96 protein-coding genes and 4 pseudogenes (2 of these 100 running past the window's edge) are annotated in these 115,343 nt (G+C 59.5%); 50 read left to right on the top strand and 50 right to left on the bottom strand.

The window, feature by feature from the left end; genetic code table 11:
* From AC1DQM_RS19010 to AC1DQM_RS18975, 8 genes are all read right to left on the bottom strand, one after another.
* Positions 1-1,212 carry the 5' portion of a flagellar hook-associated protein 3 gene (locus AC1DQM_RS19010; RefSeq protein ID WP_018929951.1) on the bottom strand. It extends 357 nt beyond the left edge of the window, so the window shows 1,212 of its 1,569 coding nt (coding positions 1-1,212); its start codon is at positions 1,210-1,212; its stop codon lies beyond the left edge, outside the window.
* Positions 1,213-1,225: 13 nt separating this feature from the next.
* A complete protein-coding gene (gene flgK / locus AC1DQM_RS19005; protein WP_477746671.1) occupies positions 1,226-3,286 on the bottom strand; it encodes a flagellar hook-associated protein FlgK in 2,061 nt (686 codons plus the stop codon).
* 23 nt (positions 3,287-3,309) lie between these two features.
* Positions 3,310-4,608 carry a flagellar assembly peptidoglycan hydrolase FlgJ gene (gene flgJ / locus AC1DQM_RS19000; RefSeq protein WP_477746670.1) on the bottom strand — a complete coding sequence of 433 codons (1,299 nt, stop codon included), beginning with the start codon at positions 4,606-4,608 and terminating at the stop codon, positions 3,310-3,312.
* A gap of 11 nt (positions 4,609-4,619) precedes the next feature.
* A complete protein-coding gene (locus AC1DQM_RS18995; RefSeq protein ID WP_477746683.1) occupies positions 4,620-5,708 on the bottom strand; it encodes a flagellar basal body P-ring protein FlgI in 1,089 nt (362 codons plus the stop codon).
* Positions 5,709-5,735: 27 nt separating this feature from the next.
* Entirely contained in the window at positions 5,736-6,431 is a 696-nt protein-coding gene (gene flgH / locus AC1DQM_RS18990; protein ID WP_111454411.1) for a flagellar basal body L-ring protein FlgH, read from the bottom strand.
* A gap of 52 nt (positions 6,432-6,483) precedes the next feature.
* On the bottom strand, positions 6,484-7,269 hold the full coding sequence (gene flgG, locus AC1DQM_RS18985) for a flagellar basal-body rod protein FlgG (protein WP_007938559.1): 786 nt from the start codon (positions 7,267-7,269) through the stop codon (positions 6,484-6,486).
* A gap of 45 nt (positions 7,270-7,314) precedes the next feature.
* Complete coding sequence (locus tag AC1DQM_RS18980; protein ID WP_026286705.1) at positions 7,315-8,055, bottom strand: flagellar basal body rod protein FlgF; 741 nt, start codon at positions 8,053-8,055, stop codon at positions 7,315-7,317.
* Positions 8,056-8,409: 354 nt separating this feature from the next.
* The gene (locus tag AC1DQM_RS18975; RefSeq protein WP_007938551.1) at positions 8,410-9,969 is read right to left on the bottom strand and encodes a sigma-54-dependent phenylalanine hydroxylase transcriptional regulator PhhR; all 1,560 of its coding nucleotides are present in this window, start codon (positions 9,967-9,969) and stop codon (positions 8,410-8,412) included.
* A 281-nt stretch (positions 9,970-10,250) separates the two neighbouring features.
* On the opposite strand from AC1DQM_RS18975, the gene phhA reads away from it, so the two are divergent.
* From phhA to AC1DQM_RS18945, 6 genes are all read left to right on the top strand, one after another.
* Positions 10,251-11,036: a phenylalanine 4-monooxygenase gene (gene phhA / locus AC1DQM_RS18970; protein WP_064619558.1), complete on the top strand. Its 786-nt coding sequence runs from the start codon at positions 10,251-10,253 to the stop codon at positions 11,034-11,036.
* A 105-nt stretch (positions 11,037-11,141) separates the two neighbouring features.
* Complete coding sequence (locus tag AC1DQM_RS18965) at positions 11,142-11,498, top strand: 4a-hydroxytetrahydrobiopterin dehydratase (RefSeq protein WP_018929944.1); 357 nt, start codon at positions 11,142-11,144, stop codon at positions 11,496-11,498.
* Positions 11,498-12,691 (top strand): amino acid aminotransferase, encoded by a 1,194-nt coding sequence (locus AC1DQM_RS18960; protein WP_018929943.1) that lies wholly within the window; start codon positions 11,498-11,500, stop codon positions 12,689-12,691. The genes AC1DQM_RS18965 and AC1DQM_RS18960 overlap by 1 nt, the downstream gene beginning before the upstream one ends.
* A 276-nt stretch (positions 12,692-12,967) precedes the next feature.
* Positions 12,968-13,099, top strand: coding sequence for a hypothetical protein (locus AC1DQM_RS18955; RefSeq protein WP_007938543.1), 132 nt, complete (start codon positions 12,968-12,970; stop codon positions 13,097-13,099).
* Positions 13,100-13,174: 75 nt separating this feature from the next.
* A complete protein-coding gene (locus AC1DQM_RS18950; protein WP_007938541.1) occupies positions 13,175-13,357 on the top strand; it encodes a hypothetical protein in 183 nt (60 codons plus the stop codon).
* Positions 13,358-13,461: 104 nt separating this feature from the next.
* Positions 13,462-14,661 carry an MFS transporter gene (locus AC1DQM_RS18945; protein WP_018929942.1) on the top strand — a complete coding sequence of 400 codons (1,200 nt, stop codon included), beginning with the start codon at positions 13,462-13,464 and terminating at the stop codon, positions 14,659-14,661.
* On the opposite strand, the gene arfB is transcribed toward AC1DQM_RS18945, so the two are convergent.
* Positions 14,658-15,071: an alternative ribosome rescue aminoacyl-tRNA hydrolase ArfB gene (gene arfB, locus AC1DQM_RS18940; RefSeq protein ID WP_007938537.1), complete on the bottom strand. Its 414-nt coding sequence runs from the start codon at positions 15,069-15,071 to the stop codon at positions 14,658-14,660. The two genes, AC1DQM_RS18945 and arfB, sit on opposite strands and share 4 nt — an antisense overlap.
* A gap of 215 nt (positions 15,072-15,286) precedes the next feature.
* Entirely contained in the window at positions 15,287-16,699 is a 1,413-nt protein-coding gene (locus AC1DQM_RS18935) for an amino acid permease (RefSeq protein WP_138866129.1), read from the bottom strand.
* A 946-nt stretch (positions 16,700-17,645) separates the two neighbouring features.
* On the opposite strand from AC1DQM_RS18935, the gene AC1DQM_RS18930 reads away from it, so the two are divergent.
* Both AC1DQM_RS18930 and AC1DQM_RS18925 read left to right on the top strand, forming a co-directional pair.
* Positions 17,646-17,783, top strand: coding sequence for a hypothetical protein (locus AC1DQM_RS18930; protein ID WP_477746669.1), 138 nt, complete (start codon positions 17,646-17,648; stop codon positions 17,781-17,783).
* A gap of 67 nt (positions 17,784-17,850) precedes the next feature.
* Positions 17,851-18,816, top strand: a complete 966-nt coding sequence (locus AC1DQM_RS18925; protein ID WP_477746668.1) for a M29 family metallopeptidase — start codon at positions 17,851-17,853, stop codon at positions 18,814-18,816.
* A gap of 151 nt (positions 18,817-18,967) precedes the next feature.
* Here AC1DQM_RS18925 and rluB read toward each other — a convergent pair whose 3' ends face one another.
* From rluB to AC1DQM_RS18900, 5 genes are all read right to left on the bottom strand, one after another.
* Positions 18,968-20,233, bottom strand: a complete 1,266-nt coding sequence (rluB, locus tag AC1DQM_RS18920) for a 23S rRNA pseudouridine(2605) synthase RluB (RefSeq protein WP_018929938.1) — start codon at positions 20,231-20,233, stop codon at positions 18,968-18,970.
* Between the two features lie 193 nt (positions 20,234-20,426).
* Positions 20,427-21,413, bottom strand: a complete 987-nt coding sequence (scpB, locus tag AC1DQM_RS18915) for an SMC-Scp complex subunit ScpB (protein ID WP_064619568.1) — start codon at positions 21,411-21,413, stop codon at positions 20,427-20,429.
* Between the two features lie 11 nt (positions 21,414-21,424).
* The gene (locus AC1DQM_RS18910; protein ID WP_253548957.1) at positions 21,425-22,183 is read right to left on the bottom strand and encodes a segregation and condensation protein A; all 759 of its coding nucleotides are present in this window, start codon (positions 22,181-22,183) and stop codon (positions 21,425-21,427) included.
* Positions 22,184-22,249: 66 nt separating this feature from the next.
* The gene (locus tag AC1DQM_RS18905) at positions 22,250-22,879 is read right to left on the bottom strand and encodes an L-threonylcarbamoyladenylate synthase (RefSeq protein ID WP_007938530.1); all 630 of its coding nucleotides are present in this window, start codon (positions 22,877-22,879) and stop codon (positions 22,250-22,252) included.
* A 13-nt stretch (positions 22,880-22,892) separates the two neighbouring features.
* Entirely contained in the window at positions 22,893-23,756 is an 864-nt protein-coding gene (locus AC1DQM_RS18900; RefSeq protein WP_477746667.1) for a PHP domain-containing protein, read from the bottom strand.
* A gap of 87 nt (positions 23,757-23,843) precedes the next feature.
* On the opposite strand from AC1DQM_RS18900, the gene AC1DQM_RS18895 reads away from it, so the two are divergent.
* From AC1DQM_RS18895 to AC1DQM_RS18870, 6 genes are all read left to right on the top strand, one after another.
* On the top strand, positions 23,844-24,440 hold the full coding sequence (locus AC1DQM_RS18895) for a septation protein A (protein ID WP_064619571.1): 597 nt from the start codon (positions 23,844-23,846) through the stop codon (positions 24,438-24,440).
* Between the two features lies 1 nt (position 24,441).
* Positions 24,442-24,741, top strand: coding sequence for a YciI family protein (locus tag AC1DQM_RS18890; protein ID WP_019579534.1), 300 nt, complete (start codon positions 24,442-24,444; stop codon positions 24,739-24,741).
* A 110-nt stretch (positions 24,742-24,851) separates the two neighbouring features.
* Positions 24,852-25,265: a hypothetical protein gene (locus AC1DQM_RS18885; protein WP_064619574.1), complete on the top strand. Its 414-nt coding sequence runs from the start codon at positions 24,852-24,854 to the stop codon at positions 25,263-25,265.
* A gap of 7 nt (positions 25,266-25,272) precedes the next feature.
* Positions 25,273-25,950, top strand: a complete 678-nt coding sequence (locus AC1DQM_RS18880) for a response regulator transcription factor (RefSeq protein WP_008010984.1) — start codon at positions 25,273-25,275, stop codon at positions 25,948-25,950.
* A gap of 320 nt (positions 25,951-26,270) precedes the next feature.
* On the top strand, positions 26,271-26,720 hold the full coding sequence (locus tag AC1DQM_RS18875; protein WP_018929931.1) for an LTXXQ domain-containing protein: 450 nt from the start codon (positions 26,271-26,273) through the stop codon (positions 26,718-26,720).
* A 239-nt stretch (positions 26,721-26,959) separates the two neighbouring features.
* Positions 26,960-28,300, top strand: a complete 1,341-nt coding sequence (locus AC1DQM_RS18870; RefSeq protein ID WP_477746666.1) for a sensor histidine kinase — start codon at positions 26,960-26,962, stop codon at positions 28,298-28,300.
* 82 nt (positions 28,301-28,382) lie between these two features.
* Here the strand turns inward: AC1DQM_RS18870 and AC1DQM_RS18865 are convergent, their stop codons facing one another.
* The gene (locus tag AC1DQM_RS18865) at positions 28,383-28,949 is read right to left on the bottom strand and encodes an NAD(P)H nitroreductase (RefSeq protein WP_019579531.1); all 567 of its coding nucleotides are present in this window, start codon (positions 28,947-28,949) and stop codon (positions 28,383-28,385) included.
* A gap of 122 nt (positions 28,950-29,071) precedes the next feature.
* Between AC1DQM_RS18865 and AC1DQM_RS18860 the strand changes: the two genes are divergently transcribed.
* Positions 29,072-30,526, top strand: a complete 1,455-nt coding sequence (locus tag AC1DQM_RS18860) for a TrkH family potassium uptake protein (protein ID WP_018929928.1) — start codon at positions 29,072-29,074, stop codon at positions 30,524-30,526.
* On the opposite strand, the gene AC1DQM_RS18855 is transcribed toward AC1DQM_RS18860, so the two are convergent.
* Entirely contained in the window at positions 30,483-31,544 is a 1,062-nt protein-coding gene (locus AC1DQM_RS18855; protein WP_477746665.1) for an AraC family transcriptional regulator, read from the bottom strand. The genes AC1DQM_RS18860 and AC1DQM_RS18855 overlap by 44 nt on opposite strands.
* A gap of 156 nt (positions 31,545-31,700) precedes the next feature.
* Here AC1DQM_RS18855 and AC1DQM_RS18850 point away from each other — a divergent pair, with 156 nt between their 5' ends.
* Complete coding sequence (locus AC1DQM_RS18850) at positions 31,701-32,012, top strand: Mpo1-like protein (protein ID WP_018929926.1); 312 nt, start codon at positions 31,701-31,703, stop codon at positions 32,010-32,012.
* Between the two features lie 101 nt (positions 32,013-32,113).
* Positions 32,114-32,704: an HD domain-containing protein gene (locus AC1DQM_RS18845; RefSeq protein ID WP_018929925.1), complete on the top strand. Its 591-nt coding sequence runs from the start codon at positions 32,114-32,116 to the stop codon at positions 32,702-32,704.
* Between the two features lie 146 nt (positions 32,705-32,850).
* On the opposite strand, the gene AC1DQM_RS18840 is transcribed toward AC1DQM_RS18845, so the two are convergent.
* On the bottom strand, positions 32,851-33,666 hold the full coding sequence (locus tag AC1DQM_RS18840; RefSeq protein WP_018929924.1) for a UDP-2,3-diacylglucosamine diphosphatase: 816 nt from the start codon (positions 33,664-33,666) through the stop codon (positions 32,851-32,853).
* Positions 33,667-33,815: 149 nt separating this feature from the next.
* On the opposite strand from AC1DQM_RS18840, the gene AC1DQM_RS18835 reads away from it, so the two are divergent.
* Both AC1DQM_RS18835 and AC1DQM_RS18830 read left to right on the top strand, forming a co-directional pair.
* A complete protein-coding gene (locus AC1DQM_RS18835; RefSeq protein ID WP_018929923.1) occupies positions 33,816-34,574 on the top strand; it encodes a helix-turn-helix transcriptional regulator in 759 nt (252 codons plus the stop codon).
* Positions 34,575-34,695: 121 nt separating this feature from the next.
* On the top strand, positions 34,696-35,589 hold the full coding sequence (locus tag AC1DQM_RS18830) for a DMT family transporter (RefSeq protein WP_018929922.1): 894 nt from the start codon (positions 34,696-34,698) through the stop codon (positions 35,587-35,589).
* Here AC1DQM_RS18830 and AC1DQM_RS18825 read toward each other — a convergent pair.
* The 4 genes from AC1DQM_RS18825 to recQ all read right to left on the bottom strand — a co-directional run bounded on the left by AC1DQM_RS18825 (position 35,583) and on the right by recQ (position 40,547).
* Entirely contained in the window at positions 35,583-35,870 is a 288-nt protein-coding gene (locus AC1DQM_RS18825) for an Rdx family protein (RefSeq protein ID WP_007895010.1), read from the bottom strand. The genes AC1DQM_RS18830 and AC1DQM_RS18825 overlap by 7 nt on opposite strands.
* 66 nt (positions 35,871-35,936) lie before the next feature.
* Positions 35,937-37,739 carry a motility hub landmark protein FimV gene (locus AC1DQM_RS18820; protein WP_477746664.1) on the bottom strand — a complete coding sequence of 601 codons (1,803 nt, stop codon included), beginning with the start codon at positions 37,737-37,739 and terminating at the stop codon, positions 35,937-35,939.
* A gap of 127 nt (positions 37,740-37,866) precedes the next feature.
* Positions 37,867-38,301: a MarR family transcriptional regulator gene (locus tag AC1DQM_RS18815; RefSeq protein ID WP_018929920.1), complete on the bottom strand. Its 435-nt coding sequence runs from the start codon at positions 38,299-38,301 to the stop codon at positions 37,867-37,869.
* Between the two features lie 119 nt (positions 38,302-38,420).
* Positions 38,421-40,547 (bottom strand): DNA helicase RecQ, encoded by a 2,127-nt coding sequence (gene recQ / locus AC1DQM_RS18810; protein WP_028939960.1) that lies wholly within the window; start codon positions 40,545-40,547, stop codon positions 38,421-38,423.
* A gap of 284 nt (positions 40,548-40,831) precedes the next feature.
* On the opposite strand from recQ, the gene AC1DQM_RS18805 reads away from it, so the two are divergent.
* The 6 genes from AC1DQM_RS18805 to AC1DQM_RS18780 all read left to right on the top strand — a co-directional run bounded on the left by AC1DQM_RS18805 (position 40,832) and on the right by AC1DQM_RS18780 (position 48,715).
* Entirely contained in the window at positions 40,832-41,419 is a 588-nt protein-coding gene (locus tag AC1DQM_RS18805; RefSeq protein ID WP_007938492.1) for a UPF0149 family protein, read from the top strand.
* A 10-nt stretch (positions 41,420-41,429) separates the two neighbouring features.
* Entirely contained in the window at positions 41,430-41,825 is a 396-nt protein-coding gene (locus AC1DQM_RS18800) for a YbaN family protein (RefSeq protein ID WP_477746663.1), read from the top strand.
* A gap of 245 nt (positions 41,826-42,070) precedes the next feature.
* Positions 42,071-42,778 (top strand): cysteine protease LapG, encoded by a 708-nt coding sequence (lapG, locus tag AC1DQM_RS18795; protein WP_064619589.1) that lies wholly within the window; start codon positions 42,071-42,073, stop codon positions 42,776-42,778.
* 23 nt (positions 42,779-42,801) lie between these two features.
* Positions 42,802-44,742, top strand: coding sequence for a cyclic di-GMP receptor LapD (gene lapD, locus AC1DQM_RS18790; RefSeq protein ID WP_477746662.1), 1,941 nt, complete (start codon positions 42,802-42,804; stop codon positions 44,740-44,742).
* Positions 44,743-44,881: 139 nt separating this feature from the next.
* Positions 44,882-47,914 carry an Ig-like domain-containing protein gene (locus tag AC1DQM_RS18785; RefSeq protein ID WP_477746661.1) on the top strand — a complete coding sequence of 1,011 codons (3,033 nt, stop codon included), beginning with the start codon at positions 44,882-44,884 and terminating at the stop codon, positions 47,912-47,914.
* A gap of 432 nt (positions 47,915-48,346) precedes the next feature.
* Positions 48,347-48,715, top strand: a complete 369-nt coding sequence (locus AC1DQM_RS18780) for a DUF6124 family protein (protein WP_477746660.1) — start codon at positions 48,347-48,349, stop codon at positions 48,713-48,715.
* Between the two features lie 240 nt (positions 48,716-48,955).
* Here AC1DQM_RS18780 and AC1DQM_RS18775 read toward each other — a convergent pair whose 3' ends face one another.
* Positions 48,956-55,345, bottom strand: a complete 6,390-nt coding sequence (locus AC1DQM_RS18775; protein ID WP_477746659.1) for a retention module-containing protein — start codon at positions 55,343-55,345, stop codon at positions 48,956-48,958.
* A 591-nt stretch (positions 55,346-55,936) separates the two neighbouring features.
* Between AC1DQM_RS18775 and AC1DQM_RS18770 the strand changes: the two genes are divergently transcribed.
* The 3 genes from AC1DQM_RS18770 to AC1DQM_RS18760 all read left to right on the top strand — a co-directional run bounded on the left by AC1DQM_RS18770 (position 55,937) and on the right by AC1DQM_RS18760 (position 61,085).
* Positions 55,937-57,295 carry a TolC family outer membrane protein gene (locus tag AC1DQM_RS18770; protein WP_019648053.1) on the top strand — a complete coding sequence of 453 codons (1,359 nt, stop codon included), beginning with the start codon at positions 55,937-55,939 and terminating at the stop codon, positions 57,293-57,295.
* Between the two features lie 26 nt (positions 57,296-57,321).
* Positions 57,322-59,481: a type I secretion system permease/ATPase gene (locus tag AC1DQM_RS18765; RefSeq protein WP_477746658.1), complete on the top strand. Its 2,160-nt coding sequence runs from the start codon at positions 57,322-57,324 to the stop codon at positions 59,479-59,481.
* Between the two features lie 239 nt (positions 59,482-59,720).
* Positions 59,721-61,085 carry an HlyD family type I secretion periplasmic adaptor subunit gene (locus tag AC1DQM_RS18760; RefSeq protein WP_477743407.1) on the top strand — a complete coding sequence of 455 codons (1,365 nt, stop codon included), beginning with the start codon at positions 59,721-59,723 and terminating at the stop codon, positions 61,083-61,085.
* A 152-nt stretch (positions 61,086-61,237) separates the two neighbouring features.
* On the opposite strand, the gene AC1DQM_RS18755 is transcribed toward AC1DQM_RS18760, so the two are convergent.
* Together AC1DQM_RS18755 and AC1DQM_RS18750 are read right to left on the bottom strand one after the other, a co-directional pair.
* Entirely contained in the window at positions 61,238-61,831 is a 594-nt protein-coding gene (locus tag AC1DQM_RS18755; protein ID WP_064619603.1) for a tRNA-uridine aminocarboxypropyltransferase, read from the bottom strand.
* A 4-nt stretch (positions 61,832-61,835) separates the two neighbouring features.
* Entirely contained in the window at positions 61,836-62,729 is an 894-nt protein-coding gene (locus AC1DQM_RS18750; RefSeq protein ID WP_007938472.1) for a LysR family transcriptional regulator, read from the bottom strand.
* A gap of 391 nt (positions 62,730-63,120) precedes the next feature.
* On the opposite strand from AC1DQM_RS18750, the gene speB reads away from it, so the two are divergent.
* The 5 genes from speB (at position 63,121) to AC1DQM_RS18725 (ending at position 68,195) form a co-directional block, all read left to right on the top strand.
* Positions 63,121-64,071, top strand: a complete 951-nt coding sequence (gene speB / locus AC1DQM_RS18745) for an agmatinase (protein ID WP_007942156.1) — start codon at positions 63,121-63,123, stop codon at positions 64,069-64,071.
* A gap of 9 nt (positions 64,072-64,080) precedes the next feature.
* Positions 64,081-64,503: a YybH family protein gene (locus tag AC1DQM_RS18740; protein WP_018929906.1), complete on the top strand. Its 423-nt coding sequence runs from the start codon at positions 64,081-64,083 to the stop codon at positions 64,501-64,503.
* A gap of 54 nt (positions 64,504-64,557) precedes the next feature.
* Positions 64,558-66,069 carry a purine-cytosine permease family protein gene (locus tag AC1DQM_RS18735; protein ID WP_477746657.1) on the top strand — a complete coding sequence of 504 codons (1,512 nt, stop codon included), beginning with the start codon at positions 64,558-64,560 and terminating at the stop codon, positions 66,067-66,069.
* Between the two features lie 247 nt (positions 66,070-66,316).
* Positions 66,317-67,696 (top strand): sodium:solute symporter family protein, encoded by a 1,380-nt coding sequence (locus tag AC1DQM_RS18730; protein ID WP_477746656.1) that lies wholly within the window; start codon positions 66,317-66,319, stop codon positions 67,694-67,696.
* A 247-nt stretch (positions 67,697-67,943) separates the two neighbouring features.
* Entirely contained in the window at positions 67,944-68,195 is a 252-nt protein-coding gene (locus AC1DQM_RS18725; protein ID WP_026345692.1) for a phosphopantetheine-containing protein, read from the top strand.
* A gap of 186 nt (positions 68,196-68,381) precedes the next feature.
* Here the strand turns inward: AC1DQM_RS18725 and AC1DQM_RS18720 are convergent, their stop codons facing one another.
* Positions 68,382-68,510 carry a PA1414 family protein gene (locus AC1DQM_RS18720; protein ID WP_007914492.1) on the bottom strand — a complete coding sequence of 43 codons (129 nt, stop codon included), beginning with the start codon at positions 68,508-68,510 and terminating at the stop codon, positions 68,382-68,384.
* Positions 68,511-68,650: 140 nt separating this feature from the next.
* On the bottom strand, positions 68,651-69,544 hold the full coding sequence (ptrR, locus tag AC1DQM_RS18715) for a putrescine utilization regulator PtrR (RefSeq protein WP_138866141.1): 894 nt from the start codon (positions 69,542-69,544) through the stop codon (positions 68,651-68,653).
* A 104-nt stretch (positions 69,545-69,648) separates the two neighbouring features.
* Here ptrR and AC1DQM_RS18710 point away from each other — a divergent pair, with 104 nt between their 5' ends.
* Positions 69,649-70,839, top strand: a complete 1,191-nt coding sequence (locus AC1DQM_RS18710) for an MFS transporter (protein WP_477746655.1) — start codon at positions 69,649-69,651, stop codon at positions 70,837-70,839.
* Here AC1DQM_RS18710 and AC1DQM_RS18705 read toward each other — a convergent pair.
* From AC1DQM_RS18705 to AC1DQM_RS18695, 3 genes are all read right to left on the bottom strand, one after another.
* On the bottom strand, positions 70,775-71,707 hold the full coding sequence (locus tag AC1DQM_RS18705; protein ID WP_028939950.1) for a DMT family transporter: 933 nt from the start codon (positions 71,705-71,707) through the stop codon (positions 70,775-70,777). The genes AC1DQM_RS18710 and AC1DQM_RS18705 overlap by 65 nt on opposite strands.
* Positions 71,708-71,872: 165 nt before the next feature.
* Positions 71,873-73,318 carry an NCS1 family nucleobase:cation symporter-1 gene (locus AC1DQM_RS18700; RefSeq protein ID WP_138866143.1) on the bottom strand — a complete coding sequence of 482 codons (1,446 nt, stop codon included), beginning with the start codon at positions 73,316-73,318 and terminating at the stop codon, positions 71,873-71,875.
* Between the two features lie 334 nt (positions 73,319-73,652).
* Positions 73,653-74,489, bottom strand: a complete 837-nt coding sequence (locus tag AC1DQM_RS18695; protein ID WP_007942143.1) for a CvfB family protein — start codon at positions 74,487-74,489, stop codon at positions 73,653-73,655.
* A gap of 351 nt (positions 74,490-74,840) precedes the next feature.
* Between AC1DQM_RS18695 and AC1DQM_RS18690 the strand changes: the two genes are divergently transcribed.
* The 3 genes from AC1DQM_RS18690 to AC1DQM_RS18680 all read left to right on the top strand — a co-directional run bounded on the left by AC1DQM_RS18690 (position 74,841) and on the right by AC1DQM_RS18680 (position 76,901).
* Complete coding sequence (locus AC1DQM_RS18690; protein ID WP_017337097.1) at positions 74,841-75,029, top strand: hypothetical protein; 189 nt, start codon at positions 74,841-74,843, stop codon at positions 75,027-75,029.
* 209 nt (positions 75,030-75,238) lie between these two features.
* Positions 75,239-75,955: a TorF family putative porin gene (locus AC1DQM_RS18685; protein WP_477746654.1), complete on the top strand. Its 717-nt coding sequence runs from the start codon at positions 75,239-75,241 to the stop codon at positions 75,953-75,955.
* Positions 75,956-76,031: 76 nt separating this feature from the next.
* Positions 76,032-76,901, top strand: coding sequence for a DUF6279 family lipoprotein (locus AC1DQM_RS18680; protein ID WP_477746653.1), 870 nt, complete (start codon positions 76,032-76,034; stop codon positions 76,899-76,901).
* 18 nt (positions 76,902-76,919) lie between these two features.
* Here the strand turns inward: AC1DQM_RS18680 and AC1DQM_RS18675 are convergent, their stop codons facing one another.
* On the bottom strand, positions 76,920-77,312 hold the full coding sequence (locus tag AC1DQM_RS18675) for a hypothetical protein (protein ID WP_018929896.1): 393 nt from the start codon (positions 77,310-77,312) through the stop codon (positions 76,920-76,922).
* A 201-nt stretch (positions 77,313-77,513) separates the two neighbouring features.
* Here AC1DQM_RS18675 and AC1DQM_RS18670 point away from each other — a divergent pair, with 201 nt between their 5' ends.
* A complete protein-coding gene (locus tag AC1DQM_RS18670; RefSeq protein ID WP_477746652.1) occupies positions 77,514-78,248 on the top strand; it encodes a DUF899 domain-containing protein in 735 nt (244 codons plus the stop codon).
* A gap of 480 nt (positions 78,249-78,728) precedes the next feature.
* The gene (locus AC1DQM_RS18665) at positions 78,729-79,001 is read left to right on the top strand and encodes a hypothetical protein (protein ID WP_028939944.1); all 273 of its coding nucleotides are present in this window, start codon (positions 78,729-78,731) and stop codon (positions 78,999-79,001) included.
* Between the two features lie 64 nt (positions 79,002-79,065).
* Here AC1DQM_RS18665 and AC1DQM_RS18660 read toward each other — a convergent pair whose 3' ends face one another.
* The 5 genes and pseudogenes from AC1DQM_RS18660 to AC1DQM_RS18640 form a co-directional block, all read right to left on the bottom strand.
* Positions 79,066-79,626 carry a hypothetical protein gene (locus tag AC1DQM_RS18660; RefSeq protein ID WP_477746651.1) on the bottom strand — a complete coding sequence of 187 codons (561 nt, stop codon included), beginning with the start codon at positions 79,624-79,626 and terminating at the stop codon, positions 79,066-79,068.
* Between the two features lie 247 nt (positions 79,627-79,873).
* Positions 79,874-80,236, bottom strand: coding sequence for an immunity 8 family protein (locus AC1DQM_RS18655; RefSeq protein WP_477746650.1), 363 nt, complete (start codon positions 80,234-80,236; stop codon positions 79,874-79,876).
* Positions 80,237-80,515: 279 nt separating this feature from the next.
* A pseudogene (locus tag AC1DQM_RS18650) lies at positions 80,516-81,181 on the bottom strand (transposase); the annotation flags it as partial.
* Between the two features lie 395 nt (positions 81,182-81,576).
* On the bottom strand, positions 81,577-82,026 hold the full coding sequence (locus AC1DQM_RS18645) for a DUF2247 family protein (protein WP_477746649.1): 450 nt from the start codon (positions 82,024-82,026) through the stop codon (positions 81,577-81,579).
* Positions 82,027-82,035: 9 nt separating this feature from the next.
* A complete protein-coding gene (locus AC1DQM_RS18640; protein WP_477746648.1) occupies positions 82,036-82,263 on the bottom strand; it encodes a hypothetical protein in 228 nt (75 codons plus the stop codon).
* A gap of 139 nt (positions 82,264-82,402) precedes the next feature.
* Between AC1DQM_RS18640 and AC1DQM_RS18635 the strand changes: the two are divergent.
* Positions 82,403-82,681 (top strand): annotated as a pseudogene (locus tag AC1DQM_RS18635) (IS4 family transposase); the annotation flags it as partial.
* A 42-nt stretch (positions 82,682-82,723) separates the two neighbouring features.
* On the opposite strand, the gene AC1DQM_RS18630 reads toward AC1DQM_RS18635, so the two are convergent.
* Positions 82,724-83,308, bottom strand: a complete 585-nt coding sequence (locus AC1DQM_RS18630; protein ID WP_477746647.1) for a hypothetical protein — start codon at positions 83,306-83,308, stop codon at positions 82,724-82,726.
* Positions 83,309-83,717: 409 nt separating this feature from the next.
* Here AC1DQM_RS18630 and AC1DQM_RS18625 point away from each other — a divergent pair.
* A pseudogene (locus AC1DQM_RS18625) lies at positions 83,718-83,999 on the top strand (IS4 family transposase); the annotation flags it as partial.
* 45 nt (positions 84,000-84,044) lie between these two features.
* Here AC1DQM_RS18625 and AC1DQM_RS18620 read toward each other — a convergent pair.
* From AC1DQM_RS18620 to AC1DQM_RS18610, 3 genes and pseudogenes are all read right to left on the bottom strand, one after another.
* The gene (locus AC1DQM_RS18620; protein WP_028939943.1) at positions 84,045-84,284 is read right to left on the bottom strand and encodes a hypothetical protein; all 240 of its coding nucleotides are present in this window, start codon (positions 84,282-84,284) and stop codon (positions 84,045-84,047) included.
* A gap of 16 nt (positions 84,285-84,300) precedes the next feature.
* Entirely contained in the window at positions 84,301-95,691 is an 11,391-nt protein-coding gene (locus AC1DQM_RS18615) for a two-partner secretion domain-containing protein (RefSeq protein ID WP_477746682.1), read from the bottom strand.
* A gap of 49 nt (positions 95,692-95,740) precedes the next feature.
* Positions 95,741-97,339 (bottom strand): annotated as a pseudogene (locus AC1DQM_RS18610) (ShlB/FhaC/HecB family hemolysin secretion/activation protein); the annotation flags it as partial.
* A 246-nt stretch (positions 97,340-97,585) separates the two neighbouring features.
* Here AC1DQM_RS18610 and AC1DQM_RS18605 point away from each other — a divergent pair.
* Positions 97,586-97,861 (top strand): hypothetical protein, encoded by a 276-nt coding sequence (locus tag AC1DQM_RS18605; protein ID WP_477746646.1) that lies wholly within the window; start codon positions 97,586-97,588, stop codon positions 97,859-97,861.
* Positions 97,862-97,929: 68 nt separating this feature from the next.
* On the opposite strand, the gene AC1DQM_RS18600 is transcribed toward AC1DQM_RS18605, so the two are convergent.
* Positions 97,930-99,276 (bottom strand): DEAD/DEAH box helicase, encoded by a 1,347-nt coding sequence (locus AC1DQM_RS18600; protein ID WP_007934066.1) that lies wholly within the window; start codon positions 99,274-99,276, stop codon positions 97,930-97,932.
* Between the two features lie 193 nt (positions 99,277-99,469).
* Here AC1DQM_RS18600 and AC1DQM_RS18595 point away from each other — a divergent pair, with 193 nt between their 5' ends.
* A complete protein-coding gene (locus tag AC1DQM_RS18595) occupies positions 99,470-100,768 on the top strand; it encodes a mechanosensitive ion channel family protein (RefSeq protein WP_018926727.1) in 1,299 nt (432 codons plus the stop codon).
* 129 nt (positions 100,769-100,897) lie between these two features.
* On the opposite strand, the gene AC1DQM_RS18590 is transcribed toward AC1DQM_RS18595, so the two are convergent.
* On the bottom strand, positions 100,898-101,542 hold the full coding sequence (locus AC1DQM_RS18590) for a hydrolase (RefSeq protein ID WP_007934054.1): 645 nt from the start codon (positions 101,540-101,542) through the stop codon (positions 100,898-100,900).
* Between the two features lie 157 nt (positions 101,543-101,699).
* Between AC1DQM_RS18590 and AC1DQM_RS18585 the strand changes: the two genes are divergently transcribed.
* Entirely contained in the window at positions 101,700-102,587 is an 888-nt protein-coding gene (locus tag AC1DQM_RS18585) for a LysR family transcriptional regulator (protein ID WP_064619646.1), read from the top strand.
* Positions 102,588-102,593: 6 nt separating this feature from the next.
* Here AC1DQM_RS18585 and AC1DQM_RS18580 read toward each other — a convergent pair whose 3' ends face one another.
* The 3 genes from AC1DQM_RS18580 to AC1DQM_RS18570 all read right to left on the bottom strand — a co-directional run bounded on the left by AC1DQM_RS18580 (position 102,594) and on the right by AC1DQM_RS18570 (position 104,800).
* The gene (locus tag AC1DQM_RS18580; protein ID WP_019580786.1) at positions 102,594-103,460 is read right to left on the bottom strand and encodes a carboxylate/amino acid/amine transporter; all 867 of its coding nucleotides are present in this window, start codon (positions 103,458-103,460) and stop codon (positions 102,594-102,596) included.
* A gap of 260 nt (positions 103,461-103,720) precedes the next feature.
* Positions 103,721-104,320, bottom strand: coding sequence for an FMN-dependent NADH-azoreductase (locus tag AC1DQM_RS18575; RefSeq protein ID WP_018926730.1), 600 nt, complete (start codon positions 104,318-104,320; stop codon positions 103,721-103,723).
* A 150-nt stretch (positions 104,321-104,470) separates the two neighbouring features.
* Positions 104,471-104,800, bottom strand: coding sequence for a hypothetical protein (locus AC1DQM_RS18570; RefSeq protein WP_007934049.1), 330 nt, complete (start codon positions 104,798-104,800; stop codon positions 104,471-104,473).
* 49 nt (positions 104,801-104,849) lie between these two features.
* Here AC1DQM_RS18570 and AC1DQM_RS18565 point away from each other — a divergent pair, with 49 nt between their 5' ends.
* The 5 genes from AC1DQM_RS18565 (at position 104,850) to aqpZ (ending at position 109,975) form a co-directional block, all read left to right on the top strand.
* Positions 104,850-105,773 carry a PA3225 family LysR-type transcriptional regulator gene (locus AC1DQM_RS18565; RefSeq protein WP_018926731.1) on the top strand — a complete coding sequence of 308 codons (924 nt, stop codon included), beginning with the start codon at positions 104,850-104,852 and terminating at the stop codon, positions 105,771-105,773.
* 14 nt (positions 105,774-105,787) lie between these two features.
* Positions 105,788-106,591, top strand: a complete 804-nt coding sequence (locus AC1DQM_RS18560) for an alpha/beta fold hydrolase (protein WP_064619649.1) — start codon at positions 105,788-105,790, stop codon at positions 106,589-106,591.
* Between the two features lie 3 nt (positions 106,592-106,594).
* Entirely contained in the window at positions 106,595-107,158 is a 564-nt protein-coding gene (locus tag AC1DQM_RS18555; RefSeq protein WP_007934039.1) for a peptidylprolyl isomerase A, read from the top strand.
* Positions 107,159-107,246: 88 nt separating this feature from the next.
* Positions 107,247-109,079: an ABC transporter ATP-binding protein gene (locus AC1DQM_RS18550; protein ID WP_018926733.1), complete on the top strand. Its 1,833-nt coding sequence runs from the start codon at positions 107,247-107,249 to the stop codon at positions 109,077-109,079.
* A 197-nt stretch (positions 109,080-109,276) separates the two neighbouring features.
* Entirely contained in the window at positions 109,277-109,975 is a 699-nt protein-coding gene (aqpZ, locus tag AC1DQM_RS18545) for an aquaporin Z (RefSeq protein ID WP_018926734.1), read from the top strand.
* Between the two features lie 34 nt (positions 109,976-110,009).
* Here aqpZ and AC1DQM_RS18540 read toward each other — a convergent pair whose 3' ends face one another.
* Positions 110,010-111,134 carry a GNAT family N-acetyltransferase gene (locus AC1DQM_RS18540; protein ID WP_019648024.1) on the bottom strand — a complete coding sequence of 375 codons (1,125 nt, stop codon included), beginning with the start codon at positions 111,132-111,134 and terminating at the stop codon, positions 110,010-110,012.
* A 278-nt stretch (positions 111,135-111,412) separates the two neighbouring features.
* On the opposite strand from AC1DQM_RS18540, the gene AC1DQM_RS18535 reads away from it, so the two are divergent.
* Positions 111,413-112,735, top strand: coding sequence for a putative porin (locus AC1DQM_RS18535; RefSeq protein ID WP_477743401.1), 1,323 nt, complete (start codon positions 111,413-111,415; stop codon positions 112,733-112,735).
* Between the two features lie 131 nt (positions 112,736-112,866).
* Here the strand turns inward: AC1DQM_RS18535 and AC1DQM_RS18530 are convergent, their stop codons facing one another.
* From AC1DQM_RS18530 to hrpA, 4 genes are all read right to left on the bottom strand, one after another.
* Complete coding sequence (locus AC1DQM_RS18530; protein WP_007934080.1) at positions 112,867-113,103, bottom strand: anti-sigma factor family protein; 237 nt, start codon at positions 113,101-113,103, stop codon at positions 112,867-112,869.
* Positions 113,097-113,708, bottom strand: coding sequence for an RNA polymerase sigma factor (locus tag AC1DQM_RS18525; RefSeq protein ID WP_018926737.1), 612 nt, complete (start codon positions 113,706-113,708; stop codon positions 113,097-113,099). Before AC1DQM_RS18525 ends, AC1DQM_RS18530 begins: the two co-directional genes overlap by 7 nt.
* Before the next feature lie 155 nt (positions 113,709-113,863).
* Complete coding sequence (locus tag AC1DQM_RS18520) at positions 113,864-114,985, bottom strand: beta-ketoacyl-ACP synthase III (protein WP_018926738.1); 1,122 nt, start codon at positions 114,983-114,985, stop codon at positions 113,864-113,866.
* A gap of 228 nt (positions 114,986-115,213) precedes the next feature.
* Positions 115,214-115,343: the 3' portion of an ATP-dependent RNA helicase HrpA gene (gene hrpA, locus AC1DQM_RS18515; protein ID WP_018926739.1), read on the bottom strand. Its footprint extends 3,782 nt past the window's final position; only the last 130 of its 3,912 coding nucleotides appear in the window; the start codon falls outside the window, past its right edge; the stop codon is at positions 115,214-115,216.

The raw sequence follows: 115,343 nt of genomic DNA, 5'->3' as shown, positions 1-115,343 counted from the left end.
CTGTGTCTGGTGTGTGTTGACTGCAACGGAGAACTGGTCACCCGCAGCCGGTGTACCGGCCAACGTAAAGGTAACGCCGGACGCGGTTGCCGTGGCACCGGCCATGGTGCCGCTGGACACCGGTTTGCTGCTGGCGGTCAGTGGCGCGGCGTACAAATCGTAGTTCGTGGCGCTGGTGAACTTGAGGATCGCACTACCGTTCGGGAAACTGGCGTGGTAGTTGGCGCTGTTGGTGACCGCGGTACCGGTGACCAGTGCCGCCGAAGGATTCCCCGGGCTGCGAGACGTAGTGAAGCTGTCCGGCTTGGCCGCCAGGGTGAAACTGTGCCCGGTGATCACTGTACCCGGGACGTCACCCGCTTGCAGGTTGATGTTCAACTTCAGATCAACGCCACGGAAATTGACAGTCTGTGTGGCCGCACCGTTGGTGGAGCTGAACACGCCGTTCTGACTGGCCTCGGCGGTGACGTCGTTACCTAGCGAATCGGTAATTTTCAACTGCGTGCCGCTGACGAAATCCACGGTGTAAGGCTCGCCGCTGCGGAACTTGGCGTTGTAGGTGACATCGGAGCCGACCTGACCGTTGGACAACACCACACGACCGTCATCGACCGCAGGCGCGGTGAGCGTGGTCTGAGTACGGCTGGTGTTGATCGCCTGCTGGAACACATCCCAACCGGTGCTGTTGGTGGCCATCGACTGGGTATCGCCAATCGGCAGATCCAGCGTGACCTGATCACCGTTGTAGGCGTAGCTGCCATCGGTGTTGCGGGTGAACGGCACCACATCGCCCTTGGACCCGGAGAAGATGTACTTGCCGTTTTCATCCTTGGTGTTCATCAGGCTGAGCAGTTGCTCTTCAATCTGCCCCAGTTCGGAAGCGTTCGCCTGACGGTCGGCATCGGTATAGCCAGCGTTGCCTGCGCCGAGCGCCAGCTCTTTGGCGCGCTGCAGCACGTTGCCAATACTGGTCATCACCGACTCGGTCTGGCCTAGGGTGCCTTTGATGGTGGTCATGTTGGCCGAGTACTGGTCAAGCATCGAAGCCTGCTGACCCAATTGCAGCAAACGCGAAGCACCGACCGGATCATCCGCCGCGGTATTCACGCGAACCAGGCTGCTGGCCTCTTCGCTGCTCTTGACCACGTTGGAAAAGTTCTTCTGATAGTTGGCAGCAGAGGACTCGTAAAACTGGGCGGTAGAAATGCGCATGGGCTACGACTCCTTAAAGACTGTTGATCAGTGTGCTGAAGATTTCCTGCGCAGCCTTGATGATCTGCGAAGACGCGGTGTAGTACTGCTGATACTTGACCAGGTTGCCGGTTTCCTCATCGAGGTCGACACCGGACAACGAGTCGCGAGCGCCCTTGGCGTTGGCCAGGATGGCGGTGGTCGCGGCACTGTCGAGCTTGCCTTGCGCGGCCTTGGCACCGACGCCCGAGACCAGTTTGCCGTAGGCATCGTTCAGGGAAATACCGTTGCTGGCCGAACCGGTGTCCACGGCCTGCTTGGTCTGCAAGGCGGCCAGCGTGGTGCCGTTACGGTTATCCAGCGAACCCGGCTGGCTGAGCGATACGTTGATCGCGGTGCCGTTACCTGGCGAACCGGCCACGGTCATGTCAAACGACACAGTGCGCTGCACGATGGGCGGTCCCGGATCATTGATCGCGGCGCCGGTGGCGTCGACCAGCGGAATGGTCAGGCTCAACGTATTGTTCTGGCCCGGCACGATGGTGCCGCTGCTGAGCGCGTTGCCTTGGGCATCGAGCATTTGGTAAGTCTGAGTCGTACCACCGGCCGCACCAAATACGATCTTGACCGGCGTCGACGTCTTCAGGCCGTTCTGGATCGTGGTGGTGGTCGCCGTGTCGTAGATATCGAACTTGGTGGTCAGGGCCGGTTGACCGCTGGCCGGAATCGTCAGTGTGCCGCTGCCGCCCGCAGCAATCGCCGCGCCCAACGGTGCCGCGATGGCCAGACGCTTGGAGTCGGTCATCTCGGTCTTGATGTTGGTCGCCGCGTTGCGGGTCGGGGTGATCTTGAACGTGTCGCCGGCGGCTGCGGTACCACCGGAAAGTGTCATGGAGAAACCATCGATCACCGGCGGTGGCGTGGTCAGCGTGCTGAACGCGCCCATGGCGGTGCCTTCTGGCAGACGCTGCACGGTGTAGTTGGTGGCGCTGGTGAAGGTGACCTTGTAATCATTGATGGTCAGCTTGCCGCTGTCCTCGATGCTCACATCGAAGTTGCCTGAACCGGCGCTGTTGCCGACCGTGGCAACGCTGCGCTGAGCCATTTGCGCTGCGGTGTTGATGCTATTGAACAGGTTCGAACCAAAATCACCGTTCTTGTCGATGCCCTGGGCCTGGACGGTGTTCATCTGATCGGCGACGACCAGCGCCACACGCCCCAGTTCATTCATGGCCGGGTCCAGCACGGTGCTGCGATAACGCAGCAAACCGCCCATTTCGCCACCGGTCATCACCGAGGTGATGTCGATAGTGCTCGAACCGCGATTGAGCTGAATGGCCGAACGCGACGGGTCGTCTTTGCTCGGCACCACTTCCAGCTTGCTGGCGGTATTCCCCATGACCAGCGGCTGTCCGCTGCCCAGGTAAATGTCGAGGTTACCGTCACGCTCGAGCACTTGCGCCCCGGTGAAGGTGGACAACTGGCGCACGGTCTCGTTGCGCGCATCGAGCAAGTCGTTAGGCTGGCCGCCGGCGTTGGAAACTTCGGAGATCTTCTGGTTCAACTGGGCCACGGTGGCTGCCAGTTTGTTGACCTGATCGGCCATGTCCGCCAGGTTGCCGTTGATGTCCGCGTTCTGCGCGGTCAACTGGCTGGAGATCGAGTTGAAACGGTTACTCAGGGCTTGCGCATCGCTGAGCAGCAGTTGGCGGGAAGCATCGTCGCCCGGTTTCGCGTTGACGTTCTGTACCGAGGCGAAGAACTTGGTCAGGGCGCCGTTGAGGCCGGTACCGCTGTCCGACAGCAACTTATCGAGCGGGCTGATCTGCCCGGCATAGGCAGCCGAGTCGCTGTTGAGCGAGGTGGTGGTTTGCAGTTGCGCATCGAGGTAGCTGTTGTACACCCGACGCACATCGGCCAGGGTCGTACCCGTGCCGATGTAGACATTGCCGAACTGATTCGAGGCCTTGCTGCCCTGCACGGTTTGCTGACGCGAGTAGCCTGCGGTGTCGGCGTTGGCAATGTTGTTACCGGTCACCATCAACGCGCTTTGGCCAGCGGATAAACCCGACATCCCGATGTTGAGCAAACTCATGATTCAAACCTTATGCCTTGTGCCTATAAAGGCGTAGTGGAAGCGCCCGCTGCAGCGTAGTTTTGGTAACTCGTCATCTGCTTGGCTATCTGCGAAATCTTGCTTGCGTAATCCGGGTCGGTTGCATACCCGGCTTTTTGCAACTCGCGTACAAACTGTTCTGGGTTATCGGCCGACTTCAGCACATCTTGATAGCGATTGTTGCTTTGCAGCAGCGTCACAAGGTCATGGAAACTGTCCTTGTAAGAGGCGTAGGAACGGAACTCGGCCGTCTCCTTGACCATCTGGCCATTTCTGAATTCGCTGGTGATCGCCCGCGCCGAATCGCCCTTCCAGTTACCACTGGCCTTGATCCCGAACAGGTTGTGACTACTGCTGCCATCCTGGGCGCGCATGACCGATTTGCCCCAACCGGTTTCCAGGGCGGCCTGAGCCACCAGGTAACGCGGATCGACACCGATACGGTCGGCGGCTTCTTTGGCCATCGGCAGCATGGTGTTGACGAATTCGTCGGCGGAACTGAACGCTTTCTTCGCCGGCGCCAAGGGGATTTGAGCCATGGCACGACCATAAATCTGCAGGCGCCCGCTGGAGGTCGTATCCGTTTGCGAAGCCAGCCAATCGCCGTTGTACAGCGGGCCGGAACCGGTCGCGGTGCTCGGCGGCACCTGGATTTTGTTCTGCGTTGCGGTGGCGGTTGTCGCCGTGGTCGATGCCGATGGCACCAGCCCGGCGAGCAAACGGTCGGCCAGTTTCGGTGGCAGCGCCAGACGCCGCTGATTGATCAGCGCCATGTCGTTGCGGTGTGCGCCCTCGCCCGCACCTGCCGGCGCTTTCACCGCGCGTGAAGCCCACAACGGGCGCTCGCCATTGAGGCGCGACAGCGGCCCATTGGTGGCGACCGTACCGGCGGCAATCGGTGTTTCCACGGCGGCCTTCGCGGCGGCTTGCTTGGCGGCAGATGCTGCCGCAGCCTCACCCGGCGCCAACGGTTTGTTCTTCGACATCTGGCGCATCAACACGTCAGCCAGGCCGATACCGCCGCCTTCGCGAGACAGGGAAACGGCCAACTGCTGGTCGTACATTTCCTGGTATTGCTTGGCTGCCGGCGTGTTGAGCGGATTATCCTTGCCCAGCGCTTCGGTGGCCGAGCGCATGGACTTGAGCATTTCGCCGAGGAACAGCGACTCGAATTCCTGCGCCACTTTGCGCATGTTCGCATCGCTGTTCTTGTCGCCGACCTTGAGCTGATTCAAACGATTCAGGTCCGAGTAGGAACCCGAATCGCTGCTGCTGACCAGACCGCTTTTGCGCATATCCATGATCGCCGTCCTCAGATCACGATCAGGTCGGCTTGCAACGCGCCAGCCTGTTTCAACGCTTCGAGGATCGCCATCAAGTCACCCGGTGCTGCGCCGACCTGGTTCACCGCACGAACAATCTCGTCGAGGGTGGTGCCCGGGCCGAACTTGAACATCGGCTTGGCTTCTTGCTGAGCGTTGACCCGCGAGCGCGGCACGACCGCCGTCTGCCCGTTGGACAGAGGACCGGGCTGGCTGACGATCGGGTCTTCGGTGATGGTCACGGTCAGGCTGCCGTGGGTCACGGCGGCCGGGGAAACCTTGACGTTCTGGCCGATCACGATGGTACCGGTGCGCGAGTTGATGATGACTTTCGCCACCGCCTGGCCCGGATCGACTTCGAGGTTTTCGAGGATCGACAAATAGTCGACCCGCTGGCTCGGATCGAGTGGCGCGGTCACGCGGATCGAGCCACCGTCAATGGCCTGAGCGACGCCAGGGCCAAGCATGTCGTTGATCTTGTCGACGATGCGCTTGGCCGTGGTGAAGTCCGAACGGTTGAGGTTCAGGGTCAGACTGTTGCCCTGATTGAAACCGCTCGGCACTGCACGCTCGACCGACGCACCGCCGGGGATGCGACCGGCCGACGGAACGTTGACGGTGATCTTGGAACCGTCACGACCTTCGGCATCGAAACCGCCGACCACCAGGTTGCCCTGAGCGACGGCGTAGACGTTGCCATCGATACCTTTGAGCGGCGTCAACAGCAAGGTGCCGCCGCGCAGGCTCTTGGAGTTACCGATGGACGCTACGGTGATGTCTATCTGCTGACCCGGCTTGGCGAACGCTGGCAAATCGGCGCTGATCGACACCGCCGCGACGTTCTTCAACTGCACGTTGCCCGAACCCGGCGGCACCTTGATGCCGAACTGCGAGAGCATGTTGTTGAAGGTCTGCAGGGTGAACGGGGTTTGCGTCGTCTGGTCGCCGGTACCGTTAAGCCCGACCACCAGGCCGTAGCCGATCAATTGGTTGGAACGCACGCCGGAAATACTGGCGATGTCCTTCAGCCGCTCGGCTTGAGCATCGAAGGCCGCCATCAGCAACAGAGCGCCCACCATAAGGTGTTTAAGATTCAACGTAGCCACCTAGAAAGGGAACAGCGGGCTGAGGAAGAAACGGTCGAACCAGCCTGGCTGACTCGCATCGGCAAACGAACCGGTGCCCGAATAGGTGATGCGCGCATCGGCGATACGGGTCGACGAAACGGTGTTGTCAGTCGCGATGTCATCGGCGCGAACAAGCCCTGCAATCCGCACCAGTTCATCACCGGTATTGAGGGTCATCCACTTCTCGCCGCGTACGGCGATGATACCGTTGGGCAACACGTCGGCGACGGTCACGGTGATCGAGCCGGTGAGGCTGTTGCCCTGCCCGGCCTTGCTGTCACCCTTGGTCGCGCGGTCGCCGCTGTAGCTGGCATCCAGACTCAGGTCGCCGCTGTCGAGCGGGTTATTTACGCTGGGCTTAGTGCCGAACAATGAGGAAAGACCAATGCTGGTCTTACTGGTCTTGCCGACCTGGGAATTGGCGTTCTTGCTCGCCTGGGTGCGCTCGTTCAGGGTGATGGTGATGATGTCACCGACCCGGAATGCCTTGCGGTCGCTGTACAGGTTCTGTTCGAAACCGGCCTGGTAGATCGAGCCGTTATTGGCGGCAGCCGGCAACGGCGTGCGCGGCAACACCGGGGCGTAGTAAGGGTCATTGGGCTTTGGCGTCGGACCGACGCACCCCGCCAGCGCGGCGACCCCACTCAGTGCCAGAACAGATACAAAGCGATTCATGACCCTACCTCACGGTGTTGCAGGCGACCTCATGGCCGCCTCATAGACTTGATTACAGATTCTGCGTTACGAACGAGAGCATCTGGTCGGCGGTGGAGATCACTTTGGAGTTCATCTCGTAGGCGCGCTGAGTGGTGATCATGTTGACCATTTCTTCAACGGTGCTGACGTTGGACGTTTCCAGGGTGTTCTGCAGCGTGGTGCCGAAACCGGCCAGGCCCGGGGTGCCGACTTGCGGCGCGCCACTGGCAGCGGTTTCCAGGAACAGGTTGTTACCCACCGCTTGCAGACCGGCCGGGTTGATGAAGTCGGCGGTTTGCAGGTTGCCGATCACCTGGGCGGCCGGGCTGCCGGCAACAGTGATGGACACGGTGCCGTCACGGCCAACGGTGAACGTCTGGGCATTGTTCGGAATGACAATGGCCGGCTCCAGGGCGAAGCCGCTGGCGTTGACGATCTGGCCGTTGGAATCCAGGTGGAAGGTACCGTCACGGGTGTAGGACGTGGTGCCATCGGGCTGCAGGATCTGGAAGAAACCGCGGCCGTCGATGGCCATGTCCAATGGCTGCTCGGTGGTTTGCAGGCTGCCGGCGGTGAAGTTTTTCTGGGTGCCGACGATGCGCACACCGGTACCCACTTGCAGACCCGACGGCAGTTCGCTGTCCTGGGTCGACTGGGCGCCTGGCTGGCGCTTGATCTGATACAGCAAGTCCTGGAATTCGGCGCGGTCACGTTTGAAACCCGTGGTCGATACGTTCGCCAGGTTGTTGGAAATGGTGGTGAGGTTGGTGTCCTGGGCGGACAGACCTGTTTTGGCAACCCATAGAGCCGGAAGCATTCGTTTCTCCTCGTGCGCCTGTTTTACGGCGCGACGTTCTGATAATTAGCTGATCTGCAAGACCCGAGCCATGGCCTGGTCATCGTCTTTGGCGGTGTTCATCATCTTGATGTGCAGCTCGAACTGCTTGGCCAGCGCCAGTACCGAAGTCATTTCTTCCACGGCATTGACGTTGCTCGACTCGAGGAATCCGGACACCAGCTTGACGCCGGCATCGGCTTGCGCCGGCTTGCCGTCCTTGGTGTGGATCGAACCGTCCAGGCCTTTGGTCATGTTCTTGAAGTCCGGGTTGACCAGTTTGATGCGGTCGACTTCAGCCATCACACGCGGGCCTTCGCCCATCGCACGGATGCTGACGGTGCCGTCTTCGCCGACTTCGATCTGCTGCTCGGGCGGCACGGCAATCGGCCCGCCATTGCCCATCACCGGCATGCCGTTGCCGGCGCGCAGCACGCCCAGCGCATCAACGTTCAGGCTGCCGGTGCGCACGTAGCTCTCACCGCCATCGGGGTTCTGCACGGCGATCCAGCCGTTGCCTTGCACCGCGACATCGAGGTCACGGCCTGTTTCCACCAGGGCGCCCGGGGAGAAGTCGGTGGCCGGACGTTCGCTCATGGCAAACGCACGCGCCGGAAAGCTGTCACCAAACACCGGCATCGAACGGGCCTGCTCCAGGTCCTTCTGAAAACCATTGGTAGAGATGTTCGCCAGGTTGTTGGCATGAGCCTTCTGCGCCAGTGCATTCTGGCTGGCGCCGGTCATTGCCACATAAAGGTACTTGTCCACACTCTTTCCTCTGCATGCCGGACGTTTGCCGCCCACCGCTGTACTGCTGAGCCATAAGCAAATTGCAGACCAACTTTTTTCTGGCGGCGCCGGGCCCGGCAAACAAAGGACTTGAGGGATTTAGAGGGGATTGAGGGAATGTATCGAAGACGAAAAACCGGCGGTGTCATGCCGCCAAGAGGCAAGGATCAGCCTGGACGCTGATCGTTCCCCTGTGGCGAGGGCGCTTGCTCCCGCTCGGGCGCGAAGCGGCCGCAAAACCTACCTGCGCGATCTGCCTGCAATAATTCGGTTGTCATTTTTTGGGCTGCTGCGCAGCCCAGCGGGAGCAAGCTCCCTCGCCACAAAAGCCGCTTAGCCCGGCTCCTTGCCGACCTCATACTCGCGCAACTTATTGGCAATGGTGGTATGGGAAACCCCCAGTCGCTTGCCCAGTTGCCGACTGCTCGGATACTCGGAATACAAGCGCTCCAACACCGCTTTCTCGAAGCGCCCGACAATCTCGTCCAGCCCACCCTCGAGGGAGAAATCGCCAAGCGGCTGACGCACGCCGTAGTCCGGCAGACGAATGTGCTCGGCTTTGACGGTGCCGCCCTCGCACAGGGAAACCGCCTGAAACAGCACGTTCTCCAATTGCCGCACGTTACCCGGCCAGTGATAGTGACTGAGTCGTTCCATCGCCGCCGGCGCCAGCTTCGGCAGTGGGCAACCGATCTGTCGGCTGGCCTGATCGAGGAAGTGCTCCACCAGCGGCGCCAGTCCGTCGAGGCATTCGCGCAGTGGCGGGATGTGCAACGAGAGCACGTTCAAGCGGTGGTACAAATCCTGGCGAAATTCACCGCGAGCACACAGCTCGGACAAGTCCACCTGAGTCGCGCAGATCACCCGCACATCCAGATAGACCTCTTCATCGCTGCCGACACGACGGAAGCAACCGTCCTGCAGAAAGCGCAGTAATTTCACCTGCAAGCGCGGGCTCATTTCGCCGACGCCATCGAGAAACAACGTACCGCCCGCCGTCAGCTCCAGGAGCCCGAGCTTGCCTTCGGCCCGCGCCCCTTCGAAGGCGCCGGGGCCGTAGCCGAACAATTCGGTCTCGGCCATGGACTCTGGCAGGCCGGCGCAGTTGAGCGCCATCAGCGGTGATTGCCCACGCGGGCTCGCCAGGTGACAGGCCCGCGCCAACAACTCTTTGCCGGTGCCGGTTTCGCCTTCGATCAATAGCGGCGCATCCAGCGGTGCCATGCGCCGCGCTTCGCGAACCACCGCCGCCATCACTTTCGAGCTTTGGAAAATGCTGTCGAAGCCGCGCAACTCTTGTTTGCGCACGTTATAGATGCGCTCGCCCACCCGGTCCGCCCGGTGCAACGTCAACACCGCACCGGCCATGGCCTCGCTTTCGTCATGCTCCGATTGCAGCGGCGCGATGTCGGCGAGAAACACGTCACCCTTGACCTTCACCCGCAAGCCGTTGATCCGCGACTTGTTGGCGCGCACCAGTTCCGGCAGGTCGAAGTCTTCGGCGTACCGCGACAGCGGAATCCCCGGCACCTCATCCACCCGCACCCCGAGCAATTGCGCCGCCGCACGGTTGGCCGCGACGATGGAACCGCCCATGTCGATCGACAGCACCGGAAACTCCAGGGCGCCGAGCAAGGCATTGAGCTCCATGTGCCGACGCTCGCTGGGCATCAGCCCTACACGCTTGACGCCGAATACCCCACCAATCGCCTCGAACTTCGGCCGCAACGCCTGGAACTGAATGTTGATCAGGTTCGGACAGTGCAGATAGATCGCATTGCCATGCTCACCACCCACCTCGCCGCGAGCGACGTTGATCCCGTACTCGACCAACAGGTTGAGAATGTCGCGCAAGATACCGATGCGGTTCTGGCAGTGGACTTTGATACGCATATGAAGGCCCGTAACAGCGGTGATCGAGGCCCGGCGCAAGGAATTTTCTGCGCGAGCACCAAGTTATTCGTCAAGATTATGTGACACCTGTAGGCCATTTCAAACCCGTAAATATCAATACTTGCGCCACAGCAGACAATACGTAACGAAAACTTTACGAAGAGCGCGGATTTTTCCTACGCAAGACGCGGATCACCTGCTGCAACACCGAACACCTTGGGGTATTTCTAGGTCCATAGCTGTACACACAACAAGAACGATTCCCCTAGCAGGAGAGCAGCATGAAGCAGACGCAATACGTGGCTCGCGAGCCCGATGCGCAAGGTTTTATCGACTACCCCGCTGAAGAACACGCGGTGTGGAATACGCTGATCACTCGCCAACTGAAAGTGATCGAGGGGCGTGCATGCCAGGAATACCTGGACGGTATCGAAAAACTCGGTCTGCCCCACGACCGCATTCCGCAACTCGGCGAAATCAACAAAGTCCTCGGTGAAACCACCGGCTGGCAAGTTGCCCGAGTGCCCGCGCTGATCCCCTTCCAGACCTTTTTCGAATTGCTGGCGAACAAGCAGTTTCCGGTGGCGACCTTTATTCGTACCCGCGAAGAACTGGATTACCTGCAAGAGCCGGACATTTTCCACGAGATCTTCGGCCACTGCCCGTTGCTGACCAACCCCTGGTTCGCCGAATTCACCCACACCTACGGCAAACTCGGCCTACAGGCCTCCAAGGAAGAGCGCGTGTACCTGGCGCGTCTGTACTGGATGACCATTGAGTTCGGCCTGGTCGACACACCGCAAGGCCTGCGCATCTATGGCGGCGGCATCCTGTCCTCTCCGAAAGAAACTGTTTACGCCCTGTCGGACGCACCTGAGCATCAGGCCTTCGACCCACTGGAATGCATGCGTACGCCGTATCGCATCGACATTCTGCAGCCGCTGTACTTTGTCCTGCCGAACCTCAAGCGCCTGTTCGATCTGGCCCACGAAGACATCATGGGCATGGTCAAACAAGGCATGCAGCTTGGGTTGCACGCACCGAAATTTCCGCCAAAAGCTGCGTGACCCGCGACTTTTGGCATCAAGTGAGTCTGTTACGGATCGCCGCTTTGCTTTAGCGTGGTCCCACTGACGACCGTTTTTCAAAACACTCGATTTCAGGAACACATCATGTCCACATTGAACCAAGCCCATTGCGAAGCCTGCCGCGCCGACGCCCCTCAGGTCAGCGACGAAGAACTGCCGATCCTGATCAAGCAGATCCCTGACTGGAACATCGAAGTGCGCGACGGTGTGATGCAGTTGGAAAAAGTTTTCCTGTTCAAGAACTTCAAGCACGCGCTGGCGTTCACCAACGCCGTTGGCGAAATCTCCGAGGCCGAAGGTCACCACCCGGGCCTGCTGACCGAGTGGGGCAAAGTCACCGTGACCTGGTGGAGCCACTCCATCAAGGGCCTGCACCGCAACGACTTCATCATGGCCGCGCGCACTGACGAAGTGGCCAAAGACGCCGAGGGCCGCAAATAATGCATTTCGACGCCATCGGCCGAGTACCCGGCGACCCGATTCTCGGCCTGATGGAGGCCTATGCGCAGGACCCTAACCCGCGCAAGTTCGACCTTGGCGTGGGTGTCTACAAAGACGCCCAGGGCCTGACGCCGATCCTTGAAGCGGTGAAGCTTGCCGAGCAGCGCCTGGTGGATCGCCAGGCCACCAAGACTTACATCGGCGGCCACGGCGATGCGGCGTTCGGCAAAGTCATCAACGAGCTTGTGCTGGGTGCTGATTCGGCGCTGATCGCCGAGCAACGGGCCGGCGTCACGCAAACGCCGGGCGGCACCGGTGCGCTGCGCTTGAGCGCCGACTTCATCGCCCAATGCCTGCCAGGCCGTGGCGTGTGGCTGAGCAGCCCGACCTGGCCGATCCACGAAACGATTTTCGCAACGGCCGGGGTCAAGGTCAGTCACTACCCGTACGTGGGCAGCGATAACCGTCTCGATGTCGAAGCGATGCTCGAAGTGCTCAATCAAGCACCGAAGGGCGATGTGGTGCTGCTGCACGCCTGCTGCCACAACCCGACCGGTTTCGACCTGTCCCATGACGATTGGCGCCGGGTGCTGGACGTGGTGCGCAGTCGCGACTTGCTGCCTCTGATCGACTTCGCCTATCAGGGCTTCGGCGATGGCCTGGAACAAGATGCCTGGTCGACCCGGTTGTTCGCCGCCGAATTGCCGGAAGTGCTAATCACCAGTTCCTGCTCGAAAAACTTCGGCCTGTACCGCGACCGCACCGGTGCGCTGATTGTCTGCGCGCAAACCGCCGGCAAGCTGGTGGACATCCGCAGCCAACTGGCCAACATCGCCCGCAACCTGTGGTCGACACCGCCGGATCACGGCGCCGCCGTCGTCGCGACCATCCTTGGCGATCCAGAGCTGAAAAGCCGCTGGGCCGACGAAGTGGAAGCCATGCGTTTGCGCATCGCCCAGCTGCGCAGTGGCCTGGTCGAAGCGCTTGAACCCCACGGCTTGCGCGAGCGGTTTGCGCACATTGGCGTGCAACGCGGGATGTTTTCCTACACCGGTTTGTCGCCGGAGCAGGTCAAGCAACTGCGCGAGCATCACAGCGTGTACATGGTCAGCTCGGGCCGGGCGAACGTGGCGGGGATCGATGCGACACGCCTGGACCTGCTGGCCGAGGCCATCGCTGACGTCTGCAAGTAACCCCTCCCACCGATCGTTCCCACGCTCCGCGTGGGAATGCCTCATTGGACGCTCTGCGTCCGCTGTTGGAACGCGGAGCGTCCCGGGCTGCGTTCCCACGCAGAGCGTGGGAACGATCAATTGCGCCTATCCCATTGACCTGTCTAGACAATCCCATCCGTCGTAACAATTGGATATAAAGTCTATTTGTCATTTTTCCTGCTGTATCCTGCCCAGGCTTTTTTAAAAGCGCGGATCTACCAGATCTATCAACAGACTTAGCGAGGAGCGCGAAACATGCACGAGATCCCTAATCTCCCCTTCCCAAGCCTGCACGAAACTGAGCAGACAACCACGCAACAAGCCGGTGCCCAACAGCCCGAGCCGAAAGAAGCACCTGAACGCCGCCAGGCCGACAGAGAAGACTGATACACCTGCAATGCCAGACCGTGTGGAAAGCGCTAACATGCGCTTTCCACACTGCCTGAACCGCGAGCCCGCACCATGAGCGATGATTTCACTGAAGCCCAGGCCAGCGTCCTGATCGGCACCGCCGAGAAGATGATCGAGATCTGGAATCGCCTTTCCCCCGAGAAACAAGCCGCCCTGCTGGCCCGCTTCGGCAGCGAAGAAAATGCCCTGGCCGCCCTGGTCACGACGCAACTGGTCGCCCCCGCAAAATCCTGATTCATCCCGTTCGGCAATTAGTTTTACTTTTTCACGCCCTGCGACCGTCCACGCCGCTATCATAAGCAGCCTATCTATCCTGCTGCCCCGTGGACCTTTTACCCATGTCTGAAACCCAGCGCCCCCTGGCGGTCACGCTGCAAGTCGTTTCCATCGTCCTGTTCACTTTCATCGGTTACCTCAATATCGGTATTCCCCTGGCCGTATTGCCGGGCTACGTCCACAGCGACCTCGGCTTCGGCGCGGTGATCGCCGGGCTGGTGATCAGCGTGCAATACCTGGCCACCCTGCTCAGCCGGCCTTATGCCGGGCGCATCATCGATAACAAGGGCAGCAAACTGGCGGTGATGTATGGCCTCGCCGGCTGTGGTTTGAGCGGCGTGTTCATGCTGATTTCAGCCTGGACGCAAAGCCTGCCGATGCTGAGTTTGATCAGCCTGTTGATTGGCCGCCTGATACTCGGCAGCGCGGAAAGCCTGGTCGGCTCCGGGTCGATCGGCTGGGGCATCGGCCGGGTCGGCGCGGCGAACACCGCCAAGGTCATCTCCTGGAACGGCATCGCCAGTTACGGCGCGTTGGCGGTCGGCGCACCACTGGGGGTGCTGCTGGTGAGTCAATTGGGTTTGTGGAGCATGGGCGTGAGCATCATGCTGCTGGCGGTGCTGGGCGTGGCGCTGGCCTGGCCGAAAACCGCGGCGCCGATTGTCGCCGGCGAACGTTTGCCGTTCATGCATGTGCTGGGACGGGTGTTCCCTCATGGCTGCGGCCTGGCACTGGGTTCCATCGGCTTTGGCACCATCGCGACCTTCATCACCCTGTATTACGCCACTCAGCATTGGTCCAACGCGGTGCTGTCCCTGAGTTTGTTCGGTGCCAGTTTCATTGGCGCGCGACTACTGTTCGGCAACCTGATCAACCGCCTCGGCGGCTTTCGCGTGGCGATTGCCTGCCTCTCGGTGGAAACCCTCGGGCTGTTGCTGCTGTGGCTGGCACCGGATGCTCATTGGGCACTGGCCGGTGCGGCGCTGAGCGGTTTCGGCTTTTCGCTGGTGTTCCCTGCCTTGGGCGTGGAAGCGGTCAATCTGGTGCCGGCCTCCAGCCGTGGCGCAGCAGTTGGGGCCTATTCGCTGTTTATCGATTTGTCACTGGGGATTACCGGACCGCTGGCGGGTGCGATTGCTGCAGGATTCGGGTTTGCCTCGATCTTCCTGTTCGCCGCCCTCGCCGCCTTGAGCGGATTGATGTTGAGCGTTTACTTGTACCGACAGGCGCCCAAGTATCGGGAAGAGCGTGAAGCACGCTAAAAATCGACCTTGCCCCGCCCGGCCTTGATGCTGCCGCGCTTGGTCTTTGATTCGAGCCGACGCTTTTTCGAGCCCAGCGTCGGCTTGGTCGGACGGCGTTTCTTTTCCACTTTGGTAGCGCTGAGGATCAATTCGGTCAGACGCTCCAGCGCATCGGCGCGGTTCTGCTCCTGCGTGCGGTATTGCTGGGCCTTGATGATCAACACCCCTTCGCTGGTGATGCGACTGTCGCGCAACGCCAGCAGCCGTTCCTTGTAAAACTCGGGCAGGGACGAGGCCGGAATGTCGAAGCGCAGGTGCACCGCACTGGAGACCTTGTTGACGTTCTGCCCACCGGCGCCCTGGGCGCGAATGGCCGTCAACTCGATCTCGGCATCCGGCAGATGCACGTTGTTGGAAATCACCAGCATGGAAAAGCGTCCGTATTCAGAGCGTGCAGGATACCGCGAATAGACAGAAGGAATACGGCCCCTGTGGGAGCGTGGCTTGCCCGCGATGAACGATAACGCGGTATGCCTGATGAATCGCGGCGCCTGAATCGCGGGCAAGCCACGCTCCCACAGGTATTGCATCGCCCACAAAAAACCCGGCACATTGGCCGGGTTTTTTGTTTCTGCGCGTTGCGTTATTTCACCGCGACCTGCAACGCCTGCTGGGCGCTGCGCTTGTTTTTGATGCCGTAGCAGATCCACATGAACGCGACCCACACCGGAATCGCATACACCGAGACCTGGATGCCCGGGATCAGCAGCATCACGCCGAGGATGAACACCACGAACGCCAGGCAGATGTAGTTGCCGTACGGGTACCACAGGGCCTTGAACAGCGGCGTCTGCCGGGTCTTGTTCATGTGCTGGCGGAACTTGAAGTGCGAGAAGCTGATCATCGCCCAGTTGATCACCAGGGTCGCAACCACCAACGACATCAACAGTTCCAGCGCGTTTTGCGGGATCAGGTAGTTCAGCAACACCGCGATCAACGTCACAGCGGCCGACGCCAGGATCGAACGTACCGGCACGCCACGCTTGTCGATCTTCGACAAGGCTTTCGGCGCATCGCCCTGCTCGGCCATGCCCAGCAGCATGCGGCTGTTGCAGTAAGTACCGCTGTTGTACACCGACAGCGCCGCGGTCAGGACCACGAAGTTGAGGATATGCGCGGCGGTGTTGCTGCCGAGCATCGAGAACACCTGCACGAACGGGCTGCCGCTATAGGCATCGCCAGACGCATTCAGTGTCGTCAGCAGGCTGTCCCAAGGGGTCAGCGACAACAGGACCACCAGCGCACCGATGTAGAAAATCAGGATCCGGTAGATCACCTGGTTGATGGCTTTCGGGATCACGGTTTTCGGCTTGTCGGCTTCAGCGGCGGTGAAACCGAGCATTTCCAGGCCACCGAAGGAGAACATGATGATCGCCATGGCCATCACCAGACCGCTGACACCGTTCGGGAAGAAGCCGCCGTGGGACCACAGGTTGGTTACCGAGGCTTGCGGGCCGCCGTTACCGCTGACCAGCAAATAGCTGCCCAGGGCAATCATACCGACGATCGCCACGACCTTGATGATCGCGAACCAGAACTCGGCCTCACCGAAGACTTTGACGTTGGCCAGGTTGATCGCGTTTATCAGCACGAAGAACGCGGCGGCGGAGGCCCAGGTCGGGATATCCGGCGCCCAGTAGTGGATGTATTTGCCGACCGCGGTCAGCTCCGACATGCCCACCAGGATGTACAGAATCCAGCAGTTCCAGCCCGACAGGAAACCGGCAAAACCGCCCCAGTACTTGTGCGCGAAGTGGCTGAAAGAGCCGGCCACCGGCTCTTCGACGATCATTTCGCCCAGCTGGCGCATGATCATGAAGGCGATGAAGCCGCAAATGGCGTAGCCGAGAATCATCGACGGGCCGGCGGATTTGAGCACGCCGGCCGAGCCGAGGAACAACCCGGTACCGATCGCGCCACCGAGGGCGATCAGTTGAATATGGCGATTTTTCAGGCCGCGTTTAAGCTCGCCTGAATGCGAGTTTTGTCCACTCATGAAAAGGGTCTCACGCAAGGTTTGATGATGTTCGGTAGACGTTGCTGCAAGGTTGCGATTTCAAGCAGCGCCGATCAAACCCCAGCGCAGGCACCAGGAGTTCAGCGTTTTTACGACAGTCATGCGTCACCTGTTTGTTTTTATCTGTGACGAAATCGAACCCGACACGCTCGTGACGCGGCGGAGTGAACAAGGCGGATAGCCTTGAGGTTTGCGCTGTTGCGCAGAGGGTCACAGTTAAAACGCGGCGCATTGTACACCGCTAACCCCCTGCTGCCAGACACCGCTGGATCAGCGCGTCGGTTGCCGGGATTGCCTGTGTCCGCCTCGAAGGTCTCGGGCGGCTGCAAAAATTGAGTCAGACCTTTGCAGGTCTTCGACGGGGGCAGCGGAAAAATCGCCCCACGGAGAGAGATGGAGATGAGTCACGGCGTTCATTGCGCCTCCTTCTTGTTATGCACCTGCACGACAGGCATGGGGCGCATCTCACCTTTCAATCGAGGCTGAGACAAGCGCGCCAGAGCCCTTGAACAGCATCATCGTGGCGGCAGACGGCAGGTTTTCCTTACAGCCCTTTCCACAGCGGCATTCCATGGGGTTTGAGCACGCTTTTCGTAAGGATTTATTTACAGCGCGTAACGCATGCTTTCCAAATCAGATCCAGAGAGCCGTCGACTGTAAATTGACGATAGGAAGCTTCCTAAGGAGTTTCCGACTTAGTTTTCTGTTTTTTATTAGGAAATTTACTTTTTTTAAAATGGAATAATTAGTTCAAATGAAAATTGTTTAATTATTTTTTTGCAATTCAAAAACCTGTGAACTAGGTTTTCAGCGACTTGCCGAGCCGCATCGACCGGCAAGTTGACGCGCTCTTCAATGAATGAAAAACGCGCCACTGTTCTTACCGAAGCTGTTCTTACCGTAAAAGTCATCTAGGAGATTCACCATGCAAGCACTGGACAAAGACTTGGACACTGAACTGCAACTCGACGATTGGTTTACAGCACCGACCCATGAAGCCGCCGTTGAAATGATGCAAGCCGACGCGGTTGTTCCGTTCGGCACGGCGATGTGGCCTCTGTAAGACATCCCGGCGGGCATGATCCGGCCGGTCGTGCCCGCCACTTACCAGGTTTGTCAGGGAGGACTCCATGGATAAGCAGCGTGCAATCTCGCATTTCCTTTACTACCTCGAACATCACCCAGCCGTTGCCGGCATCAACCCGGCGAAGGTCTTGCTCGGCCATACCGCTGATTACGAGGCGCTGACCGGCGCCATCGCCGAACAGGCCGGCAACAGCCCAAGGTTCAGCTTCAGCGCGATGCGTCTGGACCTCGAACCCACCGAATTGCTGGCCAAGGCGATTGTCGACAGCGATCTGTACATCTTCTTCTACGACTCTTCCACCCTGCCCAACCCGCGTCCCGACGGCCCGGACTTTGTCCGCGCGCTGCAAGGCGTGATGGCGGAAAACTGGAAGAAGTCGCTGCTGTTCAAGGATTACGGCGATTACTTCTACGACACGTTCAGTGTCACCCCGCAGCGGATTGCCGGGTTGAACAGCCACTTGATCCAGCGCATGTCCCAGGCCACCACTTTAAGTTTCAAAGATGAGCATGGCTCGTGGTTCGAAACCCCGTTGAGCAGTATCAAGAAGTGGACCGACATCAACGGTGTCGGCAACTTCGACCTGGCGCCCGGCGAGATTGCCACCCATAGCGAGGCGATTAATGGCCGGGTCAAGTTCATGGGGACTTTCCTCAGCACGATTCCGTTTGCCCGCAAGTACGGCGTACTCGCGTCACCACTGGAGTTGTGGATCGAGAACTCGACCATCAGCAAAATCGCCACCGATGTGCCGGGACTGGAACATGACTTCAACAAGTACCTGGACGCCAATCCGTCCAATCGACGCATCGAGGAGTTGGGGATCGGTACCAACGAAGGCGTGAAAGAGTTGTATGCGCGCAATGCCGGTTTCGAAGAGCGCCATTGCGGTTTGCACTTGGGGTTGGGCGGAGGCGCCAAGGGCAGCCATCATCTGGACCTGATCTTCTCTGGCGGCGTGTTGGCGCTGGATGATGAGCCGGTGTTTGATCGGCGGTTTGTGTTTTAACCCAAGGCTTTCGGCGATACAGATGACGCGCTGATCGTTCCCACGCTCTGCGTGGGAACGATCAAACAACCGCACCTGCTGAAAACCGGTTCTGCCAGACACAAAAAAAACGCCATCCCGAGGGATGGCGTTTTTATGCTGCGCCTACCGATTACTCAGGCTTGCGACGACCGAAGCCCGGACGCTGGCCGGAGCCGGCTGGCGCACCGCGGCGCTTGCCCGATGGCGCGTCCTTGTCGACCAGAACGATGCCTGGGCGTTTCTTCGGCGCCGGTTTGGCCGGGCGCTTGGTGTCGGCCGGGCGGTCTGCCACCGGCGTACCACGGCCGGCAGGCGCACCGCGATCGCTACGACCACCGGACGGAGCGCCACGGCCTTCGCCGCGCTCAGTACGACCGTTGGCCGGACGCGGCGTGCGTGGACCGCGCTCGCCATCCTGGCGTGGCGCTGGCTTGCGGGCCGGGCGCTCGCCTTCGATCTGCGGCTCGCGAGATGGACGCGGGCCGGCAGCTGGAGCGCCAGCGGCTGGACGCAAGGTCCGTACGCGTTCGGTCTTGCCCACCGGGCGGGACGATTTGCGCTGCATACGCTCGAGCTTGTCTTTGCTCTTGGCGTTCATTTGCGGCATCGCCACCGGCGTCAGGCCGACTTCAGCACTCAGAATGTCGACTTCCTGCTGGCTCATTTCGCGCCAGCGACCCATCGGCAGGTCGGAGTTGAGGAACACCGGACCGAAACGCACGCGCTTCAGACGGCTGACCACCAGGCCCTGGGATTCCCACAGACGACGAACTTCGCGGTTACGACCTTCCATCACCACGCAGTGGTACCAGTGGTTGAAACCTTCGCCACCTGGTGCCTGCTTGATGTCGGTGAATTTGGCCGGGCCGTCTTCGAGCACCACGCCTGCCTTCAGACGCTCGATCATCTCGTCGTCGACTTCACCACGTACACGGACGGCGTATTCACGGTCCATTTCGTAGGACGGGTGCATCAGGCGGTTGGCCAGCTCACCGTCGGTGGTGAACATCAGCAGACCTGTGGTGTTGATGTCCAGGCGACCGATGTTGATCCAGCGACCTTCTTTCGGGCGCGGCATCTTGTCGAACACGGTCGGACGGCCTTCCGGGTCGTCACGGGTGCAGATTTCACCGTCGGGTTTGTTGTACATGATCACGCGGCGTACCGACTCGGCAGCTTCTTCGCGCTTGATCACCTTGCCATCGATGGTGATGGCGTCATGCAGGTCGACGCGCAGGCCGAGGGTGGCGTCTTTGCCATTGACCTTGATACGGCCGTGGCTGATCCAGGCTTCTACGTCACGGCGCGAGCCGACGCCGATACGGGCGAGGACTTTCTGCAGTTTTTCGCCTGCTGGGCCGATTTCCTGGTCGTCTTTCTGGTCGTTGATACTCATCTGGGCACCTCCCGGTGTGATCAAGTTCAGGCCTTGGCCTGAAGATGTGAAATCTGGTCGTTTGACGAAGGGATCGTCAAAGGGTCGCGAATCATACGCTCATGGAAGCGTTCGCGCATCAGAGACTAGCTGATCGACCGTCGGTTATTGGTTTTTCCGCCGGCCGGCGGTGGCTGCGATCTTTTGGCGGACCTCAATCCTCGAACTGGCGGCGTTCGGCCTCGATCGCTTCGGCCAGGGCACGGGCTTCGGCTTCTTCGTCGCTCAGTTCAGGTTCGGGCTTGGGTTGTTCAAGCGCGGCAACCGCGGCCAGCAGTTTCTCGCGAGCCTCGGCAACGCCAAGAATGTCATCCTCTGGCTCTGGTTCCTGCTCTTCTTCGTCAGCAACTTCGACCTCAACCTGAAGCTCTACCTCGACTTCCGGCTCCGGCTGCTCCGATACCTCTTCAGTCTCGGTCAACTCGCCATCGCGCAACAAATCGTCGAAATCGGTCTTGAGCCCCTCCTCCATCGTGTCCAGCTCCAGCAACAGCGTGTGGAAGCTGGTTTCTTCCTTGGGCTCTTCCGGCTCGGCGCTGGCATCTGCCAACTCTTGCAACCCGGCCGGCACCGGTGCGTCATCGAACTCGAGCATCGGCTCGGGTTCCAGCTCGCGCAGCTCGGCCAGTGGCGGCAGGTCGTCAAGGTTCTTCAGGTTGAAGTGATCGAGAAACGCCTTGGTGGTGGCGAACATTGCCGGTTTGCCGGGCACGTCACGGTAACCGACGATGCGGATCCACTCTCGCTCCAGCAGGGTTTTGACGATGTGGCTGTTGACCGCCACGCCGCGCACGTCTTCGATCTCGCCCCGCGTGATCGGTTGGCGATAGGCAATCAGGGCCATGGTTTCGAGCATGGCGCGCGAGTAACGCTGCGGCCGTTCTTCCCACAAACGCCCGACCCACGGCGCGAACTTTTCGCGGATCTGCAGGCGATACCCGGAGGCGACTTCCTTCAGTTCGAAGGCTCGGCCGTCGCAGGATTTGCCCAGAATTGTCAGCGCTTTCTTGAAAACCGCTGGTTCGGGCCGCTCGCCTTCTTCGAAGAGTTCGAACAGGCGCTCAAGCGATTGCGGTTTTCCCGAGGCCAACAGAAAGGCTTCAAGCAGTGGCGCCAGCTCGCGGGGTTCAGTCAGGTTCATGATTCAACTCGTTATTCGGCTCGGGCTCGCACATGTATCGCCGCGAACGGCTCATTCTGCACCAGCTCGACCAAGGATTCCTTGACCAGTTCGAGGATCGCCATAAAGGTCACCACTACCCCCAAGCGCCCTTCTTCAGCGGTGAACAGCTCGACAAAGGGCACGAAACCGCCGCCCTTGAGCCGCTCCAGTACATCGCTCATGCGTTCGCGGGTAGACAGTGCCTCGCGGCTGACCTGGTGGCTTTCGAACATGTCGCCCCGGCGCAAGACCTCGGCCATGGACATCAGCAACTCTTCCAGACTCACGTCCGGCAGCAGCTTGCGCGCCCGGGCTTCCGGCGCGTCGAGCTTGGGCACCACGACATCGCGGCCGACGCGGCTCAGGCCATCGATACCTTCGGCGGCGGCCTTGAAGCGTTCGTATTCCTGCAAGCGGCGGATCAGTTCGGCGCGAGGGTCGTCTTCCTCGTCTTCAATGGTTTCGGCTCGCGGCAGCAGCATCCGCGACTTGATCTCGGCAAGCATCGCGGCCATCACCAGGTACTCGGCGGCCAGTTCCAGGCGCACCGACTGCATCAATTCGACATAGCCCATGTACTGGCGGGTGATTTCCGCCACCGGGATGTCGAGAATATTGATGTTCTGTTTGCGGATCAGGTACAGGAGCAGGTCGAGCGGGCCTTCGAAGGCTTCCAGAAAGACCTCGAGCGCATCCGGCGGGATGTACAGGTCCAGCGGCATTTCCATGACCGCCTGGCCATAGACCATGGCGAAAGGCAGTTCTTGCTGGGCGCCGGCCTGGCTGTCGACGGGTTCTGGTTCTACTGCAGACATCTACGCCTCGGCCATGAATGGCGTAGGGTCGCCGCAACCGACACGGATGACTTCCGGCTCGCCGTCGGCGAGGTTGATCACGGTGGACGCCTTGATCCCGCCGAAACCGCCGTCGATGATCAGGTCCACCTGATGCTCCAGCAACTGGCGCATTTCGTAGGGATCGGTCAGCGGGTCAGTGTCGCCGGGCATGATCAGGGTCACACTCATCAGCGGTTCGCCGAGTTCTTCCAGCAGCGCCAACGCAATCGGATGGCTCGGCACGCGCAGGCCGATGGTGCGTTTTTTCGGGTGCAACAATAGCCGCGGAACTTCGCGGGTGGCGTTGAGAATGAAGGTGTAAGGCCCCGGCAAGTGGGCCTTGAGCAGACGGAAAGTACCGGTGTCGATCTTGGCGAACAGCCCCAGCTGCGACAGGTCGCTGCAGATCAGCGCGAAGTTGTGCTTCTCATCCAGTTGACGCAACCGACGCACACGCTCCACGGCGGTCTTGTCACCGATCTGGCAACCAATGGCGTAGGAAGAGTCTGTGGGATAAATCACCACCCCGCCGTTGCGGATGATCTCGACAGCCTGTTTGATCAGGCGCGCTTGCGGGTTTTCCGGATGAATCTGGAAAAATTGACTCACATTCTCTACCTGTTCAGACGGCGGCAATAATTGGGTCATGTTTGAATCGACACCACAGTGGTGGCAGATCCTCCGGGAGTGGGCGGTATTCACCGATCTCGGACCAGCCTCCAGGGCCATGAAAATCACTGCCGGCGCTGACCAGCAGACCAAACTCACGGGCAAGAATCGCCAGGCTGCCCACTTGCTCGGCGGGCTGATGGCCATTGACCACTTCAATCGCGTGGCCCCCGGCTTGAATATAGTCAGAAATCAGGCGGCGACGCTTGCTACGAGTGAAATCGTAGTGCCAGGGGTGCGCCAGGCTGACCCAGGCACCCGCGGCGCGCAGGGTCTCGACGGTGTCTTCGAGGGTCGGCCAGTGCAGCTTGACGTCTCCCAGCTTGCCGGCGCCCAGCCATTTGCGGAACGCTTCGGCGCGATCCTTGACGAAACCTTCGCGCACCATCCAGTCGGCGAAGTGCGGACGGGCCGGCGCGTTGCCGCTGTCGCCCAGTTCCTGCTGAATGGCGCGGGCGCCGTCAAGCGCCCCCAGCATGCCTTTCAACGCCAACTTGCGGCTTATTTCTTCGGACCGTAGCCAGCGGCCATCGTGCAATTTGGCGATGGCCTCGACCAATGGCGCGGCATTGACGTCGAAACCGTAGCCCAGCACATGAATGGTCGCCCCGCCCCAGGTGCAGGACAATTCGACGCCGTTGACCAGTTGCATCCCCAGCGCCGTCGCGGCGCTACGGGCCTCGTCGAGGCCTTCAAGGGTGTCGTGATCAGTCAAGGCCAGGACTCGCACGCCTTTCTCGAACGCACGCGCAACCAGTGCCGCAGGCGCCAGGGCGCCATCGGAGGCCGTGCTATGGCAGTGCAAATCAACATTCACAGGACTATGTAACCTCAAATCAGCTGACGCTATCGCGCGTCAATATGTTTGTTATTATGCCGCCACATCCTGCTTCTGGCTGCCACTGTGAAACAATTCATCGACTTCATCCCGCTTCTGCTGTTTTTCATCGTCTTCAAAATCGACCCGCGGGTCGTCGACATTGGCGGTCATCAACTGTCTGTCGGTGGTATTTACAGCGCCACCGCGATGCTGATCATCAGCTCCCTGGTGGTCTACGGCACGCTGTACATCAAGCAGCGCAAGCTGGAGAAGAGCCAGTGGCTGACCCTCATTGCCTGCCTGGTCTTCGGCAGCCTGACCCTGGCGTTCCACAGCGAAACCTTCCTGAAATGGAAAGCCCCGGTGGTCAACTGGCTGTTCGCCCTCGCGTTCATCGGCAGCCATTTCGTCGGTGACCAACTGCTGATCAAACGCATCATGGGCCACGCGCTGACCCTGCCGGAGCCAATCTGGACCCGTCTGAACATCGCCTGGATCGGTTTTTTCCTGTTTTGCGGTGCCGCCAACCTGTTCGTCGCGTTCACCTTCCAGAGCTACTGGGTAGACTTCAAGGTCTTCGGCAGCCTGGGCATGACTTTGCTGTTCCTGGTCGGCCAGGGCATCTACCTGTCCCGCCACCTGCACGACGCCGACACCACAACGCCAAAAACCGAGGACTGACATGCTTTACGCAATCATTGCCACAGACGTCGCCAACTCCCTGGAAGCCCGACTGGCCGCACGGCCTGCGCACCTTGAGCGTCTGCAAGTGCTCAAGGGCGAAGGTCGTATCGTATTGGCCGGTCCACACCCGGCGGTCGACAGCAATGATCCGGGCGCAGCCGGTTTCACTGGCAGCCTGATCGTCGCCGAATTCGAGTCCCTGAGCGCCGCCAAGGCCTGGGCCGACGCCGATCCGTACGTTGCCGCAGGCGTCTACGCCAATGTTCTGGTCAAGCCGTTCAAGCAAGTCCTGCCGTAAAGTTCTCGCGTGCGGTGAATCTTATCGATTCATCGCACGTTCAATCGCTCATTATTCTCGTTTACCGGCCGACAACCTGCCCAATACTCGTATTGGAATCAGGAGTTGCGATGCGCAAAGGTCCGTTGTGTCTGATGTTGGTGACGTTGTCGATCATGGCGCCAGCCCATGGTGAAGAAAGCGCCAATGGCGGTAATTCGACGCCGCTGTCCTTGAGCGCCGGTAGCCAGATCACCGAGTTGCAGCAGCGCTTGAAAGAGAGCGAGCAGCAACGAGAAACACTGAGCAAACAATTGCAAACCACCGATGGCGAGCGCGAAAGCGCCCAGCTGAGCCGGTTGCGCCAGGAGAATCAGCGCCTGAAGCTGCAACTCAAGGAAACCCTGGCCAGCAGCCCGCTACCGCGCCTGCTGACCGATCAGCAGCAGTGGTTCGTTATTGGGGCGGCAGTAGCGCTATTGGCCCTGCTCTGCGGTATCTTCGCCAGTGGTGCCACCAGAAAACGTAGGCAATGGCTAAATTGAGTGAGTCATGAGCGAGCTGTTACTAATTGATGATGACCAGGAGCTGTGTGAGCTCCTGAGCAGTTGGCTGAGCCAGGAAGGCTTTCAGGTTCGCGCCTGCCACGATGGCCAGAGCGCCCGTCGCGCGTTGGCCGAAACGTCTCCGGCGGCCGTGGTGCTGGACGTGATGCTGCCGGACGGCAGCGGCCTGGAACTGCTAAAGCAACTGCGTAGCGACCATCCGGATTTGCCGGTGCTGATGCTGTCGGCCCGTGGCGAACCGCTGGACCGCATCCTCGGCCTGGAACTGGGCGCCGACGACTACCTGGCCAAGCCGTGCGACCCACGGGAACTGACCGCCCGCCTGCGCGCGGTGTTGCGCCGCAGTCATCCGACGGCGGTCTCCAGCCAGCTCGAGCTGGGCGACCTGTGCTTCAGCCCGGTGCGCGGGGTGGTCAGCATCGATGAACAGGAATTCACCCTCACCGTTTCCGAAAGCCGCCTGCTCGAAGCCCTGCTCAAGCAGCCCGGCGAACCGCTGGATAAACAGGAACTGGCGCAAATCGCCCTCGGTCGCAAACTGACCCTGTACGACCGCAGCCTGGACATGCACGTCAGCAACCTGCGCAAAAAAATCGGCCCACACCCCGACGGCCGCCCACGCATCGTGGCCTTGCGCAGTCGCGGTTACTACTACAGCCTCTGAACCTGACACGCCCCTTCGTAGCAGCTGTCGAGGCTGCGTTCGGCTGCGCAGCAGTCGTAAAATCTGTTTGCACGCTCTTTCAGATACACCGCATCAGGCGGATCACGACTGCTTCGCAGCCGAACGCAGCCTCGCTGGGGCTCGACAGCTGCTACGAAGGCCAGGTTTCGTCAGAGAAATATCGGCGAAGTGTTGGAATTGTCAGCAAAGCAGAAAACCGTCTTTACCCAAGCTTTACGCTCCGCTGACCGCCGTTGACCTTGATCTGCGTAATCTGCACACATCCGGAACGTACCGGGAACGAGACAAGGAGATACACCATGCGCAAGACTCTTATCGCTCTGATGTTTGCTGCCGCCCTGCCGACCGTTGCCATGGCCATGCCTGAAGGTACGGGCCCGATGGGTGATCACATGGACGGCTCACGCCACAGCGGTCAGATGCACGGCATGCACGGTAAAGGCCCTTACAGCCAACTGGACCTGAGCCGCGAACAGCGCGAGCAGATCCGCAAAATCATGGGCGAGCAGATGCACGAGCGTCAGCAACTGGTCGACAAGTACCTGGAAAAACTCTCGCCAGCCGACCAGAAAGCCCTGAAAGACGAGATGGAGGCCAAGCACAAGAAAGCCGAAGCCGACGTTCGCGCCCTGCTGAAACCGGATCAACAGAAGCAATTCGACGAGATCCAGAAGAAACAAGCTGAGCGTCGCGCCGAATGGGCCGAGTTCAAGGCCTGGAAAGCGCAGCAAGCGCAAAAGGCGCAATAATGCGTTAACCCCGGACCCAACGGCTAATCACCGTTGGGTCTGATGCCTCTCAGTTCGTTGTGGGAGCGAGCCTTTGTGGCGAGGGAGCTTGCTCCCGTTGGGGCGCGAAGCGGCCCCGGTATTTCAAAGTTAAACCGTATGTAACGGGTTTACGACTGCTTCGCAGCCGAACGGGGCGATGCGGCGTTCCGACAAGCCCCCTCGCCACACATTGATTTGAGCTTGTTCGAGGATTTTCTGTGCGCTCATTGTTCTGGCGTATCCTGGCCAGCTTCTGGCTGGCCATCGCTCTGGTTGCAGGGCTTTCCATTTTGCTGGGACACATGCTCAACCAGGACGCGTGGATTCTCAGTCGCCACCCGGGCCTCAACACCCTGGCCGAACAGTGGACGCAAACCTACGAAAGCCAAGGCGAAGAAGCCGCCCAGGACATCCTGGAGCAGCGCAAGCGCCAATATCACATCGACGTTCAGGTGCTCAACGAGGCAGGAGACCCGGTGGTACGCGGCACCTTCCCTCGGCGTGCAGCCGCCTTCGAAGCACGGCAGCAAAACGATGATCGGCGCCTGCCGTGGCGACGCCTGACCGATGAATACACCAGCGCCAAGACGGGCGACACCTACCTGCTGATCTATCGCATTCCCCACCCGGAACTGGACGCCTGGCACCGTGAGAGCCTGCTCTGGCCGTTGAGTGCGCTGGGTATCGCCCTGGTGGTACTGACCCTGTTCAGCCTGTTGGTGACCTTTTCCATCACCCGACCGCTGAGCCGTTTACGTGGCGCAGTGCATGAGTTGGGGCAGACGACGTATCAGCAAAACAGCCTGGCGCAACTGGCTAACCGCCGCGATGAATTCGGTGTGCTGGCCAACGACTTCAATCGCATGGGCGCGCGTCTGCAAAGCCTGATCGGCAGTCAGCGGCAATTGCTGCGCGATGTGTCCCACGAGTTGCGTTCGCCCTTGGCCCGACTGCGCATTGCGCTGGCACTGGCCGAGCGGGCCAATCCCCAGGAGCGGGAAAAACTCTGGCCGCGCCTGACCCGTGAATGTGATCGACTGGAAGCACTGATCAGCGAAATCCTGGTGTTGGCGCGGGTCGATGCCGACAACGCCAGTGCCGAAGAGGTGGATCTCAATGCGCTGCTCAATACCCTGCAAAAGGATGCTCAGCTAAGTTCGCCGGAGCAGAACGTGCGCCTTGAGGCCGAGCCGCAACTGAACCTCAGAGGTTGGCCGACCATGATCGAGCGGGCCGTGGACAACCTGCTGCGCAATGCCCAACGCTTTAACCCGGTCGGGCAACCGATCGAAATGCAGGCGGCGCGTCAGGGCGACAGGATTGTGGTCAGCGTGCGCGATCATGGCCCTGGCGTAGAGGCCGAACATTTGAATCAGCTGGGTGAACCGTTCTATCGGGCACCGGGGCAGACAACGTCCGGGCATGGCTTGGGGCTGGCCATCGCACGTCGTGCGGCGGAACGGCATGGCGGCAGTCTGGTGCTGGCCAATCATCCTGAGGGTGGGTTTATTGCCAGTCTGGAATTGCCGTTGGTGCCGGGGGCGGTGGTGCAGCCGTAAATCGGGGGTGATGCAAAAAGATCGCAGCCTCGTTTCACTCGACAGCTCCTACAAGTGCAACGAAGCTGCGATCTTTTGATATTCAGGCCTTACCGGGCCAGGCGCTGACAAACTCGGCCAGATCAACCTTCTCCGCCACACGCGGTTCTTTCTGCGGCGTACCGAGATAAAGGAACGCAATCACCTCTTCCCCTTCGGCCAAACCCAACCCCTTGGCTACATGCGGCGAATAGGCCAGCTCACCAGTGCGCCATACGGCGCCAATGCCTTGCGCGTAAGCGGCCAGCAAAATCCCGTGAGCCGCGCAGCCTGCCGCCAACAATTGTTCGGATTTCGGGTATTTGACGTGATCCTGCAAACGCGCAATCACCACAACCACCAGCGGTGCACGCAGCGGGCCGTTACGGGCCTTGTCCAGCGCGGCTTCTGACACCTCGCTGTCTTGCAGCTTCGCCGCTTCGGCCAGCAACTCGCCCATTTGCTCGCGCGCCGCGCCTTCGACTGTCAGGAAGCGCCAAGGCTGCAAGTGGCCGTGGTCTGGCGCGCGCATCGCGGCGGCAAACAGCACTTCGCGTTGCTCGGCAGTGGGCGCCGGATCGAGCAGTCGTGGAACGGAAACACGGTTGAGCAAAGCGTCGAGAGCCTGCATCGGCCACCTCCTGGAAAAAATGTCTGGCTATTCTAGCTGCATCTGCCACAGGGCTGTCGGTTTACATGCCCTGCCCCGCAGGTAGAATGGCGCCCTTCCCTACTTCAGCCCGAGCGGACTTCATGGCGTTGCCGACCTTACGGATCATTGGTTTCATCATCGGCATCTTCCTGATCACGCTGGCCATTTCCATGGCCGTGCCCATGGCTACCCTGGTGATCTTCGAGCGCACCAGCGACCTGCCGTCATTCCTCTGGGCCAGCATGATTACCTTTGTCGCCGGCCTGGCCCTGGTGATTCCAGGGCGTCCCGAACACATCCATCTGCGCCCGCGAGACATGTACCTGCTGACCGTCAGCAGCTGGCTGGTGGTGTGCATCTTCGCCGCCCTGCCGTTCCTGCTGACCCAGAACATCAGCTACACCGACTCATTCTTCGAAAGCATGTCCGGCATCACCGCCACCGGCTCGACGGTGCTCACGGGCCTGGACACCATGTCCCCCGGCATCCTGATATGGCGCTCCTTGCTGCACTGGATCGGCGGGATCGGCTTTATCGGCATGGCGGTCGCGATTCTGCCATTGCTGCGCATCGGTGGCATGCGGCTGTTTCAGACCGAGTCGTCAGACCGTTCCGAAAAGGTCATGCCCCGTTCGCACATGGTGGCGCGCTTGATCGTTGCGACCTACGTCGGCATCACCATTTTCGGCAGCCTGGCGTTCTGGTGGGCCGGGATGAGCCCCTTCGATGCGATCAACCACGCGATGTCGGCGATTTCCACCGGCGGGTTTTCCACCTCCGACCAGTCTTTGGCCAAATGGCCGGAGCCTGCGGTGCATTGGGTCGCGATCGTCATCATGATTCTCGGCGCCTTGCCGTTCACCTTGTATGTCGCCACGTTACGCGGTAACCGTCGGGCGCTGATCAAGGATGAACAGGTGCAAGGCTTGCTCGGCATGTTGCTGGTGACCTGGCTGGTGCTCGGCACCTGGTACTGGTGGACCACCCAGTTGCACTGGCTGGACGCCTTGCGGCATGTGGCGCTGAACGTCACTTCGGTGGTGACGACGACAGGTTTTGCACTGGGGGACTACAGCCTCTGGGGCAACTTCTCGCTGATGCTGTTCTTTTACCTGGGGTTTGTTGGCGGCTGCTCGGGTTCGACCGCTGGCGGGATCAAGATTTTCCGCTTTCAGGTGGCCTACATTCTGCTCAAGGCCAACCTTAACCAGTTGATTCACCCGCGCGCGGTGATCAAGCAGAAGTACAACGGCCACCGTCTCGACGAAGAAATCGTACGTTCGATCCTGACCTTTTCGTTCTTTTTCGCCATCACCATTTGCGTGATCGCTCTACTGCTGTCGCTGCTCGGCGTGGACTGGATGACCGCCCTTACCGGTGCGGCCAGCACGGTGTCCGGCGTCGGCCCGGGGTTGGGCGAAACCATTGGCCCGGCGGGTAACTTCGCCAGCCTGCCGGATGCCGCGAAGTGGATTCTCTCGTTCGGCATGCTGTTGGGTCGGCTGGAGATCATTACGGTGTTTGTTCTGTGTATCCCTGCGTTCTGGCGTCACTGACCGGCTTGAGCGCTTCCGTCAGCCGCGCCCGGTATTCGCCGGGGGTGGTGTCGAACCAGCGTCGGAAAGCGCGGAAGAAGTTGCTCGGATCGGCAAACCCCAGCAGGTAGGCAATTTCCAGCAGCGTCATGCTCGGTCGCGCCAGGTATTGCTCGGCCAGTTCACGCCGCGTGTCATCCAGCAACGTCTGAAAACTCGTGCCCTCTTCCTGCAAGCGTCGCTGCAAGGTGCGTTGCGACAGGTGCAGCGCCTGCGCTACCGCATCGCGCTTGGGTTCGCCTTGGGGCAGCAAGCGGCACAACACCTGCCGCGCATTGTGGGTCACGCGGCTCTCGGCAAACCGCGCCAGGTATTCACCGGCAAAGCGATCGTGCAGCAACGCCATGGCCTCGTTGGCGGTGGGCAACGGTGCCTCCAGGTCAGCGCGCTCGAAAATCAAGGCGTCATAGGGCGCATTGAACATCATCGGCGCGTGGAAGGCTTGCTTATACGGTTCGAGGTCGGCGGGCTGATCGCCCTGCAGCAGCACTTTGCGCGGACACAGCGTGCGCCCGGTCAGCCACCCGCAAAACGCCAGGGCACAGGCCATCGATGCTTCAGCGCTTTGTCGGGTCGGCGGCAAGTGGTCGCCATGCACCGTCAGAATCAGCGCATAACCCTCGTCCAGTATGCGAAAACTCAGATCGGCACTTTCGGCGATGATTCGCTGATAACGCACCAGACGTTGAAAGCCTTCGGCCAGGGTTCGACTGGACATCAAGGCATAACCGGCAACGTGCAGGGACGCCGGTCGCACCACCTTGCCCATGTTCAGGCCGATCGCCGGGTTGCCGGACAACTCGACCGCGCGCTGCCAGAGCCGCGTCATGGAATCTTGCGGGAAGCGCGCATCCGGATCATCCAGTGCCGCATAGTCGAGCCCTAGCTGCTTGAACAAAACCCGGCAATCCAGGCCGTCCATTTCCAGTGCTTTGACAATCCCCATCGCCCAGCTTGCAGAAGTCGTTCGTTCGCTCATGGCGTTTACTACGTGATGGCCGCATGCCACGACCCAATGCCCAAGGATACTAAAGTGGCGCCTATTGTCACTGGCTGATGCCTATGATCACTCTAGACTTAAATAGGCTACCCGCAGCGCAACTTGTTGCCTGCACACACCACAGAGATCGCAGTCGTGGAAAACATCAAACGTTTCAACAGCTTCGCTGCGTTTTACCCGTATTACCTCAGCGAACACCGCAATAGCACTTGTCGACGACTGCACTTTGTCGGCACCACGCTGGTTATTGTCATTCTGGCGCTGACCATCGCCAAAGGCGCATGGTGGCTGTTGCTGGCCCTGCCGCTGGCCGGTTACAGCTTCGCCTGGGTCGGGCATTTCTTCTTCGAGAAGAATCGTCCTGCAACCTTTCAGCATCCTCTTTACAGCCTGCTCGGCGATTTCGTCATGTACCGCGACATGATTGCAGGTCGCGTGCCGTTCTAGGCTCCTTTGGCCACAAAAGCGTCCTGTGCAGCCAGTGCAGCGCTCTGGATCCAAGCCCTACACTCCAAACATCCCTTTCGATAAGAACAAGAGGATAGCCGATGAATGCCCGCGCCCGTTTTACCCACATGCAGGACGGCACGCAGGAAGACTGGGCGATCATCGCCACAGACTTCAGCGCCTATGCCCGGCAATTGCCTACAAGGATCGTGGCGCATTTGAAGTTACTGGAAGGTGATTTCGGCGGATTCCCGGTGGATCGCCTGACCCACTCGCTGCAAACCGCCAGCCGCGCCTGGCGCGATGGCCGCGACGAAGAGTACGTGGTCTGCGCTTTGCTCCATGACATCGGCGACACACTGGGGTCCTACAACCACCCGGACATCGCCGCGGCGATTCTCAAGCCGTTCGTCAGTGCCGAGAACCTGTGGATGGTGGAGAAACACGGGATTTTCCAGGGCTATTACTTCTTCCATCACCTGGGCATGGACCGGCATTTGCGCGAGCAATTCAGCGCTCATCCGCAGTATCAGGCGACCATCGAATTTTGCGCCCGGTACGACGCGGCGGCGTTTGACCCGGCATACGACACGCTGCCGCTGAGCTTTTTCGAACCGATGATGGAGCGGTTGTTTGCGCAGCCGAAGCATTCGATCTACAAGGCGGCGATGGAGGAACAAGAGCCAGCCTGACCCCACACTGTGGCGAGGGGGCTTGCCCCCGTTGGGTCGCGAAGCGGCCCCAAAACCATTATCCCTAGATCGTGTGTGTAGGTTTTACGACTGCTGCGCAGCCGAACGGGGGCAAGCCCCCTCGCCACAAAGGCTAAACCTCCGGTTTAAGCTGGTTCTGCGACTTTAATTGCCTTCAATTCCGCCTCCCGCGCTTGGGCATCGGCCAACCGATACAACTCGATCGAGCCGTCCCAATGCTCGATCAGCGCCGTGCACGATTCCACCCAATCCCCGCAATTGAGGTAGTCCACCTCACCAACCTTGCGAATTTCGGCATGGTGAATGTGCCCACACACCACGCCATGCAACTCGCGTTTGACGCATTCGTGGGCAATGGCTTCCTCAAAATCGCTGATGAAACTGACGGCGGTCTTGACCTTGTGCTTGAGGTACGCCGACAACGACCAATAGCCGTAGCCATAACGGGCCCGCCAATGGTTGAGCCAGCGGTTGAGGGTCAGGGTAAATTCGTAGGCCGAGTCGCCGAGGAACGCCAGCCAGCGGTGATAGCGAGTAATCACGTCGAACTGATCGCCATGAATCACCAGCAGATGACGACCATCGGCGGTCACGTGCACGGCTTCGTCCACCAGCTGGATATTGCCCAGCATCAGTTTCGAATAACGGCGCAGGAATTCGTCATGGTTGCCGGTGACGTAGATCACTTCCGTGCCGCGCTTGCTCATGGTCAACAGGCGACGAATCACGTTGGTGTGCGCCTGGGGCCAATACATGCCGCTACGCAGCTTCCAGCCGTCGATGATGTCTCCGACCAGGTAAATCCTGTCGGCATGGTAGCCCTTGAGAAACTGCGACAGGTGTTCGGCCTGGCAGTCCCGTGTGCCCAAATGCACGTCGGAAATCCATAAGGTCCGCACACGTTGCTTACGGCTGGGTTTGGCGAGCTCGGCGCTGGTCATGGGCAACCCTCTGGACAAGTTTTGGCAAGCTTGCGCCGGTCGGGTTAATTGCCCATGACAATCGCAAGTCAGTCCTGTGACAACGCGCGAACGCAGGGCCTCGGTGTAGACTGGCGGCTTCACTCATCAATATCGCCACGAGACCTGCGATGAGACCGATCCTCACCCTGCGCCAATACACCCACGACCTGATCGTCCACAGCCACGACCACGCGCAACTGGTATTCGGGCTGTCGGGGGCACTGGATTTCGAGGTCGAGGGGCTTGGCAGTCAGGTGGTTCAGCAGAGTTTCGTGGTGGTGCCGTCCGGGGCGCATCATGCCTGCGACAGTGCCCATGGCAGCCGTTGCCTGGTGCTGGATGTGCCGAGCGATCAGTGGGTGTCTCAGTCGCTGGGGGACCACGCCGAGGCCAGCCGCCGCTTGCTCGACAATGCCGGGCGCCTGTCGCTGGACGCCGGGCAAAGCCAATTGGTGAGCTGGCTGGCGGGCAGCCCGATCAGCGATCCGCTGATCGCCCAACAAGGCGCGGTGTTGCTGCTGGCCAGCCTCAACAACGCCAAGCCCGACACGGTCGGCGGTCGGCGTCTACCGTATGCGGCGCTCAATGCTCACATCGATCAATACGCGGCCTATCCACTGCAAGTCGCCGACCTGGCGCGCATTGCCGGCCTGTCCAGCGCTCGCTTGCACGCGCGGTTCGTGGCGGAATGCGGGCAAACGCCGATGGACTACATCCGCAGTCGCCGGCTGCACATCGCCGTGCGCTTGTTGCGCGATTCGGCGCTGCCCATTGGCGAGATCGCGTGTCGGGTCGGCTACAGCTCCCAGAGCGCATTCGCCGCAGCAGTGCTGCGTGAGTTCGGCGCCTCACCCGGTAAATTGCGCCGCGAGGCTGGCGACAAATGACGCGAGTCTGGCGACAGACACCCGCAAGCACATCGTTCATTGTGTAGGAGTTGCCGAAGGCTGCTCCTACACAGGTCGACGGTGTCGTCGGCCAGATTCGATACGTTATTCAAGGACTGCAATGACTCCCCGTACCGCCCTTGGCGCTCTGCATATCGGTGCACTGATGTTCGGCCTGACCGGCGTGTTCGGCAAACTTGCCGCCGCCTCACCGGCGATCATCGTGTTCGGTCGTGCCGCGTTTGCCGTCCTCGCCCTGGCGTTTTTCGCCCGGTTCGCCAGTAATACCCGTTGGCAGGCACTCGACGCCGTGGACTGGCGCCGCCTGTTGCTCAGCGGCTTGCTGCTGACAGGGCACTGGGTGAGTTTCTTCATTGCGGTGAAGGTGGCCGGGGTGGCGATCGCGACCCTGGGCTTTGCCAGTTTCCCGGCGTTTACCGTGATCCTCGAAGGGCTGATTTTCCGCGAGCGCATCCGCGCCAATGAAATCTTGCTGGTGGTGCTGGTCAGCATCGGTTTGGTACTGGTCACACCGGACTTCGATCTGGCCAGCGGCGCCACCACCGGCCTGTTGTGGGCAGTGGCCTCCGGCCTGCTGTTCTCCCTGCTGTCCCTGACCAACCGCGCCAGCTCCGGGCGAATCCCGCCGGTGCAGGCGGCGCTGTGTCAGAACGTAGTGGTTGCGATCTGCCTGCTGCCGGTGGCGATGCCGCAGTTGAGCGAAGTACGCGCCATCGACTGGCTGTGGATTGGCCTGCTCGGGGTGTTCTGCACCGGCGTCGCTCACAGCCTGTTCGTCGCCAGCCTGGCGGTGATCAAGGCCCGGACCGCGTCAGTGGTGTTTGCCCTGGAGCCGGTTTACGGCATCACCCTGGCCTGGTTGTTGTTCGATGAAAACCCGACGCTGCGCATGCTGATCGGCGGCGCGTTGATCATCGTGGCCATCGTGGTCTCCAGCCGGTTGTCCGGCGGTTCAAGCCACAAGACCGTTGCCGCGCAAGCGCCGTCTCACTGAGTGCGGTCGTTGTGGCCCAGGTCGCGGTCCGGATCGATCTGATCGCGGACCCGCTGCTTGAGCACCTTGGCCTCGGGGAAACCGCCGTCGGCCTTGCGTTCCCAGAGCTGCACATCGTCGCAGAAAATGTGGAACACCCCGCCGGTGCCGGGCACCAGGGATACTTTGCCCAGGTCGTCGCCGAAGGTGCTGAGCAGTTCCTGGGCCAGCCAGGCGGCGCGCAACAGCCATTGGCATTGCGTGCAGTAGGTGATGACGATTTCCGGTTTACGTGCGGTCATGATTGGCAAAACTCCTCTGCCTGAGGGGTTGCCATAATAACCGCAAAGGCTGCGATCTTTTGATCTTCAGCGAATACCCGCCAACAGCGTTCGGGCCGTCTCCTTCAGTGGCTCGTCGCCTTCCTTGAGCAACTCGTTCAGCAGCTCGATGGCGCTGTCCAGGTCGCCGTCGTCAATGCAGGTCTGGGCCTGTTCGAGTTTGCCGGCGCTGCTCGGCTCGACCGGTTCAAGATCCATCAACTCAGCATTCAGCGGTTCTAGCTCCAGCGGCTGGCCGGGATCGCTGAATTCGTTGAGAAAGGTCTCGTCCAGAGATTGCGAGTCAGGTTCGGCGACCCATTCAAGCTCGGGCTCATCCAGCGTCGGCTCGTCGGGTATTTCGAAGACATCGGGCAACACATGCAGATTCGAAGTGAACCCGGGCTCGTCTGCCGGTGATGGCTCATTCGATGGTTTGGCGCTGGGCGGTGAGTTGTCGAAGGGGCTGATCAGGTCCCAGTTCGCATCCATCGACAGGTCGTCGAGGTTCAGCTGAAACTCATCGCTCGGTGCCGCTGGGATTGCAGGCGTGGACGGAGCCACTGCCACCGCGGTGGCCACCGGCACGGCATCGATCAGTTTCGGATGGCGGCTGCGGATGTCCTGAAGTTGCTGTGTGTCAAACCCGGCGTCACGCAGGCTACTTTCCTGCGCGTCATACGCTTGCACGTCACCCTGCTTACCAAGAACCTCCAGCAGCTGCACGGCCAGGTCGGTGCGCTGGGGTTCCTTGACCAACGCCTCTCGCAACAGTCCGGCTGCCTCGGACAATCGGCCATAGGCGAGGTAGATACTAACCCCCTCCAGCACGTCGCCTGCGACAGTCTCATCCGCCGAGCCGGCCACCGATCGCGCCTGGGTGGCTGGCCTGGCCGGTTCTGCCGTGCGGCTGAGCACCGGTTCATGACGCGACGGCTGCACGGGTAGCAGCTCGGGTAAGGCCTGAACCTGCTGTCGTTGACGGCGAATGAACACTGCGAGCGACACCAGGGCCACCAACGACAGCAACCCAATGATCAGCGGCCAATGGGATGCTTCGGACGTCTCGACAACCACCGGAACCGGCGCCGGCACCTCGGGTGCGGCAGGCGCCGCCGACGCCTGTTTGATTTCCGTCAGTTGGGTTTGCAGCTCAGTCACCTGTTTTTTCTGAACGGCGATCTGCTCGTCCTGCGCCTGCAGCTTCGCATTGAGTTCATCGATGGTCTTTTGCAGCTGCTGGTTTTGCAGCACGCTGGTGGCCAGTTGTTCGGCAACAGGATCACTCGCCGGCGTAGCGGCTGATTTATCGACATCAGGCTTGGGTGCCGAACTATTCACCACAGGTGACGGTGCAACAGCCGGTTCAACAGACGGGAACGCGGAATCCTGAGGGCTCGGCGCGGGGTCGTCGTTGACGGGAACAATCCCAGGTGAACCCGGCGGATCGATCAGCACGGTGTACTCGCGCAGCAAACGCCCATTGGGCTGATTGAGCTGCACCAGAAAATTCAGAAAGGGTTCCTTGACCGGCTTACTGGACGTCACCCGGATCAGGTTGCGGTTGCCCCGCAGGATCGGCGTGAACTTCAGGTTATTGAGGAAGAACACCCGCTCGACACCGGCGCGGCTGAATTCTTCCGCCGTCGCCAGGCTGACCGACAGCTCGCCCTCCTCCAGCCCCCCAACGTCCACCAGGGCGATATCGGCGCTGAACGGCTGGTTGAGCGCCGAATGCTGGGTGATGTCGCCCAACCCGAGCGCAGGAGCCAATGCCGAGTATGTGACAGCACCACCAACCAGCAACAACCTGGCGCAACACCGCAATACGACTTGCCAACTCTCGAGCATGAGCATCCCTTAATAACCAGAACCAACCTGTACGTGTTCGCACATCCGGTACGAACACTATATTGCCTAGTAGTTCTTTATAGTCTGCCCAACGGGGTATCTCAAAAGTCCGACGCGTGGTTGTGCCTCAAGATTTTTCCAGGTTGCCCAGGATGTGCGCGTGGACACGCATGCAGACCTTCAAATCCGCCTCATCAACGCCTTCGAACAATTCGTGGCGCAGTTGCGTGGCAATGGTTTCAATTTGTTCGATCAAGGGGCGGGCCGGGGCACAGAGGACGATTTTTTTCGCCCGACGGTCTTCCAGCACCGATTGGCGTTGCACCAGGCCCTGACTTTCCAGGCTATCGAGCAGTCGAGCCAGGGTAGGCCCTTCGACGCCGACGCTTTGCGCCAGTTCACGCTGGGTGGGAGCATCATCGAAACGCGCCAGGTGCAGCAGCACCAGCCAGCGCGCCTGGGACAGGCCCAAGCCAGCCAGTCGGCGGTCCAGTTCGGCACGCCAGCCCCGAGACATCTGGGCCAGTTGCATGCCAAAGCGGTGTTGATCGGTTAACGGCATAAAACACTCATGGTTAGACTGAAATAGAGAAAAACTAATTATTAGTCAGCTAAGCATGACCTTTGGCTATAGGCAAGGTTTGCTCTGTACTGAATCGTTACATCTGCGCGACAGATCATTCAAATTTCGAACTCCGACTGCAGCGCGGCACGAACGCAATACAAAACGCCTTCCGGCACCCGTCCTGCGAACAACGCGGCGATCTCCGCCACCGGCGGCAACTCGCCTTCGCCGTCGAGGAAGGCGTCCTGAACTTCGCCCATCAACTCTTCAGGCAGGTCCAGCGCCTGTTCCAGTGACAGCTGCTGCTTGCCGATGGCCTCGGCGAGCATCGTGTAGACGTTCTTTTCCGAGCATTGCAGCTGACCGGCGATCTGCAGCGGTGTCATGCCGGCCCGGGCCAGCGTGATCAACTCGTGGCGCACATCGGCCACCACTTTCGGCGCCTCGACCTGACCGCCGAGCACTTCGAGGAAAGCCTCGCCGTAACGTTCCAGTTTGCGCGCGCCGACACCGCTGACCGTGGCCATTTCCGCCAGCGAGGTCGGCTGGCTGCGGAGCATTTCCAGCAACGTCGAATCGGGGAAGATGACATACGGCGGCACGCCATGTTCTTCGGCCAGTTTGCGGCGCAAGGCACGCAGGGCTTCCCACTGTTCGCGCTCCTCGAAGCGGACCAGTTGGCTCGCCTGGCTCTTACTGCTTTTGGCGGTGGTTTGCGGCTTGAGGTCGCGGCGCAGTTCCAGGGTCACTTCGCCCTTGAGCAGCGGCCGGCAGGTATCGCTCAGGCGCAGCCCGCCGTAGCCTTCGAGGTCGATGTCCGCCAGACCGCGAGCAACAAGTTGTCGGAACAAGGAGCGCCATTCACTTTCGCCCAGCGCTTTGCCTACGCCGTATACCGACAAATGCTGATGACCGAAACTGCGGACCTTTTCGTTGTCCTTGCCCAGCAACACGTCCACCAGATGGCCGACGCCATAACGCTGACCGGTGCGGTAGATCGCCGACAGCGCCTGGCGGGCCGGCTCGGTGGCGTCCCAGGTCTGCACGCCGTCGACACAGTTGTCGCAGTGGCCGCAGGGCTCGGGCATGTCTTCGTCGAAGTACGCCAGCAGGGTCTGGCGGCGGCAGCGGGTTTCTTCACAGAGCGAGAGCATGGCGTCGAGCTTGTGCTGCTCCAGACGCTTGTGGCGTTCGTCGCCTTCGGAGTTTTGCAGCATCTGCTTGAGCATCACCACGTCTTGCAGGCCGTACGCCATCCAGGCATCCGCCGGCAGACCGTCACGACCGCCGCGACCGGTTTCCTGGTAATACGCCTCAAGGGACTTCGGCAAGTCGAGGTGAGCCACAAAACGCACGTTGGGCTTGTCGATGCCCATGCCGAACGCCACGGTGGCGACCATGATCAGGCCTTCCTCGTTGAGGAAGCGCTTCTGGTGATGCGCCCGGGTTTCGTTGGCCAGACCGGCGTGGTACGGCAGCGCCGGGAAGCCTTGTTCACTGAGGAACACCGCCACTTCGTCGACCTTTTTGCGCGACAGGCAATAAACGATGCCGGCATCGCTGCGCCGCTCGGCGAGGAACGCCAGCAACTGCTTGCGCGGCTGCTCCTTGGGCACGATGCGATAGAAAATATTCGGGCGGTCGAAACTCGACAGGAAACGCTCGGCATCCTGCAAATGCAGACGATCGACGATTTCTTCCCGGGTGCGCTTGTCGGCGGTGGCGGTCAGGGCGATGCGCGGGACGTTGGGGAACAATTCCGCCAACTGACCCAGTTGCAGGTATTCGCGGCGGAAGTCGTGGCCCCATTGGGACACGCAATGCGCTTCGTCGATGGCGAACAAGGCGATTTCGAGGCTTTGCAGGAAGGCCAGCATCCGTGGCTGCACCAGGCGCTCGGGCGCCAGGTAGAGCATTTTCACCTCGCCGCGCTTGATCCGTGCAGCAAGATCACGCTGCTGCTCGGCGCTCAGGGTGGAGTTCAACGACGCCGCGGCGACGCCCAGCTCTTCGAGGGTGGCGACCTGATCGTCCATCAGCGCGATCAGCGGCGACACCACCACCGCCAGGCCTTCGCGCAGCAGCGCCGGCACCTGGAAGCACAAGGACTTGCCGCCCCCGGTAGGCATCAGCACCAGGGCGTCGCCGCCACTGGCCACGCGCTCAATGATTGCACCCTGACGGCCACGGAAACTGTCGTAGCCGAAGATGTCCTTGAGGACGCGTTGAGCCTGTTCGAGCATAAAAACTCCAAAAATCACCGAAACATCCCTGCAAGGCTGGTTCAGAACCACGAAAGCTGCACAAACAAATCGTAAGTACGCATTGCATGACGCTGCATATTTCAGCCGTGACGCCAGCAGGGCATCACAAAACGCGCGAGTATACCCGAGCCCTCCCCTGCAAAGGGCGCCGCTGATAAGACGCACGCAAGCCAACCGCGGGAGCAAATATGCCGCGCGGCTGGCCTGAGCGCTCAAGAAGGCCTAGAATTCCCGCATCGTATATTCCCCAAGGTAGCCCTTTAATGTCCTTCGCTGAGCAACTAACCCGCCTGCAAGTCTTCCTCGACGCCGACGAGCTGCATGACGAGGCGCTGGACTACGTGGCCGCCCACGGCTACCTCACTGCGCTGTCGATCTGCTCCGAAAGCGTTCCCGATCGCGAATGGATCGACGCGCTGTTCGCCGAAGAGCCGCATTACGCCGACGACACCGAGCGTGAAGCGATCGAATCCACCCTGGTGCTGCTCAAGGCTCACATCGCCCGCCAACTGGCGTCCGACGAAGAGTTCGAGCTGCCTTGCGACCTCGACCTGGGTGATGACCCGGACGATTCCGACCTGCGCGGCTGGTGCATCGGTTTCATGGAAGGCGTGTTCCTGCGCGAAGCCGCCTGGTTCGAAACTGCCGAAGACGAAGTCAGTGAAATGCTGCTGCCGATCATGGTCGGTTCGGGTCTGTTCGACGAACAGCCTGAGTTCTCCGACATCGCGGCCGACGCCAACCTGATGGACGACATGATCGTGCAAATCCCGGAAGCCCTGACCGCGCTGTACTTGCTGTGCAACGCGCCAGACGAAAAACCGGCGATCCTCAAGCCACGTCACCACTAAGGTTTTGCCTATGGACAACCCCATAGGCAACCGCCCCCTGATGTTGCGCTACGTGCTGCTGGCCATCGGCTGGCTGAGCGTAGTGCTGGGGGTGATCGGGATTTTCCTGCCGGTGCTGCCCACCACACCGTTCCTGCTGTTGGCGGCAGCCTGCTTCGCCCGCAGTTCGCCGCGTTTCTATCACTGGCTGGTTGAACATCCACGGCTTGGACCCTGGATTCGCGACTATCTGGACGGCAACGGCATTCCGCTCAAGGGCAAGGTCTACACCATCGGGTTGATGTGGACGAGCATCCTGTTCTCCTGCTACCTGGTGCCCCTGCCGTGGGCGCGCGGGTTCATGCTGACCAGTGCGGTGCTGGTGACGGTTTATATCCTCAAGCAGAAAACCCTGCATAAACCCTGATTCCCCTCTGTGGCTCGAGGGCTTTTGTGGCGAGGGGGCTTGCCCCCGTTCGGCTGCGCAGCAGTCGTCAATGCGGCGTGTCGGAGAAGGTTGGGTTGCAGGTTTTGGGGCTGCTTCGCAACCCAACGGGGGCAAGCCCCCTCGCCACACAAAACAACCCGCCGACATCCTTTCGTCCGACGACCTACCCGACCGCCCCGTAAACACCGCCTAGACTTCAGACATCTGCACCCGAGCAGCCAGACATGCCCCGCAGTCCGCGTAGTCCAGGATGGTCAACGCTCCGACTTCGGTTCGGCGGATGGCTGCTGCTGGCGAGTTTTCTACTGGCCGGGTTGGGCAGTGCCTGGGCCGACTGGGATTTTGCGCAGGTTCTGCAAACGGCCGAAAAACGCTACGGCCCCCTTGGCGAGGCACAGGGACGGATCGAGGCCTGGAGCCAAATGCTGCAAAGCGAACGCAACCAGCCTGAGCGCGAACAACTGAACGCGGTCAATCACTTCTTCAATCAGCGACTGAGTTTTCAGGATGACACGCGCATCTGGCATCAGACCGATTACTGGGCCACGCCCGTGGAGTCCTTGATCAAAGCCGCAGGCGACTGCGAAGACTTCGCCCTGGCGAAATACTTCAGCCTGCGTCACCTCGGGATTCCCAGCGAAAAACTACGCATCACCTACGTCAAGGCCCTGACCCAGAACCAGGCGCACATGGTGTTGACCTTCTACAGCAGCCCCACGGCCGATCCGCTGGTGCTGGACAACCTGATCGACGAGATCCGCCCCGCCTCCCAACGCAAAGACTTGCTGCCGGTGTACGCCTTCAACGCCGAAGGCCTGTACTTGCCGGGAGCCAATGGTGGTAAACGCAGCAGCGACTCGAAAAAACTGTCGCGCTGGCAAGACGTATTGAAAAAGATGCAAATCGAAGGGTTCGCCGTGGGCGAAGGCTAGCCGCCACTGCAAGGAGTGTTTTCATGTCACTGCGCAAACAGTTGTTCCTCGCCATTTGCCTGTTCTTGCTGGTGGCCTTCAGCGGCAGTTTTTTTGTCAGCCTGGAAAGCTCCCGTGAACAGATGCTCAGTCAGTTGCGCTCCCACGCCCAGGACGCCGCCACGGCGCTGGGCCTGTCGTTGACCGCGCAGATCGACGACCCGGCGATGATCGAATTGATGGTCAGCTCGATTTTCGACAGTGGCTATTTCAGCAGCATCCGGGTCATCAGCATCGAGAATGAACAAGTGCTGGTGGAGCGCAGCGTACCAGCGCAAATCGAGGGTGTACCCGGCTGGTTCGTCAGTCTGGTGAACCTGCGCCCACAAGGTGGCGATGCACTGGTCACGCGTGGCTGGGACCAGGCAGCCCGGGTCGAAGTGCTGAGCAACCCGCAGTTCGCCCTGGCCAAACTCTGGGACAGCTCCCTCGGCAGCCTGATCTGGCTGCTGATTTGCGGATTACTCAGCGCCGTGTTCGGAGGCTGGCTATTACGCCGGCAATTGCGCCCGCTCGACAACATGGTCAAACAGGCTGAAGCCATCAGTAAACGCGAGTTCCGCAGCTTGCCAAAATTGCCGCGTACGCCGGAGCTCAAACGCGTGGTGCTGGCCATGAACCAGATGGTCGAAAAACTCAAAGCGCTGTTCGCCGAAGAGGCCGCGCGCAGCGAAAAACTGCGCTCCGAATCCTATCAGGACAACCTTACGGGCCTGGCCAACCGGCGCTTGCTGGATGAACAACTGGCCGACCAATTACTGGATTCCGAGCAAAGCCGCGACGGTCATTTGCTGATGCTGCGGATCAACGACCTGATCGGCCTCAATCAACGCCTGGGTGGCCAGCGCACCGATGCCCTGATCAGCGCCGTCGGCGAGTTGCTCAAGCGCCTGACGCAACCTGCAGAACGTCGTACCTGGCTCGCGGCGCGCAATCGCGGTGGCGAATTCAGCTTGCTGACGCCGGGTCTGGACAGTAGGGGAGCCGCGCGCCTGGCCTCCGAAATCAGCGCCACCCTGGAAAACCTGCGCCTGACCGGCGCCAGCGACTGCATGCCCGTGGCGCATCTGGGCATCGTCGCCTACCACCCGGGCGAACCGGCAAATGATGTGCTGCTGCGCCTCGACCAAGCGCTGACCCAGGCCCGGCAACATCCCGAGCGGCCATGGATATACCAGGCCCAGGTCGATACTGCGCCGAATCACTCTCAGCATGATTGGCGCAACTGGATCGACGATGCGCTGACCGAGGGCAAGATGCAGTTGTATTTCCAACCAGTGGTGCAATGCGCCGACACCAGTCAGGTGCTGCACCACAAAGTCCTCGCGCGCTTGCTCGACCCGCAGGGCGAGGCCGTTGCCGCCGGGCATTTCCTGCCGTGGATCGAACGCCTCGGCTGGTCGGCGCGGTTCGATCTGGCGATGCTCGAAACCACCCTCGAATACCTCGCCGCCAACCGCTGGCCGCTCGCGTTGAGCCTGTCCGGCAGCACCCTGCGCGACCAGACCCAGCTGAAACTGATCTGCGACATACTCGAATCATTGCCGGAACTGGCGCCTCTGCTGACCCTGGAAATCGACGAACGCCAACTGCCGCCCCCCGAAGAACTGCAACGCCTGAGCCACAGCCTGCTCAACACCGGTTACCGCATCGGTCTGCAGCATTTCGGCGGCAGCTTCAGCCAGATCGGCAACCTGACGCAGCTGGGGTTGGCGTACTTGAAAATCGATGGGGCGTACATTCGGGGTATCGATGAGCAGAGTGACAAGCGGTTGTTTATCGATGCGATATACCGGGCGACCAACAGCATTGATCTGCCGTTGATTGCGGAAATGGTCGAGACCAAAGGGGAGCTGGAGGTGATTCGGGAGTTGGGGTTGTTTGGGGTGATGGGGCGGTTGATTGGGCCGCCGGAGCCGATGTGAGCGGTACGACCGCTCGTCTAAAACCGGTGTGCACCTGTCAGATCTGACAGTAGGCAAATACTCACGCCGACTATCTAATCCTTCCGTATCGGTGCCGCCCAATCGGGAAGCCGGGCGCCTCTAAGGAAGGTACGCATTCATGAACAGCCCCCTGACAAACGCTGATCTCGCCTCCAATGGACAAGTCATTGTATTCCCGCCCGATCGCGGCATCGGCGTGCTGGCCGTAGACCCGCCCTACCCGCCGGGCTACAAACCGCAGAGCGACGGTGCGTTGGGGATCAACATCAACATCAACATGGTGCACGGCGACCGAGACGGTTTGCTGGTTTACATCCTGGCCTATCTGAACATGGCCATCGGCGACTACATCAAGGTTTACATCGAAACAAAAAACGCGTCCGTCGCTGAATTTTCCGTCACCGAAGCCCACTTCGATGCCGAAGGCAACGCGAAAAACATTCCTTTCTATATTTCCGCCACAGACATGGAAGCCAGGTTTGCGCCGCTGCTATCGGAGAACAAGCAATTCTGGTTCGAAGTTGAGCGTGTGAGCGGAAACGACACCGAACAATCGCCACCTGTGCCGCTGTTTTATAAATACCCGGCGCCGGGTGAACCGGACACAGACGGCGGAAAACCCTTCAACCAGGGCCTCAAGCTGCCCGTCGCTTCGGAATCCGTCATTGATAAAACCGTGGTCAATGAAGGTATGTTCGTGACCGTTCTGGCGTATTACAACCAGAAAATCGGTGATGTGGTCGTCCTTGCCTTTGGAACGCTGCTCCTCGAGTCCACCGTCACTGCGTTGGGTGACGTGGTCTTTGAATTGACACCTGAAATGCTCGCCAGTTTGCCGCCTGGCAATACGGTGATCGTGCGCTGGGAAGTGTTCGATGTCGTGAAGAATTCGAGCGGCTGGTCGGATTCGCTGATCCTGGTTTTCAAGCCAGGGATAGTGCTGCTGACCGCACCGATTTTTGAACAGGCCGATCCCGACGATGTGGTTCATCACGATTGGCTCGTGGGCGGTACCCTGCGGATACTGGTCACCGGTGTGTTTGCAAAAGATGAACTGCTCGAACTGACATTTGAAGGGATCACGAATGGTGGCGACCTGGCCACCCACACCTTCAGCAGGACGCTGACTGCCGCGACCAGAACCGTGGTCTTCGAGGTTCCCAATGAGTGGGTTCGCAACCTGATCCGAGGCTCGGCGCAGGCGTTCTATCAAGTGGTCAGAACAGGCAACCCTCAACCATCGAAACACGCGGGTATCACCATCACCGGTACGTCCCTGCCATTGGGCCTGCCGATGGTCGAGCCGCTGGAGAGCAACGATACCCTGCCAGCGGATACGACCTTGGCGAAGGTGGAGTTCGCCACGTATTGGCCCATGAAAGCGGGCGCGAAGGCCGAATTATGTTGGCAAACCATTGACTCGGACGGTATTGCGATCCTGTTTATTTTCCAACTGATCGTCACCGACCCGACGCTGCCGCTCATCTTCCAGGTGCCAACCAAATACATAGCCCCTTACGCCGGTGCCCCATTGACGCTGCAATGCAAAATCACCAACCCGGGTAAAGTCGAGGTGGTTTCCGATCTGCTGGGTTTAAAGATTGGGGATGAGAAAGACATCGTCCTCGAGCCGCCGTTTCTGGTAGGAGTCCCCCAGCCGATTCACCCCTTGGACGGGGAGCGGACGATAAGGGCCGAATTCCTCACGGCGATAAAGGAAGACCGGGCGAGACTGATACACATCAAGGCGCCAAACGACTCGCCACTGTTCTCGCTTATTCCTTTGAACCAAAACAAACGCGCCAACTGGGTGCTCGACCCTCGGTTTCTTGTTGCCAACCAGGGAAAGACGATACAACTGCGCTGGAACTTGAGGCGCAACGGGAAAAAAGCCGCTTCATCCCCGGCTGTGGAAATTGTGATCGCCCCGATCGCCCCCGAAGACAGTCGGCTTCCGACGCCCCGGATCAGCGGAGTATCCGGGATTGTGGAAGTAAAAAAACTGACGGCTGCCAATGAACTGGTAGTGGATGAGTGGCCGGGGCAACGTTCAGGACAACCTCAATACCTGATGTTTGAAGGAACCAACACCCAAGGTGAAGTGGTTCGGCATGAAGCCCTTAAAGGCGAACTGACGGGTACCGAGAGGGGCCTGAGACTGGCATTGCCGCTCGACTGGCTTCGCAATCTGAAAGATGAAACCACCTTACACATCTTCTTCCAGGTGAATGTGAACCGAGAGCCTGACAGGGAAACGGCCGTAGCATTTCCCGGGCAAGCGTATATCGTCGATTCGCTGATTGAACTACAGCCGCATATCGATGCGCTGAAAGACCCGCAGGGTCGTGATATTCCACAAGGCGACACTACGATTGCCACCACTATCACCGTACACGGGCATGCAAGCATCCAGGAGCAAGTCGAGATTCTGGTGAATGGCGTGGTGGAGGCGACGGTAACGACAGACGCTAACGGCGATTTTTCGGAGCCCGTGAAGGTTGCCAAGTATGACGCGCTGAACACAATCCGGTTACGAGCGAAGTACGGCGATAACCTGATATCACACGAACGATCTTTCACCCTGCGCCGACCGCTGCAAGTTAACCAAACCACTATGAACCTGCACGGACTCAGGATTGAGATGGGGTGGCAGAAAGTGGGGCCTGATTTCCCGGGCAATACCGAAAATCGTCCCGCATCCTATGGAGTTCCCCCGATCCGCTACACCTCCAGCAATCCGGCTCAGGTCTCGGTCGATGCAAATGGAAAGGTCACCGGTCTTCGTAACGGCGGCGCGTACATCACCGCACAGGATCGATTCAGCACCCTTACCTACTATGTGGACGTGAAGAACGTTTTTGTCGCGGCATCCGCTGGAGTGGCCATGACGTTGACCAATTCTGTCAACTGGATGATCTCTGTTCCGGGCTCCATGCCACTGTCTGATCTGTGGTCACTTATAGTGCTGGTCTATGGACCTTCACACACCTGGATTCTGGGCAATTCAGTTAACTGGATGCTCGACTCCAGAGGGTGCCCCCCGGGCTATTCGCTCATCTACCAACATGGCAATGGCAACGGTCCCGGAATAGTTCCCGGGAATGCGCCCCCGCATGTGGTCTGGAACCCGTGGTGCGCCAGACCTTATTGAGAGAGAAACGAGGAAAAGGGGACATTTGTTCATCTGCCCTGCCTCTACTCCAACACCTGAGTGAGAAATAAACAGCGATGTTTAAAAGACATCTCCAGACACTCACTCAGGCTACACATCCTTGCGCCGTTGCCTACGACTGCGCCAGAATCCGCCGGCTTGCGCGCTTTGGGGGCGGGTTCTATCGTTTCGCGGTCGCTGACGAATCAGCGATCGGGTTTCGCAGCCCGGGTCAATCAAGGCGCACTGCGCCACCGTTCCCTTTCAGTTGGCGCTTCTTTTCGTCAACTGGATTGCGTTATGGCGGCTGTGCGCGGGAGATCTTCGGGTCTGCCGGGTTCCTTGATTCCCGGTCTGCGAACCTGCGTACAGCTGCCACCTCCCTCGTTTCGCAGCGAGCAGTGACAGCTCCATTAATCAAGGAGCTTCAACATGTTCAAAATCACACCCAACCCACCCGAAACCGACGACGTTTCCCCCTACGAAACCCCGGACTCCAAAAAACTCAACGAAGCCGCCGAGCGCGCCCTCGATTACTACCTCAAACCGTCCGCCCCCAAGCCCCCACGCAAGCCGAGCACGATTTACACCGTTGCCCCGGACATCGACATCGAAGAACTACTGGCCAATGCCTGCGAGTCCTTTGCCTCGGCCAAGGTGATCGCCAGTGACTGCGCCGGGTTTCTGGAGGGGCCGCAGCGCAATACGATACTGGGCGTCGCGCAACTCATCATGTTCGGGGAGCTGGCGGTGAATCGGGCGCTGGATAGTCTGGAGCTGAAGGCTGACCCGGCCCTGTAACCTGATCCCTGTGGCGAGGGGGCTTGCCCCCGTTGGGCTGCGAAGCGGCCCCCAAAACCTGCAATCACTGTCTGTCTGGCAAACTGCATGTACAGGTTTTACGACTGCTGCGCAGCCGAACGGGGGCAAGCCCCCTCGCCACATGAGGTGTATCCGGGCATAGGGCCGGTAGATAAATCCTCAACCAACAAAAAACCCGCCATCCCCTTTCACCGGGATGGCGGGTTTTGTCGTTTCAGATCACACCGTATCTACCTTCAACGAATGGTCATTGAGCATGCCGTTGATGATGGTCGCAGTGTCCGCCCCGCCGGCAATCACACCATTCGCTCCGGGGGTGACGCCGTAGTGGCTGGCCAGGTTCACACCGGCCAGGTCGATGGTCTGGCTCGGCGTGGCGCCGGCCATGGCGCTGATGTCGATGCTGGTGACCAGGGTCGCGCCGCTGCCGGTGACTTTGAAGTGCAGGTAGTCATCCAGCGATGCCGCGGTGCCGTTCTCGCCTTGCAGCAGTTGCGACAGGTCGAGTTTGTCGGTGCCCGGGGTGAAGTCGGTGATGACGTCGTGGCCGCTGTTGCCTTTGAGCCACTGGAAGGTGTCGGCACCGCTGCCGCCGGTGAGGGTGTTGTCGCCCAGGCCGCCGATCAGGAAGTCGTCGCCGCCCCCGCCGTTGAGCACATCGTTACCCAGACCGCCGTTGATGATGTTGCCGTTGTTGTCGCCCGTGAGGCTGTCGTTGAAGTTCGAGCCCGTGAGGTTTTCGATGCCGGTCAGGGTGTCGGTGCCTGCGCCAACGGTGTTTTGCGCGGTGAGCAGGCTGAGGTCGACAGTGACGCCGGCGGTGGCATGGGCGTAGCTCGCGGTGTCGTTACCGGTGCCGCCGTCGAGCCAATCGTTGCCCGGCCCGCTGAACAGCAGATCGTTGCCGGCACCGCCGTGCATCTCGTTATTGCCTGAGCCTGCGGTGAGCACGTCGTTGCCGTCACCCGCATTGATAATGTTGTTGCCGGTGCCCGCGATCAACACGTCATCGCCCGAGGTGCCGGTCAGTGTATGGCCGGCCTGATAGGTGATGTCGACTGCCGCGCTGTCGCTGCCGCCGTGGTTGTCGCTGGCGGTGTAGGTGCCGTGGAAGTCTGGCGTGGAGTCCTGGGCTCCGGCGTAGTTGACGGTCATGGTCAGTTGATAGTTTTCCGCCCCCTTCCCGCTGTTGCCAGGTCCCCCGTCGTCGATGTTGGTGATGTGGATCTGGTACGTGCCGTCCGCCGTGGCGGTGATGGTCTGGCCATCGGCGAGAGCCATGTAAGCGCCGCCATTGACCGAGTACTCCATGGTGATGTGGCCGGCCGCCAGGTTGTGGTCCAGGTTGAGGGTCTCGCCCTGTTTGAGGTTGACGGTGATGCGGTCCTCATCGTTGGTATTGTTGGTGCTGACCGCCCCCAAGGCCCCGCTGACCACCAGCATGGCGGTCATGGCGGCAGCGTTGGCGACGAATGCACTGCGGGCGATAGTCACGGCCTGGACGTTATTGCCGGTGAAACTGAAGCTCGAGTTGGTGCCGGTAAAGTCCGCCCCCTTGGCCGTCCAACCCGTGTTGAAGGTAGTCGGCGATGCCGTGAGCGCATCACCGTTGGGGTCGGTGTCGTTGGCCAATAGCAGCTCGCCCGGCACCACGATACTGCCCGACAGCACGTTGGTGATGATGTGATCATCGACTGCCACCGGTGGCGAATTCGGAATCACGTTGACTGTCAGGGTCGAACTGGTGAGGTCGCCGTCGTTGTCGCTGGCGGTGAAGCCGATGTTTTCGGTGATCTGCACGGCCGTGGTTTTCTGCGAGGTGTAGGTGTACTCGCCGGTGTCGAGGTTCACCAGCAGCGTGCCGCTGTTGTTGGTGGCGATGCTCAGGGTGTTGTCGACGGTGTTGAAGGTGCCGTGGTTGGCGCCGCCGCTGAAGTTCAGCGAACCCTGATTGCTGTTGGCTTTCGGGTCGTAGGTATAGGTGGTGCCGTCGACCGTGAGGGTTTTGATGAAACCGCCATCGGCGCCAAATGTACCGCCCTCGCCCAGCAACGAACCGGTGACCGGCGCACCTTGCACGGTGCCCGAAAGTACCGAGTTGAGTTGGTTGAGGTCGGTCACCACCACAGCGTTGGTGTCGGTGTGCGTGCTGCCGTCATAGGCCACCGGATCGAGGCTGGCGTTATTGACGCCGCTGCCCAGGCCGATGGCGTAGTTCTTGATGCCATTGGCGTCGAGGAAGGCTTTGAGCGCGATCTCGTCCGCAGTGCCGATGTCGCCTTCGTTGGGTTTGCCATCGGAGAAGAAGTAGCCGACGTTCTGCGCCCCGATGAGTTTGCCCGAGGTGTCGAATGCGGTTTCCATGGTTGCCACGGCCGCGTCGTAGTTGGTGCCGCCACCTGCCGTCAGCGTAGCGATGATCGACTTGGCCGTCGCCACATCGACCCAGATCGACGTCTGGTCGGTGGCGCTGCTGCTGAAGGTGACGATCTGTACCTTCACGTCACCCAGATTGTCGTACTTGTCGAGCAGCGCGCTGATCGCCTGCTTGGCCAGGTCCAGCCGCGACAGGCCCGATACGCCGGAGGGGTCGTCCATGCTCCCGGATACATCGATCACCAGCATCAGGTTGGAGTCGATCTGCACTGCCGGCACCGAACGGTCCGAGGCGACGGCGTGAGGCACGTCATCGACGATGCTGACCACAAGGGTGCCGGTGGTACTGTTGCCCAGCGCATCGGTGGCTTTGTAGGTGAAGCTTTCGTTCAGGGTGTTCGCGCCGTCGTTGGCGTTGGGCGAAGTTTTCGGCGCCGAGGTCAAGGTGTACGTGTAGGAACCGTCGGGATTGAGCAGGATCTGCCCGTAGGTGCCGGTGGCGCTGCCGACCAGGGTGTAGGTGATCGCGCCGGTGGCGCCAGAGACCGAGCCTGCCAACGTACCTGAGCCGGTTTCACCGGTGTTGCCGGGCTCGCTGCCGGTGACGCTGCCCGCCGCCAGGTCCTGGCCGTCCTTGGTCAGATCCAACGCTTTTTCGTAGACGGTCACATCGGTATCGGTGGCGGCTACGAGGCAGTTGTTGGAGACGTCAACAGTGATCGTGGCGGTGCTTTCATCGCCGTCGGCATCGCGCACGGTGTAGGTGAAGGTGTCCGTGGCGCCCGCTTCGCCGACCGAATTCGGGTTGCTGTGGTACACCGCATTGCCGCTGGCATCCAGGGTCAGGTAGCCGTAAGCGCCGTTGATTTGCGTGTTCAAGCCGCCGATGGCCGAAGTCGAGGTGTCGCTGCCGGCACGCACGCCGACCACTGCCCCACCCAAGGCCGGGCCATCAGCGCCGAGCACATCGTTGTCCAGCACATTGCCGCTGACCGTGCCGCCCTCCACCACCGAAACCGAATCGCAATGGGCCGTCGGCACGTCATCGACGATGTTGATCACGATGGTACTGGTGACGCTGTTGCCCAGAGAATCGGTGGCCTGATAGGTGAAACTTTCGCTCAGGGTATTCGCGCCGTCGTTGGCATGCGGCGTGGTCGTGGGCGCAGAAATCAGGGTGTAAGTGTAGGAACCGTCCGGGTTGACCAGGATTTGCCCATAGGTGCCGGTGGCGCTGCCGACCAGGGCGTAAGTAATTGCACCCGTGGCGCCAGTGATTGAACCGACTAATGTGCCGGAGGCGGTTTCACCGGTGTTGTCAGGCTCGCTGCCGATGACGGTGCCCGCCGCCAGGTCCTGGCCGTCCTTGGTCAGATCCAACGCCTTTTCGTAAACGGTCACGTCGTTATCGGGGGCCACCACGAGGGAACAGTTGGAGATGTCGATGGTGATGGTCGTGGTGCTTTCATCGCCGTCGCCATCGCGCACGGTGTAGGTGAACACGTCCGTGGCGCCCGGTTCACCGACCGAGTTCGGATTGCTGTGGTACACGGCGTTGCCGTTGGCATCCAGGGTGAGATAGCCGTAAGTGCCGGTAATGTGCGTGTTCAAGCCACCGATAGCCGAAGTCGAGGTATCGCCGCCGGCGCGCACGCCAACCACCGCGCCACCCAAGGCCGGGCCGTCAGCACCGAGCACATCATTGCCCAACACATTGCCACTAACCGTGCCGCCTTCCGCCACTGAGACGACATCGGCATGAGCGGTTGGCACGTCATCGACGATGTTGATCACGATGGTGCTGGTGACGCTGTTGCCCAGGGAGTCGGTGGCCTGATAGGTGAAACTTTCGCTGAGGGTGTTCGCGCCATCGTTGGCGTGAGGTGTAGTCGTCGGAGGCGAGGTCAGGGTGTAGGTGTAGCTGCCGTCCGGATTGAGCAGGATTTGCCCGTAGGTTCCGTTGGCGCTGCCGACCAGGCTGTACGTGATGGTGTCGCTGGTGCCGGTGACTGAACCCACCAGCGTGCCGGAGGCGGTTTCGCCGGTGCTGCCAGGCTCGCTGCCGATGACCGTGCCCGCTGCCAGGTCCTGCCCGTCCTTGGTCAGGTCCAGCGCTTTTTCATTAACCGTCACGTCGGTGTCAGTGGCAGCTACGAGGGTGCAGTTGGCCACATCGATGGTAATGGTGGTGGTGCTTTCATCGCCGTCGGCATCGCGCACGGTGTAAGTGAACACATCGGTCGCGCCAGGGCCGTTCACGGCATTTGGATTGCTGTGATAGACCGCATCGCCGTTGGCATCCAGGGTCAGGTAGCCATAGGTGCCGTTGATTTGACTGTTCAAGCCACCGATGGCTGAAGTCGAGGTGTCGCTGCCGGCGCGTACGCCGACCACCGCGCCACCGAGTGCCGGCCCGTCGGCGCCGCCGATATCGTTGCCCAGCACGTTGCCCGAGACCGTCGCGCCTTCGGCCACTGAGGCGTGATCAGGGTTGGCGGTGGGCAAGTCATCGACGATGTTGACGTTGATCTGGCCCAAAGCCGTGCTGCCGTCGACGTCAGTGGCGACGACATTGAGGTTCTCGGTGATGCTGTTGGCGCCGTTGGCGTTCGGGTGGGTTTCGTTATCCACCAGGGTATAGCTGTAGCTGACCACGCCAGTCGCACTGTCGTAACCGGTGACGGTCAGCGTGCTGCCAAGCGGAGTGACGATCGACTGCGGGAAGCCTGCGGCCACGCCACCGGTGACCACCGCGATGCCGCCCACCGTCAGGGTTTGCAAACCGTCGAGCGCGGTGACGGTGAAGGTGCCGCTCTGGGTCAGCGCCGGTGTGTTGGGGCTGCTGCCGTCGCTGAGGTTTTTTTCGTAGACGGTCAGTTCGCCGCCGTTGACGTTCAGGCCATCGAGCGTCACCAGGTCGTCGTTGTTATGGATGTTCAGCACCAGCGTCGCGGTGCTGGTATCGCCATCGGAATCGGTAAGGGTGTAGACGAAGTTTTCGGTGCCGTTGCCACCGCCGTGCAGGGCTTTGAAATCGGCGTCGCTGGTGTTAAGGGTGTAGGTGTACGTGCCGTTGGCATTGAGTACCAAGGTACCGAACGTCCCGGTGAAAGTACCGCCGATGATCGGCCCGCTGTCGGGGCCGGTGGCAATGCGGTCGGCGCCCTGGACGTCGTTGGGCAGCACGCTGCCGGTCAGGGTCAGCAGGGTTTCCGATGCGGTATGGGCGTTGCTGTCGTCGATGGCCTTGGGCACATCGTCGGTGATATTGACGTCCAACGAACCGGTGGCGGTATCGCCGTTACTGTCGTTCGCAACCACAGTGAATTGTTCACTGAGATTGTTGGTGCCGTCACCGGCTGAATGGGTTTCGTTGCCGACCAGGGTGTAGCTGTAACTGACCACGCCGGTGGCCGGGTTGTAGCCGGTGATCGTCAGGGTGTTGCCCAGTTGAGTGGTGATCGACTGAGGAAAACCGATGGGCACCCCGCCACTGATCACGCTGATCCCGCCGATGCTCAGGCTGCTCAGCCCGTCGGGCGCAGACACGGTGAACGTGCTGTGCTGAGTCAGCGCCCCCGGGTTGCTGGCCGACCCGTCCGCCAGGTTGGCTTCATTGAGGGTCAGTTCACCGCCCGCCACCGACAGGCCGGTGAGGATGACCGGGTGATTCGGCACGTTCGCGGCAAACGGCGTAACGATGCCTTTATCGCCGTTGTCCGTCGCAGCGTCCCGGCGCTCCAGGGGGAATTCGGGAATACCGTTGAAGCCGGCGGTGGGGAAACCAATCGTGGGATCGACCCGCCCGCCCACTTCCTCCAACAGCACAAAACTGTGGCCACCACCCAGCGCACCACCGGGCGCGCCCGTTGCGCCCGGTCCGGCGGCGGTGGCCTCAGCGGTCTGGGTCGGGTCGGCACCGGCGGCAATGGCTTTTTGCAGTTGCTCGACATCGGTCAGTTGCGCCTGGCTCGGCGTTACCGCATCAGTGGTCTCCACATGCGGCACCTGGTGCGCCAGTAACTGGGCATTCATTTGCAGGCTGCTGTCACGCCCCAGCGTCAGCTCCTGGCCATTTTGCATATGCACCGCCACCGCCCCTTCGGCCCCGGTGACCAGCTGCTCGCCGGCAAACAGCCGATCGCCCTCGATCAGTGCCCGTCGAGTGCCATCACCCGCCACTACATACACCTGACCGATGACCTTACTGACGATACCGATGAGCGTTGCCATGTGCATTCCTCCGCTGCCAACTGCTGTCGGCATCCTGTTTGCGCGAAGAAACGTGCTCATGGTTCAAGCAGGTTGCCCGAGACCCGCGTGCCGGAAAGCGTTTACCTGAAGTAAACCGCTGCCTCCCGACACTCTCGCCAGGCGTGTCGTTCGCGAGGGGGGTGTCTTGGGATCGGGATAAAACCCTCTGCAATCAATGGCATCGGGACCCACTTCCAAAACGACCGGCCTGCAAACGCATGCGTAACGGTTCTGAATCACTCGAGTGACAAAAAAATGTCGCCTCTAAACCGTCTCGCTCTCCTCCCCTCCAGCACTTCTTCGCCCTGTGTCGAAAAGTGAATGGAACTTTCCAAAACCCTGTTGATGCTCCAGAAAGCCAATAAAACAAAGGCTTTCGCATTGAACAATGTGCTGGTTTTTTCAGGCCGCATAAGTTTTTTTTGGCATAGCCCTTATGAAAAATTTTTCTTAGCTACGCTTCAGGATGTTCTTAGCTCTGTTGTTACAGGCATGAAACGGTTTCATCTAAAAATATCGTCAAAAAAATGGCGACCGCTAAGCACCATCAGGAATCAGGGAGATGCACCCATGCGCGTTTTAACCCCCCTTTGCAGTGCGATTCTGCTGGCCATGGCCTGCGCTTCTCAGGCTCAGGCGATGTCATTGACCGAGGCGATCCAGAGCACCATTGCGACCCACCCGGAACTGGCGTCTCGGGTCGATGCCCGGCTCTCGGCCGACGAGCAGATTAAAGTCGCTAAAGGGGGCTTTTATCCATCGGTGGATTTGAACGCCGCCTATGGGCGCGGCTACAGCGATAACACCACCACCCGGTCGCGTGGCAATCACAACACCGAAATCCTCACCTACACCCAGTCGGAACTGCGCCTGCGGCAAATGCTGTTTGATGGTTTCAACACCGCCAACGAGGTCGCGCGCACCAAAGGCGTGTCCAACTCGCGGGCCTATTACGCTCAAGGCACCGCCCAGGACCTGGCCCTGCGCACCATCGAGGTGTACCTCGAAGTGCTCAAGCGCCGCGAACTGGTGACCCTGGCCAAGAACAATCTACAAGCGCACATGCGGGTCAACGATCAGATCGGCCTGCGTACCCAGCGTGGGATCGGCAGCAACGCCGACGCCGACCAGTCCACCGCTCGCCGGGCACTGGCGCAAAACAACCTCGACACCGCCGAAGTCGATCTGGCCGATGCCGAAGCGAATTTCTACAGCGTCGTGGGGCGCATGCCCGATGAACTCGAAGCGCCGCCGTCGACCCGCGGCGAACTGCCCGCCACCCTGCCCGAAGCCCAGCAGAGCATGGTGGAAAACAACCCGTACCTGAAATCCGCCCAGGCTGATGTGCAATCGGCCGAGAGCCAGTACGAAGTCGCCAAGTCGCCGTTCTACCCACGCTTCGACGCCGAAGCAGCGGTGGGCGCCAATAACAATGTGCAGGGCGATCAAGGCCACGACAACGAATGGCGAGTGGGCGTGGTGATGAACTACAACCTGTTCCGTGGCGGCAGCGACAAGGCCCGGTTGGCCTCCGATGCGCATCAGATCAACCAGGCGATGGACATCCGCAACAACGCATTGCGCCAGCTCAACGAGAACATCCACCTGGCCTGGAACGCCATGCAGAACGCCAAGAAACAAACCCCGACCGCCCGTGAATACGCCGAAACCACCACCCGTGTACGGGCGGCGTATCAGGATCAGTTCGGTCTCGGCCAACGGACTCTGCTCGACTTGCTCGACAGTGAAAACGAGCTCTACAACGCCAACCGCCGCTACACCGAAGTGCGCTACACCGAGGAGTTCTCGATGTACCGCGTGCTGGCGAACATGGGCCAGTTGTTGAGCAAGCAACGGGTGGTGCTGCCCGCCGATGCGATCGCCGCCACCGAAGTGAAAAACGAAGCGCGCTTGCCTGAACTCAAATGAAGTAACGCCGTGTAGGAGCGATCAATGTGACCAGCATGGAAACCGGCAACACGGGTGTCGATCCGCGTCTTAGTTTCGATGATCCGCTTCTGGACGGCCTGTTGATTCTCTGCAAACTCCACGGCGCGACGGTCAGTCGCGCCAGCCTGAGTGCCGGGCTGCCAATGGCACACCAACGCTTGAGCCTGGACCTGCTGCCCCGCGCAGCGGCCCGGGCCAGTTTGCAGGCGCGGGTGCTGCGCCGTGAACTGGCGGATATTTCTGCGCTCAACCTGCCGGTGATGCTGATCCTCAACCATGGCCGCTGCGCGGTCTTGCGCCGTTGGGGCGACGATGGTCAGGCGCTGATTCTGCCCAGCGAAGCCGACGGCGGAGAACAGTGGGTCAGTACGGACGAGCTGGCCGCCAACTACAGCGGCCAGGCCTTGTTCGCCCGGCCACGGCATGAACTCGAAGACTTGCGCGCGCCGCTGGTGCCGCGGGTCGAGGCGTGGTTTCGCGACACGCTGAAGCTGTCGAAATGGCTGTACAGCGATGCGATTCTGGCAAGTTTCCTGATCAACCTGCTGGGCCTGATGGTGCCGCTGTTCGTAATGCAGACCTACGACCGGGTGGTGCCGAACCAGGCCACTTCAACCTTGTGGGTGTTGTCGATCGGCTTGCTGATCGGCACCGGTTTCGAACTGGTGCTGCGGGTGGTTCGTGCACACTTGCTGGACACTGCCGGGAAGAAAACCGACGTGATTCTTTCAGCGACCCTGTTCGAACGCATCACCGGCATGGCGATGAAAGCGCGACCCGCAACCATCGGTGGTTTCGCCCAGAGCATTCATGACTTCCAGGGCCTGCGGGAGTTTCTCACCGCCGTCACGCTGACCAGCCTGATCGACATGCCCTTCGCTGTGCTGATGCTGGTAGTCATCGGCCTGCTCGGCGGCTGGCTGGTGGTGATTCCACTGCTGGCCTTCCCCATCACGATCCTCTTCGCCATGGTGATTCAGGCGCGCCTGCGCGACACCGTGCAGAAGAGTCTGAGCCTCGGTGCCGAACGCCAGGCTCTGCTGATCGAAACCCTCGGTGGCCTGGAAACCCTCAAGGCCTGCAGCGCTGAAAGCGAGCGCCAGCACAAATGGGAAAGCACCCACGGCGCCCTCACCCGCCTCGACAGCCATGCGCGCAACCTCTCCGCGCTGGCCACCAACGGCACGCTGTTCATTCAGCAGTTTTCCGGCATGGCGACCATCGTCGCCGGGGTCTATAGCATCATCGCCGGCAACCTCAGCGTCGGTGCGCTGGTGGCAAGCTACATGCTCGGCAGCCGCGTGCTCGCGCCGCTGGGGCAGATCGCCGGGTTGATTACCCGTTACCAGCAAGCGCAACTGACCATGAAAAGCACCGATTCGCTGATGTCGTTGCCGCAAGAGCGCGATGCCAGGCAGCGGCCGCTGGAGCGCACGCAACTGCAAGGCGCCCTGGACGTCAGCGGCGTGACGTTCCACTACAACGGCCAGAACGCGCCGGCCCTGGCCAACGTCAGCTTCAGCATGAAACCGGGCGAGCGGATCGGCATCATCGGCCGTAGCGGCTCGGGCAAAAGCACCTTGGCGCGGCTGGTGATGGGTTTCTACGCGCCGGAAGAAGGCCAGTTGCTGCTCGATGGCCTGGACCTGCGGCAACTGGACGTCGCCGACCTGCGTCAACAGATCGGCTATGTCGCCCACGACCTGCCCTTGTTGGCCGGCAGCCTGCGCGACAACCTGACCCTCGGCGCCCGTTATGTCAGCGATGCCCGGATGCTTGAAGTCGCTGAGCTGACCGGCGTGACTGAACTGGCGCGTCAGCATCCACAAGGGTTTGATCGGCCAGTGGGCGAGCGTGGTCAATTGCTGTCGGGTGGGCAACGGCAAGCGGTGTTGCTGGCGCGGGCCTTGTTGCTCGATCCGCCAATCATGCTGCTCGACGAACCGACCAGCGCCATGGACAACAGCAGCGAAGACCTTCTACGGCAGAAACTCCACGGCTGGGTCCAGGGCAAAACCGTGCTGCTGGTCACCCATCGCAGTTCGATGCTCAGCCTGGTGGATCGGCTGGTGGTGCTGGACAACGGGCGGATCGTCGCCGACGGCCCGAAAGAAGCGGTGATCGATGCATTGCGCAAGGGCCGTGTCGGCTCTGCGACGGTTTAGGAGCGCCCACTCGATGCCAATACATACTTGTGGCGAGGGGGCTCCTGTGGCGAGGGGGCTTGCCCCCGTTGGATCGCGAAGCGACCCCAAAGCCATTCACCCCGTTGTATCAGACAGATCGAGCTGGCAGGTTTACGACTGCTTCGCAGCCGAACGGGGGCAAGCCCCCTCGCCACAGGAGCTCCCTCGCCACAAGTTTGTGATCGGCCTTATTTCTCTTAACTGACGGGTATCGCCTCATGTCTGCTCAAACACCGGATTCAGCGGCCCGAAGCTACTTCGGCAGTTTCAGCAAAAGTGCCGAGAGCGAGTTCATGCCGGAAACCGCCGGCGCCTCGTTGCAGGATTCACCGCGCTGGTCGCGGATCACCGTGTGGCTGGCGGCGGCGCTGCTGATCAGCGCGCTGGTCTGGGCCAAATTCGCCGTGTTGCAGGAAGTCACCATGGGCGAAGGCAAGGCGATTCCGTCGAGCAAGATACAGGTGATCCAGAACCTGGAAGGCGGCATCGTCACCGAGATTTTCGTTCGCGAAGGGCAAATGGTGAACAAGGGCGACACCTTGCTGCGCCTGGATGACACGCGATTCCTGTCGAATAAGGGCGAAAGCGAAGCGGACCGCTATGCCTTGATCGCGCAGGTCGAACGATTGTCCGCCGAAGCGGAAGGCCGGCCATTCACACTGTCGCAGGAAGTGATCGCCAAGGCGCCGCAAGTGGCCGAGGACGAACGCTCGCTGTATGAACAACGCCAGCGCCGACTGGCCAGCGAACAGCGCACGCTGACTGAACAACTTCGGCAAAAAACCCAGGAACTGGCGGAATTCCGTTCCAAACAGGGGCAGTTCAGCTCCAGCCTGGCGCTGCTGCAACAAGAGATGAACATGTCGGCGCCGCTGGTGGGCACCGGGGCGGTGTCACCGGTGGAAATCCTGCGGCTCAAACGTAGCGCGGTGGAAATCCGCGGCTCGTTGAACGCCACGACCCTGGCGATTCCCCGGGCGGAATCGGCGATCAATGAGATCAAAAGCAAGATCGACGAGTCCGAACAATCCTTCCGCTCGGACGCGGCGAAAGAGCTGAACGAGAAACGCACCGACCTGTCGAAAATCACCGCCACGAGCATTGCCATCGACGACCGGGTAACGCGCACCACCGTGGTGTCGCCGGTTCACGGCATCATCAAAGTGCTGAAGGTCAATACCATCGGCGGCGTGGTCCAGCCGGGCAGCGACATGGTGGAAATCGTGCCCGTGGAGGACAACCTGCTGATCGAAGCCAAGGTCCGCCCTCAAGACGTGGCGTTCCTGCACCCGGGCCAGAAAGCCATGGTCAAGTTCAGCGCTTATGACTACACGATTTATGGCGGGTTGAGTGCCAGGCTTGAGTTGATCGGGGCGGACACCATTACCGATGACAAGGGCAACAGCTTTTATCTGATTCAGGTCAGGACCGACAAGAATCACTTGGGCGGGGATGTGAAACCGCTGCTGATCATTCCGGGGATGGTGGCGACGGTGGACATTATTACCGGGGAGAAAAGCGTGCTGGATTACCTGCTTAAACCGGTGTTGAAGGCACGGACCGAGGCGATGCGCGAACGCTAAGTCTCACGCTGTCCCTGTGGCGAGGGAGCTTGCTCCCGCTGGAGTGCGAAGCGCTCCCAAAACCTGTCAGCATGATTTCCCTGACACACAGGCTGAATGGTTTTGGGGCTGCTGCGCAGCCCAGCGGGAGCAAGCTCCCTCGCCACAAGTCATCACCGGCCGTGATTCTTCTGATAGGTCTCCTCCCCCATCGCCGCGATCTGCCCCTCGATCAGCGCCTCGAACGGCTTTAATAACGGCTCGAAACTGCTCGGTGCTTCGAGGGTCTGCAACGCCTGCACAATCGCCTCCACCGTCGACAATGCCCCCGGCCCCGGTGCCTTGCGCAAGCGATAACGGGACACCCCGCCCTCGGCCAATGTCACTCTCGGCAACGCCGCCAGCAATGGATTGAGGTGCAGCATCTTGCGCGCCTTGCGCCAGGTACCGTCCGGAACCACCAGCAGCAGCGGCTTATCACTCGCGGTGTACGCCTGCATCGGCTGCGCATCTTCACCGGGAAACAACAGCCGCGCCTGATAGCCCGGTTGATTCAACAACGCCGGCAAATCCTCGAACACCTCGCCCACGATCAACTCGGCATTCTTGAGTCCCAACGCAGCCAATCGTGCGGTATTCAATGCATGGTTCACTTCACTCGGATGCTGCAACAGCAACACCCGCGTGCGGCTATCCAGGCTTGGGATCAGTGGGCACAGACAATGGGTTTGCGGGCGCAGGCAGCGCGGGCACTGGATTCTGGACATTTTCTTAAGCCTGATTGAGCTGTGCTTTGAGCAAATCACGGAAGGTCTGGATCAGCGGCTCGCGGCTACGGCCACGGCGCACGATCATCGAGAATGGCGCCTGATAACCGAACGTCGCCGGCAGCAGCACGCGCAAATCCCCCTTGTCGGCCCAGGCCTGGGCGTAGTGCTCCGGCAGGTAACCGATGTAGGCGCCGGACAGCACCAGAATCAATTGGGCCTCCATACTTTCCACGGTCGCCGCGCTGTGCTTGAAACCATGACGCGCCAGTTCGGCCTGGCTCCAATAGCCGCGACCGACCATGCGTTGCTGGGTGATGACCTGTTCGGGGATGCGCCGCTCGTTGAACAGCGGATGACGGCTGCTGCAATACAGCCAGTGCTGTTCGCGGTAGAGCGGCATGTAGACCAGACCGCTCATGCGCGTGGAAAAGGCACCGATGGCCAGGTCGAGGCGGTTGTCCTGCACGCCGAGTTGCAGTTCGTATGGGCTCATGACCGAGAGATGCAAGTGCACCGCCGGGTGTTCCTGGCTGTAGGCGCCGATGGCTTCGGCGAACGGCAAGGCCTTGTCGCTGACGGTGGAATCGATCACCCCCAGGTTCAACGTGCCGCGCAATTCGCCTTTGAGGGCGGCGGCGTATTGTTCGAAACCTTCGAGTTCGGCCAACAGACGCAGGGTTTCCTGATGGAACAGCTCGCCCTTGCTGGTCAGGCTGAAACCGCCGCGACCACGATGGCACAGCACCAGGCCGAGGGCCGCTTCGAGCTGGCTCATATAGGTGCTGATGGCCGACGTCGAGAGATTGAGCTCGTGCTGGGCGTTGGCGAACCCCTGATGGCGGACCACGCTGACGAAGATGCGCAATAGTTTCAGGTCGGGTAAAGCGTTGGCCATGGGGGGGCTCCATTGCAAGGTAGTGCATGTTGCTTTTGTGGCGAGGGGGCTTTTGTGGCGAGGGGGCTTGCCCCCGTTGGGTTGCGCAGCAGCCCCAAAACCATTCACCCCGGTGCAATCAGACAGACCGAGTTGGCAGGTTTACGACTGCTGCGCAGCCCAACGGGGGCAAGCCCCCTCGCCACAGTGATCTCCCTCGCCACAAGGATTCGGTGCATGGTGGGGAGTCTATCTTCCCGCCCGCCATTAGTTTAGAAAAATCTGAACTAAGTATTTGCCCGTAGCGATTCTTCCCGGCCACTGCATTTCGCAGAATCGGCCCACAGCGGTGCCCGTCTCTCCCCGAGCGGCTTACCTGCATAAATAAAACAACGACGATGAGGCCTTACCCGTGGACAAGATTCTTCACCAACCACTGGGCGGCAATGAAATGCCGCGCTTCGGCGGCATCGCCACCATGCTGCGACTCCCCCATTTGCCATCCGCTGCCGGCCTGGACGCTGCCTTTATCGGCATCCCGCTGGACATCGGCACGTCCCTGCGCCCCGGCACCCGCTTCGGGCCGCGTGAAATCCGCGCTGAATCGGTGATGATCCGTCCGTACAACATGGCCACCGGCGCTGCGCCGTTCGACTCGCTGTCGGTTGCCGACATCGGTGACGTGGCGATCAACACCTTCAACCTGCTGGACGCCGTGCGGATCATCGAAGAGGCCTACGACAATATCCTCGAACACGATGTGATCCCCCTGACGCTGGGCGGCGACCACACCATCACCCTGCCGATCCTGCGTGCCATCCATAAAAAGCACGGCAAGGTCGGCCTGGTGCACATCGACGCTCACGCGGATGTGAACGATCACATGTTCGGCGAGAAAATCGCCCACGGCACCACCTTCCGTCGCGCGGTAGAAGAAGGTCTTCTGGATTGCGACCGTGTAGTGCAAATTGGCCTGCGGGCTCAGGGCTACACCGCTGATGACTTCAACTGGAGCCGCAATCAAGGCTTCCGTGTGGTTCAGGCTGAAGAATGCTGGCACAAATCCCTGGCGCCGCTGATGGCCGAAGTTCGCGAGAAAGTCGGCGACGGTCCGGTGTACCTGAGTTTCGATATCGACGGCATCGATCCGGCCTGGGCACCTGGCACCGGCACCCCGGAAATCGGCGGTCTGACGACCATTCAGGCGATTGAAATCGTGCGCGGTTGCCAAGGCCTCGACCTGGTCGGCTGCGATTTGGTAGAAGTCTCGCCAGCGTACGACACCACCGGCAACACCTCGCTGCTGGGCGCCAACCTGTTGTACGAAATGCTCTGCGTACTGCCAGGCGTGGTCCATCGCTGAGGATCGGTCATGAACGAACGTGATCAGGTACTCAATGCCGCCGCCGAACTGGTGTCGGCCTTTGCCCGAAACGATCGCGAAGCCTACTTCGGCGCATTCAGCATCGACGCCAGCTTCGTGTTCTACACCCTCGAACAGCCCCTGCTGTCGCGCGATGCCTACCAGGCGTTGTGGGACAGCTGGCGTGCCGAGGACGGCTTCGAGGTGCTGTCGTGCACCTCGAGCAACGCCTTCGTCAGCCTGCAGGGTGACGTGGCGATTTTCATCCATGACGTGGCCACCGAGCTGCGCATGCAAGGGGAGCAACACTTCAGCCAGGAACGCGAGACGATTGTTTTCAAGAAACAGGCGTCTGGCCAAGAACAACAAGGCCTATGGCTGGCCTGCCACGAACATTTGTCCGCAATGCCGGAAGGGCTGCCACCCCCTTAGCCAAACAGGTGACGCTCACGCACGATGAGCGCGCCTTTATGATCGGAGCAGATCATGAATAACAACAACAAAGACCAAAGCCTTACGCAAATTGAAACCTACGGGGTCGAGCAGATCCCGGACAACGAACGCACCGCAGGCCCGACGGACTTGTTCCGGATGATCTTCGGCGGTTCCAACACCTTCGCCACCGCCGTGCTCGGCAGTTTCCCGGTACTGTTCGGCCTGTCTTTTCAGGCGGGCGTCTGGGCGATTGTGCTGGGCGTGTTGCTGGGCTCGCTGATCCTCGCGCCGATGGGCCTGTTCGGTCCACTCAATGGCACCAACAACGCCGTGTCGTCCGGTGCGCACTTCGGCGTGCACGGGCGGATCGTCGGTTCGTTCCTGTCGCTGTTGACCGCTATCGCCTTCTTCTCGCTCTCGGTATGGAGTTCGGGTGATGCGTTGATCGGTGGTGCGAAACGCCTGATCGGCCTGCCGGAAACCGACCTGACCCTGGGCCTGGCCTACGGTCTGTTCGCGATCCTGGTGCTGACGGTGTGCATCTACGGCTTCCGCTTCCTGCTGTGGGTCAACAAGATCGCCGTGTGGAGCGCCAGCCTGCTGTTTCTGCTGGGCGTCTTCGCCTTCGCCGGCCCTTTCGATGTGAACTACGCCGGCAGTGTCAGCCTCGGTCAACCGGGTTTCTGGGCGGCTTTCATCGGCGCTGCGCTGGTGGCGATGAGTAACCCGATTTCCTTCGGGGCGTTCCTCGGCGACTGGTCGCGCTACATCCCGCGTGACACCTCCAAGCGCCGGATCATGGCTGCCGTGGTGATCTCGCAGATCGCGACCTTCATCCCGTTCCTGTTCGGCCTGGCCACCGCCACCATCGTAGCGATCAAGGCACCGGACTACATCGCGGCCAACAACTACGTCGGCGGCCTGCTGGCGGTATCGCCGAGCTGGTTCTTCCTGCCGGTGTGCCTGATTGCGGTGATTGGCGGCATGTCCACCGGCACCACGTCGCTGTATGGCACCGGGCTGGACATGTCCAGTGTGTTTCCACGGGTCCTGTCGCGGGTTAAAGCGACGCTGCTGATCGGCGTGATGTCGATTGCCTTCATCTTCATCGGGCGCTTTGCAGCGAACCTGGTGCAGAGCGTGTCGACCTTCGCCGTGCTGATCATCACCTGCACCACCCCATGGATGGTGATCATGATCATCGGCCTGCTGGTGCGTCGCGGCTTTTACTGCCCGGATGACCTGCAAGTGTTCACCCGTGGCGAAAAAGGTGGCCGCTACTGGTTCACCCACGGCTGGAACTGGCGTGGCCTGGGCGCCTGGATCCCGAGTGCCGCGGTCGGTTTGTGCTTCGTGAACCTGCCGGGGCAGTTTGTCGGGCCGCTCGGCAATCTGGTCGGCGGGATCGACATCAGCCTGCCGGTAACCCTCGGCCTGGCTTCGCTGGTGTACCTGACGCTGCTGAGCCTGTTCCCGGAGTCGGCTGCGGTGTTCGGCCCCAACGATGCACGCAGCAAGGGCACGGATTCGCTCGGTAAACCGGCGATGCGACAAGCCGCCTGATTCAACTCGCAGAAATTGTGTCGAGGAGCTTTTGTGGCGAGGGGGCTTGTCGGAACGCCGCATCGCCCCGTTCGACTGCGCAGCAGTCGCAATACAAACAACCGGTTCTGACTGAAGAACCGCGCTATCAGGTTTTGGGGCCGCTTCGCGACCCAACGGGGGCAAGCCCCCTCGCCACAATTAAGTGTTCCATCGCATCACTGCTATTCAGCCTCACCATAAAAAAGACAATCGGAGACACGCCATCATGGCTTTGGATTTATTCGTCGTACTCATCTACGCCGCCGCGATGCTGATGCTCGGCTATTACGGCATGCGCAAGGCCAAGACCAACGAAGACTTTTTGGTCGCCGGTCGCAACCTAGGCCCGAGCATGTACATGGGCACCATGGCCGCCACCGTTCTGGGCGGCGCGTCCACCGTCGGCACCGTGCGCCTGGGCTACGTCCATGGCATCTCCGGTTTCTGGCTGTGCGCGGCACTCGGCTGCGGGATCGTGGCGCTGAACCTGCTCCTCGCCAAACCGCTGCTGAAACTGAAAATCTACACCGTTACCCAAGTGCTGGAAAAACGCTACAACCCGATGGCCCGCTCCGCGAGCGCGGTGATCATGCTGGCGTATGCGCTGATGATCGGCGTAGTTTCGATCCTGGCAATCGGCACCGTGCTGCAAGTGCTGTTCGGCCTGCCGTTCTGGGTCTCGGTATTGCTCGGCGGTGGCGTGGTGGTGATCTACTCGGCCATCGGCGGCATGTGGTCCCTGACCTTGACCGACATCGTCCAGTTCGTGATCAAGACCGTCGGCCTGATGTTCATCCTGTTGCCGATCTGCCTGTACCGCGTTGGCGGCTGGGATGAATTGGTGTTGAAACTGCCGGCCACTGCCTTCAGCTTCACCACGATTGGCTGGGACACCATCATCACCTACTTCATGATCTACTTCTTCGGGATCCTGATTGGCCAAGACATCTGGCAGCGTGTGTTCACCGTCAAGAGCGCCAAAGTGGCTCAGGTCGCCGGTACCTTCGCAGGCTTCTACTGCATCCTTTACGGCCTGGCCTGCGCCCTGATCGGCATGGCCGCTCACGTGCTGATCCCGGACCTGGACAACGTCAACAACGCTTTCGCCGCCATCGTCAAACTGTCCCTGCCGGACGGTATCCGTGGTCTGGTGATCGCCGCGGCCCTGGCGGCCATGATGTCCACCGCCAGCGCCGGCCTGCTCGCCGCTGCCACCACACTGACCGAAGACCTGCTGCCGAAACTGCGTGGAGGCAAACAGTCGAGCCTGGGCATGAACCGCCTGTTCACCCTGTTGACCGGCATCGTCGTACTCGGCATCGCTCTGGTCGTACATGACGTGATCAGCGCGCTGACCCTGGCTTACAACCTGTTGGTGGGTGGCATGCTGATCCCACTGATCGGCGCGATCTTCTGGAAACGCGCAAACACCGCCGGCGCCATCGCCAGCATGGGCCTGGGCTTTGCCACTGCGCTGCTGTTCATGATCAAGGACGGTATGGACGCCAATACTCCGATCTACTACAGCCTCGGCGTGGGCCTGGTGAGTTTCGTGGTGGTCAGCCTGCTATCCCGTCGCCCGGCCGTAGTGGCGAGCGCTGCCTAAGATTTCTATAACGACCTGATGCTTTCTTCGGCGGGTGTGGCGTCGGTTGCCACACCCGTTTTTTTTCGCCTGAAGGAATTTGCCCATGAAGATCGTCAGCCGCGATCAGTGGTTCAAGATCGAACGCATTTCGGTAGCCTTCCGGAGAGTATCTGCGCTCGATGATTGACGAGTGGCAGCGCCGACACGCCTGAAGCCTGCTGTACTCAGCGTCAGGGACCTCATAACGTTCTCGAAGAAGGACCTCATGACAAGAGCCGCCGTTCGTGCCGCCGTGCATCGTCGCATCCGCCGCCTGCTGGAAAACCAGGATGACTTCGACGACAACACCAACCTGATGCAGTTGGGATTGGACAAAGAGGATATTGAAGAGCTGATCTTCCGCCTGGAGGATCAGTTGGGGTTGACGGCGTTTACCGCCGAAGAAGACCGGATTCTCAAGACTGCCAGGACGGCGAATGACTTGACCCGGTTTTTGATTGAAATTGGGCGGTATTGAAACGGATTGCTAAATACATCCGATGGGCCGAACGAATCTCTGTGGCGATGGAGCTTGCTCCCGCTCGATTGCGCAGCAATCGCAAGCTGTACTCGCGCTCAACCTGACCCACCTGAGTGGCGATGAATGGGGCCGCTGCGCGCCCCAGCGGGAGCAAGCTCCCTCGCCACAGGTGATTTGCCAGACTTACCGACGGCGCTGCTGGCGGCGACGTTGTTCGTCATCAGTGCGAATTGGCACCGGTTGCAGAGGCGGTTCAATCAAACCGAGTGCGACACCCAGGTCATGCAGCCAGTTTTGGATTTTCTCTTTCATGATGCCCCCCTTCAGGGTCGTGCCGAGCGGCCGAAGTTCTGTAGCCCCTTCGCACTGATAATAGTCCGAAGTCCTACGCAATGCTCGCTCAAGATCGCAATGATCTGTTACTGAATTGATCCAAATCCTTGGACGTTAGTTCAAGAAATTGACTGGGCCTGGACCATGGTCGACGGATACACCGCCTGCTGCTGCTCGATCCATGCATTCAGGTTGGCCCCGACCATGCCTTTGCGCCACATCAGCCAGGTGGTCGCGCTGGCAAACGGCTCGGCCAACGGGTGCACCGCCACGCTTTCACGCCCCGGCAGACTGGCGAGCATCGACTCCGACATCAGCGCCACGCCAGAGCCGGCAATCACGCAGGCCAGCATTCCCGGATAAGACTCGATCTCCATGGGTCGGCCCATAGCCGCATGGTCATGGGCAAACCAGGCTTCCAGGCGCATCCGGTAGGAGCAGCCCTGGCGAAACGTGAACACCGAACGCCCTTCGACATCCAGAGCACTGCGCACCGGCGGATGATCGGCCTCGCTGATCAACACCAGCCGTTCGTCGCACAACGGCACGCCGTCGAGCCCGGCCAGTTCCAGCGGGCCGTCCACCAGCGCCGCATCGAGACGCCCGGTGAGCAGCCCTTCGAGCAATTCACCGCTGGGCCCCGACTGCACTTGCAGGTTCACCGCCGGGTAGCGGCGGTGATAACGCGCCAACAGCTCTGGCAAGTGAATCGCGGCGGTGCTGTACATGGTGCCCAGTACGAAATCCCCGGCCGGTTGCCCGCCCTGCACCGCCGCGTGAGCTTCGTCATGCAAGGCGAACAGCTTGGTGGTGTAGTCCAGCAGGACTTTTCCCGCAGGTGATAACTGCAAACGCTGACGCTCACGCACGAACAGTTCGACACCCAGTTGCTCTTCGAGCTGTTTAAGCCGGGTCGACAGGTTGGAGGGCACGCGATGCAGGCGTTCGGCGGCTCGCGTAATGGAGCCCTCTTCCGCCACCGCTTGGAAAATCCGCAATTGGCTGAATTCCACGCCATTCTCCAAATCAGAACAAGTTTCTCACTATTATTCATTTTTAAAGAAAGTCAATCAGTCCTAGCCTGACGGTCATTGATCCTCGAAACGGAACTCAGACCATGTCCCCTCTGATTCGCTTAACCGCCAGCTTTGTCGCCCTGATGATGGCCATGGGCATCGGGCGTTTCGCCCTCACCCCACAACTGCCGCACTTGCTCAACGAAGGTCAGATCGACCTGACTGCCGCTGGTCTGATTGCCGCCGCCAACTACCTTGGTTACTTCGTCGGCGCGGTGGATGCGATGTTCGCCCGTCGCCCCGATCAGGTTCGCAGGCGCCTGCTCGGCGGTTTGTGGTTGTGTGTATTGCTGACCCTGGCCTCGTTCTGGGCCAACGGGTTCTGGGCGCATCTGGCGCTGCGTTTCGGCACGGGCGTGGCCAGTGCCTGGGTGCTGGTGATGATTACCGCGTTGAGCCAACCGCTGGCAGCGGCGGCCGGTCGTCCGCGACTCGGCGCCTTGGTGTTTGCCGGACCGGGTCTGGGGATTTTTCTGACAGGGTTGTTGGCCTTGGGCTCGAACCTGCTGGGGCAGACGTCCGCAACCTTGTGGCTGGTGTATGCCGCTGTCGGGCTGGTGATGCTGCTGGCGATTCTGCCGTTCCTGCCGCAGCCGGCCGCCACTTCAACGGAGACACCGCTTGCCACCAAGTCGGCTGCCCAAGGCGTCGGACGCTTACCGGTAATCTATGGGTTGTACGGTCTGGGCTACATCATCCCGGCCACTTTCCTCTCACAAATGGCCAGCGCGCAGTTCCATGGGCAATGGCAAGCCGATCTGTTCTGGCCGTGCTTTGGTCTGGCGGCGGCGGTCGGGGTCGTGTTGGTGAGCCTGCGTCGGCACAACCCGAACGCAACTCGTCATTGGCTGATGGCGACGCTATGGCTACAGGCCGCCGGGGTGTTTGCTTGCCTGTTGGGCAGCGGTGCCGGCCTGGCGCTGGGGGTGATCCTGTGTGGCGGGCCGTTTCTGGCCTGCATGCAACTGGTGATGCAGCGCTCCCGGGAACTGGCGCCCCACGCCACCCAGCGCAACGCCGGGCTGCTGACCGCGTGCTTCGCCGTGGGTCAGCTCAGCGGGCCGTTGCTAGCCGCGTTGAGCAGCCATTTCAGCGGTGGCTTGCAACCCGCGCTGGTGATCGCCGGCGGCGGTTTTATCATTGCCGCAGGTTTGCTGCTGCGCCCGATCAGGGTTGCCCAAGTGCTTTGCGCAAACGACGGCGCACCCACTGCTCTGCGCTCACAAAAGTGATCCCGAGCAAAACCAGTACCGCGCCGATCACAAAGTTCAGGCTCAGCTCTTCACCCAGCAGCACCACGCCGAACGTGACGCCGAACAACGGCGTCATGAACGAAAACACCGCGAGGTTCGCCGCCAGGTAACGGCGCAGTAGCCAGAACCACGTCAGGTAGCTGAAGAACGACACCACCAATCCCTGAAACAGCACGCTGGCCACCGCCACCGTGGTCAGGCTGACATGGGTGACCTGACCACTGAGGATCGCAATCAGCAGCAGGCCGACGAAGCCGACGATCAGTTGATAAAACAGCGTCAGGGTCACCGGCGCTTCCGACAGGCGCGAGGCGCGCACCACCACGGTGGTCGCGCCCCACGACGCGCCGGCCAGCACACCCAGGGCATCGCCCATCAACATGCGGTGGTCAAGATTGTCCCAGGACACACCACCGGCAAACGCAATGGCAATGCCAATGAACGCCAGAAAAATCCCCAGCCACTGCACCGGCCTTAAACGCTCACTCGGCAGCAACCAATGCACGCCCAACGCGGTAAAGATCGGCGCGGTGTAGAGAAATACCGACATATGCGCCGCCGTGGTCAGTTGCAGACCTTCGGCAATGAAGAAGAACTCCAGGCCAAACAACGCGCCGGCCAGCAAGCCGCCGCGCCAGGTAGTCCCGACCTGATCCCAACCGCCCTTCCAGCAGATCAATAATCCTACAAGCAACGCGGAAATACCCGACCGCCCCGCCGCCTGCATGACCGGCGCGATGTCGGGCGCCGCCCATTTGATCATCACCTGTTGCACACCCCAGATCAGGCACAGCCCGACCATCACTTGCAGGGCAAACCCATCGGCGCTACGCCGGGTGGCGCTCACCGGAACACCTCGACAACACAATCCATGGCAGTGACTCGACAGTAAAAGCAAAGCCCCGGCCTTCCTGCTGAACAGAGGGTGCCGGGGCGAAAAATTATGCTGTCGATTATTAACCAGATGGACAGAAAAAGGTGTCTGCAAAAGACCTTTAAATCGCCACGTACGTCATCCAGCGATGACCAGCGCCGCCGATTGCTGTGCCTGCTCGCGCCTGGCCAGTGCGAAGTACAGGACGCCGCCGAGGAAGCAGCCGGTGAACCAGGCGAAGTTGGCCATCGGCTGCAACACCGGGATGAAAGTGATCGCAACGCCCATCAGGGTGGCAGGAATCAACGCCTTGACCGCCGTCCAGTTGATCCCGCCGCTGTAGTAATAGCGCCCGCTCGGGCCGTCATTGAACAGCGCATCGACGTCGATCTGCTGTTTTTTGATCAGGTAGTAATCCACCAGCAGAATCCCGAACAGCGGGCCAATGAACGCCGCCAGCACATCGAGGGTGTAGTGGATCACTTCGGGGTTGTTGAAGAGGTTCCACGGGGTGATGAAGATCGACGCCATGGCGGCGATCATGCCACCCGCACGCCAACTGATTTTGCTTGGGGCGACGTTGGCGAAGTCGAATGCCGGGGACACGAAGTTGGCGACGATGTTGATGCCGATGGTCGCGGTGACGAAGGCAAAGGCGCCGAGCAGCACCGCCACGCTGTTGTCGATGCGCGCCACGGTGGCGATCGGGTCGTGAAGCATTTCACCGAACACTGGCAAGGTGCCGGAAACGATCACCACGGTCACCAGCGAGAACGCCAGAAAGTTTACCGGCAGCCCCCAGAAATTGCCGCGACGCACGTCATTCATGCTGCGGCAGTAGCGACTGAAATCGCCGAAATTCAGGGTCGGACCGGAAAAATACGACACCACCAATGCCGTTGCCACGATCACCTGGCCAAAGGCTTCCCAGCCAGACAAGGACTTTTCCGCCAGGGTGAAGCTGATGTTGCTCCAGCCGGCCTGCCAGACGATCCAGCCGGCGAGCAGGAACATCACGCCGTACACCACGGGGCCGGCCCAGTCGATGAAGCGGCGGATCGACTCCATGCCGGTCCAGAACACCAGCGCCTGGACGAACCACAGGCTGAGGAAACCGAACCAGCCGAGGTAGGACAAACCGGCAAAGTGCGGTTCGGCGTAGGCCGCCATCGCAGGAAAAAACCGCAGCACAACGATGATGAGTGCACTGGACGCCAGGTACGTCTGAATCCCGTACCAGGCCACCGCAATCAGGCCGCGAATGACCGCAGGAATATTCGCCCCGAACACCCCGAACGCCAGTCGGCAGATCACCGGGTAAGGCACCGCGGCTTGCTGACTCGGCCTGGCCACCAGGTTGGCGATCAACTGCACGATGCAAATCCCGCCGAGCAAGGCAATCAACACCTGCCAACTGGCCAGCCCAAGCGCAAACAAGCTGGCGGCGAACACATAGCCGCCGACGCTGTGCACGTCGCTCATCCAGAAGGCAAAGATGTTGTACCAATTCCATGTCTGCGGCAGTGGCCCCAGATCCTGGTTATACAGGCGCGGGCTGTAGCCATTGGGCAATCGTTCGGTCATCGCGGGGCTCCTCGAAAGTACAGGCGCGGCCCCCGGGATTGATGCAGCAACCACACTGCGTACGGGATCCGGCATGGTTTGTATACGAGTTGCTACGCAGAATGCGTGCCATACGATCAAAATGTGTGACAAACCTGGCTTTAAACCCTGTTCAGAGCAAAGCTTCCAAGACGTGTAGGGGGTTATAACGCCCACGAACAGGGCGTCCGCGCCTACAAACGGTGCAGGGTGTTATGTATACAAAGAGATGGGTGACTGCTGCGCAGAAGGCTACCGTAGGCTGGATCCTTTTTTGATCACAACCTGCGGTAGCGCCTACCGGGGCCGGTGCAGGTCAGCTGAGTTCGATACGATCAGCGTGAATGACGATCTGGCCGTTCTTGTACAACGCACCGATGGCCTTTTTGAAGTTGCCCTTGCTGACGCCGAACATACTGCTGATCAGTGTCGGGTCGCTCTTGTCGCTGACTGGCAGGGTGCCGTTGTTGTCGCGCAACTTGGCGAGAATCTTCGAGTTCAGACTGGTGGCAGCGGCTTCGCCCACCGGCTGCAGGCTCAAGCTGATCTTGCCGTCGGCACGGACTTCTTTGATAAAGCCCTTCTCTTCTTTACCGGCGCGCATGAACTTGAAGATTTCGTTCTTGTGGATCAAGCCCCAGTGCTTGTTGTTGATGATTGCCTTGAAGCCCATATCGGTCGCTTCGGCTACCAGCAAATCAACTTCCTGGCCCGGGGTGTAGTTGGCCGGGGTCTTGTCCAGATAACGGTCCAGACGTGCCGTCGCGGTGATGCGCCGGGTGTGTTTGTCGAGGTAGACGTGCACCACGACATACTCGCCGGCAGTCATCTGGCGCTTTTCTTCGGAATACGGCAGCAGCAGATCCTTCGGCAACCCCCAATCCAGGAACACGCCGATGCTGTTGACTTCAACGACTTTCAAACTGGCGAATTCACCGACCTGAACTTTCGGCTTTTCGGTGGTGGCGATAAGTTTGTCATCGCTATCCAGATAAATAAAAACGTTGAGCCAATCTTCATCTTCGCTGGGAATATCTTTGGGAATATAACGATTAGGCAGAAGGATTTCGCCGTCCGCGCCACCGTCCAGATATAAACCGAAGTTAGTGTGTTTAACCACTTGCAAACTGTTGTAACGCCCGACTAAAGCCATGTCCAATACCCTCATTGCGTGGGCGGCATTCTACCCGGTTTTGCGGGCTACGTTCGGCGGGCCGGCTCGGTGGCGCGAGAAAATCCGCGCAAGGCGCTAATTTCCCTGGGTTTGGCGGGCGTGTTTGGCCGCTCGTCAGGCCGTTCGGGTGGTCTGGACGGTGGCCAGCCCATCCGAAAAGCACTATTTTTCCACTGAGGTTTTTAGTTAAAACAGCAGCTTAGGGGACTATTCCAAATAATAACTTGCGATTATTCGCGCACCTGCCGTGTCTATTTCGGGAGGATATTTACCAAGCAATTGTCAAGTATTTCCTGTACGATGCCTGGCCAAGTTAATTTCTACAGGTTAATGGCCGCCATGCGTGTAAAAGCATCCAACAGCAAAGCAAAGCCAGCTCCAGCCGTTGAAACCAGCGAATCGATCAACAATCAGATCGCTGCGTTCCTCAAGTCCGGTGGCGAGATCCAGCAAATTGCCAAAGGCGTCAGCGGCCAGACGTTCGGCCCGTCCAAGCAGATCACGCTGGGCAAAAAGTAATTCCCCCGCTTTAACTGGTCCCTAAGCGCTTTGAGCTTCGAAGCGCTTGGACTGGAACCCTCCAGCAACACCCCATAAAACAAATCAATATTTCAACAATCGACGAACGGCCCTCGATGCCGAACATTCGCCGGTATGCTTGCACGTGTCTGGATCAAGCGTTTCAGCAGGTTTTCACCACCTGCTCCTCGCAGCTCATGGAGTGACGCATGCTCAAGCCCCCTTTTCTCCTGCTCGCCAGCCTGTTGTGGTGTTCCGTCGCCCATGCGCAAGTCTTCCAGCGCGAATTGGGCGATTTCGATCTCAAGCTCGCCACCACCCCCAGCCGCAGCATGGCCCAAGGGCTGGTCAAACCCTCGACGACCGGCTCGTTCCACGGTGGCCTCGACCTGAGCCACGACAGCGGCTTCTACGTGGGCCAATGGTCCCCCAGCATGGGGCTTAGTCCTTCGAGCAACCTTGAAGTCGACTCCTACATGGGCTTTAAACAGCCCTTCGATCACTCCCTCGGCTACGAAGTGGGCATGATTCGTTACAGTTACCCCAAAGCGGATACCCTCGACAGCCAGGAGCTTTTCGGCGGCCTGACCCTACTGGATAGCCGTTTCGGCGCTGCCTTCAGCAACGACCCGGACAAACAGAACAGCACCCTGTTCGCCGACCTCAGTGGCAATCAGCCGTTCGGCATCGGGGTCAGCCTGAAATACACCACTCACCAGCTCAATACGCCGGTATCCGTTGACGGTGGATATGTAGGCAGTTTTACCGACTGGTCGGTGAAATTGTCCCGGCCGTTCATGGGTATCGACCTGGACTTGATCTACAGTGACTCAAGCCTGAGCGGCAGCGATTGCTCCGCCTATTCCGGCCACAATAGCGAGTGTGACGGCCTGGTCACCCTCAAGGCCGCACGCGCCTTCTATTAATCGGCTGAACTGCCGGGCTCGTCCTGCGTTCACATTAAAGAACCCAATAAAAACCAGGTCTTCGCAAGGGCTTGCCATGTCGCATTGGTTGAAACAGATCACCGTCATCCTCACGCTCAGCCTCACCATCGCCGCCTGCACCCGCGTGGGCCTGGCTTACCGCAACCTCGACGTGATCATTCCCTGGACGCTCAGCGACTACCTGGACATGAACCGCCAGCAAAAAGACTGGTTGAACGAGCGGCTCAAGGAACACCTGCGCTGGCACTGCACCACGCAACTACCCGGCTACCTCGACTGGCTGAATCGTTTACAGACCATGATCGAGACCAACCAGATCACCGACGCCGAGCTGCAAGCCCGTACCCAGGAAGCCAAACAAGCCATCGCCGAAACCGCCCGGGAAATTACCCCATCGGCCATCGAACTGTTGCAAGGGCTGGATGACAAGCAAGTCGCGGAAATGAACGACGCTTTCGCCAGGGACCTGCGCAAACGCCAGGAGGAATACCTCAAGCCACCTCTAGAGCAACAGATCAAAGAGCGAAGCAAGCGCATGGAAAAACGCCTGAATGCCTGGCTCGGACCACTCAGCCCAACCCAACAGCAACGGGTGATGGCTTGGTCGAGCGCCCTGGGGGATCAGAACAAAGAATGGATTGCCAACCGCGTCCATTGGCAACAGCAATTCAGCGCGGCGGTCGCGCAACGTCAGAGTCCGCAATTCCCACAGCAAATCGAGACACTTCTGGTTGATCGCGAGAGTTTATGGACCCCCGCTTACCGTGTGGCCTATGCCAACACCGAAGCCCAGGCTCGGGCGTTGCTGGTGGACTTGATGGCCGAGAGCACGCCGTTTCAACGTCAACGGTTGCTGCAAAAGATTGAAGACATGCGCAAGGATTTCACTGATTTGAAGTGTCTGAAAGCGGCGCAGCGAGGATAGGTTCTAAAGCTGCAAGCTTCATGCAATCTGAGCCTTCGACGCCACTTCATCAAACGTCAATTCATCCAGCGCATCTTCCTGCTCATCCAGCACCTGGCGCGGATGCTCATTTCCCGGGATGCTGCTGTCGATCAGGCTCAACAAACTCGAGCCCCGGGGTGTCAAAATGTAATTCTCGCCATTGCCACCCTGATCCTCCGGCCGAGGCTCGATATACCCCCGCAACAGCAGTATTTTTTCGTACTCACCGGCCATCGTTTTCAGGCGATCCAGATTCTCGAACGGCTCGCCCGCGGAGGCTTTCGCCGCCGCATACTGCTCGGCATAAGGCCGTGGAGTGAAACTGCGGCCAGCACTGTTCTGCACTTCGTGCAGTAAATGCTCGATCAAATCCCAGTTATAAGTCGTCATCCTGATCAACCTCCAGTGCCCACGAGTGAAATGGCCTTCATAGGTTGTGACCGATAGGGAGTGCAGCCGTTCAGCCGAGTTCTTTCCCCCAACCGACCGGCGGCCTGTCGATTTGAGCGCAGGCCAAACGACTAGGCTGTGTAAGACGGTTTACCCCTCTGCGCGGATCGACTTTCGCCACAGCAAGCAGGAGAAATCAGCATGAACATACAGAATCATCCGGTCGTGTCCCGGGAAGAATGGCTCGCCGCCCGCAAACAACACTTGGCCCACGAAAAAGCCTTCACCAAAGAACGAGACAAACTCAGCGCCGAACGCCGCGCCCTGCCCTGGGTAAAAATCGACAAACCCTACCGCTTTCAGGGCACCAACGGCGAACTGAGCCTGACCGACCTGTTCGGCGGCCGCAGCCAGTTGATCGTCTACCACTTCATGTTCGCCGCTGGCTGGGACGAAGGCTGCCCAGGCTGCTCGTTCCTCTCCGACCACATCGACGGCGCCAACCAACACCTGGCCCACCACGACGTCGCCGTGGTCGCGGTTTCCCACGCACCGTTCGCCGAATTCCAAGCGTTCAAACAGCGCATGGGCTGGAAATTCGATTGGGTGTCGTCGGAAGGCTGCGACTTCAACTATGACTTTGGTGTCTGCGCCCGGGCCGAAGACGTCGCCGCCGGGAAAGCGACTTACAACTACGAAAAAACTGACGGTGTTGAGGAAGAACTCCCAGGGCTCAGCGTGTTTTATCGCAATGAAGCGGGGGAGATTTTCCATACCTATTCAACGTATGCCCGCGGTCTGGATTTGCTGGTCGGCGCCTACAACTATCTGGACCTCACGCCTAAGGGGCGTAATGAAGAGGAGATCATGGATTGGGTGAGGCATCACGATCGGTATGAAGACAAGGTGTCAGCTAGTTGCTGCCATGGGGGGTAGACTGCTTGGTCCGGCAGTTAACACCACAAATCCCCTGTGGGAGCGGGCTTGCCCGCGATGATTGACTAACATTCAACATGGATGTCGACTGATGCACCGCTATCGCGAGCAAGCTCACTCCCACAAGGTTATGCAGTGTTCTGTAGGCCGCGTCCAGTTGCCCAACTGCCGCCAGGCAAACGCCCTACAACAACCTCGGAAACAGTCGTCTTGCACCGCTGGAACGATGAAGCTTATAGTCCGCCCGTCGCCCAAATGGCGATTCAGGTTTGGCGACCTGATTATAGAGAATGCGAAGGCTATCAGCTTAATTGCAGGCGCCAACGCACCCGCAAAGCCGCTATTTATGGCGGCTGTGCGCGGGAGATCTTCGGATCTGCCGGTTTCTCTGTACCGGTTCGCCAACCTGCGTACAGCTGCCACCCTCTCGTTTGGCGACGACTGAGTGACGGCATTAGCCCATCAAACAGAGATCTTCAAATGAATCGATACATGCCCCTCACCGGAATCGACCTGATCCCGGCCTCCCTGCTCATCGACACCCAAGCCCCACTCGACGTCCTGCACGCCATGGCCGACTACCGCATTCGCACCGTCACCCAGGTGCTGGAAAACATCGCCTTTCGCGCCGAGATTGGTTGCGATACGGTGGTGCTGTCCGACTTTTCAAAACTGCTGGCCATACCGTTGCGGGATGGTTGTGATTTGATGGATGTGATTGGCAGGCGATTGCGGGCGCAGGCTGCGGAGTAAATGTAAAACGGGCGACCTATGGGTCGCCCGTTTTACATAATGAGAACAAACAAATGAGCGTCCTTTACGCAGAAGGCATGCTCGTCACGGGAATGCGCTCCTGAGCCTTAGTTATATCGTAAACATGCTGCTCACAGCGGCTATCAACAAACTGAAACTCCACCAAATAGACCTTGCTCCTTTCTGGTGTGAAAGTGGTTTTTAGCGGACCGCAGCTATAGATACTCCCAACACCCGCGCCATTCGAATAACCCGACACCTGGAATGGCTGATCGGCATCCGCCTGCACTTCCAACTTCGGGAAGCGTTTAAGCGTGGCGCTGTTGGCCGCTTCGTTGAGTTTGGCGATCCAGCCGAAGACCTTTCCCTGACCTGAATCCACCACAGTTCCAAGCACCTCCATACGCTTGTCAGGATCCGTTGCGCGAAGGATCGAGAACTCTACCGGGGTAGTGCTACCTGATGCTTTCATGATGATCTTGGCGTGTTGCGCATCGACAGCCACCTTGTTCTGGTGCAGCTGAATACCGTCCTTCAACAGGCTGGGGGAAGAGTCCCGGACGTTGGAATGGCAGCCCGGTAATGCCAGAATCAGGGTGAGTGCTAGTAGTGTGGTTCTTTTCACGTCTGAATGTCCTTTAAAGCGTATGTTCGGCTGATGAGAAAACATTTGTCAAAGCGGCGTATCATAAATTCTGAATTCTCCGTATGCAGACCTTTAAGGTCCAATCGCATATAGAGTAAGAACAAGGCACCGCCCCATTTTTTGCCATTCTCAGGATAAACGTGGTCTGTCCCCGTTTTTCTTGGTCGGCATACATGCTCCTTTTCAACATGTTATGCCCGAACACAAAATTTATGACAGTCCTCTTTTATGCTCCCTCTTCGTACCCTTCGAACTCCCAAAAACCTAATCTTGATACTTTTTTTGAAACCTCACTCCAATCTTTTCCCGAACAACCCTGCAAAAACCTCTCAATAGCTTTAACAATTCTCTGGTAATTGTATTCACGGACAATCAGGTAATGCAGCCCAATAACCACCTCATCTACCCTATGTCTTTTCTCGATCCACTTCGGAGTACAAACCTCTATATCAAATGACTCTTCACCCTCCTCCCCTGCGGGCCCAATCATGGCTTGAAGGAGAAAACCGAATTCATCCTGAAGATCCGGCTGATAATCTTCCAGATTATAAACATCAGGGCTATGCAGCCGCTTTAGCTTTGCTTCCATAGTTTAATCCGTAATATCCAGATGACCATTTGACTGCCATTTCTTTGTCTCTTGCCCAGGATACCTTTGCTCGAAGTTAGCTTGGATCCCCTGCTGATTTGGCTTATAGGTTGGTGGCCTATACTGCCTTAAGCCATCCTGACTAACTAGAGTTTTCCCGTCACTAGCAATTTTATATCCAGCACCAAGAGAAATCGGGGACAGACCACGTTAAGAGAAATCGGGGACAGAAATCGGGGACAGACCACGTTTAAAAATGTGGTCTGTCCCGAATGGCACTTACTTAACCTTCTTCGGGTGCCCATTCCTCCGTACCTCAGCCCTTGCCGATCGACGTGTTTGCATCAGCATGGGGTAAGGCTTGGGTCTTCGTTTTAAAGCGCGGGGTTCTATCCGGCCAGGCCGGTTTCCGACACGTTTGCAGGCAATCAACTCGAGTAGGCTCAACAACTCATCGCCGTATTCGCCACCCCCGTACTGCCTCAACGCAAGGCACAGCTGAAGACTATGCTTGAAGCTCAGTTCTCGTGGTAAACAATCCACTAACAGAGCGGATTGGGCCATGATCATCCGAATCAGATTGTGCGCCAGCAGATAAATCCATAGCTCTTTGATGGCCATGCCAGGTGTCTTGCAGCTCAGCGTTTCAAGTCCCAGCGTTGTCTTGAGATTGCGTAGATCCAGCTCAACATGCCATCGGTCCTTATACAGCGATTTGAGCGCTGCTTTCGGGACTTGCTGCGGGCAACTCAAGGTCGTCACCAGGATTTTTCCGCCGGTTTTCAGTTCACGTATCGTCAGTGTCTCTGGTGCGTCGTCGTAATAGGTCTGGCTCATCCAGGAAGGCCGCTGCCTGGGCTTTTTCAATTCAACCAAATGATCTTCCGGCCCCAATGATTTCCCCAGTTGAAAATCAGTACTACGTCGTCGTGCGCCATATTGCTCGGGAGGGAAAACGGGCGGAAAACGGGACAGACCACGTTTTCCATCTAAAAAATCGAATGCTTTTTCGGTCTGCCCGGGCATCCCCGCCGAGCTCGTCGCCCAATCATAGCTTCAATTTCGGCTGCAAATCGCGAATCACCAAGTACATAGTTGCCATTGGTGGCAGCCCGAATCTGGTCAACCAATCCTATCTCCAACTCGCTTGATAGACTTCAGCAGTCGATACATCTGTGTCCCCAAGCGATGGGTACTGAGAAGGAAAAACGGGGACAGACCACGATTAAATTGAAAGAGCATTATCCAGCCCTCGATAAATGTGGCCTGCCCCGTTTATTCTAAACATATTAAGTAAGTGCCATTCAAATCCGCCCCCTTTTTTTTACAACCTCTGCAAACTAATCAATAAAAAATTCCGCCTTCAACTTCCCTACGACTTCACGCATAACGACAAGCGGACAAGCACTACCTTGAGAATAAATGCTACATAAAGCCATATCTTCTGGATAACCAAAATCCGCATAGACCTCCTGAAGTCTATCAATCTTGCGCTCATCACTATCGCCTGACAAATCAATACACAGTAAAAAAGCCAAACGCCACTTATCCATATCAGCGACATCATCTGATATTTTTATTTGTTTTGAGACAACCCCAAGCAACTCATCATCACTTAGATACCTCCCTCCTGCGAGAACAGCAACATCCTCACTCTCACTACCGTTCAGAAGCTGACTGGAAGCATATTCAATAATACCTTCTCGCCCTACCCAACCTTTACCAAACCCTAACAAAATGGTTGACCACTCCATCAAACCTAAACTGATCAAGCACTTTAATGGACTCATTTTCCCCTCCTACTTCTTCGGAATTTGGTTAGGAAATCCAGTGACTTTTCCACCCGGAATAAAACGTCGATGAGTGACATCTCCTTCATCAACAATCCATTCGAAAACCCCTTCAACACCATTATTACTACCTTTGTGAAAACGGGTAATGAACACGGTGACAGACCACGTTTTCCATCTAAAAAAATCTAATGCTTTTCGGTCTGCCCGGGCATCCCCGCCGAGCTCGTCGCCCAATCATAGCTTCAATTTCGGCTGCAAATCGCGAACCACCAAGCGGAAAACGGGGACAGAACACGATTAAATTGAAGGAGCAGTATCCCTCCCTCGATAAACGTGGTCTGTCCCCGTTTATTACTTTGGCGTCGGCGTGACTCGCCACCGGAGTCGCTGTCCGCGCCGAATCGAAGTGCTTTTACTGATCTCGGCTTTGGCCAATTACATCATTTGTATAACGGGGTTGCAGGACCGTGAAGCAGGTCATGAACATCGCTTTCAAAGCAATAGCCTGAAACGCCGGCGGGTGTTGTCGCTATGGCGACTGGGCTTGGAATACTGGCGCTGCGGACGCGGCTCGAACTCTCGAAAAACCTTGGAGAGACTTGAGCACGCATTGCGAGCCGAGGTACATCAACAGGCGCAGGCGCTGGAGTAGATTTGTGGGGGATCTCTCAGGGTCTGTCCCCGTTTATCATCTTTACAAAAACCGAAGTTTCCAATAATCATTACCTGCCTTTACCCAGTATCGTTCATTATCAGGAATCAGAAAGCTGAAATCCGCACACTCGGCGGTCCAATCTGAATAGGCAAGGTCTTCATGAGCGCGCCCATAATCCAGATGCATATATATTTTTCTATCAAAATTTATATAAAACTTCGGAAAACGTGAAGAAATGACATTTGCATGCTTAAAGTCAGCCATACTTAACACCTCACCCGTTAAATAGTACGCCTCAACCTTCTTAAATATATCGCCATCAACCCCAATAAAGTTCTCAAGCTCAAACGAAGACAGGATTTTTTCATTTGAACTCTGTAAATACTGCGGAAAATTATCCGCAGTCATTCTCAGAATACCCCCTCTAAATTCTTTACAAGCAAGATCATACTGCTCTTGGGTAATATCTCCACCCTCGAGGTAGGCACGATAATCTTTCTCCGCATCAAGACAAAAATTGTATTTTTCATCAACAACCCAAAAGCATCTCCCCAAATGAACAAAAAAGCAGACACTTTTTTCGCCATTCCAGAGATCATCAAAAACCGATTGATTCAATGTCATTTCCCGAACTCCTTGAGAAATTCATCTTGGGTATAAACGCGCGCGTTACTCGAGTTTTTTTCGAGCAGCGATTCCCAAACCTTAGGTAACTCCAACGAGTAACCTGGCTGACCCGGATCTACTCTTTTGGGTGCGTCAGGATCTCTTGCAGGATAAACGTGGTCTGTCCCCGTTTCTCCCTTGGAGTAATGCGCTGACACAACACATCAATGTTTTCAGACGACGAGAATGGACAGTGGGAAGTGCTTGAGCGAGCGCGCTGTGTAAGAATCGGATGGCCTGCATGGGTTCGGATCTTGTTTTTGTGTGGTGCAATACAAGCTGCCGCCCCATGCAGGTCTCTACAATTCCCAACTTCTTGATTTCTCGTAGGAAAAAGCGGGGATTTCTCAGGGTCTGTCCCCGTTTTTCTCAATCGGCTCTATTAGCTGACTGCTTACCTCGCGAACTGAGCTTCAAACACAGCCTTCAGCTATGGCTGGCGCTGCGACAATATGGCGGCTCTGACGAAGAGGATGGCCTGTCAAATTTATTGACGCTGATCGCTCAAAGGCGCGTTGGAAACCAACCCGGTCGTATCGAGCCGCGAGCCATAAAACGAAGACCTCAAGCCTACCCCTTGCTGACCAAATCACGTCGGTCAGCAAGGGTGGATGTCAGGAAAAATGGGCACGCTAAACATGTTAGGTAAGTGCCATTCAAATCCGCCCCCATTTCTTACCTTTAAGTCGCTTTATTATTCCCTATTGAAAATCTCATACACCCATTTGGCCAACACTTCCGGTGACGTCGTTTCTTTTCTTAGACATTCTTCACCGCGATCTTTCGCAACAATGGACAGCTTCCCAGCTTCAGAAATCTCAATATAGGGAGCACCAAACTCATCCACTTCAGTTCCTAAAGGAAATTTCTCATATGGATTTCCCTGCTCACGCGCATATTTGAAAAAATAATCGGCTAACTGCTCAAGATCCATTGTTGCTACCCTCAGGTTATTTTATCGGTCTGATGAAACCTTCCTTCACCAACTCATCAATGCTCATAGGTAATTGATACTGAGTCCCCATGCCAGGCTTTCCAAACCAAGGAGCCGCGCTTCCAGAGTTTACCTCTGGGATAGGCTTTAAGACCTCATACTGCCTATAGGGTGATTTCAGACTTGAGTCAGGCAAGGCGCGCTGATCAAACGGCACGTCTATCGGGGCCACAAATTTACCCTGATCAGTAAAGTTACCTTTCTCATCAAAACGGCCACCATACCTGTCAAACGTATGGCCCGGCTGAAGCGCAGTAATCGTCGGAGGCCCATTGAACCCTCCGTCAAAACCATTATTTGCTTTTGTTGGCCAATCGGGACTTCCGTCAGGTTTCACCCACCGAGGATCAACACCCAACTTATCAGCAGTGGCAACCTGCGCAGGTGTCGGGTTGGCTACTGGCTCCCGTACCCCGCCTTTTACACCACCAGTGCCATTCCCGGAAGCATCCGTCCCACCTTTCGTCCCCGATCCGCCTTCTTTGGTCGGGCCCTTACCACCACCCACCCCCACAGGCTTGACGATCGGATTCCACCCGGCCACGAATGTCGCAACATTCTCGACGGCAGCAACAGCGGCCTCGTGGCTGAAGCCAAACTTTTGAACAAGGGTATCGGCAATCGCATCGACCGAATGCCCGGCGGTAACTCCCGCGAGCATGTTCTGGAAGCCGTTGTTCTCCGTGATCAACCGATCAAAGATCTTGACGGCTTCAGGCGATGCCGAAGCGGCCATGTCTTTGAGACTTTGGGTTTGCTTCTCAGCCTCGGCGACACGCTTGGAGATGGAAGCACAGTTGGCAGGATTCGCTGCACATTGCGCGACCGCATCAATATCCTGCTGGCGGCTCAGTTCGTGATAGTCGGCATACGCCTTGTTTATACATGCGGAGTCACTCCCGCAGCCCTTCAACTCGTTTGCCGCCCTCTCCAGATCCGAGTGAGACAGGTAGTTGTATTGGGTGGCCGTGGCAGCGATGTTCGCCGCAATGTTTGGATCAGTGCCTGAAACGACTGCCGTGAGTACCGCCAGCAACTGCGACATCGCCAACAAGTTGGCTTTGGCCTGATCGGCACCCGGCATGTTCGGGTCATAGTTGTCCGGAAGGATCAAATCCGCCAGGTACTGCACCATCGCTTCGTTGGCGCCGCCGGCCAACGCGCCCGTCTTGAAGTCGCCCCCCATGGCCATCGACTTCAAACCACCGACCAGCGCATGCGCCGCGATCTTTGTCGGGCTGCCGTCGACTAGATTCAGGTTGCCGACTTTATTGGCCGCAATGGCACCACCAATATTAACGATGGCACCCAGCAGGTTGTCGACAAAGTTGTCGCTCAGACTGCCGCCCTGGAGGACGGTTTGGGCCACGGTGTCTGCACTGGCCTTGAGAACGACTTGGCCAAGACTGTCCAAGTCGAACCCAATTTTGCTTGGGTCATAACCCAGGCTGGTGCTGCTGCCAATTCCACCCAACACCCCGGAGAGCACGTAACCTTTGAGGCTTTCGCTGCTGAAGGTGTCTTTTAAGACTGCCCCCAAGTTGCCCTTGTTACTGATGGCGCTGTTGGCTGCCGTAGTTTCCACCGCGATCAATACCGCGTTGGCAAAGCCTGCTGAAAAGGTACCCGCTGTGGCACCTATCAACCCGGCTCCTGCCCCGCCCGTGACCGCTGCCAACAAGATTGCCAAGGCCAGTTGTGCGGCGACGCCGAGTCCCGAACTTGAGTATTTGAAGCTCTTGTGGATTTCTTCCACACGGTGCCAATCAACATCGCCTCGCTGTTCGGCCTCTTTCAACCAGGCCAACTTAGGATCGGCCGCCACCATGGAATCGATGGTCTGGCTGACGCTCTTCTGATCGATTTGCTTGATATCGATTTTGAGACCATTCACCGCCTTGATCACCAACGCGCCGTTGGCCACCAACTCACTTTGACGCAAGGTTTCATCCGTGTTGCCTTTGCCCTTCATCGAGTTCCAGGCAGCGTTGCTGTCGCTCTTGGTGTGGCTCTCGTCATGCAGGTCCTTGACCGCTTCAAACGTGATGGAGCCACCACTGTCCAGCGTGATGTCCTTGCCACTCTCCAACTTCGCCACCTGATAGCGCTGATCCCCGCCGCTGGTCAGCGTCAAGTTGCCGCCTGTGGTGATTTCACTGCCGATGTATTTCACATCGGTAACTTCATCGCGTTTGGTTTTCTTCGCGCCGAAGGAGCCCTTTTTCTTCATGTCATACAGCGAGTAGTCGCTGTCTTTCGCCGCAAGAATATCGAGGTTGTCACCCGCCACCAGGTAAGCCTCATCGCCTGCGGTAATGCGGCTGGAGATAACCGCGAGATCCTTACCGGCATCCAACTTCACATTGCCGCCCGCCGTGACACCCGACATGACCTGGCTGACGTGGTCTTCCTGGACTGTGAGTTTTTTGCTCTTGGACAGGGAGTGCTCTTCATCCGCTGCCGAGCTGATGGTCAGGTTGTCGGTCGCCGTCATGGCGATGTTGCGCTTGGCATCGATCTGGCTGGCGATGACGTTGATATCACGCTTGGCATCCGCCGACAGGTCACGTCCGGCGCTGATGCTGGCGCCCAGTTGAGTGATGTCGCTGCTGTTGTGATTGCTATCCTTGAACACACTGTTGGTGACCTGCGTCGAGACCACATTGAGGTCTCGACCTGCATTCAGGCTCATGTCCCGACCACTTTGCATGACACCACCGACAATGTTGATGTCTTGCCCCGCCTTCACGGTGAGGTCGTTGGCGGCCTCGATGCGCGCGGCGCTGTCGGCGAAGTCAGTCCGCTCGTCGCGATAACCGCTGCCACTTTCATGAGTGGTGACGGTGCGTTCGTTGATCACGTCGCCCCGGGTGGTGGTCAACGTGACGTCACGGCCGGCGATGATGCCGCCGGCCTTGTTGACTATGTTGTTGCCGGCTTTCAGGTCGAGGCGATTGCCGGCTTCCACCAGGCCGCTGTTGACCAGATCGTTGGTGGCGGTGGCCGACAGGTTGTTGGAGGCGCGCAAGGTGCCGGCGTTGTTCAGGTCTTTGCCGGCGATCAGGGTCACGTCGCTGCCCTGGATCAGGGCACCGTTGGCGGCCAGGCGATTGTTGGCGTTGGCCAGGTACAACACCGGCACCAGCACTTGCTCGCCGTTCACCTCGGCATTTTCCATCCACACAATGTCGTGGGTCAGGGCCGCGACTTGTTCGGAGGTCAGGCTGACGCCCAGCGACAGGTTGAGTTCTGTTTTGCTGGCGACGGCGTTGTTCATCAAGTATTTGAACAAGCCTTCGTCGCTGGTCTGGCCATCGATAAAGCGCTGACCGGTACGCGCCACTACTGCTTGCTGGATCAGGCGTTGTTCATAAAGGCCATCGCCCAGGCGCTTGGCACTTTGGTCGGGGTCGTAGCCGAGGTTCGACAACAGGTAGTCCGAGCTCATGAATTGCTTGAGGTCGGTGAGTACCGGGTTGGTTTCGATCAGGTATTTCTGGGGTTTGGACTGGCCGCTGCTGGCCGGCAACCCTTGGACGCGATTGATGGTAAAGGCCGTGGAACGACCAGGCAGTGTCGAGCCGGTTGAATTGGCAGCCGGTGCGCTGACGTCGATCGCGCTGGCACCGACGCCCACGTTCGACGCCACATAATCAACAGGCTTCAGGTCAACGCTGCTGGCGGAGGCCTGAGTGTTGCTGACCGGTAGAATGTTCCGTGGCTGGACGCTTTGCAGCGGTTGCTGACGCTGGGTCGTGCTGACGCTGCCGCCGCCCATGGTCCAGCTTTGCGGACCGCTGGCCACTGGAGTGCTGCTGTCTTGGCCGCTCAGGCGGAACAGGCCGTTTTGCCCGGTGGGCAGAGCGAAGCCGGGCAAGGCCAGCGGGTTGACTTGCTGTTGGGCCAGGTTGGGCGGCAATTGTTGATTGAGGGTGATGCGCGTGGAGAACTGGCTGCCCGCAGCACCGGTGCCCGTGCGCGGACCACTGCCCACATAGGTGTAGCCAGGGCGTACGACACTGTTATCGATATTGTTCTGGGCGTTGATGTTGACCGCGCCAGCAGCCTGGATCACGGCGGCGTAACTTTGGTCGCTGGACGAGATTTTCGTGGTGCTGCCTAAGTTCGGATACTCCACTTCGGTCATGCCGATAAAGTTGGCTATTCCGGCCTCAAGACCGCCCAGGTCGTTGGGGGTGTAGCCCGCGCTTTCGAACCAGTACTTGTCGGTGAAATTACTGGCCGCGTTGTACCATCCGCCTGCGTTGCGAGTTCGTTCGGAGCGAAATACCCGGGTGGTCTCGGTTTCGCCGGTCTCGATGCCGCTGTTGGTCAGGTTGACCAGCGAGGCGCTCAGATTGCCGCCGGTGGCGATGGTGCTGCTCTGGTTCAGCAGGTCACCACCGGTCAGGGTAAGGTCCCCGCCCGCCGTGATGCTGGACGCGGCACTGGCATCAGTGACTTCAAATTTGTCGCGCTGCACGATCTCCCAAACATGGTTTTGCTTGCCGCTGCAGTCGCCCGCGTTCACCCCTTCGATACAGGTGATTTCGCCGATTCGGGCGGTGTAGATACCCTGGTTATTGGTGGTCAGCACCGCGCGGATGTTCTGAATCGTGCTCGCCGCCAGGCTCATGCTGCCGTCGCTTTGAATCGACGCCGAACTGTTGACGATGCTGGCGGCCTGGGCGCCTTGACCGTTACGGTCGATCGTCAGGTTGCCCAGGCTGTAGATGTTGGCGTAGCTGTTGTTCAGCGCATTGACCCGCAGGCCCATGTTGCCGCCACTGAAGATCAGCCCGTTACTGTTGACCAGCGAACCGGTGGTGACGGTCAGTTGTTGAGCGCTGGCCAGCGTCCCGAAGTTGTTGATCCCGCCGGCGTTAACCGTCAGGTTGGCGCCCGAAGTGAGGCGACCGGCGTTATCCAGTTGACCACTGACATTGAGCGTGGTGTTGCCACCGCCAGCGATGCTGGAGGTGACGCTATTGAGGCTCACTTGCGCGGCATTCAGGCCAAGGGCCCCTTGGCTGCTAAGACGACCAGCCCCCCAGTAAGCACCACTCAGCCCCACGTTCATGCTGCCGTCACTGGCAATCAATCCTTCGTTGAACCAGTTGACACCGGTACCGACGAGGCTATCCGAGGCCAGCAACTGACCACTCGCCGTCTGGGTGAAACTATTGACGTTAACGGTCAGGCGCCCAGCCTGGATGACGTTGCTGTTGGTCCAGCTGTCGGCGTTGAGGGTCAGGCCGCCGCGAGTAACGATGGTGCCGCCGGCGCCGGTGACGTTGGCGGTGGAAATGTCGAAAGTACCGTTGCCCACGTGCAGCAGACTGCCGCCACCGTTGAGGAAACTGCCCACTGCCATGGTCAGGTCAGTGTTGGCGCTTTCCAGGGTGCCGTTACGGTTGTCGAACAGGCCACCGATCTGGAAGCTGGTTTTGCCTTTGTCGCCGAGGGCGCGCAGTTGACCGGTCTGGTTGTCGAGGCTGGCAGCCTTGATCGACAGGGTGCTGTCGCTCTCGATGATGCCCAGTCGGTTGTTCAGGGCACCGCTGAGGGTGAGGTCGATCTGTTGACCGGCAATCTGGCCGTCATTGTCGCCGCTGTTGTCAAAGTTGTTGCCGGTGACGCTGACCTTGCCTTTGGCATAGAGGCCGCCATTGCGGTTGTCGAAGTTACCGGTGGCAATGATCGCGTCGCCGCTTTGCGCAGCGATACGCCCGCCGTAGTTGTCGATACCGGCCAGCGCAGTCAGGTTCAGCCGCTGGGCCTGGGTGACGCCGCTGCGGCGGTTGTTGTTCAGGTCATAGCCGTTTTTCAACACACCCGTCAGGTTGGCCGTGAACGCAGCTTGCAGGCTGGCGAGCACGCCGCCGCGGTTATCGAGATTGCCGGCCTTGATCGACAGGTCACCGTCCTTGGCGACAATGCGGCCGCTCTGGTTGTCGATATCGCCGCCGATGGTGAGGTTCAAAGCCCCCTGGCTTTGCAGAGTGCCCTTGGCGTTGACGAGGCTGGCGGCCTGGATTTGCAGGTCGCCATTCTGGCTGTAGATCTGGCCGTCGGCGCTGTTCTGTAGCGTGCCGCCCGTGGTGATGGTCAGTAGATCATTGGCCGCGATGGTGCCGAGATTGCGGTTGTCCAGGCCACCGGTGAGCAGCGTCATCAAGCCTTGGCTGGCGATTTGACCGCCCTGGTTATTGATTTGCGTGGCGCGTTGCACCAGCAGTGGGCCGGCGCTGGCCAGTTTGCCGTTGGTGTTGGTCAGGGCGCCGAGCAGGTCGAGGGTCACGGCACCGTTGCCGATCAGATTGCCGCCGGTGTTATCCAGTGTGGTGCCGGTGAAACTGAGGTCCTGTTTTGCGTTGACGGTGCCGCCGGCATTACCCAGGGTCATCGCCTGCATCGCCAGGGTTGCGCCGCTGTCGATCAAGCCGCCCTGAGCATTGTTCAGCAGGCCGCTGAGGGTCAGGGTCTGATTGCCGCCGCTGGAGAGAATGCCGCCGTTGCTGTTGTCCAGGCTCGACGCGTTGACGCTCAGGGTTTTCCGGCTGACCAGTGCACCTTCGCCGCTGTTGAGAATGGCACCACTTACGGTGACGGCCACATCGCTGTCATGACTCGACAGCGTGCCTTTGTTGCGGTTGTCCAGGCTGTTGCTGGTGAGGCTCAGGCCTTGCCAGCCGGAGATCAGACCGCCCTGGTTGAGTACCGTGTCGGCGTTGACCGTCAGCAGGTTATTGCTGATCAATTTGCCGTTGTTGTTAGCCAGTGCGCGGGCCGTCAGATCGAGGCTCTGGCTGCTGGAGATTTCGCCGTTCCGATTGTTCAGGTCACGCAGGTGCTTGAGACTCAGCAAACCCGTGGTGGTGATCAGGCCGGCACCGTTGTTCAGGTCGCCGGTAGCCGCCCCGAAGTCGATGGCAATGGCGCTGCCCAGCAAAGAACCGTTCTGGTTATTCAGACCGCTGCTGTTGATTGTCAGCTCCGTGGTGGCGTTGATCAGCCCCTGGTTCTGGTTCGTCAGCAGCCCGTCGAGGCTCAGGTCGAGGTTGGCGCGGCTGGTCAGCGTGCCGCCGCTGTTGTCCAGGCTGGCGGCTTTGACGTCGAGTGCTGCGGCGGCGATCAGGCCTTTGAGGTTGGTCAGTGCCTGATCGATGCGCAGGGTCAGGGGCTGATTGCTCAGCAGTTTGCCGTTGCTGTTGTCCAGGCTGCGAGCAGCGATGGTGAAAGCCTCGGCGCTGGAGATTTCGCCGCCGTTGTTATTAACGTCGGTGAGGTTTTTGAGCATCAACAACGGCGCGCTGATCAGACCATTCTGGTTGTTCAGCTGACCCTGGTTCAGATCCAGTGTCAGAGACGTGTTGCTGAACAGTTGCCCGCCTTGCTGATCCAGGCCGGTGACGCTGGCAGTCAGGGCACCAACGCTGGCGATACGACCGCCATCCTGGTTGGTCAGTTGGGTGGTGGTCAGGTCCAGACTGGCGCCGCTGTTCAAGCGACCGGCGTGGCTGTTATCCAGTGCGCCGGTGTTGACGATCACCGCCCCCTTGCCACTGATGCTGCCGTTATTGCGGTTGTCGAGGCTGGCACTGTTGAGTGTGATGCCAGCATCCGTGACGATCTCGCCGCCCTGGTTGAGAATGGCGCCGGTGGTGGTCAACGTCAGCGGCCCTGCCGCGGAAACACTGCCCAGGGTGTTGGTCAGGCTGGCGGCCGTGACCCCGAGTGAGCCTTCAGCGCTGAGCAGACCCTGGCTGTTGTTCAGGTCCCCCGTGAGATTGAGCGTCAGGTTTTTCTGACTTAACAGCGAGCCGCCACTGTTGTCGAGATCGCGTCCGGTCAATGTCAGGTCGGCCTTGCCCGAGAGCAGGCCTTTGGCGCGGTTGATGATGTTTTCGACTGTCAGGGACAGTGCACCTTCAGCGAATACCTGGCCGCCATCGCTGTTGTCCAGACGGTTACCGATCAGGGTCACGTTCGACTTGCTCGACAACTCGCCACCACGGTTGTCGACCGATCCGACGTTCAGTTGCAGCGCATTGGTCGCGCCGACTAGTCCGCTGTTGCGATTGTCGAGGCTGGTACCGGTCAGTGTCAGGCCACCGGTGGCAATCAGTTGCCCACCCTGGTTGTTCAAAGTCGCAACGTTGGCCGTGACATCGGTTTTACCGGCGATCTGGCCACGGGTGTTGTCCAGGCTATCGGCGCTGAGGTTCACGTCACCGTCAGCGATGAACGTGCCGTCCTGATTGACGATCTGACCGTCCACCGTCATCCCGAGGGTGCCATGACTGCTGATCAAGCCGCCGGTGTTGTCCAGGCGCGCGCTGTGCACCTCCAGGGTCTGTGCGGAAATCAGGCCCTTGATGCTGGCGAGCAGTTGATCGATGTGCAGCGTCAGCCCCTGATTACTGATCAGCTTGCCGTTACCGTTATCCAGGTTCCGGGCGGCCAGTGTGAAGGCCTGGGCGCTGGAGATTTCACCGTTGCGGTTGTTGACGTCCGTGAGGTTTTTCAACATCAGCAACGGTGCATTGATCAACCCGTTCTGGTTGTTCAGTTGGCCGTGATTCAAGTCCAGGCTCAGGGCGGTTTTGCTGAACAGCTGACCGCCCTGTTGATCGAAACCGGTGACACTGGCGGTCAGGGCCTTATCGCTGGCGATTCGGCTGGCAACGCCATTACTGACCTGGGTCGCGGTCAGGTCGAGCGTATCGCCGCTGATCAATTGACCGCCCTGAGTGTTGTCGAACGTACCTGTGGTGACAGCGGTCGCGTTCTTGCCACTGAGCAGGCCGTTCTGGCTGTTGTTCAGGCTTTGACTGTTGAGGGTCAGGCCGCTGTCGGTGGTGATCGACCCGCCCTGATTGTTCAACACTCCCGTCGTCGTTAGCGCCAACGCACCGGCGCTCGACACGCTGCCGCGGGTATTGTCGAGGCTGACCGCGTTAACTGTCAGGGTGCCTTCGCTGCTGATCAGGCCTTCGATGTTGCTTAGCGCGTTGTCGAGGCGGATATCCAGCCCAAGCTGAGTGACCAGGCTGCCACCGCTGTTGTCCAGATTCTGCCCCGTCACTGTCGTGGCGCCCTTGCCGAACAACAGCCCCTTGTTCTGGTTGATGATCTGCGCCACTTTCAGGCCCAGCTCGGTGCCAGCCAGAATCTTGCCGTTGTCACTGTTGTTCAGGCTTTGGCCTTCGATGGCCACATCAACGGCACTGGAGATTTCGCCGCCGCGGTTGTCCACCTCATCGACATTGAGTTTCAGCGCTTTTGTCGCGCCTACCAGCCCGCCACTGCGGTTATCGAGCCCCTTGCCATTGAGGGTCAACATTCCTTGAGCGACAAGCTCACCGCCCTGGTTGGTGAACTGTGCAACCTTGGCCGTCAGATCGGTTTTGCTGGAGATACGGCCGCCGCTGTTGTCGACGCTGGCCGACTCCAGTTGCACCGCCCCCGCTGCACTGAGCAAACCGTCGCGGTTATCCAGATGAGTGCCGTTGAAGTTGATGGCCGCCTGGCTGTTGAGCAGACCTTGCTGGCGGTTATCGAGTTGTCCGACGGTCAGTTGCAGGTCTTTGCCAGCGCGTACTTTGCCGGTGCGGTTATCCAGTGAATCGCTGCGCAGGGTCAGGCGATCCTTGCCGGTCAGGCTGCCATTGCGATTGTCGAGGCTGCCGGTTTGCAGGTCGACCACGCCTTTGGCACTCAGGTCGCCATTTTGGTTATCGAACAAGCCATTGATGCGTGCGGTGAAGCTGCCGTCGCTAACCAGGCTGCCGCCATGACTGTTATCCAGGCTGGCGGCGCTGATGCTCACGCTTTGGCCGGAGCCCAGCACACCGTTCTGGTTATTCAGGGCGCCGATCAAGCCAATGTTCAGGGCTACGTCGCCCGTGACCTGGCCGTCACTGTTGTCCAGTGTTGTGGCGGTGACGGTGGTGGTGCCGGCGCTGGAAACTTCACCATTGTGGTTGTTCAGGTGGCCGAGATTGGCCGTGAGGTTGCCGTTGCTGGTAATGACGCCCTGGGTGTTGAGAACCTGCGTGGCTTTCAGCTCCAGAGTGCCGCTGCCCAATACTCGGCCCTTGTTCTGGTTATCCAGCGTAGTAGCAGTGATGCTGGTTTTTTTCTGCCCGCTTAAAGTGCCGCCCTGGTTATTCAACGTCTGCGCGGTATTGACCGTCAGGTTGCGGCTAGCCACCACGCTCTTGCCGGTGTTGGTGAAATTCTGCGCATTCAGATTCACATCGCCGCTGGCATTGCGGCTGGTGTCGGCGTTGACCCCGGCTTCGATGATGCCGTTGTTGGTCAGCACACCGCCGGCCGTCAGCGCGATGCTGTCCCGGGCCGCGAGGGTTTGCTGGTTGGTCAGGTTGCCCTGGGTTTGCACGTTCAGCGCCGTACCGGCATAAACCGGACCGCGCGCATCAAGGCTGGCCGCTTTGACGTTCACGGCGCCCGTGGCCGACGTTTGCGCGAGACTGAGATGACCGTTGGCGTCGAGCTGGATATCACCACCGCTGGCGGCCAGGTTGCCGTCGAGTTTCACCCCGACCCCGGCTTCGGTGCCGACCAGTTTGATCGCCCCGGCGTACATGCCGCCCAACGCAGAGGAGTCGATCGCCAGTTGTGGTTTGGCGCTGCCGTCATCGGCGCGAGCAGTGGCGTTGAGGCTGTCGGCGTTGACGTCGTTGCGACCGGCAACGATGGTCAGGTTTTTCGCCTGGATCTCGGCGTTGATCTTCGCGCTGCGGGTGATGATTTCAAACTGGTCGACGTTGTTGGCGTTCAGCCCGGCGCCGTCGATGGTGACGCTGCCCTGATCGACCTGGAAGCGATCGAGGCGACCGCTACCGTCGAGCACCGGCTTGCCGGTGGTCAACGTCACGCGCGGGGTGTTGATGAAGCCGCAGCCGTTGCAGCTGATGCCGTATGGGTTGGCGACGATGACCCGTGCCGACTGCCCCGCCACTTCGGTGTAGCCGCGCAACTGGCTGGGACTGCCGCCGACCACTTCGTTGAGGATGGTTTGCGCCGCGATCCCGTTGGTCAGGTTCGGGTTGCCGACAATGATCCCGCCCAGTTGCGTCGCGCCGGTCTGCGCGGCGACGTTGTTGAGGATCACCCCCTGGCTGCCGACGTTGTAATCGTGGAACTGGTTATGCGACAGGCCCGTGCCGTTGGGCGTGGCGATCTGGATGATCGGCACGCCGTTGCCCGCCTGGCCGAGGCTGGTGCCGGGCGTGGCCACCACGATCCCGTCGGCCTGAGCCCACATCGGTTGCCAGAACATGACGTTGGCCAACAGGAACGCCAACCCGCGCTTGGGCATGCCCCAGAAGTGCTCGCGATTTTTGACCGCAGCCGAGGGCTGGCTAGCGACGGGCGAACAACTCCACGGAATCGCTGGACATGCGCCCGTGCTGATCGCCGTTATAGCGGTCGCCACGGATCACACCCTGGTCGTAACCGAGGCTGGTGCCGTACTCGGCGAACACCGGGCGCAGCCATTCCAAAGTGATCGGATGGCTCCAGCGCAGTTCGTTGCGCCAGTAGCCGCCGCTGTCACCGGACAACGACTGGTCCTTATAGCCACGGATCGACGACTGCCCGCCRAGGCTGGTGCGCTGCGGGCTGAACAGCACGTCTTCACTGCGCTGGCCGGTCATCAGGCTGCTGAAACTGAAGGACTCGCCCCACAGCTTGAACGGCTGCAGATAACTCGCGGTGGCGGTGTATTTGCGGTAACGCGCGTTCGGCTCGCCGGGGCCCGGATCRCCGTTACCCTGGGCGTCGAACGCGCCGATGCCTTGTTGCATGCCCAGGTCGAGGTTGACGAAGGCACTGCCGACCCGCCGACCGTGGTTGATGCCGAACTGCGCTTCGCTGATGCGGTTGCTGCTCAGCTTGAGCTTGCTGTCTTCGATGAAGTTGTTGGTGCGCAGGTACGASAGRCCGGTGCTGAGGGAGGTCTTGCTCAGGGCGTCGCGATGGATCACCCGCTCGGCGCGCAACTGATGGTTTTCGCTGTCGCCGGTCTGCTTGAAATTGAAACCGTTGGCCTGGGCTTGCGAGCGGTACTCGCTCTGGCTGTAGGTGTAACTGAAGTTCCACCAGCCCCACGGCACGCTGTAATTGAGCAGCGCGTTGTTGGAGGTGTGCAGGTGATCGCTCACCGCATCATGACCGCCGCGCAGCATCAACTGATCGGCCAGGCCCAGCGGGCTGTCCCAGTCAAACGTCGTGCCCCACTGCTGCTCGCCGGTGCTGCGCTGGCCGTCGTTACTGCGCGACAACCCGACACGCCACGGCTTCTGCGGGGTGTTCTTGACCAGCACCTCGCTGCCACCGACGTTCTTGCCCGGCGACAACTCCATCTGCGCCTGATTCGACGGCAAGCGGTTGAGCTGATCCACCATCTGCTCGATTTCCCGCAGATTGACCAGCTCACCGCTCTGGCCGGGGAAAGCCATCCCCAGTTCGCGCTCCGACAGCTGGCTGCCCTCCGCGCCCTTCAACCCTTCGAGCCGGCCCTCGACCACCAGCACCTTCAAATGCCCGCCGGACAAATCCTGCTGCGGCAAGTAGGCACGGCTGGTGACCAGGCCTTTTTCGATGTAGTGATCGGTGATGACTTTCAGCAACTCGTTGAGCTGCGTGACGCCCAGGCACTGACCGATGTAAGGCTTGAGCAGGCGATTTTTCTCGCCGTCCGAAAGACTGTCGGCGCCTTTGAGTTCGATGTCCTTGATGGGGAAACAACGGGCGTCGGCCGGGGCCGTCGCGGGCGCGGGTTKGGCTGCCTTGCCGGGYAATTCCTTGAGCTCCTCGAGACGCCGACGCTGCTCGTCGAGCAAGCGGTCCTGACGTTCGCGGATCAGATCGGTTTCACCGGGGGTGGGGGCAGCGTGAGCAAGATTCAGCGGAGAAAGGCACAGCAAAGCCAGGCACAACCTCGCCACGAGGGCGGGTGGATACATGTTCGATCCCTCGAATGGAGAGTGATAGCACAATAGTGGCGCGATATTAGATGGCCACTATTTTGACGTCAATAAATGGATCCATTCTGGTGGGGAGGCCGACGAACGGTAGGGGTGGCGATAAGCATTAGTAAATCTCCTATGCCAACCCCGCAAACATGCCTGTAGCTCTCGGAAGCTGAACTTTTCACACCCCTCGCCCCTCAACCGGATAACCCGCCTTAACCGGAAACTGAGGCACAACCTATGAAAACTCTGCTAAAAATCACCCTCGCCGCCACCCTCACCTGCTCCCTCCCCGTCTGGGCGTGCCCTCCCGAGGAAGCCACCGCCAAGCGTGAACAACTGGCCAAGGAAGTCGCCAAGATCACTGAGCAGAACCCGGCCAAGGCCAAGGAGATCAATGACGAGTTGCAGAAGATGGACCTGGAGATGGCCAGCAAGGATTTGCCGGACAAGTGCCAGGTGATCGATCAGCGTTTGAAGGAGTTGGAATCGGCGAAGAACAAAGCCGGGGGTTAGATGGCAAGATCTTTTGACGTAAAAAAACCCGGACACTGTCCGGGTTTTTATTGGATCGCTACGACGCTTTATTCAGCCGCCGGCGCTTCCGGCTTGCGACGTTTCAAAGGCGCCATGCCGTCCTTGCTGACCAGCGACAGGGCGTCGGTCTTCGGGCGGTTGGCGATCTTGCGCTTGGTCGGGGCCTTGGCGCCGGTTTTCTTCTTGTCGCCCTTGGCGTCGACCTTTTTCTTCTTCACACCAACGGCTTTGCCCGAGGCCTTGACCTTTTTCGGTCCGCCGTAGGTGCCTTTGACTTCCTTGATGGTGCGGCGCTCGAAGCTCTGCTTGAGGTAGCGCTCGATGCTCGACATCAGGTTCCAGTCGCCGTGGCAGATCAGCGAGATGGCCAGGCCATCGTTGCCGGCGCGGCCGGTGCGACCGATGCGGTGAACGTATTCGTCGCCGCTGCGCGGCATGTCGAAGTTGATCACCAGGTCCAGGCCTTCCACGTCCAGACCGCGGGCGGCGACGTCGGTGGCGACGAGGATTTTCACCCCGCCCTGCTTCAGGCGGTCGATGGCCAGTTTGCGGTCTTTCTGGTCTTTCTCGCCGTGCAGGACGAACGCTTTGTATTCCTGTGCCACCAGGCGGCCGTAGATACGGTCGGCCATGGCCCGGGTGTTGGTGAACACGATGGCCTTCTGATAGGTCTCGTTGGCCAGCAGCCAGTTCACGATCTGTTCTTTGTGCTGGTTGTGGTCAGCGGTAATGATTTGCTGACGCGTGGTGTCGTTCAGCTGGCTGACCGCGTTGAGCTGCAAGTGCTCAGGGTTGTTCAGGACCTTGGCGATCATCTCGCGCAGGCCCGAACCGCCGGTGGTGGCGGAGAACAGCATGGTCTGCTGGCGGTTGGTGCACTCATCCACCAGACGCTGCACATCTTCGGCAAAACCCATGTCGAGCATGCGGTCGGCTTCGTCGAGCACCAGCACTTCGACTTCCTTGAGGTCGAGGTTGCCGGCGTTCAGTTGCTCGATCATCCGGCCCGGTGTACCGATCAGGATGTCCGGCACCTTGCGCAGCATGGCGGCCTGGACCTTGAAGTCTTCACCGCCGGTAATCAAACCGGACTTGATGAAAGTGAACTGCGCGAAGCGCTCGACTTCCTTGATGGTTTGCTGGGCCAGCTCGCGGGTCGGCAGCAGGATCAGGGTCTTGATGCTGACGCGGACTTTGGCCGGGCCGATCAAGCGGTTGAGGATCGGCAAAACGAAGGCTGCGGTTTTGCCGCTGCCGGTTTGCGCTGTCACCCGCAGATCACGCCCTTGGAGCGCCAGCGGAATAGCCGCTGCTTGCACAGGCGTTGGCTCGACAAATTTAAGCTCGGCCACGGCTTTGAGCAGACGTTCGTGCAGGGCGAATTGGGAAAACACGGGTGCTACCTCGAAGAAATACAAAAAAACAGCTGCATAGGGTAACGGTTTCGAGCGCTAAGGCCGAGTTTCTTTATACAAACGGCTGCAAACAGTGGCTTTTTTGTTGCCTGATTTGTCTCAAAACGTCATCCGCAACCTCTTAAATGCTCTAATCGCCCCGTCGCGCCCTACAGAAGAAGCGTTTTCACTCATGGATATCAAACAGCTCTGGCTCAACGCCCAAGACCTCTGGGGTGCCCTTGATCAGCACCCGCTCCTGCATTCCACACTCGCGCTGATGTTGCTGCTGGTGGTGGCGCTGGTGCTCGGACGAGTGGCGCGTTACCTCATTCTTCATGCGACCAAAATGCTCGGCCGCCAGCCGGCGTTGCACTGGGTCAACGATTTTCGCCACAACAAAGTGTTTCATCGCCTGGCGCAAATGACGCCATCGCTGGTCATCCAGTTCGGCCTGCACCTGGTGCCGGAGTTGGGCAAGACCAGCATGAACTTCCTCGGCAACGTGGCGCTGGCGTTCACCATCCTGTTCCTGGTGCTGTCCATCAGCGCGTTGCTCAATGCCCTGCTGGACATCTATGCCCGCACCGAACACGCCCGCACCCGCTCGATCAAAGGCTATGTGCAACTGGCGAAAATGGTGTTGTTCGTGTTTGGCGCGATCATCATCGTCGCCACGTTGATCGACCGTTCGCCACTGTTGCTGCTGTCGGGTCTGGGCGCCATGTCGGCGGTGATTCTGTTGGTCTACAAGGACACCCTGTTGTCATTCGTCGCCAGCGTGCAACTGACCAGCAACGACATGCTGCGGGTCGGCGACTGGATCGAGATGCCGCAAGTCGGTGCCGACGGTGACGTGGTGGACATCACTTTGCACACGGTCAAGGTGCAGAATTTCGACAAGACGATTGTGTCGATCCCGACCTGGCGCCTGATGTCCGAGTCGTTCAAGAACTGGCGCGGCATGCAGCAGTCCGGCGGGCGCCGGATCAAGCGCAGCCTGTTCATCGACGCCAGCGGCGTACGCTTCATTCGCGATGATGAAGAGCAGAAACTGTCCCAGGTGCATTTGCTGACCGACTACATGAGCCGCAAGACAGCCGAGCTCAAGGCCTGGAACGAAGCCCAGGGCAACGTCGCGGCGATGGCGGCCAACCGTCGGCGGATGACCAACATCGGCACCTTCCGCGCCTATGCGCTGGCGTATCTGAAAAGTCACCCGGAGGTTCAGCAGAACATGACCTGCATGGTGCGGCAGATGCAGACGACGGCGCAGGGGATTCCGCTGGAAATCTATTGTTTCACCCGCACCACGGCGTGGGCGGATTACGAGCGGATTCAGGGGGATATTTTCGATTATCTGCTGGCGGTACTGCCGGAGTTCGGATTGAGTCTTTATCAGCAGCCGAGTGGCGGGGATTTAAGGGCCGGATTGCTTCCGGCCATGTTAGGCGCGAGCCACATTCCGGAGCCGGAAAAACACATCATGTAAACACCGCCCCTATAGGAGCGAGCGGTGCGGCGATCCGACTTGCCCGCGAAGGCGGAGTGTCAGTCAACATAGTTATCGACTGATACTCCGCCTTCGCGGGCAAGCCATGCGCCTACAAGGGTAACGGTGTTATTTGACCTGACGCTGCGGCGCCTTGTGCACCATGGTGTAGGCGTAATCCACGCCCATGCCATACGCGCCGCTGTGCTCCAGCACCAGTTCCATCACCGCCTCGTAAGTGTCTTTGTGTGCCCAGTCACGCTGGTATTCCAGCAGCACTTGTTGCCAGGTGACCGGCACCGCGCCTGCCTGAATCATCCGCTGCACCGACATGTCGTGAGCTTCTTTGGTGGTGCCGCCAGACGCGTCGGTCACGATGTACACCTCGTAGCCTTCAGCCAGGGCTTCCAGCGCCGGGAAGGTCAGGCAGACTTCAGTCCAGAGCGCGGCAATGATCAGCTTCTTGCGGCCGGTGGCTTTCACCGCGTCAACCAGCGCCTTGTCTTCCCAGGAGTTCATCGAGGTGCGCTCGATCGGCTTCTGCTCTGGGTGAACAGCCAGCAACTCCGGCCAGATGAAGCCGCTGAAGCTTTCGGTTTCAACTGAGGTGTAGATCGTCGGCACGTTGAAAATCTTCGCGGCCTTCGCCAGACCCACGGTGTTGTTCTTCAGGGTCTGACGGTCGATCGACTGCACGCCGAACGCCATTTGCGGCTGGTGGTCGATCAGGATCAGGGCGGAGTTGGTTGGGTTGAGCAATTCACGGTTAGACATGGCGCGTTCCTTTTGATGTCGATTTGTTTAATGAGTATTGGGTGAGTCACTTGCCTCAAGCTGTTTGCTTGCTGGCTTGGAAGTAACTTTACGGGCTAGATAAAAAAGGGACAATTCCCTAAAATCGAGAATAATTGATTCTAAAAAAGGGACAATCGTGGATCGGATCGAATGCATGCGCGCCTTTGTCGTGACGGTTGGCGAGAACGGCTTCGCAGCTGCCGCTCGCGCGATGGACGTGCCGCGATCAAAGGTGAGTAAACAGATTCAGGCGTTGGAGGAAGCAATCGGCGTGCAATTGCTGCAGCGCACTACGCGCAGCCTGCACTTGACCGAGGCTGGCGCCGAGTATTTCGAGGCGGCGCGGGAGGTGTTGTCCGCGCTGGACGAGGCCGAGCAGCGCGCTCGAGACGGCATCGGCGAGCTACGTGGGGTGTTGCGGGTGAATGCGCCGATGTCGTTCGGCCTGCATCGCCTTGGACGGTTGATTCCGCTGTTCCATGAGCAGCATCCGAACATCGAGCTTCAACTGGTGCTCAGCGATCAACAGGTCGATCCAGTGCGTGGCGGCTTCGATGTGACGATTCGCATCGCCAGCATGCCAGACTCGACCATGATCGCCCGGCAACTGGCACCGGCACCGCGGATCATGGTGGCCTCCCCCGCCTATCTGGCGCGTGCAGGCATACCGCGGACCCCGCAAGACTTGCGCGCGCATCAATGCCTGAATTACGGGTATCTGCAAAGCGGCGTGAGCCTGCAGTTGTGCAATGGCAAGGAGACGCAACGGGTCAACGTTTCCGGCCCGTTGCACGCCAACAACGGCGACTTGCTCGCTCAGGCCGCCGAAGCCGGGATGGGCATCGCCCTGTTGCCTGATTTCATTGTGGAAGGCGCGTTGGCGGCAGGCCGCCTGGTGCCGGTGCTGTGCGAGTGGCAGGCACCAGCGATTACCATCAACGCGGTTTACCCTTCCTCGCGTCGCGTACCACAAAAGACCCGGGCGTTTATTGAGTTTCTGGTGGCGCAGTTGGCGCCGAATTAACCCGGTTTAGTGTGCAATGACGGGTTGGCGTACACCCAACCGGCTGATCCACACCGCCGCCAGAATGACCGATCCACCCAACAACAACCGCCCCAACTCTTCATGCTGATTCCAGATCAGCAAATTGATCAGCAACCCCACCGGCACATGCAGATTATTCATCACCGCCAGCGTCCCGCCATTCACCAGGCACGCGCCCTTGTTCCACCAGTACAAGCCCAGCGCGGTCGAGACCAGACCGAGGAACAGCAGCACGCCCCATTGCAGCGGCGCTTCGGGCAGGAAGTTCTGTTTGCCGAACAGCAGAAATGCCGGCAATGCCACCGCCAATGCGCCCAGATAGAAGTAGCCGAAACGCCGATAATGCGGCAGATCGCTCGGATGGCGGGCCACCAGATGTTTATAGAGCACCTGCCCGGCGGCATAGGTGAAGTTGGCCAGTTGCAGCAACAAAAAGCCCATGAAGAAGTCCGGATTGATCCGGTCGTAGCGAATCACTGCCGCACCCGCCACGGCCACCAATGCCGCGATCAAGGCCCACGGATTGAAGCGCCGGTTCAGTGCGTCTTCGATCAGAGTCACGTGCAGCGGCGTGAGGATGGTGAACAGCAGCACTTCCGGCACCGTCAGCACGCGGAAGCTCAAATACAAACAGACATAGGTCACACCGAACTGCAGCGCGCCGATCAACAACATCCCGCGCATGAATGCCGGCTCGACCGAACGCCAGCGTGTCAGCGGAATGAACACCAGCCCCGCCAGCAGCACTCGCACCAGCACCGCGAAGTAGCTGTCGACATGACCGGCCAGGTACTCGCCGATCAAACTGAAGGAAAACGCCTGGATCAGCGTGACAAAAAGTAGATAGCCCATGCTCGCCTCGTTTTGAATGGCGGCGACGATAGCGGTTTTTGCCCGTTATCGCGAACGCTCAGCCAACAACAAGCCCGGTCCCACAGAATCATCAGCGCCCACTAAATCCCAGGCAAAAAAAAGCCCGATCTCGCTAAAGCGTTCAATCGGGCTAGAGCACTCAGGAGCAATAAGTGCAAAGGGAGGTTCGATGCGCGTGCAGGCTTGAAGGGTCGCGCCAGGTCACTAGACCATCCAGCGATTATCTGGCGATTAACGACTCAGGCGACCTGGGCCAGTTTGGCGTTGGCCTGGTTCAGGCCTTTCTCCTGGAAGTCGCCGCCCAGGTTCATGCCTTCGGCGTGAATGAACGTGACGTCGTGGATGCCGATGAAGCCCATGACCTGACGCAGGTAGGGTTCCTGGTGATCCGCGGTGCTGCCGGCGTAGATCCCGCCGCGAGCGGTCAGCACGTAGGCACGCTTGCCGCTGAGCAAGCCTTGCGGGCCGGTCTCGGTGTATTTGAAAGTCACGCCGGCACGCAGCACGTGGTCAAGCCAGGCTTTCAGGGTGCTCGGAATCGCGAAGTTGTACATGGGCGCTGCCATCACCAGCACGTCGGCGGCCAGCAGTTCGTCGGTCAATTGGTTGGAGCGTTCCAGCGAGGCCTGTTCGATCTCGTTGCGTTGATCGACAGGTTTCATCCAGCCGCCCAGCAGGTTGATGTCCAGGTGCGGCACCGGGTTGACGGCCAGGTCACGGACGGTGATCTGGTCGGCCGGGTGTGCGGCTTTCCACTGGCTGATGAAGGTCTGGGTCAGCTGGCGGGAAACCGAGTCTTGCTGACGGGCGCTGCTTTCGATGATCAGAACGCGGGACATGGGATGTAGCCTCCATCTGAGAATGCTGTAGGTCGATGGAGTGAAGGTTAAACAGAGTCATATCGATGAAAAAGCGCAAATAACTGCTATAAAGCATCGATAAATTCGTTTATAAGCGAAGCATGCCCAGGCGACATGCTCCGCTTGAGGTCATTTCGGGGTGCAAGTCAGGTCGATACGAAGCTTGATGATGGTGCGGGTGAACTTGGCCGTGGCGTTTTTGTGTTTGCCGGCGGGTACGTCGATCTTGCGGGTGCGTGGCGCTTCCGGGCCGTTATTGAAAACCACTTTGCAAGTGACGTCGGTGTCGCCGTAATTGTTGACCTGAATGGAACCGATGTCAGCGTCCGTGTCGTAGGCGTTGTAGTCGACCTTCAAACCGTTGAGCTGTTTATTGACATCGATCGGATAGGCAAACGCAGTCAGAGGCAACATCGCCAACACCGCACACCCCGCCATCACACAACAGATTTTTTTCATTCGGCAGTCTCCAATAAGAACTGCCAGCTTAGGACAAGAGGAGCTCAACATGAAAGCGCCCCGCGTGACCCTTGATCAATGGCGAACGTTGCAGGCCGTGGTCGATCACGGCGGTTTCGCCCAGGCCGCCGAAGTGCTGCACCGTTCGCAATCGTCGGTCAGCTATACCGTAGCGCGCATGCAGGACCAACTCGGCGTACCGCTGTTGCGCATCGATGGCCGCAAAGCGGTGCTCACCGAGGCCGGCGGCGTGCTGCTGCGCCGCTCCCGGCAACTGGTGAAACAGGCCAGCCAACTTGAAGACCTGGCCCACCACATGGAACAAGGCTGGGAAGCGGAGGTAAGGCTGGTGGTCGACGCCGCGTACCCGAGCGCCCGCCTCGTCCGCGCCTTGACCGCGTTCATGCCGCAAAGTCGCGGTTGCCGGGTGCGGCTGCGTGAAGAAGTGTTATCGGGGGTGGAAGAAGTATTGCTCGAAGGCGTGGCTGATCTGGCCATTACCAGTTTCAGTATTCCCGGCTACCTGGGCGCGGAGCTGAGCGATGTCGAATTCATCGCGGTCGCCCACCCCGAACATGCCCTGCATCGTCTGAATCGCGAGCTGAGCTTCCAGGACCTGGAAAGCCAGATGCAAGTGGTGATCCGCGACTCCGGCCGTCAGCAACCGCGAGATGTCGGCTGGCTCGGTGCCGAACAGCGCTGGACCGTTGGCAGCCTGGCCACTGCCGCGACCTTCGTCAGCAGCGGTCTGGGCTTCGCCTGGCTACCCCGGCACATGATCGAGCGCGAACTCAAGGAAGGCACGCTCAAAGTGCTACCGTTGGATCAGGGCGGAAGCCGCAACCCGAGTTTCTATCTGTATTCGAACAAGGACAAACCCTTGGGCCCGGCCACGCAGATTCTCATCGAACTGCTGCGCACCTTTGACACCGCGCCGCTGGATGCGCCCTTCGCCGCGCCCGAACAAGCCTGACACGGAGTGTACCCATGGCCTATTTCGAACATGAAGGTTGCAACCTGCACTATGAGGAATATGGCCACGGCACTCCGTTGCTGCTGGTTCACGGGTTGGGCTCCAGCACCCAGGACTGGGAAATGCAGATCCCGGCGCTCGCCGCCCACCATCGGGTGATCGTGCCGGATGTGCGCGGCCACGGGCGCTCCGACAAACCCCGCGAGCGCTACAGCATCGCCGGGTTCAGCGCCGACCTGATCGCGCTGATCGAACACTTGAACCTTGGCCCTGCACATCTTGTGGGGCTTTCGATGGGTGGCATGATCGCTTTTCAACTGGCGGTGGACCAGCCGCAACTGCTCAAGAGCCTGTGCATCGTCAACAGCGCGCCCGAGGTCAAACGGCGCAGCCGCAACGATTATTGGCAGTGGTTCAAACGCTGGAGCCTGATGCGCGTGCTGAGCATGGGCACCATCGGCAAGGCCCTGGGCGCCAAACTGTTTCCCAAGCCGGAACAAGCTTCGTTACGACAAAAAATAGCGGCGCGCTGGGCAAAAAACGACAAACATGCTTATCTCGCCAGCTTCGATGCCATCGTTGGCTGGGGGGTTCAGGAACGACTTTCCAGGGTTTCGTGTCCAACCCTCGTCGTCAGCGCCGACCGTGACTACACCCCGGTCGCGCTGAAAGAAACCTATGTAAAACTGCTGCCCGATGCGCGGCTGGTGGTGATCGCCGATTCGCGCCACGCCACCCCGCTGGATCAACCCGAACGCTTCAACCAAACGCTGCTCGAGTTTCTCACCGCAGTCGACACCACCACTCAGGATCACTGACCCATGCTGAAAAAAATCGCCCTCGTCGCCGGCTCCGTTCTGTTTGCCGCCAACCTGATGGCCGCCACGCCGGCCAAGGCACCGCACGTGCTGCTGGAGACCACCAACGGCCAGATCGAAATCGAACTGGACCCGGTCAAGGCGCCGATCAGTACCAAGAACTTCCTTGAGTACGTCGACAGTGGCTTCTACAACAACACGATCTTCCACCGTGTGATCCCGGGCTTCATGGCTCAGGGCGGTGGTTTCACTGCACAGATGCAACAGAAGGAAACCAAGGCACCGATCAAAAACGAAGCCAGCAACGGCCTGCATAACGTGCGTGGCACACTGTCGATGGCGCGTACTTCGAACCCGGATTCGGCCACCAGCCAGTTCTTCATCAACGTGGCCGACAACGCCTTCCTCGATCCGGGTCGCGACGCCGGTTACGCCGTCTTCGCCAAAGTGGTCAAGGGCATGGACGTGGTGGACATCATCGTCAACTCTCAGACCACCACCAAACAAGGCATGCAGAACGTGCCTGTCGACCCGGTGCTGATCAAGTCGGCCAAGCGCATCGACTGAGTACACCGGCAGTCTTGAGCGGTGGCCGGTCGATATCCGGCGCCGCTCATATCGTTTAAAGGAGAGCCCGTACACGGGCGGAGAACCGATGCTTTATCGCCGTTTCGAAAAACTGATCGACATTTTCCGCGACGCCCCGACGGCGGCTCCACCGAGTCGGGTTCTCTCCTTCTATACCTACTACCTCAAGCAGGTCTGGCCAATCTTCGCCGTTTTGTTGGTCGTCGGCCTGTTCGGCGCGTTGATCGAAGTGGCGCTGTTCAGCTACCTGAGTCGCATCATCGACCTGACCCAGAGCACATCCAACGTTGACTTCTTCAAGGTCCACGGCGTGGAATTGGCCTGGATGGCAGCGGTGGCGCTGATTCTGCGCCCCTTGTTCCTCGCCCTGCATGACATGCTGGTGCACCAGACCTTGAGTCCCGGCATGACCAGCCTGATCCGCTGGCAGAACCACAGTTACGTGCTCAAACAGAGCCTGAATTTCTTCCAGAACGACTTCGCCGGGCGCATCGCCCAACGCATCATGCAAACCGGCAACTCCCTGCGCGACTCTGCCGTGCAAGCGGTGGATGCGCTGTGGCACGTGCTGATCTATGCGATCAGCTCGCTGGTGCTGTTCGCCGAAGCCGACTGGCGACTGATGATCCCGCTGCTGATCTGGATCGCCGCCTACATCGGCGCGCTCTACTACTTCGTGCCGCGGGTGAAAGAGCGTTCGGTGGTGTCCTCCGATGCGCGCTCCAAACTCATGGGGCGGATCGTCGACGGCTACACCAACATCACTACCCTCAAGCTGTTCGCCCACACCAACTTCGAACAGCAGTACGCCCGCGAAGCCATTGCGGAACAGACCGAAAAAGCCCAACTGGCCGGCCGTGTGGTCACCAGCATGGACGTGGTCATCACCAGCATGAACGGCCTCTTGATCGTCGGCACCACCGGGCTGGCCCTGTGGCTGTGGACGCAGTCACTGATCAGCGTGGGCGCGATTGCCTTGGCCACCGGGCTGGTGATCCGCATCGTCAACATGTCCGGCTGGATCATGTGGGTGGTCAACGGCATTTTCGAAAACATCGGCATGGTCCAGGACGGTTTGCAGACCATCGCCCAACCGGTCAGCGTCACCGACCGCGAACAGGCAAAACCCTTGGCAGTGGCCCGTGGCGAGGTGCGTTTCGAACACGTCGATTTCCACTACGGCAAGAAGAGCGGGATCATCGGCGGCCTCAACCTGACCATTAAGCCCGGCGAAAAAATCGGCCTGATCGGCCCCTCCGGCGCCGGCAAATCGACGTTGGTCAACCTGCTGCTGCGCCTGTATGACGTGCAGGGCGGGCGGATCCTCATCGACGGCCAGAACATCGCCGAAGTCGGGCAAGAAAGCCTGCGCGAACGCATCGGCATGATCACCCAGGACACCTCACTGCTGCACCGCTCGATCCGCGACAATTTGCTGTATGGCAAACCCGACGCCACCGACGCCGAACTCTGGGAAGCGGTGCGCAAGGCCCGTGCCGACGAGTTCATCCCGCTGCTGTCGGACTCCGAAGGCCGCACCGGTTTCGATGCCCATGTCGGTGAGCGCGGGGTGAAACTCTCCGGTGGCCAGCGTCAGCGGATTGCCATCGCCCGGGTGCTGCTCAAGGACGCGCCGATCCTGATCATGGACGAAGCGACCTCGGCACTGGACTCGGAAGTCGAAGCAGCAATCCAGGAAAGCCTCGAAACCCTGATGCAGGGCAAAACCGTGATCGCCATCGCTCACCGTCTCTCGACCATTGCCCGGATGGACCGGTTGGTGGTGCTGGAAAACGGCAAGATCGCCGAAACCGGCAGCCACGCCGAACTGCTGGCCCATGGCGGTTTGTATGCACGGTTATGGCAACACCAGACCGGCGGGTTTGTCGGGATCGATTGAGCCACGATCTTGGCGCCATCAGCCATACAGAAGAACACCAGAAACCGCCAGAGCCCGCTAACCACGGGCTCTGGCGGTTTTTTTATGGTCACTGGAATTCCGTAAAAATCCTGCTGTACTCAGCCAAGGTACTGGAGGTTCCGTAGTCCATCTGCTGGATGCACAACGACAGTGTTATCTCGATAGGGAAACTCGCTATGTCTTTGTTCAAACGTTCGGCTACAGAATTGGTAGGTACGTTCTGGCTGGTATTGGGAGGGTGCGGCAGTGCGGTCCTGGCGGCAGCGTTTCCAAACGTGGGGATCGGTTTACTGGGGGTGTCCCTGGCATTCGGTTTGACGGTACTGACGATGGCCTTCGCCATCGGCCACATCTCGGGTTGTCATCTCAACCCTGCGGTTTCAGTCGGACTGGTCGTCGGCGGACGCTTCCCAGCCAAAGAACTGCCCGCCTACATCATCGCCCAGGTGATTGGCGGGATCATCGCAGCGGCCTTGCTGTACTTCATCGCCAGTGGCAAACCCGGCTTCGAACTGGCCAGCGGCCTGGCGTCCAATGGCTATGGTGAACACTCGCCAGGCGGCTACTCGATGGCGGCGGGGTTTGTCAGTGAACTGGTGATGACCGCCATGTTCATCCTGATCATTCTCGGCGCCACCGATAAACGCGCCCCGGCCGGGCTGGCGCCCATCGCCATCGGCCTGGCGCTGACCCTGATCCATCTGATCTCGATTCCGGTCACCAACACCTCGGTCAACCCGGCCCGCAGTACGGGTCCGGCGCTGATTGTCGGTGGTTGGGCGATTCAACAACTGTGGCTGTTCTGGCTGGCGCCGATTCTGGGGGCGGTCATCGGTGGTGTGATGTACCGCTGGCTGGGCAAAGAAGACAGTTAATCTGCGCGACTGAGCCTGCAATCAACGGCGAAGATCAGCCTTGTCGATAAGGCAAGGCGGTCTTCGCCTCTTCTGCATACCCCAGCACCCCGACGCGTTCGCGTTCGAGGAAGTCTTTCACCGCCGACTTCAAGCCCGGATGGCGCAGGTAATGCCAGGAATGGGTGATCACCGGTTCAAAGCCACGAATCAGTTTGTGTTCGCCCTGGGCGCCGGCGTCGAAACGCTGAAAGCCGTTGGCAATGGCGTAATCCATACCCTGATAGAAACAGGTCTCGAAGTGCAGGCGATCGAACTCCGCCAGGCAACCCCAGTAACGGCCATAAAAGCTGTCGCCGCCGACCAGGCTGAAGGCCATGGCCACCGGCCGTGAACCTTGTTTGGCCAGCACCACGCGAATCGACTCTGGCATGCGCTCGGCCAGCAGACTGAAAAATTCCCGCGTCAGGTAAGGCGTCTGCCGACGCACCGCGTAGGTATTGGCGTAGCAGGCGTACACAAAGTCCCACTGCGCCTGGGTCAGCTGCCGGCCTTCCAGCCATTCGAAGTCGATGCCCTGCCCCGCCACTTGCTCACGCTCCTTGCGCATTTGCTTGCGCTTACGCGAACTGAGGGCGTCGAGGAAGTCCTGAAAATCCCGATAACCACGATTCTGCCAGTGGTACTGACAGCCAATGCGCTGCAACCAGCCTGGCTGTTCGGCCAATGCAGCGTCGGTGAACGGATCGGTGAAATTGATGTGGGCGCTGGAAAGTTTTTCTATCTCCAGATAACCCGGCAGGCTCTGCAAGAGTTCGAAACCGTCCTCGATCGTCGCAGCCAGCAATCGCGGCCCGCTGACCGGACTGAACGGCACCGCCGTCAACAGTTTGGGGTAGTAGTCGATGCCCGCACGCTCACAGGCATCGGCCCAGGCATGGTCGAACACGTATTCGCCGTAGGAGTGCCATTTGCGGTAACTGGGCAGCGCGGCGATCAGGCGCTCGCCTTCGACATGCAGCAGATGCTCGGGCTGCCAGCCGGAATGCGGGCCCAGGCTGCCGCTGTCTTCCAGTGAACCGAGGAACGCGTGGCGCAGAAACGGCTGATTCTCCGGCACCAGGGCATCCCAGGTACGGGCTGCGATTTGCGACAGTGTATGCAGACGTTGCAGCGGCATTTTCCTCTCCACATCTTGGCGTGACAGCTCCGCGAGTATCGCCGATCGCAGGGCGATCCACACGCGTCAATCCGATACAAGGCTCTGAATCGGGCATTTCGGAAACGTTTGTATCGTCATCGACCTGCCATCACTTCGCCACTGACCTGTCATAAACCATCGCGATACTGGCGCCTGTTTTTAGAGCGTCGGGTTCTACCCGGCCACTGTTTTCCGACCTTCAACTGTCGGTTGTGTCCAGGATGGTTCAGCCATCCCTCTCATCTTCGGAGATTGCTATGCGTCTTGCTTCCACGAAAACTGCGGCGGCCTTGTGTGGTGGCCTGCTGCTGGCCATGAGTGTTCCGGCCAGTGCCGCAGTCGACGCCAAACTGCTCGACATGCTCAAGGCTAACGGTTCTATTTCCCAGGCGCAGTACGTTGAACTGCAAACCGAACTGGCCAAGGATCAGAAGGCCCAGCAAATCGCGCAGCAGGCGCAGCAAGAGACCAACGAACAGATAGCGGTCGCCGCGAAGAAAGCCAACGAGTTGAGCGCCTTCGACCAGAAGCTGGCCTGGGCCGCCAAGACCCAGTTCAAGGGCGACGTTCGCGTACGCCAGGAAACGGTCAAGATCGACGGCGAACCCAACAACGGTGGCCGTGACAAGGATCGTCAACGCATCCGCGCCCGTCTGGGTGCCTACAGCGAAATCAACCCGCAAGTGGACACCGGCATCCGCATTGCCACCGGCGGCGGTGACGATGCTCGCTCGACCAACCAGGACATGGACAACTACTTCGACAAGAAGCAGATCTGGCTGGATCTGGGCTACATCGACTACCACCCGGACGCCATCAAAAACCTGCATGTGATCGGCGGCAAGATGCTGCAACCGTGGGTCAGCATGGGTGATGTGATCTGGGACAGTGATATCAATCCGGAAGGTCTGGCAGTGACCTACAAATACCCGCTGGGCAGCAGTGCCGAACTGTTCGGTAGCCTGGGCAACTACAACCTCAAGGACAACGTCGACGGCGAAGGCGTGCAATTTCGTCACGACCTGCGTCTGACCGCCGGCCAGTTGGGCAGCCGTTTCGCCATCACCGACAACCTGAAACTGACCGTCGGCGGCAGCGTCTATGCCTACCAGAACGACGAAGACAGCCGTTGCACCGGCACCTCCACACCGTGCGCCCTGGCCGTCAACGGCAACTCGGCCAACAACGAGTTCCGCCTGTACGAAGGCTTCAGCCAGATCGATATCGGCGGCCTGCCGATGCCGCTGTCGTTCTACGGCCAATACGTGAAGAACAACGATGCCGTGACCGATCAGGACACTGCCTGGCTGGTCGGTGCCAAGTCGAAAGTCTTCGGTTTCAACCTCGACTACAACTACCGCGACGTGCAGCGTAACGCCGTGGTCGGCGCCTTCACCGACTCGGACTTCGCCAACGGCACCACCGGTTCTCGCGGTCACAAGTTCAAAGTCGGTTACGACATCGACAAGAACTTCGCCCTCGGTGCCACTTACTTCCTGACTAAAGCCGACTTCTCCAGCCGTACCCAGCGTGATGCCAACACCAACACGCTGCAACTGGACGCGGAAGCGAAGTTCTAAGCTGCGAAGCCACACACTTCAAACGATGCGGTTTACATACGGTCGTGTCGTTTGAAGAGGTTCAACAGTCTGGCGCGGGGCAACGATCCCCATCATCCGTTCGTTTCACCCGCGCCGGCCTGTGCTTTCCTTCAGGAACGATCTTTACGCCGCTGCGCCGCCAGCCGCTCGGCCAGCGCCTCCACATCCTCGACCGGCTTCTGCGGCATCACCCGCAAGGTCGCCTGCATCAACCGCATCTGCCGAATGAATCGCCGACAATTGGGGCAAAACATCAAGTGATGCCGCATCATCAGACGCTCGCGAAAACTCAACTGGCCATCGAGATAATCACTGGAGCGCGCCACTTGTTCCTTACAGGTCAGCATTCGCCGGTTTCCTCAAAATGTTCTACGGTCGCAAAGACCTTCAACCGTGCCCGATGCAGCAGCACACGAACATTGGAGAGCGAGATTTCCAGAAGATTACAGATCTCCTCCAACTCCAGCCCCTGTCGCTCGCGCAACAGTAAAACACTGCTTTGCAGTTCCGACAGGCTGAGCAGCGTGTGCTCCAGGCATTCGCGCAGTTCGTTTTCAGTCAACAGCGCCTCTGGCGTGTCCTGATGCCAGGCAAACGGCGCCACCAGCCAATGACCATCGCTCGATGAAAAACGATCATCATCGATCGTGCCATGGGGCGACGGTAGGTCATCGAGCAACACTTCCCGGCGATTTTGCTTGTAGCGGCTCTTGGCCGAGTTGGCGGTGATAGTCAGCAGCCAGGTCTTGAGGCTCGAACGCCCCTCGAATCCGCTCAGGTTACGCACAACCGATAGCCAGGCATCCTGAACGATTTCGTCGGCATGCCGGTTGCCCACAATAGCGTAGGCCACCGCACGCATGGCGCTCTGATAAGTGCTGACCAACTCTTTGAAAGCCTTTTGTTCACCTGCCAGCAAGCGCTCAAGCAGTTGCGCGTCGTCAGCCGCCATTAACAACCCCCTTGTTCTGACCTCGAAAATGAAAACAGCAGGACTTCGCCTGTAGGCATCGTCCTGCTGGAATTTCCGAAAATTACAGCCTTCCGACTATTTCGAATGTAGGAAAAGTCATCACAAGCCAGAGGAAAGAACAACAACCCCTTCGATCAACGTTTGCGCAATATCACGCTGCCAATCGAATAACCGGCGCCGAACGAACTGAGCACAGCCAGCGAACCGCTGACCAGATCGTCCTGATTCTTGTGGAACGAAATCACCGAACCGGCGGAGCTGGTGTTGGCGTAGGTGTCGAGAATCACCGGGGCTTCTGCTTCAGTGGCTTCGCGGCCCAGCAGCTTCTTGACGATCAGGTGGTTCATGCTGAGGTTGGCCTGGTGCAGCCAGAAACGCTTCACGTCACTGACGTTGAGCTGGTTTTCTTCCAGGTGCGTGGCGATCAGCTCGGCAACCATCGGGCAGACATCGCGGAACACCTTGCGGCCTTCCTGGACGAACAGCTTGTCGGGGGCACCGATGCCCTCTTCCGCGGCGCGGTTGAGAAAGCCGAAGTTGTTGCGGATGTTGTTGGAGAACTTGGTCAGCAGTTTGGTGCTGACCACGTCGAACTGGTACTTGGAGGTCGCCAGATCGGCGCGCTCGATGATCACCGCAGTGGCGGCGTCGCCGAAGATGAAGTGGCTGTCGCGGTCACGGAAATTCAGGTGACCGGTGCAGACTTCCGGGTTGACCATCAGGATCGCCCGGGCCTGGCCCAGTTGCACACTGTTGGCGGCGGCCTGGATACCGAAGGTTGCCGAGGAGCACGCCACGTTCATGTCGTAACCGAAACCCTGGATACCCAGCGCTTCCTGAACTTCGATGGCGATGGCCGGGTAGGCGCGTTGCAGGTTGGAGCAGGCGACGATTACACCGTCGATGTCAGCGGCGGTCTTGCCGGCACGCTGCAAGGCTTGCTCGGCCGCGCCAATGGCCATCTGGCACAGCACCGACCACTCGTCGTTGGAGCGCTCGGGCAAGCGTGGCGTCATGCGTTGCGGGTCGAGGATACCCTCTTTGTCCATGACAAAGCGGCTTTTGATGCCGGAGGCTTTTTCGATAAACGCTGCGCTGGATTCGGTCAATGCCTGGATTTCGCCGCGCTCAATGGCCTCGGCGTTGTCGGCGTTGAACTGCGCGACGTAAGCGTTGAAAGACTGCACCAGCTCTTCGTTGGAGATGCTGTTGGCCGGGGTGTACAAGCCGGTGCCGCTGATGACGACGTTATGCATGGTCGTTTCTCTAATCCGTTCAGGCAGAAAGCGCTGGCACCGACGTACCAACACACAAAGGGTCTATTCCAGGTTCCGGACGCAAACCTGGCATCGCTTTATTCCGATCCGCCTGGGCCCGTGGAGGCTGAAAACCGCGGGGCCGGCGTTTATAGGCGCGAAGTTTGCCATAAACGCTGGCTTTTGGCGCCTTTTGCTGAGTCGAACTCATACCCGCTCCCACAGGGTTCAGGGCTCGACTTGTGTCCATTGCTTGCTCAAGCGCTTGTCGGAGATCGGCACCTTGGTTCCCAATTGCTGTGCGAACAGCGAAACCCGGTATTCCTCCAGCCACCAGCGATAAAGCTCCAGCTGCGGA

It is taken from the genome of Pseudomonas sp. 01L34 (assembly GCF_056400265.1).
This window is presented reverse-complemented; position numbering and strand designations above follow the sequence as displayed.

What these genes read in the sequence shown, in the direction of transcription:
- scpB (WP_064619568.1), bottom strand. Translation starts at nt 21,413, where the DNA reads ATGAACCTGACTGAACCCCGCGAGCTGGCGCCACTGCTTGAAGCCTTT.
- AC1DQM_RS18560 (WP_064619649.1), top strand. Translation starts at nt 105,788, where the DNA reads ATGGCCTATTTCGAACATGAAGGTTGCAACCTGCACTATGAGGAATAT.
- AC1DQM_RS18885 (WP_064619574.1), top strand. Translation starts at nt 24,852, where the DNA reads ATGCGCAAAGGTCCGTTGTGTCTGATGTTGGTGACGTTGTCGATCATG.
- AC1DQM_RS18630 (WP_477746647.1), bottom strand. Translation starts at nt 83,308, where the DNA reads ATGACATTGAATCAATCGGTTTTTGATGATCTCTGGAATGGCGAAAAA.
- AC1DQM_RS18805 (WP_007938492.1), top strand. Translation starts at nt 40,832, where the DNA reads ATGTCCTTCGCTGAGCAACTAACCCGCCTGCAAGTCTTCCTCGACGCC.
- AC1DQM_RS18730 (WP_477746656.1), top strand. Translation starts at nt 66,317, where the DNA reads ATGGCTTTGGATTTATTCGTCGTACTCATCTACGCCGCCGCGATGCTG.
- AC1DQM_RS18875 (WP_018929931.1), top strand. Translation starts at nt 26,271, where the DNA reads ATGCGCAAGACTCTTATCGCTCTGATGTTTGCTGCCGCCCTGCCGACC.
- AC1DQM_RS18755 (WP_064619603.1), bottom strand. Translation starts at nt 61,831, where the DNA reads ATGTCCAGAATCCAGTGCCCGCGCTGCCTGCGCCCGCAAACCCATTGT.
- AC1DQM_RS18550 (WP_018926733.1), top strand. Translation starts at nt 107,247, where the DNA reads ATGCTTTATCGCCGTTTCGAAAAACTGATCGACATTTTCCGCGACGCC.
- AC1DQM_RS18615 (WP_477746682.1), bottom strand. Translation starts at nt 95,691, where the DNA reads ATGCCCAAGCGCGGGTTGGCGTTCCTGTTGGCCAACGTCATGTTCTGG.
- AC1DQM_RS18845 (WP_018929925.1), top strand. Translation starts at nt 32,114, where the DNA reads ATGAATGCCCGCGCCCGTTTTACCCACATGCAGGACGGCACGCAGGAA.
- flgG (WP_007938559.1), bottom strand. Translation starts at nt 7,269, where the DNA reads ATGCTTCCGGCTCTATGGGTTGCCAAAACAGGTCTGTCCGCCCAGGAC.
- rluB (WP_018929938.1), bottom strand. Translation starts at nt 20,233, where the DNA reads ATGAGTATCAACGACCAGAAAGACGACCAGGAAATCGGCCCAGCAGGC.
- AC1DQM_RS18580 (WP_019580786.1), bottom strand. Translation starts at nt 103,460, where the DNA reads ATGGGCTATCTACTTTTTGTCACGCTGATCCAGGCGTTTTCCTTCAGT.
- AC1DQM_RS18735 (WP_477746657.1), top strand. Translation starts at nt 64,558, where the DNA reads ATGAATAACAACAACAAAGACCAAAGCCTTACGCAAATTGAAACCTAC.
- recQ (WP_028939960.1), bottom strand. Translation starts at nt 40,547, where the DNA reads ATGCTCGAACAGGCTCAACGCGTCCTCAAGGACATCTTCGGCTACGAC.
- AC1DQM_RS18880 (WP_008010984.1), top strand. Translation starts at nt 25,273, where the DNA reads ATGAGCGAGCTGTTACTAATTGATGATGACCAGGAGCTGTGTGAGCTC.
- AC1DQM_RS18710 (WP_477746655.1), top strand. Translation starts at nt 69,649, where the DNA reads ATGTCCCCTCTGATTCGCTTAACCGCCAGCTTTGTCGCCCTGATGATG.
- AC1DQM_RS18665 (WP_028939944.1), top strand. Translation starts at nt 78,729, where the DNA reads ATGAATCGATACATGCCCCTCACCGGAATCGACCTGATCCCGGCCTCC.
- aqpZ (WP_018926734.1), top strand. Translation starts at nt 109,277, where the DNA reads ATGTCTTTGTTCAAACGTTCGGCTACAGAATTGGTAGGTACGTTCTGG.
- AC1DQM_RS18740 (WP_018929906.1), top strand. Translation starts at nt 64,081, where the DNA reads ATGAACGAACGTGATCAGGTACTCAATGCCGCCGCCGAACTGGTGTCG.
- AC1DQM_RS18830 (WP_018929922.1), top strand. Translation starts at nt 34,696, where the DNA reads ATGACTCCCCGTACCGCCCTTGGCGCTCTGCATATCGGTGCACTGATG.
- lapD (WP_477746662.1), top strand. Translation starts at nt 42,802, where the DNA reads ATGTCACTGCGCAAACAGTTGTTCCTCGCCATTTGCCTGTTCTTGCTG.
- AC1DQM_RS18930 (WP_477746669.1), top strand. Translation starts at nt 17,646, where the DNA reads ATGCAAGCACTGGACAAAGACTTGGACACTGAACTGCAACTCGACGAT.
- arfB (WP_007938537.1), bottom strand. Translation starts at nt 15,071, where the DNA reads ATGCTGGTGATTTCCAACAACGTGCATCTGCCGGATGCCGAGATCGAG.
- AC1DQM_RS18570 (WP_007934049.1), bottom strand. Translation starts at nt 104,800, where the DNA reads ATGAAAAAAATCTGTTGTGTGATGGCGGGGTGTGCGGTGTTGGCGATG.
- AC1DQM_RS18925 (WP_477746668.1), top strand. Translation starts at nt 17,851, where the DNA reads ATGGATAAGCAGCGTGCAATCTCGCATTTCCTTTACTACCTCGAACAT.
- AC1DQM_RS18645 (WP_477746649.1), bottom strand. Translation starts at nt 82,026, where the DNA reads ATGAGTCCATTAAAGTGCTTGATCAGTTTAGGTTTGATGGAGTGGTCA.
- AC1DQM_RS18565 (WP_018926731.1), top strand. Translation starts at nt 104,850, where the DNA reads ATGAAAGCGCCCCGCGTGACCCTTGATCAATGGCGAACGTTGCAGGCC.
- AC1DQM_RS18835 (WP_018929923.1), top strand. Translation starts at nt 33,816, where the DNA reads ATGAGACCGATCCTCACCCTGCGCCAATACACCCACGACCTGATCGTC.
- AC1DQM_RS18540 (WP_019648024.1), bottom strand. Translation starts at nt 111,134, where the DNA reads ATGCCGCTGCAACGTCTGCATACACTGTCGCAAATCGCAGCCCGTACC.
- AC1DQM_RS18890 (WP_019579534.1), top strand. Translation starts at nt 24,442, where the DNA reads ATGCTTTACGCAATCATTGCCACAGACGTCGCCAACTCCCTGGAAGCC.
- AC1DQM_RS18960 (WP_018929943.1), top strand. Translation starts at nt 11,498, where the DNA reads ATGCATTTCGACGCCATCGGCCGAGTACCCGGCGACCCGATTCTCGGC.
- AC1DQM_RS18675 (WP_018929896.1), bottom strand. Translation starts at nt 77,312, where the DNA reads ATGACGACTTATAACTGGGATTTGATCGAGCATTTACTGCACGAAGTG.
- AC1DQM_RS18670 (WP_477746652.1), top strand. Translation starts at nt 77,514, where the DNA reads ATGAACATACAGAATCATCCGGTCGTGTCCCGGGAAGAATGGCTCGCC.
- AC1DQM_RS18910 (WP_253548957.1), bottom strand. Translation starts at nt 22,183, where the DNA reads ATGGTCTATGGCCAGGCGGTCATGGAAATGCCGCTGGACCTGTACATC.
- AC1DQM_RS18575 (WP_018926730.1), bottom strand. Translation starts at nt 104,320, where the DNA reads ATGTCCCGCGTTCTGATCATCGAAAGCAGCGCCCGTCAGCAAGACTCG.
- AC1DQM_RS18820 (WP_477746664.1), bottom strand. Translation starts at nt 37,739, where the DNA reads ATGCTCGAGAGTTGGCAAGTCGTATTGCGGTGTTGCGCCAGGTTGTTG.
- flgH (WP_111454411.1), bottom strand. Translation starts at nt 6,431, where the DNA reads ATGAATCGCTTTGTATCTGTTCTGGCACTGAGTGGGGTCGCCGCGCTG.
- AC1DQM_RS18690 (WP_017337097.1), top strand. Translation starts at nt 74,841, where the DNA reads ATGGCCGCCATGCGTGTAAAAGCATCCAACAGCAAAGCAAAGCCAGCT.
- AC1DQM_RS18955 (WP_007938543.1), top strand. Translation starts at nt 12,968, where the DNA reads ATGCACGAGATCCCTAATCTCCCCTTCCCAAGCCTGCACGAAACTGAG.
- AC1DQM_RS18620 (WP_028939943.1), bottom strand. Translation starts at nt 84,284, where the DNA reads ATGGATCTTGAGCAGTTAGCCGATTATTTTTTCAAATATGCGCGTGAG.
- AC1DQM_RS18680 (WP_477746653.1), top strand. Translation starts at nt 76,032, where the DNA reads ATGTCGCATTGGTTGAAACAGATCACCGTCATCCTCACGCTCAGCCTC.
- AC1DQM_RS18935 (WP_138866129.1), bottom strand. Translation starts at nt 16,699, where the DNA reads ATGAGTGGACAAAACTCGCATTCAGGCGAGCTTAAACGCGGCCTGAAA.
- AC1DQM_RS18590 (WP_007934054.1), bottom strand. Translation starts at nt 101,542, where the DNA reads ATGTCTAACCGTGAATTGCTCAACCCAACCAACTCCGCCCTGATCCTG.
- AC1DQM_RS18825 (WP_007895010.1), bottom strand. Translation starts at nt 35,870, where the DNA reads ATGACCGCACGTAAACCGGAAATCGTCATCACCTACTGCACGCAATGC.
- AC1DQM_RS18555 (WP_007934039.1), top strand. Translation starts at nt 106,595, where the DNA reads ATGCTGAAAAAAATCGCCCTCGTCGCCGGCTCCGTTCTGTTTGCCGCC.
- AC1DQM_RS18525 (WP_018926737.1), bottom strand. Translation starts at nt 113,708, where the DNA reads ATGGCGGCTGACGACGCGCAACTGCTTGAGCGCTTGCTGGCAGGTGAA.
- AC1DQM_RS18950 (WP_007938541.1), top strand. Translation starts at nt 13,175, where the DNA reads ATGAGCGATGATTTCACTGAAGCCCAGGCCAGCGTCCTGATCGGCACC.
- AC1DQM_RS18725 (WP_026345692.1), top strand. Translation starts at nt 67,944, where the DNA reads ATGACAAGAGCCGCCGTTCGTGCCGCCGTGCATCGTCGCATCCGCCGC.
- lapG (WP_064619589.1), top strand. Translation starts at nt 42,071, where the DNA reads ATGCCCCGCAGTCCGCGTAGTCCAGGATGGTCAACGCTCCGACTTCGG.
- AC1DQM_RS18995 (WP_477746683.1), bottom strand. Translation starts at nt 5,708, where the DNA reads ATGGTGGGCGCTCTGTTGCTGATGGCGGCCTTCGATGCTCAAGCCGAG.
- AC1DQM_RS18695 (WP_007942143.1), bottom strand. Translation starts at nt 74,489, where the DNA reads ATGGCTTTAGTCGGGCGTTACAACAGTTTGCAAGTGGTTAAACACACT.
- AC1DQM_RS18775 (WP_477746659.1), bottom strand. Translation starts at nt 55,345, where the DNA reads ATGGCAACGCTCATCGGTATCGTCAGTAAGGTCATCGGTCAGGTGTAT.
- AC1DQM_RS18780 (WP_477746660.1), top strand. Translation starts at nt 48,347, where the DNA reads ATGTTCAAAATCACACCCAACCCACCCGAAACCGACGACGTTTCCCCC.
- AC1DQM_RS18785 (WP_477746661.1), top strand. Translation starts at nt 44,882, where the DNA reads ATGAACAGCCCCCTGACAAACGCTGATCTCGCCTCCAATGGACAAGTC.
- AC1DQM_RS18855 (WP_477746665.1), bottom strand. Translation starts at nt 31,544, where the DNA reads ATGAGCGAACGAACGACTTCTGCAAGCTGGGCGATGGGGATTGTCAAA.
- AC1DQM_RS18865 (WP_019579531.1), bottom strand. Translation starts at nt 28,949, where the DNA reads ATGCAGGCTCTCGACGCTTTGCTCAACCGTGTTTCCGTTCCACGACTG.
- AC1DQM_RS18815 (WP_018929920.1), bottom strand. Translation starts at nt 38,301, where the DNA reads ATGCCGTTAACCGATCAACACCGCTTTGGCATGCAACTGGCCCAGATG.
- AC1DQM_RS18520 (WP_018926738.1), bottom strand. Translation starts at nt 114,985, where the DNA reads ATGCATAACGTCGTCATCAGCGGCACCGGCTTGTACACCCCGGCCAAC.
- AC1DQM_RS18700 (WP_138866143.1), bottom strand. Translation starts at nt 73,318, where the DNA reads ATGACCGAACGATTGCCCAATGGCTACAGCCCGCGCCTGTATAACCAG.
- AC1DQM_RS18760 (WP_477743407.1), top strand. Translation starts at nt 59,721, where the DNA reads ATGTCTGCTCAAACACCGGATTCAGCGGCCCGAAGCTACTTCGGCAGT.
- phhA (WP_064619558.1), top strand. Translation starts at nt 10,251, where the DNA reads ATGAAGCAGACGCAATACGTGGCTCGCGAGCCCGATGCGCAAGGTTTT.
- AC1DQM_RS18685 (WP_477746654.1), top strand. Translation starts at nt 75,239, where the DNA reads ATGCTCAAGCCCCCTTTTCTCCTGCTCGCCAGCCTGTTGTGGTGTTCC.
- flgJ (WP_477746670.1), bottom strand. Translation starts at nt 4,608, where the DNA reads ATGGATATGCGCAAAAGCGGTCTGGTCAGCAGCAGCGATTCGGGTTCC.
- AC1DQM_RS18965 (WP_018929944.1), top strand. Translation starts at nt 11,142, where the DNA reads ATGTCCACATTGAACCAAGCCCATTGCGAAGCCTGCCGCGCCGACGCC.
- AC1DQM_RS18975 (WP_007938551.1), bottom strand. Translation starts at nt 9,969, where the DNA reads ATGCGTATCAAAGTCCACTGCCAGAACCGCATCGGTATCTTGCGCGAC.
- AC1DQM_RS18945 (WP_018929942.1), top strand. Translation starts at nt 13,462, where the DNA reads ATGTCTGAAACCCAGCGCCCCCTGGCGGTCACGCTGCAAGTCGTTTCC.
- AC1DQM_RS18655 (WP_477746650.1), bottom strand. Translation starts at nt 80,236, where the DNA reads ATGGAAGCAAAGCTAAAGCGGCTGCATAGCCCTGATGTTTATAATCTG.
- AC1DQM_RS18535 (WP_477743401.1), top strand. Translation starts at nt 111,413, where the DNA reads ATGCGTCTTGCTTCCACGAAAACTGCGGCGGCCTTGTGTGGTGGCCTG.
- AC1DQM_RS18800 (WP_477746663.1), top strand. Translation starts at nt 41,430, where the DNA reads ATGGACAACCCCATAGGCAACCGCCCCCTGATGTTGCGCTACGTGCTG.
- AC1DQM_RS18595 (WP_018926727.1), top strand. Translation starts at nt 99,470, where the DNA reads ATGGATATCAAACAGCTCTGGCTCAACGCCCAAGACCTCTGGGGTGCC.
- AC1DQM_RS18605 (WP_477746646.1), top strand. Translation starts at nt 97,586, where the DNA reads ATGAAAACTCTGCTAAAAATCACCCTCGCCGCCACCCTCACCTGCTCC.
- AC1DQM_RS18840 (WP_018929924.1), bottom strand. Translation starts at nt 33,666, where the DNA reads ATGACCAGCGCCGAGCTCGCCAAACCCAGCCGTAAGCAACGTGTGCGG.
- AC1DQM_RS18530 (WP_007934080.1), bottom strand. Translation starts at nt 113,103, where the DNA reads ATGCTGACCTGTAAGGAACAAGTGGCGCGCTCCAGTGATTATCTCGAT.
- flgK (WP_477746671.1), bottom strand. Translation starts at nt 3,286, where the DNA reads ATGAGTTTGCTCAACATCGGGATGTCGGGTTTATCCGCTGGCCAAAGC.
- AC1DQM_RS18720 (WP_007914492.1), bottom strand. Translation starts at nt 68,510, where the DNA reads ATGAAAGAGAAAATCCAAAACTGGCTGCATGACCTGGGTGTCGCACTC.
- AC1DQM_RS18770 (WP_019648053.1), top strand. Translation starts at nt 55,937, where the DNA reads ATGCGCGTTTTAACCCCCCTTTGCAGTGCGATTCTGCTGGCCATGGCC.
- AC1DQM_RS18750 (WP_007938472.1), bottom strand. Translation starts at nt 62,729, where the DNA reads ATGGCCAACGCTTTACCCGACCTGAAACTATTGCGCATCTTCGTCAGC.
- AC1DQM_RS18860 (WP_018929928.1), top strand. Translation starts at nt 29,072, where the DNA reads ATGGCGTTGCCGACCTTACGGATCATTGGTTTCATCATCGGCATCTTC.